The 96,064-nt window shown below is 64.7% G+C and carries 85 protein-coding genes and 2 pseudogenes; 44 read left to right on the top strand and 43 right to left on the bottom strand.

Annotated elements, in window-relative coordinates:
- Nucleotides 1-340: 340 nt before the first annotated feature.
- Complete coding sequence (locus tag DIE15_RS28990; RefSeq protein WP_006762438.1) at nt 341-1,117, bottom strand: enoyl-CoA hydratase; 777 nt, start codon at nt 1,115-1,117, stop codon at nt 341-343.
- A gap of 129 nt (nt 1,118-1,246) precedes the next feature.
- On the opposite strand from DIE15_RS28990, the gene paaN reads away from it, so the two are divergent.
- The 5 genes from paaN to paaK all read left to right on the top strand — a co-directional run bounded on the left by paaN (nt 1,247) and on the right by paaK (nt 6,883).
- Nucleotides 1,247-2,953 carry a phenylacetic acid degradation protein PaaN gene (paaN, locus tag DIE15_RS28995; protein WP_057924676.1) on the top strand — a complete coding sequence of 569 codons (1,707 nt, stop codon included), beginning with the start codon at nt 1,247-1,249 and terminating at the stop codon, nt 2,951-2,953.
- Between the two features lie 87 nt (nt 2,954-3,040).
- Entirely contained in the window at nt 3,041-4,243 is a 1,203-nt protein-coding gene (gene pcaF, locus DIE15_RS29000; protein ID WP_124834945.1) for a 3-oxoadipyl-CoA thiolase, read from the top strand.
- Nucleotides 4,244-4,300: 57 nt separating this feature from the next.
- Nucleotides 4,301-5,092, top strand: coding sequence for a 2-(1,2-epoxy-1,2-dihydrophenyl)acetyl-CoA isomerase PaaG (gene paaG, locus DIE15_RS29005; protein WP_057924678.1), 792 nt, complete (start codon nt 4,301-4,303; stop codon nt 5,090-5,092).
- A gap of 1 nt (nt 5,093) precedes the next feature.
- Nucleotides 5,094-5,546 (top strand): hydroxyphenylacetyl-CoA thioesterase PaaI, encoded by a 453-nt coding sequence (gene paaI, locus DIE15_RS29010; RefSeq protein WP_057924679.1) that lies wholly within the window; start codon nt 5,094-5,096, stop codon nt 5,544-5,546.
- A gap of 38 nt (nt 5,547-5,584) precedes the next feature.
- Complete coding sequence (paaK, locus tag DIE15_RS29015; RefSeq protein WP_057924680.1) at nt 5,585-6,883, top strand: phenylacetate--CoA ligase PaaK; 1,299 nt, start codon at nt 5,585-5,587, stop codon at nt 6,881-6,883.
- Nucleotides 6,884-7,013: 130 nt separating this feature from the next.
- On the opposite strand, the gene DIE15_RS29020 is transcribed toward paaK, so the two are convergent.
- A complete protein-coding gene (locus tag DIE15_RS29020; protein WP_260428368.1) occupies nt 7,014-8,138 on the bottom strand; it encodes a murein transglycosylase A in 1,125 nt (374 codons plus the stop codon).
- A gap of 28 nt (nt 8,139-8,166) precedes the next feature.
- Between DIE15_RS29020 and DIE15_RS37805 the strand changes: the two genes are divergently transcribed.
- On the top strand, nt 8,167-8,310 hold the full coding sequence (locus DIE15_RS37805; protein WP_006758475.1) for a hypothetical protein: 144 nt from the start codon (nt 8,167-8,169) through the stop codon (nt 8,308-8,310).
- 14 nt (nt 8,311-8,324) lie between these two features.
- Here the strand turns inward: DIE15_RS37805 and apaG are convergent, their stop codons facing one another.
- Entirely contained in the window at nt 8,325-8,699 is a 375-nt protein-coding gene (apaG, locus tag DIE15_RS29025; protein ID WP_057924835.1) for a Co2+/Mg2+ efflux protein ApaG, read from the bottom strand.
- A 176-nt stretch (nt 8,700-8,875) separates the two neighbouring features.
- Here apaG and rpe point away from each other — a divergent pair, with 176 nt between their 5' ends.
- The 8 genes from rpe (at nt 8,876) to DIE15_RS29065 (ending at nt 16,191) form a co-directional block, all read left to right on the top strand.
- On the top strand, nt 8,876-9,562 hold the full coding sequence (rpe, locus tag DIE15_RS29030) for a ribulose-phosphate 3-epimerase (protein WP_006482066.1): 687 nt from the start codon (nt 8,876-8,878) through the stop codon (nt 9,560-9,562).
- 4 nt (nt 9,563-9,566) lie between these two features.
- Nucleotides 9,567-10,322 (top strand): phosphoglycolate phosphatase, encoded by a 756-nt coding sequence (locus tag DIE15_RS29035; RefSeq protein ID WP_057924681.1) that lies wholly within the window; start codon nt 9,567-9,569, stop codon nt 10,320-10,322.
- Between the two features lie 358 nt (nt 10,323-10,680).
- Entirely contained in the window at nt 10,681-12,174 is a 1,494-nt protein-coding gene (gene trpE / locus DIE15_RS29040) for an anthranilate synthase component I (protein ID WP_057924682.1), read from the top strand.
- 12 nt (nt 12,175-12,186) lie between these two features.
- The gene (locus DIE15_RS29045) at nt 12,187-12,786 is read left to right on the top strand and encodes an aminodeoxychorismate/anthranilate synthase component II (protein ID WP_057924683.1); all 600 of its coding nucleotides are present in this window, start codon (nt 12,187-12,189) and stop codon (nt 12,784-12,786) included.
- Nucleotides 12,787-12,799: 13 nt separating this feature from the next.
- Nucleotides 12,800-13,831, top strand: coding sequence for an anthranilate phosphoribosyltransferase (gene trpD / locus DIE15_RS29050; protein WP_057924684.1), 1,032 nt, complete (start codon nt 12,800-12,802; stop codon nt 13,829-13,831).
- A 29-nt stretch (nt 13,832-13,860) separates the two neighbouring features.
- Nucleotides 13,861-14,646 carry an indole-3-glycerol phosphate synthase TrpC gene (gene trpC / locus DIE15_RS29055; RefSeq protein WP_124834947.1) on the top strand — a complete coding sequence of 262 codons (786 nt, stop codon included), beginning with the start codon at nt 13,861-13,863 and terminating at the stop codon, nt 14,644-14,646.
- Complete coding sequence (locus tag DIE15_RS29060) at nt 14,646-15,272, top strand: CYTH domain-containing protein (protein WP_057924686.1); 627 nt, start codon at nt 14,646-14,648, stop codon at nt 15,270-15,272. Before trpC ends, DIE15_RS29060 begins: the two co-directional genes overlap by 1 nt.
- A 13-nt stretch (nt 15,273-15,285) precedes the next feature.
- Nucleotides 15,286-16,191, top strand: coding sequence for a uracil-DNA glycosylase (locus tag DIE15_RS29065; RefSeq protein WP_124834948.1), 906 nt, complete (start codon nt 15,286-15,288; stop codon nt 16,189-16,191).
- Nucleotides 16,192-16,306: 115 nt separating this feature from the next.
- Here DIE15_RS29065 and DIE15_RS29070 read toward each other — a convergent pair whose 3' ends face one another.
- From DIE15_RS29070 to DIE15_RS29085, 4 genes are all read right to left on the bottom strand, one after another.
- The gene (locus DIE15_RS29070) at nt 16,307-16,903 is read right to left on the bottom strand and encodes an FMN-dependent NADH-azoreductase (protein ID WP_057924688.1); all 597 of its coding nucleotides are present in this window, start codon (nt 16,901-16,903) and stop codon (nt 16,307-16,309) included.
- Nucleotides 16,904-17,050: 147 nt separating this feature from the next.
- On the bottom strand, nt 17,051-18,850 hold the full coding sequence (locus tag DIE15_RS29075) for a M61 family metallopeptidase (protein WP_124834949.1): 1,800 nt from the start codon (nt 18,848-18,850) through the stop codon (nt 17,051-17,053).
- Nucleotides 18,851-18,965: 115 nt separating this feature from the next.
- Nucleotides 18,966-19,694, bottom strand: coding sequence for a DsbC family protein (locus DIE15_RS29080; RefSeq protein WP_057924690.1), 729 nt, complete (start codon nt 19,692-19,694; stop codon nt 18,966-18,968).
- 90 nt (nt 19,695-19,784) lie between these two features.
- Complete coding sequence (locus tag DIE15_RS29085; RefSeq protein ID WP_057924691.1) at nt 19,785-20,963, bottom strand: UbiH/UbiF family hydroxylase; 1,179 nt, start codon at nt 20,961-20,963, stop codon at nt 19,785-19,787.
- A 246-nt stretch (nt 20,964-21,209) separates the two neighbouring features.
- Between DIE15_RS29085 and ychF the strand changes: the two genes are divergently transcribed.
- On the top strand, nt 21,210-22,304 hold the full coding sequence (gene ychF, locus DIE15_RS29090) for a redox-regulated ATPase YchF (protein WP_057924692.1): 1,095 nt from the start codon (nt 21,210-21,212) through the stop codon (nt 22,302-22,304).
- 87 nt (nt 22,305-22,391) lie between these two features.
- On the opposite strand, the gene DIE15_RS29095 is transcribed toward ychF, so the two are convergent.
- The 5 genes from DIE15_RS29095 to DIE15_RS29115 form a co-directional block, all read right to left on the bottom strand.
- Nucleotides 22,392-22,817, bottom strand: a complete 426-nt coding sequence (locus DIE15_RS29095) for a lysozyme inhibitor LprI family protein (RefSeq protein ID WP_311771991.1) — start codon at nt 22,815-22,817, stop codon at nt 22,392-22,394.
- Entirely contained in the window at nt 22,814-23,314 is a 501-nt protein-coding gene (locus tag DIE15_RS29100; RefSeq protein ID WP_057924694.1) for a glycoside hydrolase family protein, read from the bottom strand. The genes DIE15_RS29095 and DIE15_RS29100 overlap by 4 nt, the downstream gene beginning before the upstream one ends.
- Nucleotides 23,315-23,621: 307 nt before the next feature.
- Nucleotides 23,622-25,013 (bottom strand): GABA permease, encoded by a 1,392-nt coding sequence (gene gabP / locus DIE15_RS29105; protein WP_124834951.1) that lies wholly within the window; start codon nt 25,011-25,013, stop codon nt 23,622-23,624.
- A 473-nt stretch (nt 25,014-25,486) separates the two neighbouring features.
- On the bottom strand, nt 25,487-25,843 hold the full coding sequence (locus tag DIE15_RS29110) for an MmcQ/YjbR family DNA-binding protein (protein ID WP_124834952.1): 357 nt from the start codon (nt 25,841-25,843) through the stop codon (nt 25,487-25,489).
- Nucleotides 25,844-25,942: 99 nt separating this feature from the next.
- Nucleotides 25,943-27,205: an MFS transporter gene (locus tag DIE15_RS29115; RefSeq protein ID WP_057924696.1), complete on the bottom strand. Its 1,263-nt coding sequence runs from the start codon at nt 27,203-27,205 to the stop codon at nt 25,943-25,945.
- A gap of 193 nt (nt 27,206-27,398) precedes the next feature.
- On the opposite strand from DIE15_RS29115, the gene gcvA reads away from it, so the two are divergent.
- The 3 genes from gcvA to ettA all read left to right on the top strand — a co-directional run bounded on the left by gcvA (nt 27,399) and on the right by ettA (nt 30,589).
- Complete coding sequence (gene gcvA / locus DIE15_RS29120) at nt 27,399-28,316, top strand: transcriptional regulator GcvA (RefSeq protein ID WP_057924697.1); 918 nt, start codon at nt 27,399-27,401, stop codon at nt 28,314-28,316.
- Nucleotides 28,317-28,425: 109 nt separating this feature from the next.
- A complete protein-coding gene (locus DIE15_RS29125; RefSeq protein WP_082664584.1) occupies nt 28,426-28,734 on the top strand; it encodes a DUF3761 domain-containing protein in 309 nt (102 codons plus the stop codon).
- A 187-nt stretch (nt 28,735-28,921) separates the two neighbouring features.
- Nucleotides 28,922-30,589: an energy-dependent translational throttle protein EttA gene (gene ettA / locus DIE15_RS29130; protein WP_006752677.1), complete on the top strand. Its 1,668-nt coding sequence runs from the start codon at nt 28,922-28,924 to the stop codon at nt 30,587-30,589.
- Nucleotides 30,590-30,719: 130 nt separating this feature from the next.
- Here the strand turns inward: ettA and DIE15_RS29135 are convergent, their stop codons facing one another.
- From DIE15_RS29135 to DIE15_RS29150, 4 genes are all read right to left on the bottom strand, one after another.
- Complete coding sequence (locus DIE15_RS29135) at nt 30,720-31,343, bottom strand: HAD family hydrolase (RefSeq protein ID WP_124834953.1); 624 nt, start codon at nt 31,341-31,343, stop codon at nt 30,720-30,722.
- Nucleotides 31,340-31,891, bottom strand: coding sequence for a cysteine hydrolase family protein (locus tag DIE15_RS29140; protein WP_124834954.1), 552 nt, complete (start codon nt 31,889-31,891; stop codon nt 31,340-31,342). Before DIE15_RS29140 ends, DIE15_RS29135 begins: the two co-directional genes overlap by 4 nt.
- A 62-nt stretch (nt 31,892-31,953) precedes the next feature.
- Complete coding sequence (locus tag DIE15_RS29145; RefSeq protein WP_124834955.1) at nt 31,954-33,768, bottom strand: aminopeptidase P family protein; 1,815 nt, start codon at nt 33,766-33,768, stop codon at nt 31,954-31,956.
- 18 nt (nt 33,769-33,786) lie between these two features.
- Nucleotides 33,787-34,041 (bottom strand): hypothetical protein, encoded by a 255-nt coding sequence (locus DIE15_RS29150; protein ID WP_006759431.1) that lies wholly within the window; start codon nt 34,039-34,041, stop codon nt 33,787-33,789.
- A 171-nt stretch (nt 34,042-34,212) separates the two neighbouring features.
- On the opposite strand from DIE15_RS29150, the gene DIE15_RS29155 reads away from it, so the two are divergent.
- The 7 genes from DIE15_RS29155 (at nt 34,213) to DIE15_RS29185 (ending at nt 40,312) form a co-directional block, all read left to right on the top strand.
- On the top strand, nt 34,213-34,974 hold the full coding sequence (locus DIE15_RS29155) for a response regulator transcription factor (RefSeq protein WP_124834956.1): 762 nt from the start codon (nt 34,213-34,215) through the stop codon (nt 34,972-34,974).
- Nucleotides 34,975-35,000: 26 nt separating this feature from the next.
- Nucleotides 35,001-36,299, top strand: a complete 1,299-nt coding sequence (hemA, locus tag DIE15_RS29160) for a glutamyl-tRNA reductase (RefSeq protein ID WP_057924703.1) — start codon at nt 35,001-35,003, stop codon at nt 36,297-36,299.
- An 81-nt stretch (nt 36,300-36,380) separates the two neighbouring features.
- The gene (prfA, locus tag DIE15_RS29165) at nt 36,381-37,463 is read left to right on the top strand and encodes a peptide chain release factor 1 (protein WP_124834957.1); all 1,083 of its coding nucleotides are present in this window, start codon (nt 36,381-36,383) and stop codon (nt 37,461-37,463) included.
- 7 nt (nt 37,464-37,470) lie between these two features.
- Entirely contained in the window at nt 37,471-38,313 is an 843-nt protein-coding gene (prmC, locus tag DIE15_RS29170; RefSeq protein WP_124834958.1) for a peptide chain release factor N(5)-glutamine methyltransferase, read from the top strand.
- Nucleotides 38,314-38,380: 67 nt separating this feature from the next.
- Nucleotides 38,381-38,692, top strand: coding sequence for a Grx4 family monothiol glutaredoxin (grxD, locus tag DIE15_RS29175; RefSeq protein WP_011883132.1), 312 nt, complete (start codon nt 38,381-38,383; stop codon nt 38,690-38,692).
- 13 nt (nt 38,693-38,705) lie between these two features.
- Nucleotides 38,706-39,302: a UbiX family flavin prenyltransferase gene (locus DIE15_RS29180; RefSeq protein WP_057924706.1), complete on the top strand. Its 597-nt coding sequence runs from the start codon at nt 38,706-38,708 to the stop codon at nt 39,300-39,302.
- A gap of 218 nt (nt 39,303-39,520) precedes the next feature.
- Complete coding sequence (locus DIE15_RS29185) at nt 39,521-40,312, top strand: class III extradiol ring-cleavage dioxygenase (protein ID WP_124834959.1); 792 nt, start codon at nt 39,521-39,523, stop codon at nt 40,310-40,312.
- 109 nt (nt 40,313-40,421) lie between these two features.
- Here the strand turns inward: DIE15_RS29185 and DIE15_RS29190 are convergent, their stop codons facing one another.
- Nucleotides 40,422-42,020: an APC family permease gene (locus DIE15_RS29190; RefSeq protein WP_057924708.1), complete on the bottom strand. Its 1,599-nt coding sequence runs from the start codon at nt 42,018-42,020 to the stop codon at nt 40,422-40,424.
- Between the two features lie 421 nt (nt 42,021-42,441).
- Between DIE15_RS29190 and DIE15_RS29200 the strand changes: the two genes are divergently transcribed.
- Nucleotides 42,442-42,645 carry a cold-shock protein gene (locus DIE15_RS29200; RefSeq protein ID WP_006477070.1) on the top strand — a complete coding sequence of 68 codons (204 nt, stop codon included), beginning with the start codon at nt 42,442-42,444 and terminating at the stop codon, nt 42,643-42,645.
- Between the two features lie 124 nt (nt 42,646-42,769).
- Here DIE15_RS29200 and DIE15_RS29205 read toward each other — a convergent pair whose 3' ends face one another.
- The 3 genes from DIE15_RS29205 to DIE15_RS29215 form a co-directional block, all read right to left on the bottom strand.
- Entirely contained in the window at nt 42,770-44,020 is a 1,251-nt protein-coding gene (locus DIE15_RS29205) for an Hsp70 family protein (RefSeq protein ID WP_057924709.1), read from the bottom strand.
- Between the two features lie 248 nt (nt 44,021-44,268).
- Entirely contained in the window at nt 44,269-44,874 is a 606-nt protein-coding gene (locus DIE15_RS29210) for a nitroreductase family protein (RefSeq protein ID WP_124834960.1), read from the bottom strand.
- Between the two features lie 157 nt (nt 44,875-45,031).
- Nucleotides 45,032-46,315 carry an MFS transporter gene (locus DIE15_RS29215; protein WP_057924711.1) on the bottom strand — a complete coding sequence of 428 codons (1,284 nt, stop codon included), beginning with the start codon at nt 46,313-46,315 and terminating at the stop codon, nt 45,032-45,034.
- A 217-nt stretch (nt 46,316-46,532) separates the two neighbouring features.
- Here DIE15_RS29215 and DIE15_RS29220 point away from each other — a divergent pair, with 217 nt between their 5' ends.
- Both DIE15_RS29220 and DIE15_RS29225 read left to right on the top strand, forming a co-directional pair.
- On the top strand, nt 46,533-47,156 hold the full coding sequence (locus DIE15_RS29220; protein WP_057924712.1) for a TetR/AcrR family transcriptional regulator: 624 nt from the start codon (nt 46,533-46,535) through the stop codon (nt 47,154-47,156).
- An 82-nt stretch (nt 47,157-47,238) separates the two neighbouring features.
- Complete coding sequence (locus DIE15_RS29225) at nt 47,239-47,811, top strand: DUF1415 domain-containing protein (protein ID WP_124834961.1); 573 nt, start codon at nt 47,239-47,241, stop codon at nt 47,809-47,811.
- A gap of 75 nt (nt 47,812-47,886) precedes the next feature.
- Here the strand turns inward: DIE15_RS29225 and DIE15_RS29230 are convergent, their stop codons facing one another.
- The 4 genes from DIE15_RS29230 to DIE15_RS29245 form a co-directional block, all read right to left on the bottom strand.
- Complete coding sequence (locus DIE15_RS29230; protein WP_057924714.1) at nt 47,887-48,774, bottom strand: SAM-dependent methyltransferase; 888 nt, start codon at nt 48,772-48,774, stop codon at nt 47,887-47,889.
- 89 nt (nt 48,775-48,863) lie between these two features.
- The gene (locus DIE15_RS29235; RefSeq protein ID WP_124834962.1) at nt 48,864-49,997 is read right to left on the bottom strand and encodes a class I SAM-dependent methyltransferase; all 1,134 of its coding nucleotides are present in this window, start codon (nt 49,995-49,997) and stop codon (nt 48,864-48,866) included.
- A gap of 138 nt (nt 49,998-50,135) precedes the next feature.
- Entirely contained in the window at nt 50,136-50,468 is a 333-nt protein-coding gene (locus DIE15_RS29240; RefSeq protein WP_124834963.1) for a YegP family protein, read from the bottom strand.
- A gap of 178 nt (nt 50,469-50,646) precedes the next feature.
- Nucleotides 50,647-51,141, bottom strand: coding sequence for an LEA type 2 family protein (locus tag DIE15_RS29245; RefSeq protein ID WP_124834964.1), 495 nt, complete (start codon nt 51,139-51,141; stop codon nt 50,647-50,649).
- A gap of 644 nt (nt 51,142-51,785) precedes the next feature.
- Between DIE15_RS29245 and DIE15_RS29255 the strand changes: the two genes are divergently transcribed.
- Complete coding sequence (locus tag DIE15_RS29255) at nt 51,786-53,954, top strand: M1 family metallopeptidase (protein ID WP_124834966.1); 2,169 nt, start codon at nt 51,786-51,788, stop codon at nt 53,952-53,954.
- A gap of 127 nt (nt 53,955-54,081) precedes the next feature.
- On the opposite strand, the gene DIE15_RS29260 is transcribed toward DIE15_RS29255, so the two are convergent.
- Together DIE15_RS29260 and DIE15_RS29265 are read right to left on the bottom strand one after the other, a co-directional pair.
- On the bottom strand, nt 54,082-55,110 hold the full coding sequence (locus DIE15_RS29260) for a transporter (RefSeq protein ID WP_124834967.1): 1,029 nt from the start codon (nt 55,108-55,110) through the stop codon (nt 54,082-54,084).
- A gap of 182 nt (nt 55,111-55,292) precedes the next feature.
- Nucleotides 55,293-56,246: a hypothetical protein gene (locus tag DIE15_RS29265; protein ID WP_057924720.1), complete on the bottom strand. Its 954-nt coding sequence runs from the start codon at nt 56,244-56,246 to the stop codon at nt 55,293-55,295.
- A 121-nt stretch (nt 56,247-56,367) separates the two neighbouring features.
- Between DIE15_RS29265 and DIE15_RS29270 the strand changes: the two genes are divergently transcribed.
- From DIE15_RS29270 to DIE15_RS29285, 4 genes are all read left to right on the top strand, one after another.
- Nucleotides 56,368-57,213 (top strand): M15 family metallopeptidase, encoded by an 846-nt coding sequence (locus DIE15_RS29270; protein ID WP_057924721.1) that lies wholly within the window; start codon nt 56,368-56,370, stop codon nt 57,211-57,213.
- 301 nt (nt 57,214-57,514) lie between these two features.
- Nucleotides 57,515-61,459, top strand: a complete 3,945-nt coding sequence (gene tssM / locus DIE15_RS29275) for a type VI secretion system membrane subunit TssM (protein WP_124834968.1) — start codon at nt 57,515-57,517, stop codon at nt 61,457-61,459.
- A complete protein-coding gene (tagF, locus tag DIE15_RS29280; protein WP_057924723.1) occupies nt 61,456-62,445 on the top strand; it encodes a type VI secretion system-associated protein TagF in 990 nt (329 codons plus the stop codon). Before tssM ends, tagF begins: the two co-directional genes overlap by 4 nt.
- Before the next feature lie 4 nt (nt 62,446-62,449).
- A complete protein-coding gene (locus tag DIE15_RS29285; RefSeq protein WP_057924724.1) occupies nt 62,450-63,403 on the top strand; it encodes an OmpA family protein in 954 nt (317 codons plus the stop codon).
- 73 nt (nt 63,404-63,476) lie between these two features.
- On the opposite strand, the gene tssA is transcribed toward DIE15_RS29285, so the two are convergent.
- From tssA to DIE15_RS29330, 9 genes are all read right to left on the bottom strand, one after another.
- Nucleotides 63,477-64,598 carry a type VI secretion system protein TssA gene (tssA, locus tag DIE15_RS29290; RefSeq protein WP_057924725.1) on the bottom strand — a complete coding sequence of 374 codons (1,122 nt, stop codon included), beginning with the start codon at nt 64,596-64,598 and terminating at the stop codon, nt 63,477-63,479.
- Between the two features lie 39 nt (nt 64,599-64,637).
- Nucleotides 64,638-67,307, bottom strand: a complete 2,670-nt coding sequence (gene tssH / locus DIE15_RS29295; protein WP_124834969.1) for a type VI secretion system ATPase TssH — start codon at nt 67,305-67,307, stop codon at nt 64,638-64,640.
- A gap of 44 nt (nt 67,308-67,351) precedes the next feature.
- Entirely contained in the window at nt 67,352-68,452 is a 1,101-nt protein-coding gene (tssG, locus tag DIE15_RS29300) for a type VI secretion system baseplate subunit TssG (RefSeq protein WP_057924727.1), read from the bottom strand.
- Nucleotides 68,416-70,251: a type VI secretion system baseplate subunit TssF gene (gene tssF / locus DIE15_RS29305; protein WP_057924728.1), complete on the bottom strand. Its 1,836-nt coding sequence runs from the start codon at nt 70,249-70,251 to the stop codon at nt 68,416-68,418. The genes tssG and tssF (DIE15_RS29305) overlap by 37 nt, the downstream gene beginning before the upstream one ends.
- 77 nt (nt 70,252-70,328) lie before the next feature.
- Complete coding sequence (gene tssE / locus DIE15_RS29310) at nt 70,329-70,814, bottom strand: type VI secretion system baseplate subunit TssE (protein WP_044845929.1); 486 nt, start codon at nt 70,812-70,814, stop codon at nt 70,329-70,331.
- Between the two features lie 62 nt (nt 70,815-70,876).
- On the bottom strand, nt 70,877-71,380 hold the full coding sequence (locus DIE15_RS29315; RefSeq protein WP_006477093.1) for a type VI secretion system tube protein Hcp: 504 nt from the start codon (nt 71,378-71,380) through the stop codon (nt 70,877-70,879).
- Nucleotides 71,381-71,450: 70 nt separating this feature from the next.
- Nucleotides 71,451-72,941, bottom strand: coding sequence for a type VI secretion system contractile sheath large subunit (gene tssC / locus DIE15_RS29320; RefSeq protein ID WP_039320274.1), 1,491 nt, complete (start codon nt 72,939-72,941; stop codon nt 71,451-71,453).
- Between the two features lie 15 nt (nt 72,942-72,956).
- Entirely contained in the window at nt 72,957-73,472 is a 516-nt protein-coding gene (gene tssB / locus DIE15_RS29325; RefSeq protein ID WP_044845930.1) for a type VI secretion system contractile sheath small subunit, read from the bottom strand.
- 44 nt (nt 73,473-73,516) lie between these two features.
- Complete coding sequence (locus tag DIE15_RS29330; RefSeq protein WP_057924729.1) at nt 73,517-74,149, bottom strand: M48 family metallopeptidase; 633 nt, start codon at nt 74,147-74,149, stop codon at nt 73,517-73,519.
- A 377-nt stretch (nt 74,150-74,526) separates the two neighbouring features.
- Between DIE15_RS29330 and tssJ the strand changes: the two genes are divergently transcribed.
- The 3 genes from tssJ (at nt 74,527) to icmH (ending at nt 77,367) form a co-directional block, all read left to right on the top strand.
- Nucleotides 74,527-75,138, top strand: coding sequence for a type VI secretion system lipoprotein TssJ (tssJ, locus tag DIE15_RS29335; protein WP_057924730.1), 612 nt, complete (start codon nt 74,527-74,529; stop codon nt 75,136-75,138).
- Nucleotides 75,139-75,241: 103 nt separating this feature from the next.
- Nucleotides 75,242-76,588, top strand: coding sequence for a type VI secretion system baseplate subunit TssK (tssK, locus tag DIE15_RS29340; RefSeq protein WP_057924731.1), 1,347 nt, complete (start codon nt 75,242-75,244; stop codon nt 76,586-76,588).
- The gene (gene icmH, locus DIE15_RS29345) at nt 76,585-77,367 is read left to right on the top strand and encodes a type IVB secretion system protein IcmH/DotU (RefSeq protein ID WP_124834970.1); all 783 of its coding nucleotides are present in this window, start codon (nt 76,585-76,587) and stop codon (nt 77,365-77,367) included. Before tssK ends, icmH begins: the two co-directional genes overlap by 4 nt.
- An 85-nt stretch (nt 77,368-77,452) precedes the next feature.
- On the opposite strand, the gene DIE15_RS29350 is transcribed toward icmH, so the two are convergent.
- Nucleotides 77,453-77,770: a hypothetical protein gene (locus DIE15_RS29350; RefSeq protein ID WP_057924733.1), complete on the bottom strand. Its 318-nt coding sequence runs from the start codon at nt 77,768-77,770 to the stop codon at nt 77,453-77,455.
- Between the two features lie 557 nt (nt 77,771-78,327).
- Here DIE15_RS29350 and DIE15_RS29355 point away from each other — a divergent pair.
- Complete coding sequence (locus tag DIE15_RS29355) at nt 78,328-79,128, top strand: cystine ABC transporter substrate-binding protein (RefSeq protein ID WP_057924734.1); 801 nt, start codon at nt 78,328-78,330, stop codon at nt 79,126-79,128.
- An 81-nt stretch (nt 79,129-79,209) separates the two neighbouring features.
- Here the strand turns inward: DIE15_RS29355 and DIE15_RS29360 are convergent, their stop codons facing one another.
- Entirely contained in the window at nt 79,210-79,413 is a 204-nt protein-coding gene (locus DIE15_RS29360; RefSeq protein WP_057924837.1) for a hypothetical protein, read from the bottom strand.
- A gap of 525 nt (nt 79,414-79,938) precedes the next feature.
- Here DIE15_RS29360 and DIE15_RS29365 point away from each other — a divergent pair.
- Together DIE15_RS29365 and DIE15_RS29370 are read left to right on the top strand one after the other, a co-directional pair.
- A complete protein-coding gene (locus DIE15_RS29365) occupies nt 79,939-80,238 on the top strand; it encodes a LytTR family DNA-binding domain-containing protein (protein WP_260428371.1) in 300 nt (99 codons plus the stop codon).
- Between the two features lie 559 nt (nt 80,239-80,797).
- A complete protein-coding gene (locus DIE15_RS29370; RefSeq protein ID WP_124834972.1) occupies nt 80,798-81,217 on the top strand; it encodes a hypothetical protein in 420 nt (139 codons plus the stop codon).
- 228 nt (nt 81,218-81,445) lie between these two features.
- On the opposite strand, the gene DIE15_RS29375 is transcribed toward DIE15_RS29370, so the two are convergent.
- Complete coding sequence (locus DIE15_RS29375; RefSeq protein ID WP_124834973.1) at nt 81,446-82,021, bottom strand: hypothetical protein; 576 nt, start codon at nt 82,019-82,021, stop codon at nt 81,446-81,448.
- Nucleotides 82,022-82,233: 212 nt separating this feature from the next.
- Here DIE15_RS29375 and tssF (DIE15_RS29380) point away from each other — a divergent pair, with 212 nt between their 5' ends.
- Nucleotides 82,234-84,045, top strand: coding sequence for a type VI secretion system baseplate subunit TssF (tssF, locus tag DIE15_RS29380; RefSeq protein ID WP_124834974.1), 1,812 nt, complete (start codon nt 82,234-82,236; stop codon nt 84,043-84,045).
- 51 nt (nt 84,046-84,096) lie between these two features.
- On the opposite strand, the gene DIE15_RS29385 is transcribed toward tssF (DIE15_RS29380), so the two are convergent.
- From DIE15_RS29385 to DIE15_RS29405, 5 genes are read right to left on the bottom strand one after another with little or no spacing between them, the layout of a single operon-like run.
- Nucleotides 84,097-84,348, bottom strand: coding sequence for a PAAR domain-containing protein (locus DIE15_RS29385; protein ID WP_124834975.1), 252 nt, complete (start codon nt 84,346-84,348; stop codon nt 84,097-84,099).
- A gap of 36 nt (nt 84,349-84,384) precedes the next feature.
- Nucleotides 84,385-85,122 carry a putative type VI secretion system effector gene (locus DIE15_RS29390; protein WP_124834976.1) on the bottom strand — a complete coding sequence of 246 codons (738 nt, stop codon included), beginning with the start codon at nt 85,120-85,122 and terminating at the stop codon, nt 84,385-84,387.
- 8 nt (nt 85,123-85,130) lie between these two features.
- Entirely contained in the window at nt 85,131-87,992 is a 2,862-nt protein-coding gene (locus DIE15_RS29395; RefSeq protein ID WP_124834977.1) for a T6SS effector BTH_I2691 family protein, read from the bottom strand.
- A 40-nt stretch (nt 87,993-88,032) separates the two neighbouring features.
- Nucleotides 88,033-88,998, bottom strand: coding sequence for a DUF4123 domain-containing protein (locus tag DIE15_RS29400; RefSeq protein WP_124834978.1), 966 nt, complete (start codon nt 88,996-88,998; stop codon nt 88,033-88,035).
- Between the two features lie 4 nt (nt 88,999-89,002).
- Entirely contained in the window at nt 89,003-91,534 is a 2,532-nt protein-coding gene (locus DIE15_RS29405) for a type VI secretion system Vgr family protein (RefSeq protein WP_124834979.1), read from the bottom strand.
- A gap of 287 nt (nt 91,535-91,821) precedes the next feature.
- Between DIE15_RS29405 and DIE15_RS29410 the strand changes: the two genes are divergently transcribed.
- The 4 genes and pseudogenes from DIE15_RS29410 (at nt 91,822) to DIE15_RS29425 (ending at nt 96,039) form a co-directional block, all read left to right on the top strand.
- A complete protein-coding gene (locus DIE15_RS29410) occupies nt 91,822-92,550 on the top strand; it encodes a hypothetical protein (RefSeq protein WP_260428373.1) in 729 nt (242 codons plus the stop codon).
- A gap of 232 nt (nt 92,551-92,782) precedes the next feature.
- Nucleotides 92,783-93,631 (top strand): annotated as a pseudogene (locus tag DIE15_RS29415) (DUF2345 domain-containing protein); the annotation flags it as partial.
- Nucleotides 93,632-93,682: 51 nt separating this feature from the next.
- Nucleotides 93,683-94,480 (top strand): annotated as a pseudogene (locus DIE15_RS37810) (hypothetical protein); the annotation flags it as partial.
- Nucleotides 94,481-95,055: 575 nt separating this feature from the next.
- On the top strand, nt 95,056-96,039 hold the full coding sequence (locus DIE15_RS29425) for a hypothetical protein (protein WP_124834981.1): 984 nt from the start codon (nt 95,056-95,058) through the stop codon (nt 96,037-96,039).
- Nucleotides 96,040-96,064: the final 25 nt, after the last annotated feature.

Genomic DNA, 96,064 nt, shown 5'->3' on the forward strand with positions numbered 1-96,064 from the left:
GCAGCAGAGAAGCGAGATTATGAACCGTGTTTCTCAGTTCGTCAACAACTTTTTTAACTGCTTCGTTGCGACGGCTGAGGTTCAACTCCGTGTGCGCCGGGGCTCTACAACCCGCCCTCAACCGCACCGCTTCCCTTCTTCCCCCGCGCTGCGTTTCCGTTAGCGCGAAAGAGGCGTGATTCTATGCACCCCACCCCGTCTCCGCAACCCCCTTTGTGAAAATATTTTGAAAAAGCCCCCGTGCGCTGCCGCGCACGGGGGCTTGGAGCTCGTTGCACCAGGCAACCATGCCGGCGACGGATACCCGTCGCTCGCCAAGCCGCCCCACCCCGCCACCGGATCAACGGTTCTTGAATACCGGCTTGCGCTTCTCGACAAATGCCGCCATCCCTTCCTTCTGATCTTCAGTCGCGAACAGCGAATGGAACAGCCGACGCTCGAAATGGACGCCTTCAGCCAGCGTCGTCTCATACGCACGGTTCACCGACTCCTTGACCATCATGACCGCCGGCAGCGAAAACTCGGCGATCGTCGTCGCTGCGGCAATCGCTTCATCGAGCAACTTGTCGGCCGGCAGCACACGCGACACGAGCCCCGCCCGTTCCGCCTCGGCTGCATCCATGAAGCGTGCGGTCAGGCACATGTCCATGGCCTTCGCCTTCGACACCGCGCGCGGCAGGCGCTGCGTGCCGCCCGCGCCGGGCATCACGCCCAGCTTGATCTCGGGCTGGCCGAACTTGGCCGTATCTGCCGCAAAGATGATGTCGCACATCATCGCGAGCTCACAGCCGCCGCCGAGTGCGAAGCCCGCCACGGCCGCAATGATCGGCTTGCGGATCTCGCGGACGGTCTCCCAGTTACGGGTGATGTAGTCGCCGCGATAAACATCCATATAGGAATAGGTCGCCATCATGCCGATGTCGGCCCCCGCCGCGAACGCCTTCTCGCTCCCCGTCACGACGATCGCGCCGATCTCGTCGTCCGCGTCGAATGCTTTCAGTGCGGCACCCAATTCATCCATCAGTGCATCGTTCAGCGCATTCAGCGCCTTCGGACGGTTCAGCGTGACCAGCCCGACTCGCCCCCGGGTCTCCACCAGGATGTTCTCGTAAGACATCTATTTCTCCTCGATCAATGAAATGAGAAACGCCTCGCACACGCGAATAGTTTGATGCTACCATTCTCCGACCAACCGGTCGGTTAATTAATCGATCCAACCCCTCTCAACATCCATCAGGCCGCCGTCATGACCCATGCACTGTTCACGAAGCACGAAGACACGCTGAACCACGCCCTCGCCGCCATCGAAAGCCGCGGGTACTGGAGCCCGTTCGCGGAAATGCCGAGTCCCAAAGTGTACGGGGAAAGCGCTAACGCCGATGGTGAAGCTGCGTTCAAAGCACACCTCGGCAACACGTTCGTGCTCGACCAGCCGGCGTCCGGCGGAACCGTCGGTGCGGAGCAGTCGCCGTACGGGATCGCACTTGGCATCCGCTATCCGAAATCGACGCCTGACGAACTGGTTGCAGCGGCCGCCGTTGCCCAGCGTGCATGGCGCGAAGCAGGCCCGAGCGCCTGGATCGGCGTAAGCCTCGAAATCCTCGCGCGCCTGAACCGCGCGAGCTTCGAGATTGCCTACAGCGTGATGCACACCACCGGCCAGGCGTTCATGATGGCGTTCCAGGCCGGCGGCCCGCACGCGCAAGATCGCGCGCTCGAAGCGGTCGCCTATGCCTGGGACGAACTGCGCCGCATCCCCGCCGATGCGCACTGGGAAAAGCCGCAAGGCAAGAACCCGCCGCTCGCGATGCACAAGCGCTATACGATCGTCCCGCGCGGCACCGGCCTCGTGCTCGGCTGCTGCACGTTCCCGACCTGGAACGGCTACCCCGGTCTGTTCGCCGACCTGGCGACCGGTAACACGGTAATCGTCAAACCCCACCCGGGCGCGATCCTGCCGCTCGCAATCACGGTCCGCATCGCCCGCGACGTGCTCCGCGAAGCCGGCTTCGATCCGAACGTCGTCACGCTCCTCGCGACCGAGCCAAACGACGGCGCCCTCGTGCAAGACCTCGCGCTGCGTCCTGAAATCAAGCTGATCGACTTCACGGGCAGCACGCAAAACGGCACGTGGCTCGAACGCCATGCCCATCAGGCACAGGTGTATACCGAGAAGGCTGGCGTCAACCAGATCGTGATCGATTCGACCGACGACCTGAAGGCCGCAGCCAAGAACATCGCGTTCTCGCTGGCGCTGTACTCCGGCCAGATGTGCACGGCACCGCAGAATATCTACGTGCCGCGCGACGGCATCCGGACGGCAGACGGCCACGCGAGCTTCGACGAGGTCGCCCAGGCGATCGCCGTATCCGTGCAGAAGCTGACCGGCGACCCGGCGCGCTCGGTCGAACTGATCGGCGCGATCCAGAACGACGGCGTGACCGCGCGCATCGACGACGCCCGCAAGCTCGGCCGCGTGCTCGCCGACAGCCAGACGCTCCAGCACCCGACGTTCGCCGACGCTCGCGTGCGCACGCCGCTAGTGCTGCAGCTCGACGTGGCTGACCGCGCGAAATTCACGCAGGAGTGGTTTGGCCCGATCTCGTTCGTGATCGCGACCGACTCGACCGCACAGTCGCTCGATCTCGCCGGCGAAATCGCCGCGGAGCATGGCGCGCTGACACTCTCCGTCTACAGCACCGACGACAAGATCCTCGACGCCGCGCACGATGCGGCGGTGCGTGGCGGCGTCGCGCTGTCGATCAACCTGACGGGCGGTGTGTTCGTCAACCAGTCGGCCGCGTTCTCCGACTTCCACGGCACCGGTGCGAACCCGGCCGCCAACGCCGCGCTGGCCGACCCGGCGTTCGTCGCCAACCGGTTCCGCGTGGTGCAAAGCCGCGTCCATGTTGCGCCGAAGGCCGTAACCGCGGAAGCCGGCCAGACGGCATAACCCGAATGGCCGACGTGCAAACGCCGCCACGTTCTCTACCATGAACGAATCCGCCAGCCGGCGGGTTCGCTGCACATCGACACCCCCATGACCGACGCCTATATCTGCGACGCAATTCGCACCCCCATCGGCCGCTACGGCGGCGCCCTGAAAGACGTTCGTGCCGACGATCTCGGCGCAGTGCCGCTCAAGGCGCTGATCGAACGCAACCGCAACGTCGACTGGTCGGCAATCGACGACGTGATCTACGGCTGCGCGAACCAGGCCGGCGAGGACAACCGCAACGTCGCACGCATGTCCGCGCTGCTCGCGGGCCTGCCGACCGCCGTGCCGGGCACGACGCTGAACCGGTTGTGCGGCTCGGGCATGGACGCCGTCGGCACAGCCGCGCGCGCGATCAAGTCGGGCGAGGCACGCTTGCTGATCGCAGGCGGCGTCGAAAGCATGACGCGTGCGCCGTTCGTGATGGGCAAGGCTGCGAGCGCATTCGCTCGCCAGGCCGACATCCACGACACGACGATCGGCTGGCGCTTCATCAATCCGCTGATGAAGCAGCAATACGGCGTCGATTCGATGCCCGAGACGGCCGAGAATGTCGCGGTCGACTACAACATCAGCCGCGCCGATCAGGATCGGTTCGCGCTGCGCAGCCAGCAGAAGGCCGCGCGTGCGCAGCAGGACGGCACGCTCGCCGCGGAAATCGTCCCGGTTACGATTGCGCAGAAGAAAGGCGACGCGCTCGTCGTCTCGTACGACGAGCATCCGCGCGAAACGTCGCTCGAAGCGCTCGCGAAGCTGAAGGGCGTCGTGCGCCCGGACGGGTCGGTGACGGCCGGCAACGCGTCGGGCGTCAACGACGGCGCATGCGCCCTGCTGCTCGCCAACGCTGACGCCGCCGATCAATACGGGCTGCACCGCCGCGCACGCGTCGTCGGCATGGCGACCGCCGGCGTCGAGCCGCGCCTGATGGGCATCGGCCCGGCGCCGGCCACGCAGAAACTGTTGCGCCAGCTCGGCATGACGATCGACCAGTTCGACGTGATCGAGCTGAACGAAGCGTTCGCGTCGCAAGGTCTCGCGGTGCTGCGCATGCTCGGTGTCGCCGACGACGATCCGCGCGTGAACCCGAACGGCGGTGCGATCGCGCTCGGCCACCCGCTCGGCGCATCGGGCGCCCGGCTCGTGACCACGGCGCTTCACCAACTCGAGCGTACGGGCGGCCGCTTTGCGCTCTGTACGATGTGCATCGGCGTCGGCCAGGGCATCGCAATCGCGATCGAACGCGTGTAACCGACGCGCCGCGCGCCTATAACGAAGTCATGAACGAAGTCATGAAGGAGACACTGCATGTCATATCAGGCGATCCAGGTGGATATCGATCAGGCTGCCCGCGTGGCCACGATCACCCTCAACCGTCCGGACAAGCTGAACAGCTTTACGCGGGCGATGCACCGCGAACTGCAGTCGGCACTCGATGAAGTCGAGGCAGCCGGTGCACGGGCGCTGATCCTGACGGGTGCGGGGCGAGGCTTCTGCGCGGGCCAAGACCTGGCCGACCTCGACTTCACGCCGGGCGCGTCCACCGACCTCGGCACGCTGATCGACGAGCATTTCAATCCGCTGATCCGCCGCCTGCAACGCACGCCAATTCCGGTGATCGCCGCCGTCAACGGCACGGCGGCCGGCGCCGGCGCGAATCTCGCGCTCGCATGCGACATCGTATTTGCCGCGCGCTCGAGCAGTTTCATCCAGGCCTTCGTCAAGATCGGGCTCGTGCCCGATTCGGGCGGCACATGGTTGCTGCCGCAACGCATCGGCATGGCCCGCGCGCTGGGCCTCGCACTGACCGGCGACAAGCTCGGCGCCGAACAGGCCGAACAATGGGGCTTGATCTGGCGCGCGGTCGACGACGATGCGCTTGCCGCGTCGGCCCGTCAGGTCGCCAACCAGCTCGCGCAGCAGCCGACGCTCGCGATCGCGTCGATCAAGCAGTCGATGCGCGACGGCATGACGAATACGCTCGACCAGCAGCTCGACCTCGAGCGCGACCTGCAGCGCAAGCTCGGCCAGTCGTACGACTACGCGGAAGGCGTGAAGGCGTTCATCGAGAAGCGCGCGCCGCGCTTCGAGGGGCGGTGACATGACCACGTCCACCGACACACTCGCCCCCGATGCGCTCGCCCGTGCGACAGCGCGAGCCATGTACGACGCGGACGCCTGCAGCCGCGCGTTCGGCATGGAAATCGCCGAGGTACGCGCCGGCTACGCACGCCTGCAGATGCGCGTACGGCCGGAGTTCCTGAACGGACACCAGACCTGCCACGGCGGCATCATCTTCACGCTCGCCGATTCGACGTTCGCGTTCGCGTGCAACTCGTACAACCTGAATACCGTTGCAGCAGGCTGCTCGATCGAATACCTGCGTCCCGTACACGGCAACGAGCTGCTGACGGCCGAGGCGGTCGAACAGACGCGCAGCGGCCGGTACGGCATCTACGACATCCGCGTCACGAACCAGACAGGCGAAACAGTCGCGATGTTTCGCGGCAAATCGGCCCAGATCAAGGGTACGGTCCTTCCGGAAGACCGCTGACGTCCACGGCTCGCTCATAACAATCACTGGAGACAGGCATGACTACCCCGCTACCGCTCGAGCCGATCGAGACCGCCTCACGCGACGAGTTGACCGCGCTGCAGCTCGAACGCCTGAAATGGTCGCTCCGGCATGCGTATGAGCACTCCCCCGTCTATCGCCGCAAATTCGACGAAGCGGGCGTGCATCCCGACGACCTGAAGACGCTCGCCGATCTGTCGCGCTTCCCGTTTACGACCAAGAGCGATCTGCGCGACAGCTATCCGTTCGGGATGTTCGCGGTGTCGCAGGACCAGATCTCGCGCATCCACGCGTCGTCGGGCACGACCGGCAAGCCGACCGTCGTCGGCTACACGGCCCGCGACATCGATACGTGGGCGAATCTGGTTGCTCGCTCGATCCGTGCGGCCGGCGCGCGCCGCGGCGACAAGGTTCACGTCAGCTACGGCTACGGACTGTTCACGGGCGGGCTCGGCGCACACTACGGTGCCGAGCGCGCCGGGCTGACGGTGATCCCTTTCGGCGGCGGCCAGACCGAGAAGCAGGTGCAGCTGATCCAGGACTTCCGGCCCGACATCATCATGGTGACGCCGAGCTACATGCTGTCGATCGCCGACGAAATCGAGCGTCAGGGCCTCGATCCCGCGCAAAGCTCGCTTCGCATCGGCATCTTCGGTGCTGAACCGTGGACCAACGACATGCGTGCGGCCATCGAGCAGCGGATGGGCATCGACGCGGTCGACATCTATGGGCTGTCCGAGGTGATGGGCCCAGGTGTCGCGTCGGAATGCGTCGAGACCAAGGACGGCCCGACGATCTGGGAAGACCACTTCTATCCGGAAATCATCGATCCCGAAACCGGCGAAGTGCTGCCGGATGGCGAGCTCGGCGAACTGGTCTTCACGTCGCTGACGAAGGAAGCGCTGCCGATCATCCGCTATCGGACGCGCGACCTCACGCGTCTGCTGCCCGGCACCGCCCGCACGATGCGCCGGATGGAGAAGATCACCGGGCGTTCGGACGACATGATGATCGTGCGGGGCGTCAACGTCTTCCCGACGCAAATCGAGGAACAGCTGCTGAAGCAACGCGCGCTCGCCCCGCACTATCAGATCGTGCTGACCAAGGAAGGGCCGCTCGACGTGCTGACGCTCAACGTCGAACCGTGTCCCGAAACGGCCCCCGACACGGCGGCGATCCACGCGGCCAGACAGGCGCTCGCGCACGACATCAAGTCGCTGATCGGTGTGACGGCCGTAATCAACGTGCTGCCCGTGAACGGAATCGAGCGCTCCGTCGGCAAGGCACGCCGCGTGATCGACAAGCGCAAGGGCTGATACCCGTCGTTATCCCATCGCCGCGCGAAGCAGCAATCGCGTACGCAAAAAAAACAGCCCGATCGCCGACGCCGATGGGGCTGTTTCGTTTCGATGCCCGGCTACCCGTGTACGCCGGCATCACCGCGCATCACGAATTCGGAAAGAGCAGCCACATCCGGCCGATCTGCTTCATCCGTCCGGCCTGGTCGCCGGCGTCGTCGCCGAGCCCCCAGAAATAGTCGGCCCGCACGCCACCCCGGATCGCGGAACCCGTATCCTGCGCGAACACGAGCCGGTTCATCGGCGTATTCGTCAGCGGACGCGTGGTCTGCAGGAACACGGGCGTGCCGAGCGGGATCGACGACGGATCGACCGCGATCGAACGCTCGGGCGTGAGCGGCACGCCGAGCGCACCGATCGGGCCGTCCGCGCCGCCGTGCGGCGCATCTTCCTTGGTCGGCATGTCGCGGAAGAACACGAAGCGCGGATTCGTGTCGAGCAACGCGTCGACGCGAGTCGGGTTCGCCTTCGCCCACGCCTTGATGCCCTGCATCGTCGCCTGAGCGGGCGTCAGCTCGCCGCGATCGAGCAGCCACTTGCCGATCGAGCGATACGGCTGGTTGTTGGTGCCGCCGAAGCCGACCCGCATCACCGAACCGTCGTCGAGCAGCACGCGTCCCGAACCCTGTACCTGCAGGAAGAACGCCTCGATCGGATCGTCGACCCACACGAGTTCGTTGCCGTTCAGGACGCCAGCGCGCTCGAGCTGCGCGCGAGCGGGCAGCGCGGCGCCGGCACGATAGCCGGCCGGCCAGCGATACAGCGCGTACTGGTAAGGACCGCGACGCACACGGGAACCGTGCAGCAGCGGCTCGTAATAGCCGGTCACGAGCCCGTCGAGCGTGCCGTCGGTGTTCGCCAGCTGAAACGGCGTGAAATACGTTTCGAAGAATGCACGCGCGCTGCTGACGTCGAGCTCGTCGAGCTGGTCGGCAGCCGCGCAGGCGCGCTGCCACGCCGGCTGGCGCGCAAGCCGCACGCAGTTCTGCCGCAGCGCGGCCGTCGCGCCGATCAGCGAATCGTCCTGCCAGCCCGGCACCTGCTGCCAAGCGACCGGCGTCAGCCGCTTCGCGGCGACCTGCCCCGGCACGATCGCCGCGCCGGTCGGCGGCTTGAGCGCCGACGTTCGCGTCGGCGCGCCGCCGCACGCAGCAAGCAGCGCGGCCGTCGCGGCCGCCGCAACCCAGCCGGCCACCCGGGGCCCAAACCACATACAATGTCCGTTCTTGATGGAAACCGCCATGTCAGATTTTCTCGACCAATATCCGATGCTCATCTTCGCGCTCGAAGCTTTCGTAGCGCTTGCCCTGCTGATCTTCATCGTCGTGTGGACGTCGTCGGGCAGGAAGAAGCACGCCCGCGGCAACGACCGCCAGCCACGCTGACCGGCCCCGCACGCTCAATGCAGCGTGCGCGGCATGTGCAGCGCAAACTCGTCGACCGGCGCATCGAACCGCTCGCCGTCCTCCGCCACGCAGAAGTACGCGCCGCGCATCGTGCCGACCGGCGTCGCGATCACGGCCCAGCTCGTGTATTCGAACTGTTCGCCCGGCTGCAGCAGCGGCTGGTGCCCGACGACGCCGAGCCCCTTCACTTCCTGCACGTGGTTTTCGCTGTCCGTAATGATCCAGTGACGCGCGATCAACTGCGCCGCGACCTGCCCCGTGTTGCGGATCGTCAGCGTGTACGCGAATGCGTATTGACGTCGATCGGGGTCGGATTGTTCCGGCAAGTAGCTGGTTTTCACCGAAACGGTGAACTGATACTGACTCATGGTGTTTCCGCTGTAGGTAACCGCCCGCGCCGACTCGAGCGGCCAGGCCGCGGCGCGCCGCATTGGTTCGGCATTCTATGCGGAATCGGGCCGCAACCGCACGGCCCGTCGCCGCGCACCGGGTCGCCGGACGGTAGAATGGCGGTTTTGCGCCGCAGCGTCCCCGCTCCCCTGTCATGACTCAATTCCGCATCGCTCCCAGCATCCTGTCGGCCGACTTTGCACGGCTCGGCGAAGAAGTCCGCAACGTGGTCGCCGCCGGCGCCGACTGGATTCACTTCGACGTGATGGACAACCATTATGTGCCGAACCTGACGATCGGCCCGCTCGTCTGCGAGGCGATCCGCCCGCACGTGCAGGTGCCGATCGACGTGCACCTGATGGTGCGCCCGGTCGACCGGATCGTGCCCGATTTCGCGAAAGCCGGCGCGAACCTGATCAGCTTCCACCCGGAAGGCTCGGATCACATCGACCGTACGCTGTCGCTGATCCGGGATCACGGCTGCAAGGCCGGCCTCGTGTTCAATCCGGCCACGCCGCTGAACTATCTCGACCACGTGATGGACCGCCTGGACTTCGTGCTGCTGATGTCGGTGAACCCCGGCTTCGGTGGCCAGTCGTTCATTCCGGAAACACTGAACAAGCTGCGCGAAGCGCGCGCGCGCATCGATGCGTACACGGAGCGCACCGGCCGCGAGATCCTGCTCGAGGTGGACGGCGGCGTGAAGGCCGACAACATCGCGGAGATCGCTGCGGCCGGCGCGGACACCTTCGTTGCGGGCTCGGCGATCTTCGGCAAGCCCGACTACCGCAAGGTGATCGACGAGATGCGCGCCGCGCTCGCCACCGTCGAACGGAGCTGACGCCGTGGCCGATTCCTCGCAAGCCGGTCAGGCACCGGCCGAAGCCGACGGCACGATCCGTTTTGCGGCGCCGCGCATCGCTGCGGCGCTGATCGACCTCGACGGCACGATGGTCGACACGGCCGACGATTTCACGGCCGGGCTGAACGGGATGCTCGCGCAGCTCGGCGCGCCGGCCACGTCGCGCGACGAGGTGATCGGCTATGTCGGCAAGGGCTCCGAGCATCTGATCCAGAGCGTGCTGAAGCCGCGCTTCGCGCCCGACGACGCGCACGCGCGCTTCGACGACGCGCTCGCGATCTACCAGACCGAGTACGCGAAGATCAATGGCCGTCACGCGCGCCTCTATCCCGAGGTCGCAGCCGGTCTCGATGCGTTGCACGCAGCCGGCATCCGGCTCGCGTGCGTGACGAACAAGCCGCACCGCTTCGCGGTCGAGCTGCTCGAGCAATACGGGCTGATCGATCGCTTCGGCATCGTGCTCGGCGGCGACAGCGTCGCGCGCAAGAAGCCCGATCCGCTGCCGATGCTGACGGCCTGCGACGCGCTCGGCGTCGCGCCGGACGCGGCGGTCGCGATCGGCGACTCGGAAAACGATGCACTGGCGGGCCGCGCGGCCGGCATGGCGACGCTAACGGTGCCGTACGGCTACAACCACGGCAAAGCTATACAAACGATAAATTCGGATGGTATAGTCGATTCGTTGCTGGTCGCAGCACGCGCGATCACCGCGCACAATGCCGGCCGGCCAACCATCTGATTATTTCTTCTATCCGCATGTTTCTGAATAAAAAACGGAGTCTGAGCAGCATCGACCGGGGAGCCTGGCCCTGGCGTCGCTGGTCGCGCTAACCTCTTCGATGAGGTACGCTGAAGCACGTCTTCAGCGCCGTTTTTTATCTCGCTGCGCATCCGCGCGCCGATCGTCGCACCACCTCGAGTTCTACCGCGTCCGAACGCTTGCGTTCAGGATCGGCCGCAGGCTCGCGACGTTCACGCCCGGAGTGCCGGCCGGCAACAGGCACTTCTCGATCGACCGCCCTTTCGCCGACGGCAGCCCGCGCAGCGTCAAGTGATCCCTGGCGCACTCCGCCGCTCGTCCCGAACAGGACCGGAACATGACCGAACTCGAATTCCAATCGCTTGCGAACGAAGGCTACAACCGCATCCCGCTGATCGCGGAAGCGCTCGCCGACCTCGAAACGCCGCTGTCCCTCTACCTGAAGCTGGCCCAGCCTGAACGCGCGGGCGCGAACTCGTTCCTGCTCGAGTCGGTGGTCGGCGGCGAACGCTTCGGCCGCTATTCGTTCATCGGCCTGCCCGCCCGCACGCTGGTACGTACCCGCAACGGCGTGTCGGAAGTGGTGCGCGACGGCCAGGTCGTCGAGACGCACGACGGCGATCCGTTCGAATTCATCGAGTCGTTCCAGGCGCGCTTCAAGGTCGCGCAGCGCCCGGGCCTGCCGCGCTTCTGCGGCGGTCTCGCCGGCTATTTCGGCTACGACGCGGTGCGCTACATCGAGAAGAAGCTCGCGAACACCGCACCGCGCGACGATCTCGGCCTGCCTGACATCCAGTTGCTGCTCACCGAGGAAGTCGCGGTGATCGACAATCTCGCCGGCAAGCTCTACCTGATCATTTACGCGGATCCGGCCCAGCCCGAGGCTTACACGAAGGCGAAACAGCGCCTGCGCGAGCTGAAGCAGCGCCTGCGCACGACCGTGCAGCCGCCCGTCACGTCGGCGAGCGTGCGCACCGAGACGTTCCGCGAGTTCAAGAAGGAAGACTATCTGGCCGCCGTGCGCCAGGCGAAGGAATACATCGCTGCCGGCGAACTGATGCAGGTCCAGGTCGGCCAGCGACTGACGAAGCCGTACCGCGACAATCCGCTGTCGCTGTATCGCGCGCTGCGTTCGCTGAATCCGTCGCCGTACATGTATTACTACAACTTCGGCGATTTCCACGTGGTCGGCGCGTCGCCGGAAATCCTGGTCCGCCAGGAAAAGCGCGGCGAAGACCAGATCGTCACGATCCGTCCGCTCGCCGGCACGCGTCCGCGCGGCAACACGCCCGAGCGCGATGCCGAACTCGCGACCGAACTGCTGAACGATCCGAAGGAAATCGCCGAGCACGTGATGCTGATCGACCTCGCGCGCAACGACGTCGGCCGCATCGCGGAAATCGGTTCGGTGCAGGTGACCGACAAGATGGTGATCGAAAAGTACTCGCACGTGCAGCACATCGTCAGCTCGGTCGAAGGCAAGCTGAAGCCCGGCATGACGAACTACGACGTGCTGCGCGCGACGTTCCCGGCCGGCACGCTGTCCGGTGCGCCGAAAGTGCGCGCGATGGAACTGATTGACGAGCTCGAACCGATCAAGCGCGGGCTGTACGGCGGTGCCGTCGGCTACCTGTCGTTCTCGGGCGAGATGGATCTCGCGATCGCGATCCGCACGGGCCTGATCCACAACGGCAACCTGTATGTGCAAGCGGCGGCCGGCGTCGTCGCCGACTCGGTGCCCGAATCCGAATGGCAAGAGACCGAGAACAAGGCGCGCGCGGTGCTGCGTGCGGCCGAACAGGTCCAGGACGGCCTCGATAGCGACTTCTGACGGAGACTGACCATGCTGCTCATGATCGACAACTACGACTCGTTCACCTACAACCTGGTCCAGTACTTCGGCGAACTGGGCGAGGACGTGCACACGTACCGCAACGACGAGATCACGCTCGACGAGATCGCGCGCCTGAATCCCGACACCATCTGCCTGTCGCCCGGCCCGAGCAACCCGCAGCACGCAGGCATCACGCTCGACGTGCTGCGCGAATTCGCGGGCAAGAAGCCGATCCTCGGCGTCTGCCTCGGCCACCAGGCGATCGGCGAAGCGTTCGGCGGCCGCGTCGTGCGCGCGAAGACCATCATGCACGGCAAGGTGAGCCGGATCGAAACCGACTGCCGCGGCGTGTTCGCCGACCTGCCGAAGCATTTCGACGTGACGCGCTACCACTCGCTCGCGATCGAGCGCGAATCGCTGCCCGACTGCCTCGAGGTGTCCGCATGGACCGACGACGGCGAGATCATGGGCGTGCGCCACAAGACGCTGCCGATCGAAGGTGTGCAGTTCCACCCGGAATCGATCCTGTCCGAGCACGGCCATGCGCTACTCGAGAATTTCCTGAAGCAGAATCGCGCAGCGGCCCACGCGGCCGCGCCGGCTGCGTGACGGGAGACGCACGATGACGATTACCCCGCAGGAAGCGCTGCAACGCACGATCGAGCACCGCGAAATCTTCCACGATGAGATGCTGCACCTGATGCGGCTCATCATGCGCGGCGACATGTCGCCCGTGATGGCGGCCGCGATCATCACCGGGCTGCGCGTGAAGAAGGAGACGATCGGCGAGATCGCCGCCGCCGCGACCGTGATGCGCGAATTCGCGAATCACGTCGAGGTGCCGGACAACTCGAACTTCGTCGACATCGTCGGCACGGGCGGCGACGGCGCGCACACGTTCAACATCTCGACCGCGTCGATGTTCATCACGGCAGCGGCCGGCGCGAAGGTCGCGAAGCACGGCAACCGCGGCGTATCGAGCAAGTCCGGCAGCGCCGACGTGCTCGAGGCGCTCGGCGTGAACATCGACCTGCAACCCGAGCAGGTTGCCGCATCGATCGCCGAAACCGGCATGGGCTTCATGTTCGCGCCGAACCACCATCCGGCGATGAAAAACATCGCGGCCGTGCGCCGCGAGCTCGGCGTGCGGACGATCTTCAACATCCTCGGCCCGCTGACCAATCCGGCCGGCGCGCCGAACCAGCTGATGGGCGTGTTCCACCCTGACCTCGTCGGCATCCAGGTGCGCGTGATGCAGCGCCTGGGCGCGCAGCACGTGCTGGTCGTGTACGGCAAGGACGGGATGGATGAAGTGTCGCTCGGCGCCGCGACGCTCGTCGGCGAATTGCGCGACGGCAAGGTGCACGAATACGAGATCCATCCGGAAGACTTCGGCTTGCAGATGGTGTCGAACCGCACGCTGAAGGTGGAAAATGCCGAGGAATCGCGCACGATGCTGCTCGGCGCGCTGGACAATCAGCCGGGCGTCGCGCGCGAGATCGTCACGCTGAACGCGGGCACCGCGCTCTATGCGGCCAATATCGCCGAATCGATCGCAGACGGCATCCAACTCGCCCGCGAAGCGATCGCGAGCGGCAAGGCACGCGCGAAAGTCGACGAACTCGTGCGCTTCACGCAGCAATTCAAGCGCTGACTCCCCTTACGAATCAAGCAGGAACCCACATGAGCGACATTCTCGACCGCATCATCGCCGTCAAGCGCGAAGAAGTCGCGGCGGCCATGCGCAGCACGCCGCTCGAGGCACTGAAACTCGAAGCGTCCACGCGCGACCTGCGCGACTTCGTCGGCGCGCTGCGCGCGAAGCAGGCGGCCGGCAACGCGGCAGTGATTGCCGAAGTAAAGAAGGCAAGCCCGTCGAAGGGCGTGCTGCGCGAACATTTCGTGCCGGCCGACATCGCGCGCTCGTATGCGGCACACGGCGCCGCATGCCTGTCGGTGCTGACCGATGAACAGTTCTTCCAGGGCAGCGTCCGCTATCTCCAGGAGGCACGCGCGGCCTGCACGCTGCCGGTGCTACGCAAGGACTTCATCGTCGACGCGTACCAGATCCTCGAGGCACGCGCGATGGGCGCCGACGCGATCCTGCTGATCGCCGCCGCGCTCGACACGCCGCTGATGCAGGAACTCGAGGCGTACGCGCACTCGCTCGGCCTCGCGGTGCTGGTCGAAGTGCACGATCGCAACGAGATGGAACAGGCGCTGACGCTGAAGACGCCGCTGCTCGGCATCAACAACCGCAACCTGCGCACGTTCGAGACGACGATCCAGACCACGCTCGACATGCTCGACATGATTCCGCAGGACCGCATGGTCGTGACCGAGTCGGGGATCCTGTCGCGCACCGAAGTCGACACGATGCGCGCGGCGAACGTGAACGCGTTCCTCGTCGGCGAAGCGTTCATGCGCGCCGACCAGCCGGGCGAGGAACTCGCGCGGATGTTCTTCTGATGGCGATCGAAAAGGAAATCAAGCTCGCGCTGCCGGCCGGCCAGGCCGATGCGGCGCGGCGTTTTTTCGAGACGCTGACCAGCGAAGCCGGCGACGTCATCGCGCTCGCGAACGTCTACTACGACACGCCCGATCTCGCGCTGGCCCGTTCCAAGAGCGCGGTGCGTGTGCGCCGCACGCCGCACGGCTGGTTGCAGACCTTCAAGACGGTCGGCAGCGCGGAAGCCGGCCTGCATAGCCGCCACGAATGGGAGTTGCCCGTCGCCGGCGATGCGCTCGAAATCGATGCGCTCGTCGCTGCGTGTGACGTGCCGGGCGCCGCCAGCGCATTGCGCGACGCGGCGCCCGCACTGCACGCGCTGTTCCGGACGGACTTTTCGCGTACGCTGTGGCGCATCGCAATCGGCGGCGCAACCGTCGAGGCCGCGGTCGACATCGGCGAGATCGTCGTCCAGGCGGAAAACGATACGCGCCGCGAACCGATCAGCGAAATCGAACTCGAACTGATCGACGGCCCGGAAGCAGCGCTCGCGACGCTCGCCGCCGAACTGCAGCAGGCGCTGCCGGGCCTCGCCCCCGAAAACATCAGCAAGGCGCAGCGCGGCTACCGGCTGCGCGCGCAATAAACCCGCATCACGCATGGCAACCCGCAAGACTCTCCGTACGCCACACCAGGCGTCGCTGTTCGACGATCCTGTACCGGAAACGGCGCAGGACGATGTTCCCGCCCCGGCGCCCGCGCCGGCCTCAGCCGGGCGCAAGCCCGCCAAAAAGGCCGCGGCAGCCGCCCCGGTTTCCGCCGCGCCGCGGCCCGTTGCCGCGGACGTCCCGCACCTCGCCGCGCAATTCGATGCATTGCCGGTCGTCTGGCGCGAGGTGCTGAAACCCTTCACCGACAGCGACGCGTATGCGCCGCTGTGCCGCTTCGTCGACGACGAGCGCGCGGCCGGCAAGACGGTCTACCCGACCGACGTGTTCCGTGCGCTGCGCCTGACGAGCCCGGACGATGTGAAAGTCGTGATCCTCGGCCAGGACCCGTACCACGGCGACGACCGCGGCACGCCGCAGGCGCACGGCCTTGCGTTCTCGGTGCCGCCTGCCGTGCGCACGCCGCCGTCGCTGCGCAACATCTTCAAGGAAATCGTCGCGAATTTCGGCCACGACACGCCGCGTCACGGCTGCCTCGATACCTGGGCGCGCCAGGGCGTGCTGCTGCTCAACACCGTGCTGACGGTCGAGCGCGGTGCGGCCGCGAGCCACGCGAAGCGCGGCTGGGAGCAATGCACGGACACGCTGATCCGCGAACTGGCCGGCCGCCATCGCGGGCTCGTGTTCATGCTGTGGGGCGCGCATGCGCAGGCGAAGCGCGCGCTGTTCGATGCGAGCGCGCACTGCGTGCTCGAGGCGCCGCATCCGTCGCCGCTGTCTGCACACCGCGGCTTCCTCGGTTGCCGCCACTTCGCGCTCGCGAACGACTATCTCGTCGAAGCGGGCCGCGAGCCGATCGACTGGCGCCTGCCGGAAGTGGCCGAAACGCTCGCGTAATCGCGTAATCGCGTAATCGCGTTTCGCACGCATCACGCAAAAACGCCGCGTCCCTTTCGGAACGCGGCGTTTTTTTATCGGACGACGCAGCGGATGCAACGCACCCGCACCGGCCTTACGCAGCAGCGATCGCTTCGCGTGCGCTAGCAAGTGCCGCGCTCTGCGAATCCGGCCCGAGGTTCAGGCCTTCGGCATGGATGAAGCTCACGTCGGTCATGCCGACGAAGCCGAGGAACGTGCGCAGGAACGGCGTCTGGCTGTCGTTCGGCGTGCCGGCGTACTTGCCGCCGCGCGCCGTCACCACATGAACCTTCTTGCCCGTGATCAGGCCTTCCGGGCCGTTCTCGGTGTAGCGGAACGTGACGCCTGCGCGGGCGATCCAGTCGAAATACGTCTTCAGTTGCGACGAGACGCCGAAGTTGTACATCGGTGCGCCGATCACGATGATGTCGGCAGCTTGCAGTTCGGCGATCAGCGCATCGCTCTTCGCGACGATCGCATTCTGTTCCGCATTACGCTTGTCGGCCGGCGTGAAGAACGCACCAAGCACCGATTCGTCGAGGTGCGGCAGCGCGTCGGCCAGCAGGTCACGAACCACGACCTTCGCGCCGGGGTTCGATTGTTGCAGCTTTGCCGTCAGTTCGTTGGCCAGCAGCGTGGACTGCGCACCTTGCGAGCGCGCCGCGGAATTGATTTGCAGAATGGTCGTCATGTCAGGCTCCAGTTAGGTTGCGCTTCGGTAGCGCGAGTGACGCCATTGTGCGTGGCCGAATGATCGCGAAAAAGCGGGTTCCGGGCGACGGATTGTTGCACCAACAGAACAATCCATGATCGCGCCCCGAAACCCGCTCACACATGCTCAGCCTTTCAGCCAGGCTTCCCGGGCCTTGTGCGCGGCGGCCGGCTTCGCGGCCGCCGTAAGCCGGTAGCGTGAGACTTCCGGCCCGTCCAGCTTCAGTTTCACGGTCCGCAGCTCGTCGCGGCGGAACGCGTGCACCTCCACCTTGTCGCCCGGCCGGTAGCGCGCAAGCAGCGTGTCGAGATTCGTGCCGGTAACCCGCAGCCCGTCGACCGCGATCAGCGTGTCGCCAGCCGACAGCCCTGCACGATGCGAACCGCCGCCTTCGTAGACCGCCGCCAGCGTGCAGTCCGCACCGCCGCGCAGGCGCGCGCCGATCGTCGGCTTCGCAGCCGCGCCGGACGCGACCTCGGGCGCGAGCGCCACGCCGAACGGCGCGAGCAGTTCGGCGAGCGGCAGGTCGCGCGTGCCGTACACGGCGTCTGCGAACAGCCGGCCGAGTGCGACGCCCGTGGCTTCCTCGATCAGCGTCTCGACCTCGTGTTCCTCGACGCCCGCCTGCTTGCCGCGATAGAACTCTCGGCCGTAGCGCTGCCACAGCAGACGCATCACGTCGTCGAGCGACTTGCGGTTGCGCGTCTGCGCGCGGATCGCGAGATCGAACGCGAGCGCGACGAGCGAGCCCTTCGTGTAGTAGCTGACGATCGCGTTGGTCGCGTTCTCGTCCTGCCGGTAATACTTGACCCACGCGTCGAACGAGCTTTCCGCGACGCTTTGCTTCAGGCGCCCCGTGCCGCGCAGCACACCGCCGACGGTACGGCCGAGCGCCGCGAAATATTCGTCCTGCGACATCAGCCCGCTGCGCACGAGCATCAAGTCGTCGTAATACGACGTGAAGCCCTCGAACAGCCACAGCAGCGACGTGTAGTTTTCCCGCGCGAGGTCGTACGGCACGAACGCGGCCGGCTTGATGCGCTTCACGTTCCACGTGTGGAAATACTCGTGGCTGCAAAGGCCGAGATACGTGCGATAGCCTTCCGTCGTTTCCTGCCGGCCCTTCACCGGCAGGTCGGTGCGGTTGCAGATCAGCGCGGTCGACGCACGATGCTCGAGGCCGCCGTAGCCGTCGCTGACCGCGAGCGTCATGAACACGTAGCGGTCCATCGGTGCCTTCCTCGATTTCTGCTCGAACAGCGCTATCTGCGCTTCGCACACGCGCTTCAGGTCGGTGCGTAGCCGCTCCATGTCGAGCTGCGTGACGCGCCCGGCGATCACGATGTCGTGCGGCACGCCGTGTGCGTCAAAGGTTGCCAGTGCGAACTCGCCGATCGTCACCGGATGGTCGGCGAGCTCGTCATAGTTCGACGCGCGATACGCGCCGAACCCGTAGCGCCTGGTGCCGCGCGCCTCAGGTAGCGACGTGCCGACGCGCCACGTGCGGAACGCGGCCCCCGCCGGTTTCGCGATGTCGACTTCGCACGGCGCATCCTCGCGACCGGCGACGCTCAAGAACACGGCCGTGGCGTTGAAGAAGCCGCCCGATTCGTCAAGATACGCGGAGCGGACCGACAGGTCCCACGCATACACGTCGTAGCGCAGCGTCAGCGTGCCGTTCACCGGCGCGGCCTGCCATGTGTTCTTGTCGGTTTTCGCGATCCGCACCTTGCGGCCCGTGTCGTTGAACGCGGCGAGCGTCACGATGTTGCGCGCGAACTCGCGCACGAGGTAGCTGCCCGGAATCCACACCGGCAGCGAGAAGCGCTGGCCTGCGGGATCGGGATCGGTGACCGTCACCGACACTTCGAACAGGTGCGCGGCAAGATCTTTCGGGGCAATCGAATAACGGATCGGCTGGGTCATCGTGGCAATCGGTCGAAAATCGGACGGAATACGGCGGCGGAAACGAAGAGAGGCGCCGGCAAATATCGCGGGCGCCCCTCGCTGGCCGGGCCACGCGGCCCGGCGTGTCGGTCGGTTACTTGCTCGACGCGAGCGCCTGGTTCAGCTGGTCGGCCGACACCGCGCCCGGCAGCCGACGGCCGTCGGGCAGGAAGATCGTCGGCGTGCCGGTGACGTTCATCCCGCGGCCAAGCGCGAGGTTCTTGTCGAGCGCGCTCGTATCGCAGTTGCCGGCGCCGGACGGTGCGCGATGGTCGAGCATCCAGCCCTCCCAGGTTTTCGCGCGGTCGGTCGCGCACCAGATCGCCTTCGACTTGGTGGTCGAATCGGGCGACAGCACCGGGTACAGGAAGGTGTAGACGGTCACGTTGTCGATCGACTGAAGCGTCGTCTCGAGCCGCTTGCAGTACGGGCAGTTCGGATCGGAGAACACCGCGATCTTGCGTGCGCCGTTGCCCTTGACGACCTTGATCGCGTTGGCGAGCGGCAGGCTCGCGAAGTCGATCTTGTTGAGGTCGGACAGGCGTGCGTCGGTCAGGTTCTTGTGCGTCTTGGTGTCGACGAGATCGCCGAGCAGCACGTAGTCGCCGGCTGCGTCGCTATAGATGATCTGCGTGCCGAGGTTGACTTCGTACAGGCCCGCGACCGGCGATTTCGACACGCTCTTGATCGGCGCGTCGCTGCCGAGACGCGCTTGCAGCGTGGCTTTCAGCTTGTCCGTGGTTTGGTCGGCCTGCGCGCTGCAGCCGAGCGTCGCCATCGTGACGGCCAGCGCCAGCGATGCGATGCGGATCGTTTTTTTCATCCTGTTGTTCCTTCAGCTCAATCGGAGTGCACGTCACAGTGTACGCCGTAACGGAGCCCTGTCCGACAGGCCGGGGACGCGAAGGTTCGATCAGCCGAGCGCGGCCGACACGAGCCAGCGCTTCACGAGCGGCTGCGCGCCGACGAACGCCATGCCCGCGTTGCGCACGGCCTTCGCGAACGAGCCGGGCACCGCGAAGAGCCGCTGCAGCCCGTCGGTCGCGACCATCAGCGCGCGGATGTCCTCGCGGCGAGAACGCTCGTAGCGGCGCAGCAGCACCGTGTCGCCGAGGTTGCGGAAGCTCTCCTTGTTCGCGATCGCATCGGCGAGCGCCGCGACATCGCGCAGCCCGAGGTTCATCCCCTGCCCCGCGAGCGGGTGGATCAGGTGTGCGGCATCGCCGACGAGCGCGACGCGCGGGGCGATCAGCTTGTCGACGGTTTGTAGCGCGAGCGGGAAACCGGCTGCGGGCGTCACGCATTCGAGCGCGCCGACCCGGCCGTGCGACACGCGCTCGACCTCGGCCGCGAGTTGCGCGGGATCGAGCGCGAGCAGTTCGTCCGCGTGCGCGGTGTGCGCGGACCACACGAGCGATACATGACCGTCCGGCAGCGGCAGCAACGCGACGATCTCGCCGTCGCGGAACCATTGGCTGGCGGCCTCGCGGTGCGGGAGCGACGCCTTGAAGTTCGCGACGACGCCCGTCTGCCGGTAATCGCGCCGCTCGATCCTGGCCCCCATCTGGGAGCGCACCCACGAATGCGCGCCATCCGCGCCGACCACGAGGTCCGCTTCGAGCACTTGCCCCGACGACAGCGTGAGCACGGCCGCGTCGTCGCGTACGTCGAAGCCCTGCGCGCGCGCGTCGAACCACGTGAGGTTCGGCTGGAACCGCAGTGCGGCGTCGAGCGACGCCTCGATCAGCGACGATTCGGCGATCCACGCGAGCTGCGGCACGGAGGCCTGATACGCGGAGAAATGCAGCTCCGCGTGCGCATCGCCGTACACGCGCATGTCGTAGACCGGCGCGAGCCGGCCATGGTCGAGCGCCTGCCAGACCCGCAGCCGCTCGAGCAATGCCTGCGAGCTGGACGACAGCGCGTAGATGCGCGTGTCGAACGCGAGATCGGCGGGGCGCGGTGTGGCCGGCTGGGCGAGCAAGGCGGTCTTGTAGCCGGACTGGGTCAGCGCGAGCGCGGCCGTCTTGCCGACAAGCCCGCCGCCGACCACGGCGACGTCGAAGGTGTGGTGGGCAGTCATGGCGGGCATTATAGCTGCGAGGCCCATCCCTTACGCGGCCGGACTTTGCGGGAAATCAGCAGAATCGCGGGCCGGCCCGGCAGCGTAGCGGCCGGTCACATCGGGCGTTCGGGGGAAGGCCGGAAACCGGGCGTCGGCACGGTACAATAGCGCCTTTGAACGTCGGCCCGCCGCGCCCCAGGCGCCGGCCGTCCCTATTTTCCCGCGCCGCCGTGCCTTGTCCGGCCGCGCCGCTCCACCCGTCCGAAGGATTCCATGAGTCTCAAATGCGGCATCGTCGGCTTGCCCAACGTCGGCAAGTCCACCCTGTTCAATGCGCTGACCAAGGCCGGCATCGCCGCCGAGAACTACCCGTTCTGCACGATCGAGCCGAACGTCGGCATCGTCGAAGTGCCCGACACGCGCCTGAAGGCGCTCGCCGAAATCATCAGCCCCGAGCGCGTCGTGCCGGCCGTCGTCGAATTCGTCGACATCGCGGGCCTCGTCGCGGGCGCGAGCAAGGGTGAAGGCCTCGGCAACCAGTTCCTCGCGAACATCCGCGAAACCGATGCGATCACGCACGTCGTACGCTGCTTCGAGGACGACAACGTCATCCACGTCGCCGGCAAGGTCAGCCCGATCGACGACATCGAAGTGATCAACACCGAACTCGCGCTCGCCGACCTCGGCACTGTCGAGAAGGCGCTCACGCGCTACTCGAAGGCCGCGAAGTCGGGCAACGACAAGGAAGCGGTGAAGCTCGCCGCGGTGCTCGAAAAGGTGCGCGCGCACCTCGACCAGGGCAAGGCCGTGCGCGGCCTCGATCTGTCGGACGACGAGCAGGCGCTGCTCAAGCCGTTCTGCCTGATCACCGCGAAGCCGGCAATGTACGTCGCGAACGTGAAGGATGACGGCTTCGAGAACAACCCGCACCTCGACGCGGTACGCAAGTACGCGGAAGCCGAGAATTCGCCGGTGGTCGCGGTGTGCGCGGCGATCGAGGCGGAAATCGCCGATCTCGACGATGCGGACAAGGAAGCGTTCCTCGCCGACATGGGCATGGAAGAGCCGGGCCTCGACCGCGTGATCCGCGCGGGCTTCAAGCTGCTCGGCCTGCAGACCTACTTCACCGCGGGCGTGAAGGAAGTGCGCGCGTGGACGATCCACATCGGCGACACGGCGCCGCAAGCAGCCGGCGTGATCCACACCGACTTCGAGCGCGGCTTCATCCGCGCGCAGACGATCGCATTTGACGACTTCATCACGTACAAGGGTGAACAGGGTGCGAAGGAAGCCGGCAAGATGCGCGCGGAAGGGAAGGAATATGTCGTGCACGACGGGGACGTGATGAACTTCCTGTTCAACGTCTGACACATCGACAGACACCGCCTCTCGCAGTGTCACGGCACCCCGGAAAGGCCCGCTGAAGTAGCGGGCCTTTTTTCATTCCGCATTGGTTCATGAAGGTTTGCGGGAGGTGCTCGCGGACAATCTTTTCGTCATTTCCTTCGTCGCCTCCGCTGCACAGATCGCCTGTGCTGCGGGACGCATTGACCCGTCACCCCATGCGTTACGCGTCGATTTTTCGCATGACGCGTCGCGCGCCCTCTTCCACTTCGCAATCTGCGCGTCGAGCGCCTTCTTGCGCTGCGGCTGCTCGCCCGCCTGTTTATCGACGACGCGCTGCAATTCCCGCTCGGCGACAAGTTGATCGCGCCAAGCGCAGAAATTCATGCTCGTCTGATTCGAATAGCAGTCGCTGAGCAACGCATTGACCTCGCTTGCCGGCAAACCACTGCGTGCTGCTATCTCGTCGGCTGGCGTCGGACCGGCACATGCATTCATCGACACCAGCACGAACAAACCTATCATGGCCCGTCTCACTGTGCCCTCTGTTGTGGCTGAAACGGCGCCGATTCGAGCCGACGCCGATTGACAAGACCGTTCGAACGGACCGGTGCCAGGCGACGCCCGTTCTCGTCTCGCGGATGAATCCAGACGAGCTGAATCATGTGTGACACCACGCCAGCATCATCGCTCTGATTCGCCGAATGCAGCGCGGCCAGCGCGCCTGTATTACCGGCATTGTATGTATAGCTGACGAGTTCATCGAATTGCACCTGCGTCAATTGCCGAGTTGAGACATGTCGTCGCACGGCGGCCTCCGCCCGTCTGACACGGGCTGCGAGTTGCGCATTCACCTGCGTCGTCGTAACCGGCCTGCGCAATTCTTCCGGGGTGCAAGGCCCGGTATGAGCAAGCGTCCCGACACCATAAGTGCAGTTGTTTGCCTGATCGTTGTAGTAGGCCATCACCGCGCTTTCCCGCCGACGCAGCTCGGCCCAGCCCGCTTCACTCAATCGCATGCTCTCATTCGCCATCTGTCACCCTCCCGGCACGACCGCTAATCGCGAGTCGACTTCATCATTCACTTCGGTTGTCGAAGCGAACAATGTATGAAGTTGCCGTTGTCGATGAAATCAGACGAGTTCGATTTTTGTGAGTCCAGATGTCGATGCCGCGCCATGTTGCGGAACGGCCTGCATCGCCAGGGGCAAGCGCATCTGCTTACTCATGAAAAACAAATGGCCCGACCGGCACATGCCGATCGGGCCATTTTCACGACGGGAATCCCCGCGCCGGCGGGCAGCAAACGCTCAGCGCAGCCGCCGCTCCATCACGTCGTCATCACATCGCCGATACCCGCCGCCCCGCCCCCGCTTGCGCGTCGCGGCCGCGCTTGTTCAGCCACGACGCAAACAGCACGAGCAACGCGAGCACGGCCGTCGCGCCTACTTCCATCCGGTGTTCCTCGCTGACGAACATCACGGTCAGCGTGCCGCAGATGAACAGGATCACCGCCCACGTGAGCCACGGGAACAGCCACATCCGCAACGTGAGGTCGGCGCCGCTCGATTCGAGCGTCTTGCGCATCCGCAGCTGCGAGATCGCGATCACGAGATACACGAGCAGCGCGATCGCGCCCGACGTCGCCAGCAGGAAGCCGAACACCTGCTCCGGCATCAGGTAGTTCGCGATCACGGTCAGGAAACCGAACGCGGTCGATGCCAGCACGGCCGCACGCGGCGTGCCGGTCGCATCGGTGCGATGCAGGAAGGCGGGCGCGTCCTTGCGCTTGGACAGCGAGAACAGCATCCGCGATGCGGTGTACAGCGCGGAATTCAGGCAGCTCGCGACCGACACGAGCACGATCACGTCGATGATGGCCTTCGCGTTCGGGATGCCGATCAGCTCCATCGCGCGCTGATACGAGCCGTGCTTCGGCAGCAGCGGATCGTTCCACGGCACGATGGCCGCGACGACGAGGATCGAGCCGAGATAGAACAGCGTGATACGCCAGATGACGGAATTCGTCGCGCGCACGATCTGACGCTGCGGGTTGTCCGACTCGGCGGCCGCGATCGTCACGATCTCGGTGCCGAGGAACGAGAACATCGTCGTCAGCATCGCCGCGAGCACCGCGCCGGCGCCGTTCGGCATGAAGCCCTGGTGCACGAAGAGGTTCGATACGCCCGATACGGCCGGCGCGGGCACGATGCCGACGATCGCCGCACCGCCGATGCACAGGAACACGACGATCGCGACGACCTTGATCAGCGCGAACCAGAATTCGAATTCGCCGTAGTTCTTGACCGAGAAGAGGTTCGTGATCGTCAGCAGCAGCGTGATGCCGAGCGCGAAGATCCAGGTCGCGATGCCTGGGAACCATGCATTGAGAATGGTGGCGGCGGCGGTCGCCTCGATCGGAATCACGAGTACCCAGAACCACCAGTACAGCCAGCCGATGGCGAAGCCGGCCCAATGGCCGATCGCGCGATCGGCATAGGTCGAGAACGAACCGCTGTCGGGATGCGCGACGGCCATCTCGCCGAGCATGCGCATCACCAGCACGACCAGCACGCCCGCGATCGCATACGCGAGGATCGAAGCCGGACCGGCTTCCGCGATCGCATGGCCGGAGCCGACGAACAAGCCCGCGCCGATGACGCCGGCAATCGACATCATCGTCACGTGACGCTGCTTCAGGCCCGTGCCGAGGCCCGTGTTGCTTCCACTCATGTGTCTCTCTCCAAAAAACGGTTCCGGTACGACCGGGTGTCGCGTGAAGGCGGCGCGGGGAGTTGTCGTTGTTGAACCCGGCCGCCCGCCGCGCGTGCGCGGCACGTGGGCAGGAAGCCGGATCGAGCCTGTTCCGGTTCGGGGCGCGACGCAGGCTGCGAAGCTGCGGGTGCGATGCGGCGCTCAAGGGTGCCGGCGCATCGCGTGCGCCCTTTCCGTCGGCTGTCGGTCAGCCGCCTTCGAAGCGAAGGAGTGTAAGCACCAAACGGTTCTTCACTAAGAACCAATTGAAGAATTTCGATAGAACCACTTGTTGCATCGATGTGAATCGATGCAACGCTTGGTCCGGTTCGGCATTCACGCGAGCGCCGCCGGATCAAGCGATTGAAGGCGATACGGGTCGTCCGGTGTCGCGGCGACAAACGCGTCCGGTCGAAGTGGTTCGCGTGCCACGCAGGTGTTGCGCCGGCTGCTCAGTTCGCGCCGCCCGGCCCCTCGCCCTGCCCTTCGTCCCGCCATTTAGCCGGCACGATCGTGCGCCATGCGCGCAGAAGCAGGTTTTTCACGGCGTCGGGATGCGCGGCCGACAGACGCACCAGCACGATCGGCCAGCCCGCATAGTGGTCGGTCACGTAATACACGTCGGGCTCCGATTCGATCAGCCACGCCCGCTCGTCTGGGCCGACGCCCTTCACGACGAGCGTGTCGCCGTCCTCGCGCAGCCGCGCGAGCATCTTGCCCTTCACCCTGAGTGCAGGCGTGCCGTACGACGTGCCCTCCTCGACACCGCGCCATGCCAGCGCGATCTGCCGAACTTCGTCGAATGTCACGATGCGCCTCCGCCCGTCGATGATCGACGCCCGCACACCGTAGCAGAAATCGCGGATGACACCTGACCGCGAGGCGCCCGGCCGTGCCGCGACACCTACCTAGCGGCCGACCGCGCGCGCGGCCACCGGTGCGCGTCCGGTAGTGGCAACGATCGCGAACGCGATCGCATTGGCGACTGCGCTGGCCAGGATCGGCACGAGATAGCCGCCGCCCGCGTCGTAGATGAAACCGGCCGCGGCGGGCCCGATCAGCGTGCCGAACGCGACGCTCGTGTACAGCACGCCGATGATCGCGCTCACGTTGCGGCCGCCGAAATAGTCCATCACGACGGCGGGCAGCACGGCGACCCAGCCACCGTAGAACACGCCGAACACGAGTGCGAACGCGGCCAGCGTCGCAACGCTCCCCGCGCCGGCCCACGCGACGAGCGCGACGGCCATGCCCGCGAACATCGCGAGCAGCGACGCGCGGCGGCCGAAGCGGTCGGCGAGGCCGCCAAGGAAGAAGCGCCCTGCCGTGCTGCCGACGCCGATCGCGCCGAGCAGCAGCACGGCCGTCGACGGCGCAACACCATGATCGAGCGCGTACGGCACAAGGTGCACGAACGGCACGAAGACGCCGAACGAGCACACGAGACACGCGGCGTAGAGGCTCGCGAACGGTCGCGACGTCACGGCCTCGCGCACGGTCGCGCCGGCCGGTGCCGACGAAGCGGCGCCGGGCGGCGCGTCGCCCGCTTGCGTACGCGCCGCGTCGCCGTCGGGCAACAAGCCGCGCCCGCGCGGATCGTTCTCGATCAGCAGCGACATGCCCGCGCCCACCACCAACGCGATCGCCGCCAACGTGACATACGCGCCGCGCCAGCCAACGTGCGCGATCAGCGCGGATGCGAGCGGCGGCATCACGAGCGTGCCGACACCGATCCCGGCAACCGCAAGCCCCGACGCGAAACCGCGCCGCCGCACGAACCAGCGTTGCACGGCGCCGACGGCCGGCACATACGCACAGCCGACGCCGAAACCGACCCCGAGCCCGTATGCGACATAGACCTGCAGCAGCGTATGCGCGGCACCGGCCGCTGCGAGACCGGCGGCCGTCAGCAACATGCCGGCGATGGCGAGCCGCCGCGAGCCGAAGCGATCGGCAAGCGGGCCGCTGACGATGCCGAAGCCGAAATACAGGAAGCCGGCGAGCGAGAACACGAGCGAGATCTGCCCGCGCGAGGCGGCGAAATCCCGCTGCAGCGATTCGACGAACGCGCTGAACGTGTACGCACTGCCGAATCCGACGAACGTGACGGCGAATGCCGCCGCCACCACATACCAGCCGTAGAAGACGCGCGATGCGCGCGGGCTGCTCATGACGATGCTCCTCTCAGGTTTCGCCGGATGCCGCGCGGCATCCGGATTGCCTCATGGATATAGTTGAACTATGTTGATCGCATCGCCTGCAGCAAGACAGCCGCGACGAATGCGATCCGTTGCGATGACGGTACTCGCGCGTACGCATCGCCTCAAACGATATTTCGTCGGCCTTTCGCTTTAGAAAAACTCAATGATCCGTTCCCGCCTACCGCCCCTCAACGCGCTGCGTGCGTTCGAGGCGGCCGCCCGCCATCTGTCGGTGAAATCCGCGGCCGAGGAGCTGTCGGTCACGCCCGGCGCGGTAAGCCAGATGATCCGCACGCTCGAGACACATCTCGGCGTGCAACTGTTCGAGCGCGTGAACCGCGGCATCCTGCTGACTGCGGCGGGCCGCGACTACTTGCCGCCCGTGCGCAACGCGTTCCGCCAGATCGCCGACGCATCGCAACGCGTGTCGGGCACCGCCGACAGCGGCGTGCTGACGGTGAGCGTCACGCCGTTTTTCGCGTCCGCCTGGCTCGTGCCGCGCCTCGCGCAGTTCCGCGACGCGTGCCCGGACGTCGACCTGCAGATCGTCGCGAGCCACGCGCTCGCCGATTTCTCCCGCGACGGCGTCGACGTCGCGATCCGCCACGGTCTCGGCCGCTACATCGGGCTATGTAGCGAACGGCTGCTGACGGTGGAGATCGTCGCACTCGCGGCGCCGGCACTCGTCGCGCGGCTGGGCATGCCGGCCACGCCAGCCGACCTGGCCGGCTGGCCTCATCTGCACGACGCCGAACGCAAGGGCTGGCACATCTGGTTCGATGCGCAGCGAATCGATGACTTCGGCCCGCCGCGCGGCCCCGCGTTCGACGATTCCGGCCTGTTGCTGCAGGCAATCCTCGCCGGCCAGGGCGCCGGACTGCTGCCGGCGGCGATGGTGCGCAACGAACTCGCGAGCGGCCGGCTCGTGCAGCTTGCCGACGTCGCGTGGCTCGACGACTTCGCGTACTACCTCGTCTATCCCCCGCATCATGCGGAACGTGCGAAAGTCGCGGCGTTCCGCCGGTGGATACTCGATGCCGCGCAGGCCGACGGCGCGGCATCGATGACCGGCGCGGCGTAGCGTGGCCGTACCACCGGGCGGCGGCACCGATCTTCAGCCGGTCGACTGACATGCGACCCGGCCCGCCGGCCTGCGATCACCAGCAGACAACAACATCCGGAGAGAGACCATACCCGCCCTGCTCCGCCGCACGACGCGCATCGCGACCCTGTCGGCCGCGCTGCTCGTCGCGTGCGCTGCCCTGCCGCCTCCGGCGCACGCGTATCGCGCGTCGCCTGGCTATGGCAACGAAGCCGATCTCGACCGGCACGACACGTACCGTAATCGCGACGGCGACACCGTCCATGCGCCGGCCCATTCGAAATCGGGCCGCGTGCCCGAGGGTGCGAGCGCGCGCTGCCGCGACGGCACGTACAGCTTCAGCCGCCATCGGCGCGGCACCTGCTCGGGGCACGGCGGCGTCGCCGCGTGGCTATGAACGCGGGTCGGCCGAATGGCCTGCGCGGTGCCAGCGGCAGCCGGCGGCGAAGTACAATACGCGCTCGCGCCGCCAACCCGCGGCGACGCCGCCGCGCCACGCGGCACGCTCCGTACCGAATCACCCGACGCCACGCACGCCCATGCGCTGCGCGGCAGTCTCAACCCTTTCTGACTTTCACACCGAAATGGCCCAATACGTTTTCACGATGAACCGGGTCGGCAAGATCGTGCCGCCCAAGCGCCAGATCCTGAAGGACATCTCGCTGTCGTTCTTTCCCGGCGCGAAGATCGGCGTGCTCGGCCTGAACGGCTCGGGCAAGTCGACGCTGATCCGCATCATGGCGGGCGTCGACAAGGACATCGAAGGCGAAGCAACGCCGATGCCGAACCTGAACATCGGCTACCTGCCGCAGGAGCCGCAGCTCGACCCGACGAAGACGGTGCGCGAAGCCGTCGAGGAAGGCCTCGGCGACCTGTTCCAGGCGAACAAGAAGCTCGAAGAAATCTACGCCGCGTATGCGGAACCGGACGCCGACTTCGACGCGCTCGCGGCCGAGCAGGCGAAATACGAAGCGATCCTCGCGTCGAGCGACGGCGGCAGCCCCGAGCAGCAGCTCGAAGTGGCCGCCGACGCGCTGCGCCTGCCGGCGTGGGACGCGAAGATCGAGCACCTGTCGGGCGGCGAAAAGCGCCGCGTCGCGCTGTGCAAGCTGCTGCTCGAGAAGCCGGACATGCTGCTGCTCGACGAACCGACCAACCACCTCGACGCCGAATCGGTCGACTGGCTCGAGCAGTTCCTGGTGCGCTTCCCGGGCACCGTCGTCGCCGTCACGCACGATCGCTACTTCCTCGACAACGCGGCCGAGTGGATTCTCGAACTCGACCGCGGCCACGGCATTCCGTGGAAGGGCAACTACAGCAGCTGGCTCGACCAGAAGGAAGAGCGCCTGAAGCAGGAAGAAGCGTCGGAATCGGCGCGCCAGAAGGCGATCAAGAAGGAACTCGAGTGGGTGCGCCAGAACCCGAAGGGCCGCCAGGCGAAGTCGAAGGCACGTATCGCGCGCTTCGAGGAGCTGAACAGCCAGGAATACCAGAAGCGCAACGAAACGCAGGAAATCTTCATCCCGGTCGGCGACCGCCTCGGCAATGAAGTGATCGAGTTCAAGAACGTCAGCAAGGCATTCGGCGACCGCCTGCTGATCGACAACCTGAACCTGAAGATCCCGGCTGGCGCGATCGTCGGCATCATCGGCCCGAACGGCGCCGGCAAGTCGACGCTGTTCCGAATGCTGACCGGCAAGGAACAGCCGGATTCGGGCGAAGTCGTGATGGGTCCGACCGTGAAGCTCGCATACGTCGACCAGAGCCGCGACGCGCTCGACGGTTCGAAGACGGTGTTCGAGGAAATCTCGGGCGGCGCCGACGTGCTGACGGTCGGCAAGTACGAAACGCCGTCGCGTGCGTACATCGGCCGCTTCAACTTCAAGGGCGGCGACCAGCAGAAGATCGTCGGCAACCTGTCCGGCGGCGAACGCGGGCGCCTGCACCTCGCGAAGACGCTGATCTCCGGCGGCAACGTGCTGCTGCTCGACGAACCGTCGAACGACCTCGACGTCGAAACGCTGCGCGCGCTGGAAGACGCACTGCTCGAGTTCGCGGGTTCGGTGATGGTGATCTCGCACGATCGCTGGTTCCTCGACCGGATCGCGACGCACATCCTCGCGTTCGAAGGCGATTCGCAGGTCACGTTCTTCGACGGCAACTACCAGGAATACGAAGCCGACAAGCGTGCACGCCTCGGCGAGGAAGCCGCGAAGCCGAAGCGCCTGCGTTACAAGCCGATCAGCCGCTGAACGGCGCGGCCCGGGCATCCGGCACTGCGGCAACGCAGAGCCGGGGGCCGAAAGCTGCCGCTCCCGGATCGACAAAACGAAAAAGCGGGCTCCGGCCCGCTTTTTCGTCTGGCTATCGTTGCGTCACCGCCTACGCGAGCGCGCCGAGTTCGCGCAGGCGCGCCTCGGTCGCCGCCGCGCTCGTGTGATGAATGCCATGCCAGCCGAGCGCCGTCGCGGCCGCCGCGTTCTTCGCGTTGTCGTCGATGAACACGAGCTCGTGCGGCGCGATGCCCGGCAGGTGTGGATCGATGCGCGCATGCATTTCGCGATAGATCGCCGGATCGGGTTTCACGAGCTTCACGCGGCCCGACACGACGATGTCCTTGAAGCGCCGCAGCACCGGGAAGTTGTCCCACGCATACGGAAACGTCTGCGCGGACCAGTTGGTCAACCCGAAGAGCGGCATTCCCTGCGCGTCGAGCCGGTCGACGAGCGCCGCGCCTTCGTCGAGCACGCCGCCGATCATCTCGTGCCAGCGTGCGTAGAACGCGCGGATCAGCGCCTCGTGCGCCGGAAACTTCGCGACGAGCTCACACGTTCCCTCGTCGATCGTCTGCCCGCCGTCCTGACGGATCACCCAGTCCATCGCGCACACGTGCGTGAGGAACCAGCGACGCTCGGTTTCGTCCGGAATCAGCTGCCGGTACAGGTATTCGGGGCTCCAGTCGATCAGCACGCCGCCGAAATCGAACACCACCGCCTTGATCGTCATGCGAACTCCGTGGCGAGCACATCGGCAAGCGGACGCGGCGTCACCGCATTGCCCGACAGCGTATTGTTTTCCCAGACGAAGTGATGATGCGCGACGATCTGCGCGGCCGACAGGTGCGTGCGCTCGTTCGTCGTGTGCAGGTCGGAGACGATGGTCGTCCGGTAGCCGAGCAGTGCCGCGCGACGCGCGGCCGAATCGACGCAGAACTCGGTCGCATAGCCGCAAATCAGCACCGAACGGATGCCGCGGCCATCGAGTTGCGCGGCGAGCGGCGTGTCGTGGAACGAGTCGCTCATCTGCTTGCGGATGCGCCAGTCGGCGCGACCGACGATCAGCGCCTCATGCAGTTCCCAGCCGGGCGTGCCGGGCACGATGTCGTCGTCCGCATCGCCGTCATGCTGCACGAAGCATACGGGCGCGTTCGCCGCGCGCGCCGCCGCCGTCAGCCGGTTGATACCCGACACGACGTCGTCGAGCCGGTACGCGGGCCGTGCCCGCTGTACCAACCCGCGCTGCATGTCGATCACGATCACTGCGGTATCTGCCATCGGTTGCCCTCTCGATCACGGTCCGGCCGTCGTGCGGCCGGTGCCGCGCGTTGTGCGTGGAATCAGATCGGCTGCGTGCGTGCGTCGAGCCACGCCTTCGCGTCGCCGCTCACGTGCCGACCGACACGCTCGCGCACGGTCGCGTGATACGCGTTCAGCCACGCACGCTCTTCTTCATGCAGCATCTCGAGCAGCACGCAGCGCGTGTCGATCGGGCACAACGTGAGCGTCTCGAACGCGAGGAAATCGCCGAACTCGGTCTGCCCGCTCGCGCGGTTCACGACCAGGTTCTCGATCCGGATGCCCCATTTGCCGGGCCGGTACACGCCCGGCTCGATCGACGTGATCATCCCCTCTTCCATTGCCGTGTACGGCTCGGCCGGCGCGTAGTGCGAGATGACCTGCGGGCCCTCGTGCACGTTCAGGAAGTAGCCGACGCCGTGGCCGGTGCCGTGACCGTAGTCGAGCCCTGCCGCCCACATCGGCGCGCGCGCGATCGCGTCGAGCATCGGCGAGCGGATGCCGCGCGGAAAACGTGCGCGCGACAGCGCCATCATCGACTTCAGCACGATCGTGAAATCGCGGCGCTGCAGGTCGGTAATCGTGCCGACCGGCACGACGCGCGTGATGTCGGTCGTGCCGGTCGTGTACTGACCGCCCGAATCGATGAGCAGCAGGCCGTCGCCGGCGATCGTCGCATGCGACTCGGCCGTCGCGCGGTAGTGCGGCATCGCGCCGTTCGCGTTGAAGCCGGCGATCGTCGCGAAGCTCGGCGACACGTAGCCGGGGCGCCGTGCGCGCGCGGCCGTGAGCTTCTCGTCGATCGTCAGTTCGGTGATCGTCTCGCGGTGCACGGCCTGCTCGAACCACGCGAAGAATTCGGCGAGCGCGGCGCCGTCGTGCTCCATCGTCACACGCACGTGCTCGATCTCGGTGGATGTCTTGCGCGACTTCGCGAACGTCGACGGGTTCACGGCCTCGATCAGCTTCACGCCGGCCGGCACGGCCTCGAGCGTGCCGAACGTCACGCGGCGCGGATCGATCAGCAGCGTCGCGCCGTCGGGCAGCGCCGCGAGCGACGCGCGCGCGGCATCGTACGCGCGAACCTCGACGCCGTCCTGCGCGAGCGATGCAGCCAGCGCCGGCGACACCTTGCCGTCGGCGACGAACAGCGTCGCGCGATCGGTGCCGATCATCGCGTGCGCGACGAACACGGGATTGAAGTTGACATCGGCCCCGCGCAGGTTGAACAACCAGGCGAGATCGTCGAGCGTCGATACGAAATGCCATTGCGCGCCCTGCTCGTGCATCGCACGGCGCACTTCCGCGAGCTTGCTTGCGCGCGTCGTGTCGGCCTGCGGCGCCACGTGCTCGAACACCGCATCGCCCGGCAGCCCCGGGCGCTCCGGCCAGATCGCGTCGAGCAGGTCGAGATCGGTGCGCAGCGCGATGCCGCGTGCGCTCAGCGCGGCTGTCAGCACGCGTGCCGCGGCGACGCCGAGCACGGCGCCGTCGACGCCGACCGTCGCACCGGCCGGCACGTTCTGCGCGAGCCAGTCGACATGCGGCGCGCTCTGCTGCCCGCCCGTCATCTTCATCAGCTGGACGCCCGTGCCGGCCAGTTCGGCCTCGGCCTGCACCCAGTAACGGCTATCGACCCACAAGCCCGCGAAATCCGCGGTCACGACCAGCGTGCCGACCGAGCCCGTGAACCCGGACAGCCAGCGGCGCGCCTGCCAGCGTTCGGGCAGGTACTCGGACAGGTGAGGATCGGCGGACGGCACGAGATAGGCGGCCAGGTCCTCGCGGACCATCGCGCCGCGCAGCAGCGCGAGGCGGGCCGGCACCGGCGAGGCTTCGGGGAGACGGGCATTCATGATTTCACCTGAGAGCTTTCAGCGACGGGCCGACAGGGCGACCGTCACGGCTACGGCGAGGAACGCGACACCGGTGCAGACCGGCCATTCGAGCGTTTCGCCATCGTAAAACAGTCCAGAGAGGTTGCCGGCCATGCGCGCGGCGGCGGCGCCTGCGATACCGACCAGCACCACGATCCACCATGCCGGCCGGCCCGTGCGCCGCATCGGATGCAGCCACCGGCCGAACAGCCCGACAGCCGCTCCCAGGACAAGGATTCCAAACCAGTTCATTCAACGCCTTCTATAAATTCAGATTCGTCCCATAGGCGTGAACGTTGCCAGCGGCTAGCATCGATTCATCCATCGAACCCGAGACCAGCCGGGCGCCGCGAACATTCGAGTGTATGGGCCGACCTGACATTATGGCAAGCGCGCACCGGCAGCCGTATTGAAGAAATCCTCATGCGAATCGCCCTGATCGATCCGGAGGCGCGTCATGCTGCGCTCCTGAACCGCCTGCTCTTCGCCGGCGGTCATGTGTGCCACGCGTTTGCGTCCAGCGCGGCATTCTTCGAGTGGCTCGCCACCGATACCTGCGACATGCTGATCACCGGCCACTGGGCCGGCGATCAACCGGCCGAGGAAGTCATCCCGCGCGCGCAGACGATCCTGCCCGGGCTGCCGGCCATCGTCGTGATGCAGTTGCCGCGCGAAAGCGAAGTCGTGTCGTGCCTGCACGCAGGCGCCGACGACTGCCTCGTGCGGCCGGTGAGCGGGCCCGAGCTGCTCGCACGGGTCAACGCGCTGAGCCGGCGCGCCGGGGTCCGGCGGCCGCCGAATCGCTCGCGCGAAATGTATGGAGAATACGCGTTCGATGCGACCCACGGCCTCGTGCGCTTCGGCGACGCGGTCGTCTCGCTCACGCCGAAGGAGTTCCGCTTCGCGCAGCTGCTGTTCGCAAACCTGTCCCGCCCCGTGTCGCGGGCCCATATCCTCGAAACGGTCTGGGCCTGCCGCCGCGACATGAAGTCGCGCACCCTCGACACCCATGCGTCGCGGTTGCGCAGCAAACTGCAGTTGTTTCCGGAGCGCGGCTACCGGCTTCTGCCGCTCTATGGCTTTGGCTATCAGCTCGATCGCGTGCCGATAGAGCCCCCAAATTCGAGGCCACGCCACACTGATGCCCGGTATGCCGCGAGTGAGGAAATCGCTGAAACGCTATAATATGGGGCTAAACGATAGCCCTCGATATGCAACTCCTCACGATCGGAATCAACCACCACACTGCGCCTGTCGCCCTGCGCGAACGCGTGGCGTTTCCGCTCGAGCAAATCAAGCCGGCTCTCGTCACGTTCAAGAACGTGTTCCTCGGCCCCCAGGCGCCGAATGCGCCCGAAGCGGCGATCCTCTCCACCTGCAACCGCACCGAGCTCTACTGCGCGACCGACGATCGCGCCGCCCGCGAGGGGGCGATTCGCTGGCTGTCGGAGTACCACCAGATTCCAGTCGATGAACTCGCGCCGCACGTCTATGCGCTGCCGCAGTCGGAAGCGGTCCGGCACGCATTCCGCGTCGCGTCGGGCCTCGATTCGATGGTGCTCGGCGAAACGCAGATCCTGGGCCAGATGAAGGATGCGGTGCGCACCGCGACGGAAGCCGGCGCGCTCGGCACCTATCTGAACCAGTTGTTCCAGCGCACGTTCGCCGTCGCGAAGGAAGTGCGCGGCACGACCGAGATCGGCGCTCAGTCGGTGTCGATGGCCGCCGCCGCAGTCCGCCTCGCGCAGCGCATCTTCGAAAAGGTGTCGGATCAACGGGTGCTGTTCATCGGCGCCGGCGAGATGATCGAGCTGTGCGCGACGCACTTCGCCGCGCAGAGCCCGCGCGAGCTCGTCGTCGCGAACCGCACGGCCGAACGCGGCCAGCGGCTCGCCGAACGCTTCAATGGCCGCGCGATGCCGCTGTCCGACCTGCCGGCCCGCATGCACGAGTTCGACATCATCGTGTCGTGCACCGCGTCGACGCTGCCGATCATCGGCCTCGGCGCGGTCGAGCGTGCGGTGAAGGCTCGCCGCCACCGTCCGATCTTCATGGTCGACCTCGCGGTGCCACGCGACATCGAGCCGGAAGTCGGCAAGCTGAAGGACGTATTCCTCTACACCGTCGACGATCTCGGCGCGATCGTGCGCGAAGGCAACGCATCGCGCCAGGCCGCGGTCGCGCAGGCCGAGACGATCATCGAGACGCGCGTACAGAATTTCATGCAGTGGCTCGACACGCGCAGTGTCGTGCCGGTGATCCGCCACATGCATACGCAGGCCGACGCGTTGCGCCGTGCCGAAGTCGAGAAGGCGCAGAAGCTGCTCGCGCGCGGCGACGATCCGGCCGCCGTCCTCGAAGCGCTGTCGCAGGCGCTCACCAACAAGCTGATCCACGGCCCGACGAGCGCGCTCAACCGCGTGAACGGCGCCGACCGCGATTCGCTGATCGACCTGATGCGCGGCTTCTACCAGCACGCGCCGCGCTCGAACGACCAGTCCGGCCACTAGCGCCGGTCGGTTGCCCTGCCGCCGGCCGCGAGCCGGCCTATCCTTTCCGAATACCCTTGCCCGGGAGCGCCGCTCCACACCATGAAGACGAGCATGCAACGCAAGCTCGACCAGCTGTCTACCCGGCTGGCCGAACTGAACGACCTGCTGAGCCGCGAAAACGTCACGGCCGACCTCGACCAGTACCGCAAGCTGACGCGCGAACACGCGGAACTCGGCCCGGTCGTCGAGCAGTACGCACTGTGGCGCCAGTCGCGCAGCGACGAGACGGCCGCGCAGGAGTTGCTCTCCGATGCATCGATGCGCGATTTCGCCGAAGACGAGATTCGCAGCGCACGTGAGCGCATGGTCCGCCTCGAAGGCGAGTTGCAGAAGATGCTGCTGCCGAAGGACCCGAACGACGACCGCAACATTTTCCTCGAAATCCGTGCGGGCACCGGCGGCGACGAATCGGCGCTGTTCGCGGGCGACCTGCTGCGCATGTACCTGCGCTTCGCGGAACGCCAGCGCTGGCAGGTCGAGATGATGTCGGAGAGCCCGTCGGATCTCGGTGGCTACAAGGAAGTGATCGTGCGGATTGCGGGCCAGGGCGCGTACTCGCGCCTGAAGTTCGAATCGGGCGGCCATCGCGTGCAGCGCGTGCCGGCAACCGAGACGCAGGGGCGCATCCACACGTCCGCATGCACGGTCGCGGTGATGCCGGAAGCCGACGAGATCGGCGAGGTCGAGATCAATCCGGCCGACCTGCGGATCGACACGTTCCGCGCGTCGGGCGCGGGCGGCCAGCACATCAACAAGACCGATTCGGCCGTGCGCGTCACGCACATCCCGACCGGGATCGTCGTCGAGTGCCAGGACGACCGCTCGCAGCACAAGAACAAGGATCGCGCGCTGAAGGTGCTCGCCGCGCGGATCAAGGACAAGCAGTATCACGAGCAGCACGCTAAGGAAGCGGCGACGCGCAAGAGCCTGATCGGCTCCGGCGACCGCTCGGAGCGGATCCGCACGTACAACTTCCCACAGGGCCGGATGACCGACCACCGGATCAACCTGACGCTGTACCGGCTCGAGGCGCTGATGGACGGCGATCTCGACGAACTGATCGGCGCGCTCGTCAGCGAGCACCAGGCCGAACTGCTCGCGTCGCTCGGCGACACCGACTGAGGCCGCGATGTCCGACACCACCGCCGACGACCTGCTGCGTGCATCGCCGCTCGACCCGGTCGATGCACGCGTGCTGCTCGCGTACGCGCTCGGCTGGACGCGAACGCAACTCATCACGCGCGGCGACGTCCCGCTCGAGCCTGCCACGATCGAGCGCTTCCGCGCCCTCGAAGCGCGCCGCGTGGCCGGCGAGCCGGTCGCGCAGCTCGTCGGGATGCGCGAATTCTTCGGCCGGCCGTTCGACGTGACGCCCGACGTGCTGATTCCGCGCCCCGAAACCGAACTGCTCGTCGAAGCGGCGCTCGATGCGATCGACGGACGGCCGCATCCGGCCGTGCTCGATCTCGGCACCGGCAGCGGCGCGATCGCCGTGTCGATCGCGGCAGAACGGCCTGACGCACGCGTTTGGGCGCTCGACCGTTCGTCGGCCGCGCTCGAAGTCGCGCAGCGCAACGCGGACAAGCTGCTCGACGCGCGCCGCCCCGGCGGCCCGCTGCACTGGCTGCGGAGCGACTGGTACGCCGCGCTCGACCCGGCGCTCGCGTTCGACACGATCGTCAGCAACCCGCCGTACATCGCGCGGCACGATCCGCACCTCGCGCAGGGCGACCTGCGTTTCGAGCCGCGCGGCGCGCTCACCGACGACGCCGACGGCCTGAGCGCGATCCGCACGATCGTCGCAGGCGCCGGCGCCTACCTGAAACCGGGCGGCACGCTCTGGATCGAGCACGGCTACGACCAGGCCGAAGCCGTCCGCGCGCTGCTCGTGTCACGCGGCTTCGTCGCGGTCGAATCGCTCACCGATCTGGCTGCGATCGAACGCACGACAGGCGGCCGCCGGCCCGGCTGATGGCCCGCCCGCCCGGTTGAAATCCGCTATCATTTCGTTCTAACGCCCCGCAAACGCAAGGTCAGTCATGGACACCCAACAACGTATCAAGCAAATCGTCGACGAAAACCAGGTCGTGCTCTTCATGAAGGGCAACGCGCAATTCCCGATGTGCGGCTTCTCGGGCCGCGCCGTGCAGGTGCTGAAAGCCTGCGGCGTCGACCAGTTCAAGACGGTCAACGTGCTCGAGGACGACGAAATCCGTCAGGGCATCAAGGAATTCTCGAACTGGCCGACCATCCCGCAGCTGTACGTGAAGGGCGAATTCATCGGCGGCTCGGACATCATGATGGAGATGTACCAGTCGGGCGAACTGCAGCAACTGTTCGCCGCCGCGTAACGCCCCCTTCCCGATGGCATCTCCCAGCGCGCCGCCACGCCGGCTGATCGTCGCGATCACCGGCGCCACCGGCGCGGTCTACGGCGTGCGGCTGCTTGAATTGCTGCGCGCCGCCGGCGGCGTCGAAACGCATCTGCTGGTTTCGAACGCCGGCTGGCTCAATATCCAGCATGAACTGAAGCTGTCGAAGGCCGAGGTCGAAAGCCGTGCGGATGTCGTGCATTCGGTGCGCGATGTCGGCGCAACGATCGCATCGGGTTCGTTCGCGACTGACGGGATGGTGATCGCACCCTGCTCGATGAAGACGCTCGCGAGCGTCGCACACGGGCTGTCGGACAACCTGATCACGCGCGCAGCCGACGTCACGCTGAAGGAACGCCGCCGTCTCGTGTTGATGGTGCGCGAAACGCCGTTCAACCTCGCGCATCTGCGCAACATGACCGCCGTGACCGAAATGGGCGGCATCGTGTTTCCGCCGCTACCCGCGTTCTACGCAATGCCGAAGACGATCGAGGAACTCGTCGACCAGACCGTCACGCGCGTGCTCGACCTGTTCGCGCTCAGTGCGCCGATGACGCCGCCGTGGGCCGGCATCCGGCCCGCACAGTAAGCTGCCCGACGCGGCGCTTGCGCACCGTTCTTCACGCATCTCCGCCGATTCGGCCGCCTTCCGGCTCGATCGAGCCCATCAGGCCCCGCCTGCTCTCGTGCCTGCGGAATCGGTCACATTATTAACCGGCGGGATTCAATCAAATTCCACTCCGCGGGTTTATCAATGCGTGGTGCGCGCCTATAGTCACATGCAAACCCTTTTTGCCGGCTCCCACCATGAACCGCTTGCCCTCGCTTTACCTGTCCCACGGCGCGCCGACGCTGCCGATCGACCCGACGCTGCCATCCGGCGCATTCACATACCTCGGTGCCGAATTGCCGCGCCCGCGCGCGGTGCTGATGCTGTCCGCGCACTGGGGCACGCAGCAGCCGGTCGCGAGCGTGGCCGCACAGCCGGAAACGATCCATGACTTCCATGGCTTCCCGCGCGCGCTGTACGAGATCCGCTATCCGGCACCCGGCGCGCCCGAGGTCGCCGAACGGGCGGCCACGCTGCTGAACGCAGCCGGCATCGCGACCGCCACGACCGAGCACGGCCTTGACCATGGCGCGTGGGTGCCGATGCTGCTGATGTTTCCGGAGGCGGACGTACCGGTCGCGCAGCTATCGATCCAGCCGCGCGCGGACGCCGCCCATCACTTCGCGCTCGGCCGCGCGCTGCGGCCGCTGCGCGACGAAGGCGTGATGGTGATTGGCTCGGGCCAGATCACGCACAACCTGCGCGAAGCCGATTTCGGTGCGGCGCCCGAGGATGCGGACCCGCGCGTCGCGGAGTTCACCGACTGGTTCGAGGCGAAGCTTGCCGCACGCGATGTGGATGCACTACTCGACTATCGCCGGCAGGCGCCGCACGCGGTACTGATGCACCCGACCGACGAACACCTGCTGCCGGTGTTCACCGCGCTCGGTGCGGCCGACGACGATTACCGGCTGGGCATCCAGTCGCTCGGCACGTATCAACGCGTGCTCGCGATGACGAACTACGTATTCGCGAGCGCGGCCGCCTGAGTCGCGCGGCACAACCGGCGACCACAAACGAAAAGCCCGCCCGAGCATCGCTCGGGCGGGCTTTTTCCTGCACTTTCCGCCACCGCCGATTCCGGTGGCAGATCAGGCGTCAGGCACCGACCCCTTCGAGGATCTCGTCGTGCGACTCGCGCTCGTCGAGATACTTGGTCCGGTAGCCCGTGTTCACGCCCCAGAAGTAGAACACCAGCGAAATCCCCCCAACGATCAGCATGTCCCAGCCGTACGGCAGAAGACCATGACCGCCGAACTCCTTGCTGCCGATCAGCGACAGCACGGCCATCGTCGGCAGGTACGCGACCAGCCACCATGCGGCCTTCAGGTCAGCGCCCCAGCCGGTCCAGCCAGCCTTGGCCTGGAAGAAGAAGTACACCGGCAGCGCGACGATCATCAGCAGGATGATTTCGCCGGTCAGCGGCCACTTCGCCCAGTACAGGATCAGCGACGCGCAGACGAACGCGAACGGTGCGATCAGCTTCATCAGCGGAATCGACAGCGGACGCTCGATGTCGGTCGCCGCGCGGCGCAGCGCCATCAGGCTGATCGGGCCGGTCAGGTACGAGATAACCGTCGCAACCGAGATCACCGCCGCGAGCGAGCTCCAGCCACGGAAGAAGAACAGGAAGATGAACGACACGAGCAGGTTGAACCACATCGCCTGGCGCGGCACACCGTAGATCGGGTGCACGTTGCCGAACATCTTCGGCATCGTGTTGTTGCGCTCCATCGCGTAGATCATCCGGGTGGTCGTCGCCATGTAAGTCGTACCGGTGCCGCTCGGGCTGATGAACGCGTCGACATACAGCAGGATCGCCAGCCAGTTCAGGTTCAGCGCGATCGCGAGTTCCGCGAACGGCGACGAGAAGTTGAAGTGCGCCCAGCCCTTCGCAACGTCGGCCGGATTCACCGAGCCGATGTACGCCATCTGCAGCAGCACGTAGATCACGAGTGCGAGCAGGATCGACGTGATCACCGCGAACGGCACGCTGCGCGACGGATTGCGCGCTTCGCCGGCCAGGTTCACCGGACTCTGGAAGCCGTTGAACGCGAACACGATACCGCTCGTCGAGACCGCGGTCAGCACGGCCGACCAGCCGTACGGCGCGAAGCTCGCGTTCGATGCGGTGCCGAGGTTGTCCGGGTGGAAGCTCGTCAGCATCAGGCCGAGGATGGTGAGGCCGGGGATCAGGAACTTGAAGATCGTGATCGCGGTGTTCGCACGCGCGAAGGCCTTGACACCCCAGTAGTTCAGCATGAAGTAGATGACGACCAGCACGGCCGACAGCAGCAGGCCCGGTGTCGTCAGTTCGCCGTTCACGAACAGCGCATGCGCCCACGGATACGGCCACGTGCTCATGTACTGGATCGACGCTTCCGCCTCGATCGGAATCACCGATACGATCGCGATCCAGTTCGCCCACGCGCTGATGAAGCCCACCAGCGAACCGTGCGAGTAGCGCGCGTAGCGCACCATGCCGCCCGACTCGGGGAACATCGCGCCCAGTTCAGCGTACGTCAGCGCAATCGCGAGAATCACGACCGCACCGATGATCCACGCGCAAATCGCCGCCGGACCGGCGATCTTCGCGGCCTTCCAGGCGCCGAACAGCCAGCCCGAGCCGATAATTGAACCCAGCCCCGTCAACATCAGTGCAAACGGGCCGATGTTCCGTTGAATAGAACTCTTCACATCCTCTCCTGTGTCTCAAAAAGCGTGGTCGGCCCGCGGTCCGGGATCGGCTCGGACAGCAGCGCGCACGCCATTTTGGGGGGACGGATCACCCGATCGGGGCAACCCGTCCACGCGGCGCGTAGTTTAACGGGTTGCACCTGCAAGTTGGCGCCAAAATCATCCAGCCTCTACAAAAAATTCGCGTCATTTGCAAGGTTTGTAAACCTGAACCCCGCAATAACCCTGAGTGAATGGAAATCCGGTTGACCGCGGGAGCGATAAGCCGTATAAACAACGTTGCAGGATTTCAAGCGGCGAGTGAATTGGTTCTTTCGTAGTTCGCCCATCAACGGTACTCCGGTTGGTCCTATTACCCCCTTCCTTGATTTTCCGCACCCATGGGCCTCGGCCCCGTTTTATCTTTTTAGGAACAAGTAACATGGCAACCGGTACCGTCAAGTGGTTCAATGACGCAAAGGGCTTCGGCTTCATCACCCCGGAAGGCGGCGGCGACGATCTGTTCGCGCACTTCTCGGAAATCCGCGTCGAAGGCTTCAAGACGCTGCAAGAAAACCAGAAGGTTGAATTCGAAGTGAAGACGGGCCCGAAGGGTCTGCAAGCTGCGAACATCCGTCCGGTCTAAGTTCGGCGCGATATTTCGTGTAAAAAAGCCCCGCTTCGGCGGGGCTTTTTGTTTTGCGGCGCGCGGATCATGCTGCCGCCGATAATCCGAGCGGCCATCGGCCGTGTTGGATTTTTGCACCCGCTCAGCCGAACAGCCGTTGCGCGTGGATGCCGAGCCCCGTCGCGACACTCGCGAGACGGTCGCCGAACACCGGCTGCGCGTCCGGAAACGCGCCGGCGAGCGCACCCGACAGGAATGCGAGCCCGGTCGAGCCGCCGGTGAAATACAGCGCGCCGACGTCGCGCGGCGCGACGCCCGCAATCCGCACGGTTTCGCGCGCGGCGTCGACGATACGCGCGGTGTCGTCGACGCTCGCACCGACAAGACGTTCGGCGTCGAACGCGATCTGCAGATCCTCTTCCACGTCGTTCAGGTCGATCATCGTCTCCCCGCCCGCCGCAACGCCGATCTTCGCCTCTTCCGCACGCGCCATCAGCGCATGTCCGAGCCGCTGCTCGACCACGCGCGTCAGCCGGTCGTACTGCCGCACGTCCTGGTACAGGTGCTTCATCAGCTTCAGTTCGCCCAGCCGCTTCGGCGTGTAGACCGTGTTGATCAGGTGCCAGGTCGCCAGGTCGAAGTAGATACGGTTCGGCAGTTCGCGCCCTTCGGGATCGAGCGAGCGATATCCGAACGCCGGCAGGATTGCCGCCAGCTCGACGCGGCGGTCGTAATCGGTGCCCGCGACGTGCACGCCGTGGTGCGCGAGCACGTCGTCCTTGCGCTCGAGGCGCGCCATCCGCTCCGGCCCGACACGCACCAGCGAAAAGTCCGACGTACCGCCGCCGATGTCGGCGACTAGCACGAGCCGTTCGGCCGGCTGGCGCGACTCGTAGTCGAACGCGGCCGCGATCGGCTCGTACTGGAAATGCACGTCCGCGAAGCCGACCGACTGCGCGGCCGCTTCGAGCTGATCCTGCGCGAGGCGGTCGGCGCGCGGATCGTCGTCGACGAAGAACACCGGCCGGCCGAGCACCGCGCGGCCGATCGGCGCGCCCGCGCGCGCTTCGGCCTTGCGCTTCAGGTGCGTCAGGAAGCGCGCGATGATCTCCGTGTACGCCATCGCGCTGCCATCGCCGAGATCGGTCGTGGTTTCCGCGAGCGGCGAGCCGAGGATGCTCTTCATCGAGCGCATCAGCCGGCCGTCGAAACCGTCGATATAGGACGCAAGCGCCGCGCGGCCGAATTCGACCGTCTCCTCGTCGTTATTGAAGAAGATCGCGGTGGGGAGCGTCAGGTGGTCGCCCTCGACGGGCGCGAGGCGCATGCCGCCGCCGTCGGGCAGCGCCACGGCGGAATTGGACGTGCCGAAATCGATCGCGCAGTAAGTCATGGGAAGGTGCCGCAGCATGGCCGGCGCGAAAACGGAAAGGACGGGCTTTGTAACATGAAGCCCGCCGGATCACAACCGGGGCCGGCCACCAGTACCGTGCAACCAGCACAGGGCGGCGATCAGGCGCACCTGCGGCGCGCCGGCGACAGGTGCGAACGGGGTGCTCGACGCATCCCCGTCGCGCGCTTGCAGCACGCCGGCAACTGGCGCAGGCAAGGTGCTCGCCCCATGCCTGCCCGCCCGGGGAATCAGGCTGCTGCGTCGAAACCCTTCTTCCAGGCGCCTGCATACACGACCTCGCCGAGCGCATGGCGCGTGCGCGGCGCCTTTTCGCGGTCGCGCAGCACCGGATCGAGCTTGTCGACGTTGCCGTAGTGGCCAAGCGAGATGATTGCCGGAATGGCGACGTCTGCCGGAATCTCGAATGCATCGCGGAACGCCTTCGCGTCGAAACCGCTCATCTGGTGCGCGGCAAGTCCCAGCGCATGCGCCTGCAGTACCAGCGACATCGCGGCCGCGCCCGCGTCGTACAGCGCGGTCGGCGCCGGCTCGCCCTTCGGCGTGAGCGTGTGCGCGGTGACTGCGATCAGCACCGGCGCCGGCGCGTTCCAGCCCTGGTTGAATGGCACCAGCGTCGCGAATGCGCGCTTGAACGCTGCTTCGTCCTGCGCGCGATCGAACACGATGAAGCGCCACGGCTGCGCGTTGTACGCGGACGGTGCCCAGCGCGCGGCTTCGAGCACCGCGTGCAGATCGGCGGCGCCGATCGGCTCGTCCGAATACGCGCGCGGGCTCCAGCGGCCCGCGATCAGGTCGTGAATCGAAACAGTGGTGGGAGCAGGTTTGACGGACATGCGGTTCCTCGCTGACATCGATGAAGGGGCGCGAACGCCCGGCGAACCGCAAGCATAACCGCTTGAGCCGCCACGCGCCCGATCATCCCGCGCAATGCAAATCAGCGATCCTGCATTGATCGGCCGCCCCGCGCACGGGCCGGCCGGAGCGCCGCATTCAGGCCGCCTGCGCAGCCGCGCGAGACGGGCCGCGGTTGATCCGCAGCACGATCAGCGCACCGACGATGCAGAGCCCGCCCGAGATCATCGACGCGATCGTGTAGGTGCCGAGGCTCGCACGCAGCAGCCCCGCGCCGAGCGCCGCGAATGCCGCGCCGAGCTGGTGGCCGGCGACGATCCAGCCGAACACGACCGGCGCCGCGGCCTTGCCGAACACGTCGGTGGCGAGCCGCACGGTCGGCGGCACGGTCGCAATCCAGTCGAGCCCGTAGAACATCGCGAACAGCGGCAGCCCGAAGAAATCGATGCCGAACGCATGCGGCAGGTAGATCAGCGACAGGCCGCGCAGCCCGTAGTACCAGAACAGCAGCACGCGGTTGTCGTAGCGGTCGGACAGCCAGCCCGACAGCGTCGTGCCGAACAGGTCGAACACGCCCATCGCGGCAAGCAGCGACGCGCCCTGCACTTCGGTCATCCCGTAGTCGCTGCACATCGCGATCAGGTGCGTGCCGACATAGCCGTTGGTGCTCGCGCCGCAGATGAAGAAGCTGAAGAACAGCAGCCAGAAATCGCGCGAGCGGCTCGCCGTCAGCAGCGTGCGGAACGCGACCGCGAGCGGATTCTCCTTCGTCGCCGCAGGCGCGGGCGGGGCATCGGCCGGCTCGCCGTACGGGCGCAGCTTCACGTCGGCCGGCCGCTCGGGCAGCAGGAATGCGACCAGCGGAATCACGATCGCGGCAGCCACCGCGACGACCAGCACGACCGGCCGCCAGCCGTGGCGCTGCGCGATCGCCGCGAGCATCGGCAGGAACACGAGCTGGCCGGTGGCCGTGCTCGCGGTCAGGATGCCCATCACGAGGCCGCGCCGCGCATGGAACCAGCGCGTGACGAAGGTCGCGGACAGCGTCAAGGCGACAACGCCGGTCGAACAGCCGACCATCAGGCCCCAGATCACAACCATCTGCCAGCTCTGCGTCATCATCGACGACAGCGCGACGCCCACGCTCATCGTCACCAGCGCGGTCAGGATCGTCGGCCGCAGCCCGAAGCGCTGCATCGCCGCAGCCGCGAACGGGCCCGTCAACCCGTACAGTGCGATGTTCACCGAGATTGCCAGCGAAATCGCCGCGCGGCTCCAGCCGAGCTCACGCTCGAGCGGCACCATCAGCACGCTCGGTGTCGCGCGCGTGCCGGCCGCCGCCAGCAGGATCAGGAAAACCACCGCCGCCGCGAGCCATCCGTAGTGGAAGCGCCCGCCGATTCGTGTCACTGCCCAGTTCATGTTGTCGCTCTCCAGTTGGCGGCCCGGCGCCCGCGTGCCTGCCCCGCCTCACCACCAGGCCACCTCCGCCGCACGCTGCATCGGCTGACCCGGGCCGACACCTGGCATTTGTCTGTCGATCCGGACGGCATTGTTACCGATCGGTCACAAGTGTGTTGCGATCGTAGTGACCAGTCGGTAACATGTCAAGCAATTCATCACGCAGTCGAGGGTCATCATGTCGGGCATCGAGGCCGCCAACAAGGCGCCGGCACGGCGCACGCGCCGGCCGATCGCCGCGGCCGCCGCGCAGGAGCACCTGCTGCGCGCCGCCGAGGAGCTGTTTTACAAGGAAGGGGTGCGCGCGGTCGGTGTCGAGGCGGTCGTGGAACTCGCCGGCGTCAACAAGATGAGCCTGTACCGCCAGTTCTCGTCGAAGGACGAACTGATCCTCGCGTATCTGGAGCGAATGGATGCGTGCTTCTTCGAGCGTTTCGATTCGAGCGTCGCGAAGCACCCGGGCCAGCCGAAAGCGCAGTTGATCCAGTATTTCGTCGATCTCGCGGAGCGCGCGACGCAGAAGGACTATCGCGGCTGCCCGTTCGTCAACGTCGCGGCCGAATTCCCGGATACGTCGCACCCGGCGCGCGAGCGCGTCGCGCAGAACAAGGAACAGTTGATGAAGCGGCTCGTCGCGTTGTGCGAAGGCGCCGGTGCACGGCAGCCGAAAGCGCTCGCCAATGGGCTCGCGCTCGTGATCGAAGGCATCTACGCAGCCAGCCAGACCTACCGGCACGGCGAAACGCCGATCGGCACCGCGCCCGCGCTGGTCACGCAGCTGATCGAAGCCGCCTGTGCGTGACGGGCGGCGCCTGCCCGAACCGGGCGGATCCGCTCCGGCTACAATGCGGCCCTCGCTGTCGCTTTGCCCGATTGCCTCTGCCATGACCGATACCCGCTCCGACTCGCACGACGACATCCTCGCCGCCACGCGGCACTGGCTCGCGCGCGCGGTGATCGGGCTCAATCTGTGCCCGTTCGCGAAGAGCGTCTACGTGAAGGAACAGGTGCGCTATGCGATCAGCGAAGCGACGACGCTCGAGGACGCGCTCGCCGACCTCGAAACCGAACTGCGCGCGCTCGAGGCGGCGGATCCGCAGCAGGTCGACACGACGCTCGTGATCTATCCGCGCGTGTTCGCGGATTTCGTCGACTACAACGATGCGCTGTTCTTCGCCGATCGGCTCGTGCGACAGCTACGGCTCGACGGCGTGCTACAGATCGCGAGCTTCCATCCCGAGTACCGGTTCGAAGGCAGCGAAGCCGACGACATCGAGAACTACACGAACCGCGCACCGTATCCGATCCTGCACCTGCTGCGCGAGGACAGCATCGCGCGCGCGGTCGACGCGTTTCCGGACGCGTCCGCGATCTACGAGAAAAACCAGGAAACGCTGCGCCGCCTCGGCCACGACGGCTGGCGTGAATGGATGCGCCGGCCCGGCGACGACGTCTGACGCGTCGCGCAACGGCCGGCTACCGCGCGGCGGACCCGCCGCGCGTCAGTCGACCTCAATCGGCCTCAATCTGCCTCAGTCCGCAGCAGGCTCGACGGCCGCGCCGGCCGCCGCGGGCGCCGGCACGAAGAAGCGCTCGTTGAGTTCGGCGAGCCCGAACATCCCGAGGATCTCGTTCAGCCGCTCGCCAGGCTTGCGGCGCGGCAGGTTCTTGTACTGCGCGATGATCAGCTCGTTCTTCATCGAATGCTCCCAGCCGACCAGCTCGGTCACGCTGACCTGGTAGCCGTGGGCCTCGAGTTGCAGGCAGCGCAGCACGTTGGTGATCTGGCTGCCGAATTCGCGCGTGTGCAGCGGATGCCGCCACACTTCCGCCAACGCATTCGCGAGCGACTTGCCCTTGTTCTTGCGCAGTACGCCCGCGACTTCCGCCTGGCAGCACGGCACCAGCACGATGTGCTGCGCGCGCTTCGCGAGCGCGAAGCGGATCGCGTCGTCGGTCGCCGTGTCGCATGCATGCAGCGCGGTCACGACATCGACCGTTTCGGGCAGCTTCGGCGACGTGATCGAATCGGCGACCGACAGGTTCAGGAACGACATCCCGCCGAACCCGAGTCGCGCGGCGAGTTCGGTGGAGCGCGTGACGAGCTCCTCGCGCGTCTCGATCCCGTACACGTGCGACGCGAACGCGGGCGTGCCGTGCCCCGGCTGCTGCTTGAAGAACAGGTCGTACAGGATGAAGCCGAGATACGACTTGCCGGCGCCGTGATCGACGAGCGTCACGCCGCCCTTGTCGGCCTGCACGCTCGCGAGCAGCGGCTCGATGAACTGGAACAGGTGATAGACCTGCTTCAGCTTGCGGCGGCTGTCCTGGTTCAGCTTGCCGTCGCGGGTCAGGATGTGCAGTTCCTTCAGCAGCTCGACGGACTGCTCCGGACGGATTTCGTAGGTCTTGTTCGACATCGTGAAACGGCGCCGGGCCACGGTCGGTCGACCACGGCCCGGCGACGGGAATTCGTGAGGAATGGCGACAGTTTACCGAAAATGCGCGATCAGGCCCGCGCGCCGAGTCGCCAGAGCGACGTGACCTCGGCGCGGCGGGCCGCGTGCAGCGGATCGTCAGCGTCGGCCGACTTCGGGTGCGCGGGACGGATGTCTTCGCGGCCGAGCACGACGAGACCGGCTTCCTCGATCCATTGCAGCAGCGTGTCGCGCGGCCGCAGGCCGAGATGCTCGGCGAAATCGGACAGGATCAGCCAGCCTTCGCCGCCCGGTTCGAGATGGTCGGCAAGCCCGGCGAGGAAACCGCGCAGCATGCGGCTGTCGGGATCGTAGACCGCGTATTCGATCGGCGCGCTCGGACGCGCCGGCACCCACGGCGGGTTGCAGACGACGAGCGGCGCGCGGCCGGCCGGAAACAGGTCGGCTTCGACGACGTCGACGCGATCGGCATGGCCGAGCCGCGCGACGTTCTCGCGTGCGCATGCGAGCGCACGCGGATCCTGGTCGGTCGCGACGATGCGCTCGACGCCGCGTGATGCGAGCACGGCCGCCAGCACGCCGGTGCCCGTACCGATGTCGAACGCGAGCGACGTCGCCAGCAGCGGCGCGCGCGCGACGAGTTCGACATATTCGCCGCGCACCGGCGAGAACACGCCGTAATGCGGATGGATCGGCGCGCCGCCGAGCGCCGGAATCGGTACGCCCTTCTTGCGCCATTCGTGCGCGCCGACGAGGCCGAGCAGTTCGCGCAGCGACACGACCGACGGCGCGCCGCCCGGCCCGTACGCTTCCTCGCACGCTGCGCGCACGTCGGGCGCGCGGCGCAGCGGGATCGTGTAGTCGGCATCGAGCGGGATCAGCAGCATTCCGAGCGTACGGGCGCGCTGCGATTGCGCGAGACGGTGCAGGTTGAATGCGTCGACGCCCACCGCGACCTTCACCTTCTTCGGTTTGCGTTCGACGCGGCGCGCCATCGCCTGCACGAGCTGGCGCGCATTCTGGAAGTCACCCTGCCAGACGAGTGCCGTGCCCTCGCACGCGAGGCGATACGCCGCGTCGGCGGTGAGGCGGTCGTCGGCGGGCACGGCACGCTTGGGCGGCTGCACGCCGGCTTCGGAGCGCCAGCGCACGGCATGTTCGGCGCCGTCGGCGTCGGTCCAGTGGAAAACGGGGAAATCGGTCACGCGAGCTCGGCTACGGTTGGCTTCAGACAGGCGGCACTACGGGAGTGCGCCGCGCGGACCACACCATACCGCGCTTTGCCCACGCGGCAAAGCGCGGGCGACCGCCCTGGCCGCCACGCGGGGGATGCTCGCGGCGTGTCAGCTCTGGTCGTCGAGCGCCGCGTCCGGCGCGTTCTGCTTCACCGACGCGATGCCGTTCTCGCGGCCCGCTTCGGCCTGGTACAGCTCGCTCGTGCCGATGATCTCGTGGTTGCCGGCCTTCAGGTTGAACATGAACTGGCCGTTGGTCGCGGTCTTGCGCTCGTAGCGCGCGTCGTCCGGCGCGTTCTTGCGCACCGACGCGACGCCGTTTTCCGCCGACGCCCTGGTCTTGTACAGCTCGCTGCGCAGAATGATCTCGCCGTTGGCGGCCGTCAGGTGGAACAGGAACTGCCCGTCGCTCGCTTTCTTGATGACGAATTTCGCTGCCATGATGACCCTCTCGGAAAAGTCGTCCGGCCCTCCGGACCGAGGCAGTCTAAACGCGATCGCAACGCAAGACGTAAGGCACGCGAAATTCGATCGTCAGGAATCGTCAGACGGCGTTGCGATCGCGCCGCATCATCCAGCCTGGCATCCGGCCTGGCATCCGGCATCGCGCAGGCATCGTCTACCCGCCCCACCCCGGCGTCGCCGGCATGCGCAACGTGCCCACATCGCGAAAATGCACGGTGCCGAGCGCGCCACCCGCGAGCCGGCCACGCAACGCGTACGGCAACTCGCCGCTGGCCGCCGCGCCGGGCAGGTTCCACGCCTGCCGCGCGGCGGCGAACGCCGATACCGAAACGGGCACGTCGATCACGGCCTCGCCGAAGCGCGGCACGACGCCCGAGCGATCGCTGACGCCGCTCGCGAACGGCGTGCCGTTCAACTCGAGCGCGACCGAAATGCCGTCGTATTCGATCGGCGTGTCGTTCGGGTTCTGCACGCGCAGCTTCAGGCTGAAGCGCATCTCGAGGCCCTGTCCGGCCAGCGGGTCGAGCCCGGCGACGGACACGCTCACGGGCTCGCGCATCAGGCCCGCGCAACCGCCGAGCATAAGCACGGCGGCGAACAGCAGCAGCATCGCGCGCAGCGGCGCGATACGAAACAGGGCTCGTAGCATGGGCTGGCCTCCTTGCGGCAATCGATCGACAAGTCGTCGATGCATTGTACCGAGCGCGCGTCGCGACACCCTGATTCGTAGTTTTCGCGCATCGCCAAGATCGTTAATAGATTAAAACTACGGAAATGAACAGCTAAACGGAAAGTGAATTAATGCCTTCCGGCATTCACTGTCACACGAAAAACCCAATCGAATCATTTTCTAATTTTTTCGTTTCCTTTACCTAAAACCATCAAGTATATTTACGCATCCTTCGAGCAGGCCGACAAACCTTGATGCCGCATGACGGCGATTTTACGGAACGGCGACACGCCGTCCTTCCGTCCTGTGGCCTGGTACGGCCAGCCCCGTGGGTCGTCGGTTCAAAGGGAATGCACGCCCGCGCAGGGCGGGCGGCCCCGTGTCGTGCGCGCGAAATCAATTCAGTACAACACGCGCCCGGCCATTTTGAACCGGCAAGTTAACCGACATCCGGAAACACAGAGGGGGCAGTAAACCATGATTACCTTCACGTAGTCGGCCGACCGTCTTTTCGAATAATCCGTCACTTGCATTTCTCGTCGCCATTGATTAACGGCGAGGGATTGCTTTTGCCGGCGTTTTCGCAGCACTGAACGACTCTTTCAACAATCGAGGTTTCAGTCATGTCGATCAACATTCACAAGATGCGTTATCTGCCGCTGGTTGCCGCACTCGCACTCGCCGGGTGCGGCGGCGACGACGGCGGCATGGGCTCGGCTTCCGCACTCAGTTCCGCCGGCGCGCCGCATTCGAGCTCGTCGCCCGCCGCCAACACGCCGCCGAGCGCGTCCAACGTCGACAAGAGCGTGTCGCCTGTCGAACTGCCGGACACCGTGATACCGGTCAACTACCGCCTGTGGTTCCGCCCGAACGACGCGCTGAACGCGTTCGACGGGCGCGCCGATGTCGAAATCAAGGTGCTGAAGCCGGTCAACAATATCGTGATCGCCGGTCACCGGATCAAGTTCACGAACGGCCGCATCACGCTGCAGCCGGGCAACATCCAGCTGATCGCGACGCCGCAGGACAAGGGCGACTTCTACCAGCTGCGCCCGGTGGCCGGCACGATCTCGCCGGGCAACTATTCGCTGCACATGGAATGGTCGGGCATCATCAACTTCAAGTCGTACGACGATCCGGTCAACCACACCGGCGGCAGCTGCGGCGACGATCCGTATCCGGGCTGCTCGGCCGCCGAAGGCGTGTTCCGCGTCGACCTGAAGAGCACCGACGGCACGACGAGCGGCGCGATCCTCACGCAGGGCGAAACCAACCTGGCGCGCCAGTGGTTCCCGGGCTGGGACGAGCCGGCGTTCCGTCCGACCTATGAAGTGACGGCCGAAGTGCCGCAGAACTGGCGCGTCGTATCGAACGCGGCCGAGAAGCCGTCGACCAACGTCGGCGGCGGCTACAAGCTCGTGCAGTTCGAGAAGACGCCGCCAATGCCGTCGTACCTGCTGTTCTTCGGCGGCGGCATGTTCGACACCTACGAGGACGATTTCTCGAGCCCGCTGCCGGGCAGCAAGGGCGGCCTGCACCTGCGCGTGTTCACGCCGCCGGGCATGAGCGACTGGGCGAAGCCGGCGATGGACCGCACCAAGCAGGCGCTCGACTTCTACTACCGCTACACGGGCATTCCGCTGCCGCTCACGAAATTCGATACGGTCGCCGCGAACGACGCGTTCAAGGAGCAGAAGGACCTGAACTTCGGCGGGATGGAGAACTGGGGATCGATCCTCGAATTCGCGGACGACATCCTGCCGCAGCCAGGCCAGCCGATGTCGCGTTACGGTAACGAGGTGCTGACGCACGAAGTCGCGCACCAGTGGTTCGGAGACCTCGTCACGACCGACTGGTGGGACAACGTCTGGCTCAACGAGTCGTTCGCGACGTTCTTCGAGACGAAGACGACGATCCAGTTCTTCCCTGACGAGTTCAGCTGGCTCGACCAGGTGAAGAACAAGTACCGCGTGATCAATCGCGACATCGGCCCGAACGCGTTCCCGGTCGCGCCGAACTTCAACGACTGGGCGTCGAACGACTTCGTGCTGAGCGCGAGCGCGTTCACGTACGACAAGGGCGGCCATGTGCTGAAGACGCTCGAGAACTATCTCGGCGAGCAGACGCTGCGCCACGGCCTGCAGCAGTACCTGGTCGACTACTCGTTCGGCAACGGCACGCCGAAGCGTCTGTGGGACGCGCTGTCGAAGGCGAGCGGCCAGCCGGTCGGCCCGATCGGCGACAGCTACGTGCGCCAGACGGGCGTGCCGCTGATCTCGCTCGACACGCAGTGCGACATGACGAAGAACCAGACCGTCGTCACGCTGAAACAGCAGCCGTTCCCGAACACGAACGCGTATCCGGGCCTGCAGTGGACGGTACCGATCACGCTCGCGTACGGCCAGAGTCTCGCGAAACACACGACGTTCGCGCTGAAGGATACGCAGGCGCAGACGCGGATCGACGGCTGCACGGGGGTGGTCGCGGATCCGAGCGGTCTCGACTACTACGTCGTGAACTACAGCGACGCCGCGTGGAGCGGCCTGCTCACGCAGGTCAACAGCTCGACCGATCCGGTGCTGCTCGCGAACCTGAAGAGCGAGGCCGCGCTGCTCGTCGCGAATAACCTCGCCCCGGCTTCGCGTTCGACGTCGATCGGCTCGGTCGCTTCGCCGGCCGCGATGAAGCTGCGCCAGACGCCGAGCTTCGGCGGCATCGCGCCGACGGTGAAGGAACGTCCGTCGCTGCGCTACCAGGGCATGTTCAAGCCGCGCAAGACGCTGGTTCAGTAACAGGGTCCGGCCGGCCGGTGCCGTGCGGTACGCGGCGCCGGCCGGTGTTCAAACCTTCACGTCCTTCGGCAGGCCTCGCATGCGGGGCCTGTTTTTTGCCGTTCGCGCAGCATCCGCAAAGGCATGGCTAGCGATCGTCGCGCCGGCGAAACGCCCACCACGCGGCAAGCGCGGTGAAGCCCGCGACCAGCAGCACCATCAGCCAGAAGCCGTGCTTGTTCTCGGAGAACGGCACGCCGCCGACGTTCATCCCGAAGAAACCCGCGACGATGTTGATCGGCAGTGCGATCACGGTCACGAGCGTCAGCGTGAAGAGCGTCCGGTTGTTCTGCTCGTCGAGCCGCGAGCCGATCTCTTCCTGCAACAGCTTGATCCGCTCGTTGAGCCCCGACAGGTCGGCCAGCACCAGCGAGAACTCTTCGGTCGACTCGCGCAGCTCCTGCACGTCTTCGGGATGCAGCCACGCGGGCGGCTTCGCGAGCAGCCGGAAGATCGACCCGGGCTCGGGTGCCAGCATGCGCTGCAGCCGCGTCAGCGTGCGGCGCATCGCACCGAGCTCGATGCGGTTCGACGTGAGCCGCTGCGACAGGAAGCGATCCTCGATGCGATCGACGTCGACACTCGTGCGCCGCATGATCTGGATCAGCAGGTCGGCCTGGTCGCGCAGCAGGTGCACGAGCAATTCGGCCGGCGACCGGAACCGCTCGCCGTCGCGCACGCAGGCGCGCAGCGTGTCGACCGAGCGCAGCGGCTTGAGCCGCGCGGTGACCATGATGCGTCGCTCGACGTGAACGAACAGCGTCGCGATTTCCGACGGCGTCAGTTCGAGGTTGAACATCACGTCGTTGACGATCGCGCGCAACGCACCGTCCTCCTGCTCGATGCGCGTCGAGCGCGACCCTTCGTGCAGGAACTCGAAGAAGCTGTCGGGCAAGCCGAGGTGCGTTCGCATCCAGCGCTCGCTCGCGCCGTGCGCGAGATTGAAGTGCAGCCAGACGAAATCGTCCGATGCGGCCGCCTCGCGCTCGCGGCACGTGCGCAGCCATGCGGCGGCCGCGTCGGCATCGAGCATCGCGCCCGATCCGCCCGGGATGAAGCGGAATCCGCACACCATGCCGGACGTATCGGCGCCGTAAGTCTGTACGATCAGGTCCATCGTGTCGAAGGTCGTGCGGCGCGCGCCGCGCCGGGAAATGAAAGGAAACGTATGCCCGACGCATGTGTCGCTCTCGTGACACTGTCACATGCGGCCGTCCGTGCGCCACGCGGCCCCAAAAGCAACGCGCCGCCCGGATGGGCGGCGCATGTGCGACGAGCGGGTCGGCGTGAAGCCGTCGATTACTGCCGCGTCTCCGACTGCGCGGCGGTCGGGCATGCCGGATCCTTGCCCCAGTGGCCGTCGCAGACGCGCCAGCGGCACAGCTGATCCTCGAAGAAGCCGCGTTCCGAGCAATCCTTCACGCGCGATGCGAGCGAACCGCCCGTCGTGGCGGCCGTCTTGGTCGGCACGACTTGCCCCTTCTGCGCGGCGGCCTTCTTGTCGGCCGGCTTCGTACGTGCGACGAGCGCGGCGAGCAGGTCCGCATCCGGATCGTCCTTCCCGGACGCCTTCCCGCTCGCGGTGCGGGTCGTCGCATCGCGACGCTTCTTCGCCTGCGCGAGTTCCGCCTGCTGTTCCTTATGAGACTTGCGGGCTTCCGCCTTCGCTTCGGCCTTCGCATCGGTCTTGCTGCGTGCGGCGACCTTGTCGCCCTTCGCGGTATCGGCCTTCGCCGTTTTCGTCGCCGCTGCTGCTGCGGCCGTCGCGGCAACGGCGCCTGCCGTGGCTGCGCCCGATGCATCGTCGGCACCGTTCGCGAGCGCGCGCGACAAGCGGCTGCTGTCCGCACCCGATGCGGACGCAACGGTCTGGGATGCCGCATCGTCATTGACGATCGTCGCCGGTTGCGCGGCGGGCGTGGCCGACGCTGCATTCTGCGCGACCTGCACGGCGGCGCCGCTGGCTGCCTCGGCTTTCGCGGGTGCCTGCGCGGGCGCAGCGGCCACGACGGCCTGCTCGCCCGATTGCTGCTGCCAGCGCCAGGCGCCCCAGCCGCCGACGGCGACCACCAGCGCGACGACGGCCGCGATCGGCCCCTTCAGCGAACGGCGCGGCGCTTCGGCTGGCGGCGTGACACGTCCTTCCAGATTCGCGAGAATGCGCGACTGCTGAGGTCCACCCTCGCCTGCCGGTTTGGTATCGGACAACAGGCTGGGCGGGGTTTTCGAATTTGAATTTTCCGGCGCACTCATTCAGCGTCTCATTGAATCCTGGTTTAATTCACCGCGATAATATAGCCCGGCCTCTCAAAGCAGCCTGATTCTAAGAGCAAGCATTGCAAAACACAATCAATTCCAATTTCCGGGGATTTCATTGATTGCCGTCGCACTCGTCGCCTATTTCGCCCTTGCCGTCGCGGTTGCGGCACTGTTGCTTTTACCGGGTATCCGGGCGACCGTTTTCGAAACCGTCGCCCAGTTTCACGGCCGCCTGACGCGCCGTGCGAACGATCGCGCCGCACGCACGCGAAGTCAAATTGTTAAATCGGCAACCGTTACGCGCGGCGCATTAAGTGATGTGCAAAATTTACTGATTCGGCGACGCTTGATGATTATGGTGTCGGCAGGTATTCTTGCGACGCCGCCATTGGTGGCCATTGCGTTACGCGGTCGGCAATTGTTTCAATACGACGACACGGCGCGCGTGCCCGACGAGAAGATCGCTGCGCTGCTGCAAGGCGAACAACTCGTGCCGCCGCCACCGTTGCCGCCGGAAGTCTTTGCCACGAAGGAAGTCGAACAGGTGCGGCCGGCGCTCAAGGATGCGAGCCGCGACTGGAACCTGCTGGATCCCGATTTCCGTACGCGTTTGCTGCTGGTCTATAAGATCATGCACGAACAATATGGTTACGAAATGGCGCTGCTGGAAGGTTATCGGAGTCCGGAACGGCAGAACCGGCTCGCGCAGATGGGCACCAATGTGACCAATGCGGCGGCTTTCCAGAGTTATCACCAGTTCGGGTTGGCGGCCGACAACGCGTTTCTGCGCGACGGCAAGCTGGTCATTTCCGAGAAAGATCCCTGGGCGATGCGCGGCTACCAGTTGTACGGACAGGTTGCCGAGCAGGTCGGCCTGACCTGGGGAGGCCGATGGAAAATGATGGATCTCGGGCACGTGGAATACCATAAACCCGGTTTTAAACTGGGACGCGGCAGCTAGTCAGGGCTGCCGGACAAGAAATAATGAGGGCGGCATGGGGCTTTTTAATCACCCGGCAGGAAACGATTTGGGCGGCGCAATCGATCGGGCATTCCGTTGCGCGATTTTTTCAGGCCGCCGCTTCCGTTTTAATTCTCACAGCGTCCTTTCATTATTGCGCGCGCCTTCTCCGATGCCGCGGGCGCATTGATGCCAGCCCCCTTCATCCCGTTTGACAGCATGGCGACACATCGCAGCGCCACTCTTGCCGCTCGGCGCGCCTGCGTCGCCTCACTGAATCGCCCCGGAACCTGAACGTCCTATGCAACGCATCCTCAACGTGCTGACTCATCCGCGTACGCTCTCGATTGTCGGGATCGTCGCGCTAGCGGCGATTCTCTTCATCGTCGCCGACATGCTGCAGTTGCCGCTCCTGTGGGCGGCGGTCGCCTTCGCGGCGATCCTCGTGCTGTGGCTCGGCGTCGCGTTGTGGCGCCGCTGGCGCGTGAAGCGCGCGAACCAGCAGCTCGGCCAGGTGCTGGAAGAGCAGGCGGAAACCGGCAAGATCGCCGCGCCGGCCGCGGCCGCGCTCGCGCCCGACACGAAGACCGCCGACCTCGACGTGCTGCGCACGCGCCTGTCGGATGCGGTGAAGACGATCAAGACGTCGAAGATCGGCCAGGTGTCGGGCGGCTCCGCGCTGTACGAACTGCCGTGGTACATCGTGATCGGCAACCCGGCCGCGGGCAAGAGCAGCGCCGTGCTGAACTCGGGCCTGCAGTTTCCGTTCGCGGACAAGAACAGCGCCGTGATCCACGGCATCGGCGGCACGCGCAACTGCGACTGGTTCTTCACGACCGAAGGGATCCTGCTCGACACGGCCGGCCGCTACTCGGTGCACGAGGAAGACCGCAGCGAATGGCTCGGCTTCCTCGGCCTGCTGAAGCGCTACCGTCCGAAGGCGCCGATCAACGGCATCATCGTCACCGCGAGCATCGCCGAACTCACCGGCAACCGCCCCGAATTCGCGATCAACCTCGCGAAAAACCTTCGTCAGCGCGTTCAGGAGCTGACGGAGAAGCTCGAGGTGTTCGCACCGGTCTACGTGATGTTCACGAAGGCCGACCTGATCACCGGCTTCACCGAATTCTTCAGCAGCAGCGACAAGCACGAATACGACCGCGTGTGGGGCGCCACCCTGCCCTACGAGCCCGACGACAAGCGCGATGTCGTGGCACAGTTCGACACGCACTTCGAGGAACTCTACGAAGGGCTGAAGGAGATCAGCGTCGCGCAGCTGTCGCTGTCGCGCGGCAACCAGCTGTCGCCGGGCCAGCTGAGCTTCCCGCTCGAATTCTCGACGATCAAGCCGTCGCTGCGCGCATTCCTCGCGACGCTGTTCGAGAACAACCCGTTCCAGTACAAGCCGATCTTCCGCGGCTTCTATTTCACCAGCGCACTGCAGGAAGGCGAAACCAACAGCGCGGCCGCGCAGCGCATCGCGCACCGCTTCGGCCTCGACGCGAGTGCGCTGCCGAAACCGCACAGCGCGTTCTCGAAGAACGGCTTCTTCCTGCGCGACCTGTTCTCGAAGGTGATCTTCGCCGACCGCCAGACCGTACGCCAGTTCGCGAGCCCGACCAAGACCCGGCTGCGCTACGCGACCTTCTTCGGCTTCGTCGCGGCGCTCGCGCTGGCGCTCGGCGGCTGGACCTGGTCGACGATCGGCAACCAGCAGCTCGTCGCGAACGTGCAGGCCGACCTCGACAACGTCACGCGCCTGCAGCAGGGCCGCAACGACCTGCAGTCGCGCCTGCAGGCGATGGACATTCTCGAAGACCGGATCGAACAGCTCGAGCAGTTCCGCCGCGACAAGCCGGTGTCGGTGTCGCTCGGCCTGTACCAGGGCGACCGTCTCGAGCAGCACCTGCTGACCGAGTACTACAACGGCGTGCGCCAGATCCTGCTGGCACCGGTCTCGCAGAACCTCGCGTCGTTCATGAAGGACGTGAACGCGCACCCCGAACAGCTCGTGCCGATGACGCGCCCGCCCGAATCGGGTGCCGTGCAGGGCGGCACGCTGCCGGTCTCGACGAACCCGCCGGGCGCCGCACCGTTGGCCGGCGCCGCGCAAGGCGCATCCGCCGCGACGGCCGCGGCGCCGCAGCAGCAGCCGGCCGCACCGCAGGGCGGGCTGTACAGCGACGCGTCGCCGACCAACGTGCAGGACGCGTACAACGCGCTGAAGACCTACCTGATGCTGTCCGACAAGCGTCACGTCGAACAGGCGCACCTGACCGACCAGCTCGCACGCTTCTGGCGCGGCTGGCTCGAGACGAATCGCGGCAACATGCCGCGCGACGAGATGATCAAGAGCGCCGAGCGCATGATCTCGTTCTATCTGTCGCGCGTGAACGACGACGACTGGCCGATGATCGACGCGAACCTCGCACTGGTCGACCAGACCCGCGAGAACCTGCGCCGCGTCGTGCGCGGCATGCCGGCCCGCCAGCGTGTCTACGAGGAAATCAAGGCCCGCGCGTCGACCCGCTTCGCGCCGATGACCATCGCACGCATCGTCGGCGACGGCAACCAGGGCCTGGTCGCCGGCAGCTATGCGATTCCGGGCACGTTCACGCGTGAAGCGTGGTTCGACTACGTGCAGCCCGCGATCCGCGACGCGGCGACCAAGGAGCTGCAAGCGAAGGACTGGGTGCTGAACACGTCGACGCAGGACGACCTGACGCTGGAAGGCAGCCCCGAGCAGATCCAGAAGACGCTCGTCGGCATGTACAAGACCGAATACGCGCAGCACTGGCAGAAGTTCATGCAGGGCATCGCGGTGCAGGGTTTCAGCAGCTTCGGCCAGGCCGTCGACGGGATGAACCGCCTCGGCGACCCGCAGGATTCGCCGATCCGCAAGATCCTCGAGACCGCGTACGACCAGACGTCGTGGGACAACCCGTCGCTCGCGAACGTGACGATCAAGAAGGCGCAGACGGGTGTCGTGAACTGGGTCAAGCAACTGTTCACGCGCTCGCCGGCCGGCCAGATGGCAGCCGCGAACATCGACATCAACGGTAATCCGGCCGAGGTGCCGATGGGTCCGATCGGCCAGGAGTTCATCGGGCTCGCGCGGATCGTCGCGACGCACGACGGCACGTCGATGCTCAAGGGTTATATGGAGTCGCTGTCGAAGGTCCGCACGCGCTTCAACGTGATCAAGAACCAGGGCGACCCCGGCCCCGGCGCGCGCCAGCTGATGCAGCAGACGCTCGACGGCAACGGCTCGGAACTCGCCGATTCGCTGAAGTTCGTCGACGAGCAGATGCTGACCGGCCTCACCGATTCGCAACGCAAGTCGCTGCGCCCGCTGCTGGTGCGCCCGCTGATGCAGGCGTTCTCGGTGGTGATCCAGCCGGCCAGCGCCGAAGTCAACAAGGTGTGGAACGCGCAGGTCTACCAGCCGTTCCAGAACTCGCTCGCGACGAAGTACCCGTTCGCCGCGAATGCGAAGGTCGAGGCCGGCGCCGGTGAAATCGCGCAGGTGTTCGGTCCGGACGGTGCGATCGCGAAGTTCGTCGGCACGACGCTGGGCCCGCTCGCGGTGCGTCGCGGCGACACGCTCGCGGCCCGCACGTGGGGCGACATGGGCATCGGCCTCACGCCCGACTTCACGAACGGCTTCGCGCGCTGGGTCGCCCCGCTCGCCGGCGGCGCCGCAGGCGGCGCGGCCGCGGCGTCCGAGCCGCAGACCGTGTTCCAGATCCTGCCGCAGCCGAGCACGGGCACGACGGAATACACGATCGCGATCGACGGCCAGCAGCTGCGCTACCGCAACACGCCGCCGCAGTGGACCAACTTCGTGTGGCCGAACCCGCAGGGTTCGCCGGGCGCGACGCTGTCCGCGACGACCTTCGACGGCCGCACGGTGCAGCTCGTCAACGAGCCGGGCCGCTACGGTCTCGAGAAGCTGATCAACTCCGCGCAGCGCAAGCGCCGCCCGGACGGCACCTTCGATCTCACATGGGTCCAGGGCAGCGTGAACGTGTCGGTGACGATGCGCATCATCAGCACGTCGCAGCCGACCAGCGGCGGCGGCGACCAGCCGCAGCAGCAGAGCCTGCGCGGCCTGCAGCTGCCGTCGTCGGTCGCCGACGCGAGCGCGGGCGCCGCGCAGAACGCGACGCAGGCCGGCACGGGCGCGCCGGCGGCCGCACAGGCCGTCGCGGCCGCCACCGCAACGAACGCACAGGGGGCGCAATGACGCAAACCGTTCAGGCACAGATCGCCTACTTCGGCAAGATTCCGTCGCGCGGCGACTTCGTGAAGAGCCCGCACAATCCGCAGTTGCTGCAGACGCTCGATCGCTGGATCGCGCAGGCGCTCGAACTGCTCGCGGAAGATCCGCGCTGGAAGATCGTCTACGAGGATGCGAAGCCGATGCATTTCGCGTTCCTCGGCTCGCGCAGCAAGCTCGCGATCGCGGGCCACATGGTCGCGAGCCACGACGTGTCGATGCGCCGCTTCCCGTTCCTCGGCGCGACCGCGCTGGAAGTCGACCGGCCGCTCGCGTTCCTCGCGCGCAGCCCGCTCGCATTCGCGCGGCTGTGGTCGCGCGTCGCCGCGCAGATGCCGCCGCTGCTCGCGAAGGAGGAGCCGCCCGGCGCGCTGCAGGCGCTCGGCGACACGCAGGTGCCGATCGACGTCGGCGGCCCCGGCACGTCGCATGACGGCACCTTCAACGACTTCATCGAACACCAGTCGCTGTACGGCCTGCAGCAGATGCTGCTCGAAAGCGGCCATCCGGTCCGGCTGCGCGGCGCGATGCTCGCGCTCGGCTCGCTCCTGCGGCCCGTGATGCAGAGCGGTTCGTCGCACATCGAGCGCGGCCTCACGCTGCCTCTGCCGGTCGATCCGTTCTATCGCAGCCTCGTCGCCGCGTTCTGGCTCGAACTGATCGCACCGTTCGTCGCGCAGGCCGACTTCGAGCTCGCGATCTTCATCGGCACGATCGCCGAGCGCGAACGGCTGATCATCGGCTTCAACGGCGCGTCGTCGAAGACGCTGCTGAGCGTCGTCGACCCGCAGACCTACGCCGCCCACAACATCGACATCGACGATCCCGAGTGGATCGACGCCCATGCGCAAAACGATCATCAGATCAGCAAGCTCGTCAGCTACCTCGACCAACCGCAACTCTCGCTGCGCGTCGCCATCGACGCCTTCCGCGAAGCGTTCATCGGAGGCTGACGGGATGCAACGCACGATTCACGTCCGCCGCCGCGCACGCTTGTCGCCCTTCGTTGCAGTCCTCGTCGCCGCCGGCCTCGTCGCTAGCGGCGCGGCCTGCGCACAGAACACGGGCGGCGCGACCGTCACGCCGGTCGGCAACGGCACGGTCGCGGCCGCCGCCCTGCCCGCGAACACGAACCCCGGCACCGCGCCGGCCACGGCGTCCGGCACGGTCGTGCACGGCACGGCCGGCACGATCACGCCGCCGCCCGCGAACGCGACGCCCGGCCAGGTGGTGGTCGGCGGCAAGGTGCCCGACGAGGCGACCAAGGCCGCCGTGCTACAGAAGCTGCGCGACACCTACGGCGCGGCGAACGTGGTCGACCAGATCGAGGTCGGCGATGTCGCGACGCCGCCGAACTGGAGCGCGAACGTGCAGAAGCTGCTCGGCGCGCAGCTCAAGCAGATCAGCAAGGGCCAGTTGAAGATCAACGGCACGCAGATCGAGATGAAGGGCGAGGTGCACAACGAAGCGCAGCGCCAGCAGCTCGCGAGCGACATGGCGAACACGCTGAATCCGACGTACACGATCAAGAACGGGCTGCGCGTGTCGGCATCCGAGCAGGGCGTGCTCGACCAGACGCTCGCTAACCGGACGATCGAGTTCGAGACGGGCAGCGCGACGCTCACGCCGCAAGGCAAGCAGATTCTCGACCAGATGGCGGCCGCGTTGTCGAAGATGCAGAACCGCACGGTCGACATCATCGGCCACACCGACAACTCGGGGAACCGGACGTCGAACATCGCGCTGAGCCAGGCACGCGCGGATGCGGTGAAGGGTTACCTGATCACGAAGAGCATTCTGCCGCAGCAGATGACGACGACGGGTGTCGGGCCGGATCAGCCGATCGCGCCGAACGACACGGCGGATGGGCGCGCGCGGAATCGACGGATCGAGTTCCGGGTGGGGCAGTAACGGAGGCGTGCCGCTCCGCGCGGAGCGGCCGGCAGGCAACGGGCGGCGGCAGTCATGCGCCGCCCTTTTGCGTTTACGACTGCTCGTCGGGCCTCACCCCGAGCAGCTCGCGGATATGCGACAGCGACCCGTCGTCCTTCACGACGCTCTCGAGCCACTTGTGCAGCGGCATGTCGGCCCATTCGGCGGCCTTGTCCGCGAGATACGCGACCGGGCTGTGCGGCTCGGTCTGGCGGAAGTAACGTGCGACCGCACGCAGCTGGTCGACGGCCTGCGCACGGTTCTGGATGCCGGCGATCATGTGCGTCACCGGCGGACGCGGAGCGGTCTGCGACTGCACTTGGGTCTCCTCGGTGTGGAACGTGTCGCCGAAGCTCGGCTCGATGCGCTCGGGCTGGGCCTGCGGTGCCGACGGCGCATGCGGCGCGCTGCCCGTATAGCCCTGCTCGCGCGCAAAGCGCTCGGCGAGCCGGTACACGGTCTCGAACGCGTCGCGCGTCTGCCGGAAGCTCGGCGCCGAATCGCCCGCGCGTTCGACGAGCCGTTCCTCGAACGCGTCGAGCGCAAACTCGAACACCTTCAGGTTCGCGAGCAGCGCCGTGTAGAACGCGATCGGCGTCACGCGCCGCGACGCATCGATCTGCTCGACCGACGGTTTGCCGCGCGCGATGTCGTCCGCGTGTTCGGGGTCGCGCTTCACGGCCTGCGCCACATGCTGCGCGACTTCCCAGTCGAGCGTGGTGAACGCGTTCGACGCGCCTTCCGTCACGGGAATGCCGCGCAGCAGCTCGGCCGTGCGACCGGACAGCCATGCGACGTTGCCGAGCCGGTATTCGACGTCGTCGCCTTCGGGCAGCGGATGCACGGTGTCCCAGTAGTCGCGGCACAGGCCTTCCAGCAGCGCATAGCCTTCGGTGAGGCCGATGATGCCGTCCTCGAGCGCGAGCGCCTCGGTCAGCCACACGGCGAGCCGCAGGTCCTTGGTGCGCGTGCGCAGCAGTTCGCCCGCGTGATCGACGACGAAGCCCCAGTCGGCCTCCTTGATCTCGGTCACCCACTCGCCCTGGTCGAGCGTCGGATCGTCATAGCGCCGCGCGTCCTGGATCGCGTCGAATTCGTTCGAGAACAGCAGGTCGTCGCCGCTGGGTGATGCATCGCTGATCGGCGTCAGCAGCTCGGGGAGATTGATCGGCATGGTTCGGTCAGTTCATCAATGCGGGTTGCGCGGCCGCGCTCATTCGACGGTGTACGCGAATTCGCCGGCCTCATCCGCGCGCACCGCGATGCGCGCGATGGCCGCGCCGTCGACGATCCGTCCGAGCACGTGGCCCGCGATCTCCGGCAGCAGCGTGCCGTTCAGGATATGGTCGACGTTGCGGGCGCCCGAATCGACCTCGGTGCAGCGCGCGAGCACCGCATCGACGAGCGATTCGTCCCATTCGAACGCGGCCTTGTGGTTCGCTTCGATGCGACGGCGGATCCGTTCGAGCTTCAGCTCGATGATCTCGGCCAGCACGTCGTCGGAAATCGGGTAGTACGGCACGACCTTCATCCGGCCGAGAAACGCCGGCTTGAACGTCTTGTACAACTGCGGACGCAGCGCCTCGGCGAGCGCGTCCGGATCGGGCAGTTCCTCCGCCGGCTTGTTCAGGCACGCCTGCATCACCGCGGCCGACCCGACGTTCGACGTCAGGATGATCAGCGTGTTGCGGAAGTCGATCTCGCGCCCTTCGGCGTCGTCCATCGTGCCCTTGTCGAACACCTGGAAGAACATCTCGAGCACGTCCGGGTGCGCCTTCTCGACCTCGTCGAGCAGCACGACGGAATACGGGTTGCGGCGCACGGCCTCGGTCAGCACGCCCCCCTCGCCATAGCCGACGTAGCCCGGCGGCGAACCCTTCAGGCCCGACACGCTGTGCGCTTCCTGGTACTCGCTCATGTTGATCGTGACCATCTTGCGCTCGCCGCCGTACAGGATGTCGGCCAGCGCGAGCGCCGTCTCGGTCTTGCCGACGCCCGACGGCCCGACGAACATGAACACGCCGCGTGGCTTGTTTGGATCCTCGAGGTTCGCGGTCGCGGTACGCACGCGCTGCGCGATCGCGTCCAGCGCATGATCCTGGCCGATCACGCGTGCAGTGAGCAGCGGCTGCAAGTTCAGCACGGTGTCGATCTCGTCCTTCACCATCCGGCCGAGCGGAATGCCCGTCCACGCGGCGACGATCTCGGCGACCACATGGCCGTCGACCTGCAGCGGCACCATCGGCTCGCCGCCCTGCAGCGCATGCAGCGCCGCGACGCGTTCGGCCAGTTTCTCGCGCGTGGCCGGCACGTCGACCGGCTCGCCGTCTTCCGACGGGCCGCGTGCCTTGTCGAGCGTGTCGCGCAGTTCGGTGATCTCGGCGACGATCGCGCGCTCGGCTTCATAGCGCGCCTCGTCCTCGGTCAATTGCGCGAGCGTCGTGTCGCGGGCGCCGCGCAGCTCGCCGAGTCGCTCGTCGTGCGACGCACCGCCCGCCGCTTCGCGCTCCAGCGACGCGATTTCCGCGTCGATGCGCTCGATGCGCTTCTTCGTGTCGTCGATCGCCGCCGGCGTCGCGCTGTGCGCGAGCGCGACCTTCGCGCACGCGGTGTCGAGCACGCTGATCGCCTTGTCCGGCAGCTGACGGCCGCTGATGTAGCGATGCGACAGGCGTACGGCCTCGGTGATCGCATCGTCGAGGATCCGCACGTTGAAGTGCTTCTCCATCAGGCCGGACATCCCGCGCAGCATCGCGGCCGCGAGCGGCTCGCTCGGCTCCTCGACCTTCACGACCTGGAAGCGCCGCGCGAGCGCCGCATCCTTCTCGAAGTACTTCTTGTATTCGCTCCACGTCGTCGCGGCGATCGTGCGCAGCTCGCCGCGCGCGAGCGCCGGCTTCAGCAGGTTTGCCGCGTCGTTCTGGCCGGCCTGGCCGCCCGCGCCGATGATGGTGTGCGCCTCGTCGATGAACAGGATGATCGGATGCGCGCTCTTCTTCACCTCGTCGATCACGCTCTTCAGGCGGTTCTCGAACTCGCCCTTCACGCTCGCGCCGGCCTGCAGCAGGCCCATGTCGAGCACGTGCAGCGCGACGCCGGAGAGCGGCGGCGGCACGTCGTCGGCCGCGATCCGCAGCGCGAGGCCCTCGACGACCGCCGTTTTGCCGACGCCGGCCTCGCCGGTCATGATCGGGTTGTTCTGGCGGCGGCGCATCAGGATGTCGATCGCCTGGCGGATCTCCGCTTCGCGGCCGATCACCGGGTCGATCTTGCCGTCGCGTGCGCGCTGCGTGAGGTTGGTCGTGTACGTGTCGAGCGCGGGCGTCTTCGACGGGCCGGCCGCGGGCGCGGCGCCGTCAGCGGCCGACGCAACGTCGTCGCCTTCCACCTCCGCCTGGCGCGGCTCGGCCTCGCTCGAGCCGGCCATGATCTCGTCGAACTTGTGCTTCAGGTCCGTCACGTTCATTTCCGCGAACTGCGACGACATGCGCTGCGCGAACTGCGCGAGATCGGGTGCGGTCAGCAGCGCGAGCAGCAGGTGCCCCGAGCGGATGCGGCCGAGCTGCGAATCGAGCGATGCGATCAGCCACGCCTGTTCGAACAGCGCGATCAAGTGCACGGAGAACACCGGCGTGCGCGTATTGCCCGTCTTCAGGCGCGTGAGTTCGCGCTCGAGATCGGCACGCAGCGCATGCGGATCGACGCGGCTGGCGCGCAGCGCGAGCGGCAGGTCGCCCGTCGCTTCGTCCAGCAGCGCAAGGAACAAGTGCTCCAGATCGACCTCGTAATGGCCGCGCGCCAGGCACGCGCTCGCCGCCCGCTCGGTCGCGTGCCGACACAGCGGGTTCAGTTTCGTGATCAGGGTCTTCAGGGGCGTGCTCATGGCGTCGATCTCAGGTTCGATTGCGTCTTTGTTGTCGTTCGGAATCAGTGAATCACATGCAGTTCGTAGCGTGCATCCGACCGGTCGTCGACCGCGTCGCGTGTGCAAAGGAACGCGTCCCAGCCGAGCCGCGAGCCCGCGCCGAGCACGCTCGCGCCGACCTCGATGCGCTTCAGCACGAGCTTCACCTCGTATTCGAGCGTGACGCCGGCGAGCAGCGTCAGCATCCGCTCGAGCGCGACGGCCTGCGCGCCGCCGGGCAGGAACGCCTCGTAGTCGCGCTTGGACAGCGGGCCGACGACGATCCGCGCGCGCATGTCGCGCTGCCACACCCGTTCGCCGACGAGCGCCGTCGCGCCGAGCACCGCGTTGACCTCGCCGAGCACGCTGAGCTGGTCAGGCGGCACGTCGTACCACTTGCCGACGAACTGGTCGATCTTCACCGGCACGCGGAAGTAATCGGACAGCGTGCGCTGCAGGTACGCGGCCGACATCGGCCGGTGCCGCGCGGCGAGCGCGTAGCCGGCGACGGCCTCGTCGAGCACGCCGCCCGCGCCGGCCGCGAGGCTGTCGCGGACCTCGTCGCTCGGCACCCCGGCGATCGCGAGCAGCAGCGGCAGGTAGCGCTCGTCGCGATCGAGTTCGTAATGGAACGGCAGCCGGTATTTTTTCCACGCCGCGTAGAACAGCGCGGTCGCGCGGTTCGAGAACACATCGAAGAACGCGCGGGCCGCGTGGTCGCGCTTCAGGTGCTCGCGCGCGACGATCTGCTCGGTGTAGTGCAGCGGCAGCGCGCCCTGCCCGCCAAGCAGCCCGAAGAACGCGGGCGTCAGCTCAACGTGGCCAAGCTCGCCGGCCGCGAGCGCGGCGCCGCGCTCCTCGCCCGAATCGAGCAGCGTGCCGCCATCGTCGAACGAGCGGGCGCCTTCGATCTCGCTCGGCGGGAAGCCGAGCGACAGCGTGTTGCGGAATTCGATGCGCTGCGCGACGACGTCACCCTGCCGCCAAGCGCCCGGCGCATCTGACGCCTGCCGCGCGAACAGCCCTTCGAGCACGCGCACCGCCTGGAAGAACTCGAAGCGGTGCGGCTCGTCGAGCAGCGCGTCGACTACGCCAGGATCGATTCGCCGGTTCGGGGCTTGCATCGGATAATCTCCTCGCCGGTGCGCTTCGACACGACGACTAGTTGAACGAAACTGTTGAGGTGGACATACAGCCCGAAGAAGCTGTCGAGCACGCGCACGAACGACGCGAGGCTCGCGCCGACGAAGTGTTCCTCGTCGATCGTCAGGCGGATCTCGATGCCGCGCACGAAGGTCGCGAACGGCTTGCCGGGCAGCCACTGCACGGCGCCGCGCTGCTCGACGCCGGTCAGCCCGTCGATCTGACGCATCGACACGGCGGTGCGCCGCAGGTCGTACAGCGTCAGCATTTCCTTGAGCGGCGCGAGCCCGTGCGCGACCAGCGACACGTGGTTCAGCGCGAGGTGCGACACGAGCCGCCAGTGCGCGGCACGGCCGCGCTCGAAACGCACGCTCTGCGTCGGGCGCCGCAAGAGCGAGATGCCGCTCGTCTGCGCGCCGCCTTCCTGGAACAGGTCGCCGCCTTCGAGGCCGAACGCGAGCATCGACGGCAGGTCGCGGTTCGTGCAGGTGAGATCGAGGCTCAGCGTGTCGGTCTGCGGCGACGTTGGCTCGAAGTCGATGTCGACGATCGAGATCTCGGTTTCGTAGCCGGGGCTCTTCTGCGCGACCCAGTCGTTGCGGCGCGCAAACCAGTAATGACCGATCCGCGCCGACTCGCCGTGATGCAGCGAATAGAACGGCCGGAACTCGATCACCGACTCTTCATGCGCCTGCTGCCGGACGAGCTTCACCGAATCGATCGAGTACACCTCGTACGCGAACGCGCGGCGCGCTTCGGCGATCACCGGGTACGACACGGCGCGGTGCGTGATGCGAATCGGCTCGCCGTGCTGGCGGAACAGGTTGACGATCGGCGTGCAGAACAGCCGGAAGTGGCTCGCCGTCAGCAGTTCGAGCAGCCGCGCGACGTGCGAATCGCTGCGCACGTCCTGCAGCACGAGATGCAGCGTCGCGCGCTGACAGCGGCCCGTCGCGCGTGCGATCGCCGCGATGTCGAAGTCGACGAAATCGAACTTGTCGGAGAACGCAAAGTATTCGGTGAGCAGGCGATACGCGGGGTGCGACTTCGCCGGATAGTCGATCAGCGCGTCGTCCTCGTCGAAGCCGGCGTGCGCGATCGGCAGCTTGCGCAACGCGGTCCAGCGGCCGTTGCGTTCGGGCTCGACATACGCGCCGAGCACGTTGACGAACAGGCAGTCGGTCAGCGCGGCGACGAACGACTGTTCGCCGTGCAGGTGCGCGCGCAGCGTCGGCAGCTTCAGTGCGCCGAGATCGAGCTGCGCGGCGAGCGACTCGAATGTGATCGAGATCACGCCCGTCGCGTTGGACGGCAGCACTGTCGCGCTCGGCGCGAGCGCGACCGGCGTGTAGCGCGCTTCCGAAATGCGGATCGGCGCGAGCGTCACGTCATAGGCGGTGCGAAACCGGCACTGCACGCCACGGATCGGACGGCTCTTCAGTTCAGTGCCACGATCGATCACGACCGGTTCGGTCTGCTGGCCGGGCGAAGCTGGCGTGAACTGCGCGATCGAGCACGACGGGAACGGCCGCAGGTAGTGCGGATACAGCACTTCCAGCAGCGCTTCGGTGAATTCCGGGTAATCGTCGTCGAGCTTCTTGTTGATCCGCGCGCCGAGCAGCGCGAACGACTCGATCATCCGCTCGACGTGCGGATCCTCGCAGTGCTCGCCGGACAACGCGAGCCGCGCGGCGATCTTCGGATAGCGTTCGGCGAAATCTCGCGAATAGCGCCGCAAAAACGATAATTCGCGCTCGTAATACGGCAGCAATTCTTCCATCGACGACCCCGAACCTCAATATTTCCTGCCGGACCCTGATCCACCACCGGGCGGTCCGGCCCGCTCGGCGGCTTGATTTACAGCATTCTTGCAGCGCGTGCGCGCGTGACCGAATACTGCAGCGTCGACGGCTGCAGCATCGCGTCGAAACTGACCGGCTCCTCGGCCGGATGCACGACGAGCAGCGCCTGGATTGCGAAGTAAAGCGCGTTGGTCGACTGCTCGTTCAGCTCGAACGTCACCTGCACCTGCTGCAGTCGCGGCTCGTGGCGCGCGATGGCCTGCTGGATCGACTTGCAGATGAACGCGCGATCGTAGTGACTCGCGAGGCTCAGCCCCGCGAAATCGTTCAGCCCGTAGGTCAGCACCGACTTCTGGCATTCCGGCAGTGCGGCCAGCTCGATTTCGGTGTGCGCGATACGGGTATTGAGGATCGCCTCGACGTCGCGGGCGACCGTGTTCTTGAGCTCGTCCAGCGACAATTGCCGCATCGCGGCCGAGGCCGGCAGGTGCGGTTCATCGTCGAACAACTTGTCGAGAAAACTGGGTTCGAATCGTTTCATCGGCCGGCGTACACAGCGAAAACGGCAACGGGACGCGACGCGCCCCGTTGCCGCAACCGACGTTAGACCGCGTAGGTCTTGTCGTTCTTCGTCAGGCTCCAGGCGCCCTGCGTGTTGCCGCCCTGGTTGCCGCCGATCTTCTGCTGGGTCTGCTTCCACTGCACGGCCGCGTACTTCAGCGAGAACGTCTCGAGCGGCAGACCTTCTTCGCGGACGCTCGGCGCGATGCTCGAGATGATCACGTACTTGAGCTTCACTTCCAGGTACTGCACGCGCTTGCCTTCACCGTCTGCGCGCGAGAAATGGACCGTCACTTCATCGAACGTGGTGCCGCCCGAAGCGTGTTGGTACAGCAGCGGGCTCGACGAATCGATTTCCTTCGTGAAAATCATGTCGCCGTGCTCGCAGCGCGTCATCGTGTGACCGCCTGCGGTCGATGCGGTTGCCGAACGCGGTTGAACGATCGAGTGATCCCACGATTTCAGCTCGATCCAGCCCTGGTGGTCCTTGTCCGCGGACTCGCCCTTCACCGCGGGACTACCAAACTGCAAGTGCATATGTAACATGGCCCTTCGACTCCCCAAAGAGGTGGTTTTAACGTCCTACCCAGGCGGCCCGCCCGGGCGATTTGCTCGCTTATGAATTTGCCGGTTTGGGCAGATCAGCGACAAGTCGCAGAGAAATCGAGAGTTCGTCGAGCTGAAAGTGCGGGCGCAGGAACGCGACCGAACGATACGAGCCCGGCTTGCCCGGAATCTCCGACACTTGTATGGATGCCTCGCGCAGCGGGAATTGCGCTTTCTGTTCCTGCGATGCGTTGTCGTCGAGCAGGACGTACTGCGAAATCCACCGGTTGAGGAAAGTCTCCACGTTCTGCGCCGATGCGAAGCTGCCGATCTTGTCCCGCATCATCGCCTTCAGGTAGTGCGCCACGCGCGATACCGAGAAGATGTACTGAAGCTGGGCGGACAGGACGGCGTTCGCATTCGCGCTGTCGGTGCTGTATTTTTTCGGTTTCTGCACCGATTGCGCGGCGAAGAACGCAGCGTAATCCGAGTTCTTGCAATGGACGAGCGGGATGAAGCCGAGGTCGCTCAGCTCCTTCTCGCGGCGATCGGTGATCGCGATTTCGGTCGGGCACTTCAGCGCGACTTCACCGTCGTCGGTCTTGAACGTGTGGGTCGGCAAATCCTCGACGAGGCCGCCGCCTTCGACGCCGCGAATCGCCGCGCACCAGCCGAAGTCGTCGAACGCAGCTGTCAGGCGTGCCGCGAAGGCCCACGCCGCGTTGCACCACAGGTACTTGTCGTGCTCGGTGCCGTCGACATCCTCGACGAAGTTGAAGTTCTCCGCGGTCTGGCCGTCCTTCGGATTGAACGGCAGGCGGCCGAGGAAACGCGGCAGCGTGAGGCCGACGTAGCGCGAATCTTCGGCGTCGCGGAACGACTTCCACTTCGCATATTCGACCGTGTCGAACACCTTGCCGAGGTCGCGCGGCTTGCCGAGGTCGGAGAACGACTCGAGGCCGAGCAGCTCCGGCGACGCCGACGCGATGAACGGCGCATGCGCGGCCGCCGCGACGTGCGACATCTGCTCGATGAAGTACATGTCTTCCGGTTGGCGCGAGATCTCGTAATCGCCGATCAGCGCCCCGAACGGCGAGCCGCCGAACGTGCCGAACTCTTCTTCGTAGACCTTCTTGAACAGCGCGCTCTGGTCGAACTCGCTCGCGCCCTTGAAGTCGCGCACGAGGTCGCGCTTCGGTGCGTGCAGCGCCTTGATCTTGATCGTCTGGCCGGTGTTGCTTTCCTTGACCAGGTAGTCCATCCCGCGCCATGTGCTTTCGAGGCGCTGGAATTCCGGCGCGTGCATCACCGCGGACAGCTGCGTGGAGATCAGGCGGTCGAGTTCCGCGACGCGCGCGTCGATCGTCGCCGACAGGTTGTCCGACACGATCACCGTGCCGTCGAGCACCTGGTGCACGAGCTCGCCGATCAGGTCTTTCGCGCGCGCATGCTCGGAATCGGATTTCGCGACCTTGCTCTTCTCGACGATGTCGTCGAGCAGCGAAGTCCCGGCGGCGTATTCCGCGCCGCTCGCTTGGGCCGCAGCCGTTTGCTGGTTCATCTCAACACTCCGTCGTCATTCGCCGTCTTTGTCGCCGCCCGTGCCCTTCGCGAGCTCCTGCAGCTGCTGCGTGTTCTTCAGCACTTCCGACAGCAGATCCTCAAGCTTGTCGTTGCCGGCGAGCTTGTTGCGCAGGTCGGCGAGCTTCGAGCGCGCCTCGAGCAGACGGCGCAGCGGCTCGACCTGCTCGACGACTTCGTCCGGGCTGAAATCCGACAGCGAACGGAACTTCAGGTCGACCGCGAACTTGCCGCCTTCCGGGCTCAGGCGGTTTTCCACCTGAAACGCGGCGCGCGGCTCGATCGCCTTCATCACGTCGTCGAAGTTGTCACGGTCGATGTTGACGAACTTGCGGTCGCGCAGCTTCGGCTGCTCGACTTCCGACTGGCCCGCCAGATCGCCGACGACCCCGACGACGAACGGCAGTTCCTTCACCTCGATCGCATCGCCCTTCTCGACCTCGTAGGTCAGCTGGACGCGCGGCGGCCGTATCTTCTGCAAGCTTTTCTGAATGCTTTCTTTCTTGGCCATCTCGACGGCTCCCAGGTTAGTTGTGGTTATCGCGTCAGTTTCGGTCAGCGCAGGGCACTGAACGGATCGGCGCCACCCTTTTGCGGCGCGACGGGCGGCGTCGGCGCGGTGGTTGCAGCAGCCGCTGCCTCGGCGGCCGGTGCGGCACCCGCCTTCGGACGATGAATCACGCGGCGCGTCGTGCGCGTCTTCGCGCCCCGTTGCTCCGGCGGGAACAGCGCCGATTCGCCGAGCGTATCGCGCAGCTGCTTCGCGAGCGCCTGCGCGTCCGACTTCGCGTCGCCGGCCAGCGACGAATCCTGGCGCAGCTCGCCGAGCGACTGCGTCGCGATCCGCAGGCCCGCGACGGCAAGCACGCTCTTCGCCTGGCGGTCGGTCGCGTCGCGCTGCAGTGCTTCCTGCGCGGCGACGATCGCCTGGCCATAGTGGTTCTGTGCAAACTGGATCTGCGCGATGCGCGACCACGGTTCCTCGCGCGTCGGATCCGACTTCGCGAGTTGCTGGTACAGGCCGAGCGCCTTGTCCTGATCACCCGATTTCGCAACGGCGTCCGCATCGGCCAGCGACTTGTTGAACACCTCGGCAGTCGGCGGCGCCGGCGGCTGGCTCGCACAACCGGCGATCACGCCGCAAGCCAGCACTACCCCAGAAAGTTTTGCGAAGAGACGGTCTTTCATCGTTATATCCACCGGCGCGTGAGTATTAAAATCATTGAGAATCTGGTTCTTTTGCTTTGCAAGAAGCGCGCGGGTATAGTACCGATCAATTTTTCATAATTCAATCGCTGCGTGCAGAGTAATTCCTTTTAAAACCGTGCGCTACCCCCTCGAAACGCCTCTGGCAGCAGCCCGACGGCGGCTTTTCCATCGGCCGGAATGCGCAAGTTTTACTTGCTCTGCAGCGCATTGCCCGGATGACGGAAAAAATTTCCGAAGGCGCGATGCAGCGCAGTGTGCTTAATAGTTGAACGGCAGATACGCCGGGCATTCGCGGCGAACGCGGAAAGGCCCGGTAGTTTTGACAGGGGAGTTAAAGGCGGCACGCCAGAAATACGATGAGATCGTCCATGATTCGCTATGCGCTGCCGCTGATCGCCTGCGCGCTCCTGGCCGGATGCGCGGCCGCCCCGCTGCTCGGTTCCGCCGCGGGCGCCGTGATGCAGGCTGCCGGCATCGGCAAGCCCGAACTGCCGGATGCCCAGAAGCCGCCGCGCAATATCGGGCTCACGCTCGCCGCCGCGCCCAATCTCAACGCCGCGAACGATCACAAGCCGCTCGCATTAGTAGTAAGGCTCTACGCGCTAAAGGATCCGACTTCGTTCCAGCAGGCGCCGTTCGATGCGTTCACCGATCCGACCAAGGAAAAGGCAGCGCTGGGCGCCGATCTGCTCAACGTGCGTGAAATCACGCTGATTCCGGGCCAGCGCTATACAGCGACCGAAAAGGTATCGCGCGAAGCGCAGGCATTCGGCATCGTCGCTCTGTTTCGTGATCCCGCAATCCAGCGATGGAAACTGACGTTCGATCCGGCAAAGTCGGAGAAATCCGGCATAATCATCGGCCTGCATAATTGCGCGATGACGGTCACCGATGGCTCCGTCATCGCACCGCAACAAGGTGCGCCTTCGCAACCGCTGAATATGCTTTCGTCGGTCACCTGCGGTTAAACATGACGCACGAGTGTCAATTAACAAGAGTTAACAAATTGGCGATTTAATTCGGGCATGAACAAATCGATTACATCGCAACGCCACATTAACCGGATTTGACATGAGCTATTCGGCCAAGGTGCTTTGGGGGGAAGGGCTGTTCCTCCGGCCTCAACACTTTCAGCGGCAGGACGCCTACCACGAGGCGCGCCTGTTCGAATCCATCCAGGCGATCCAGCCGTACAACTGGGGCGTGCGCTCGGTGCGCATCGACCGCGATGCGCTCGGCAGCAACGTGCTGCGCGTAGCCGAACTCGCGCTCGTGTTCCAGGACGGCGCGCTGTATGCCGCGCCGCAGGCCGACGACCTGCCGCCGCCGATCGCGCTCGACACGCTGCCCGACGGCATCAACGAATTCGTGTTCTACCTCGCGCTGCACCCGCTGCGCGAGAACGGCACCAACTACAGCGACGATCCGGCCGCCGGCTTCATGACGCGTTTCGTCAGCGAGCAGACGAGTGTCGCCGACAACTTCACCGACGCCGCCGAAGCCGACATCACGTTCCTGAAGACGCAGGTCAAGCTGATCGCGCACAGCGAGCCGCGCGACCAGCTGCTGTCGGTGCCGCTCGTGCGCGTGCGCCGCACCGCGACGTCCGGCTTCGAGATCGACGACAGCTTCGTGCCGCCGTGCCTCGCGATCGACGCGTCGCCGATCCTGCACCAGCGGCTGCGCCAGCTCGTCGACGCGCTGCAGGCGAAGGTCAACGCGCTGTACGGCTTTCATCGCGAGCCGTCGAAGAACATCATCGAGTTCCGCTCGGGCGACATCGCATCGTTCTGGCTGCTGCACACCGCGAACGCCGCGTTTGCGACGCTCGCTCACCTGCACCAGCATGCGGCGCTGCATCCCGAGCGGTTGTTCCAGGAACTGCTGCGCCTCGCAGGCCAGCTGATGACGTTCTCGAAGGGCTATACGCTCGCCGACCTGCCCGTGTATCGCCACGACGATCCGGGCCCGAGCTTCGCGCGTCTCGACCTGATGCTGCGCGAGCTGCTCGACACCGTGATCTCGACGCGCTACTTCGCGATCACGCTCGACGAGGTGCGTCCGTCGTTCCACCTCGGCCGCCTCGATTCGGGCAAGATCGACGACAAGACCGAGTTCTATCTGGCCGTGTCCGCGGACATGCCCAACGTCGAGCTCATCGATGCGGTGCCGGCCCGCTTCAAGGTCGGTGCGCCCGACGATGTCGACAAGCTCGTGCTGTCGGCCATGCCCGGCGTGCGGCTGTCGTACATGCCGCAGGTGCCGCCCGCGATTCCGGTGCGGCCCGGCGCGTGCTATTTCCAGCTCGATTCGCGCGGTGCGCTGTACGAGCGCATGCTGCAGGCCCAGTCCGCGATGATCTATGCACCGACTGGCATCAATGACCTGAAATTCGAACTGATCGCGGTCACATCATGAGCTACGCGCCCTCCCTGTTCGGCGACAACACGCCGGCCCCGTTGCGGACCCCGGCGTCGACCGACGCCGCGTTCCAGGCCCGTTCGCTGCTCGATCTGCTGTACGACGGGTTCTTCATGCTGTTCCTGCTCAAGAACGGCCGCGAGCCGGACAGTGCGGGCGAGTTCAGCACGAAGATCCAGGAATTCCTGTCGGATTTCGAGCGCGGCGCGAAGAAGCTCAACATTCCCGCCGAGGACGTGTACGGCGCGAAGTTCGCGTACTGCGCCGCCGTCGACGAGATGGTGCTGTCATCGCAGTTCAAGATCCGGACCGACTGGGAACGCCGGCCGCTGCAACTCGTGCTGTTCGGCGAGCAGCTCGCGGGGGAGAAGTTCTTTCAGTATCTCGAGGAATGTCGGGCACAGGGCGCGGCGCGACTGCAGTCGCTCGAGGTGTTTCATATGTGCCTGCTGCTCGGGTTCCAGGGCAAGTATCTGCTCGAAGGGCCGGAGAAGCTGGCTTACCTCACCGCGCGGCTGGGCGACGAGATCGCGCATATGAAGGGCAAGCGCGCACCGTTCGCGCCGCACTGGCCGCTGCCGGATCAGATCGCACATCGGTTGAAGCGCGAGGTGCCGGTTTGGGCGATCGGGGCGGTGTTCGCGCTCGTCGCGCTGCTGGGGTACCTCGGGCTCAATACGTATCTGAAGGACAAGACGCTGCAGGCGCTGGCGCCTTATTCGCAGGTCATCAAAGTGGGCCCGGAGTCGGCTAATTTGACGATTTCGTTGCCTTGACGGGCGGACTTCGTTCGACGCTGCTGCTTCATGAAAAAAGGACCGCCTGGCGGTCCTTTCTTACTGTGGCGCGTGGCGCGCGTCGTCAGAGCAGAATGAATTCTTCGTTGTCGACGTAGAACACGAATGCGTCGAACAGTTGCGCGACGCTCGGTTCGTCGACCTGATCATGCGCGTTGATCACGATGTCCTCGATCGTCGTGCTATTCAGCGTGACGCGCCAGCCCGGTTGCGGTGCTGTGGCGGGCGGCGTATCGGCTTCGGCTTGCTCGGCGTCTTCGATGAATGCGCCCTCTGTATCGAGCGTCCACGGCATCGGCGGCAGACAGAGCCAACCGGAGAAATCGCCGGGGTGTTCGAGAATGTGTTTCAGCGACGCTGCAGTCGCGACGGTGGTCAACATGGGCATTGCGGTTGCATGGCTGGTGAATACGGTGCGGAGATCGTGACGTCACGATTGCAAGCCGTGATTATGCCAACTCCCGGACCGTAAGATTGGCCGGCGTTCGTTGTCGGCCGATCCGCATGATCGCGCAACGTCTCATTTGCGGTCTTTGGCGTTCCACGAACGCCGGCGTACGCTTAGGTCGTGAGCCCGCCATCGGCACCGAGGCGGCATGCGGTATGCGATATGCACGTATCCGTTGATCGGCCGGTTGCTGCGATTGCCCTGCTGGACCCACAACGTGACCGGCTGCGCGATCCGCTTTTAAAGGAATATTTTCAAGCGTGTTCCGGACAGGCCGGGAGAACGGTTCAAACGCTCGTTCGGCATGTACGAGCCATGTCGTCACGCTGCACCGCTCACCCTGCGCCCACTGAAATCGATTGCAATCAGGGCCAATTCGACTTCCGGCGCGGCCCGGTTGCGAGTAGTGTCTACGTGCCCGTATTCCGGCCCAGCCCGGGCACGACCGATACCCGGCGCTCGATTACCACACTGAACACTGGAGATCTGCGATGAAACGTTCGAAGTTCCTGCTGTCGGGCCTGCTGCTCGCGTCGGCCCTCGGCTTCACGGCCGTCGCCGCCCACGCGGACGATCTGCTCGATTCGGTGAAGAAAGCCGGCGTGCTGCGCGTCGGGCTCGAAGGCACGTATCCGCCGTTCAACTCGCGCGGCACGTCGGGTCAGCTCGAGGGTTTCGACGTCGACGTCGCGAATGCGGTTGCCGGCAAGCTCGGCGTGAAGACGCAGTTCGTGCCGACCGAATGGAGCGGCATCATCGCGGGCCTGCAGGCCGGCAAATTCGACGTGATCGTCAACCAGGTCACGATCACGCCGCAGCGCAAGGAAGCGCTCGACTTCAGCGAACCGTACACGTACTCGGCCGCGCAGCTGATCCAGCGCAAGGACGACACGCGCAACTTCAAGTCGCTCGAGGATTTCAAGGGCAAGAAACTCGGCGTGACGCTCGGCACCAACTACGACCAGATGGCGCGCAGCGTGCCGGGCATCGAGGTGCAGACGTATCCGGGCGCGCCGGAGAAGCTGCGCGACCTTGCCGCCGGCCGGATCGAGGCGACGCTCGATGACCGCCTGATGCTGCCGTACATGATCAAGACGTCGAACCTGCCGCTGCGCTCGGGTGCGGTGCTGAACGGCGGCAAGCAGGAGATGGCGATCCCGTTCCGCAAGGGCAATCCGAAGTTCGAGAAGGCCATCAACGACGCGCTGGACTCGCTGCGCAAGGACGGCACGTTGAAGAAGATCTCGATGCACTGGTTCGGCAGCGACGTGACGGTGCCGGTCGCGCAGTAAGCGGTTCGCCGCACTTTCACCGCGTCACGACCTTCGCTGCAGCGAAGGCGTGACGCGCTTCTGCAGTTCTGTCCCCTTCCTTCAAGCCGCTTCGTCGAAGCGCGCAAGCAGCATCTGGCCGATCGATGTCAGCGCCGGGCGCGCGGCCACCGCATTCACGCGCACCTGCGTATCGTCAACAAGCCGCTTTTCGACGAGCACGGCGAATGCCGGGTTCGCCAGGTCGACGCTGTCCGGCGCGCGTGCAATGCGCAGCAGCATCGAAAATTCATGTGGACTCAGCATGGTCCCTGTCTCCTGATCGTCCGCGATCCAGCTCAATCGGCGTCGATCGTGTTTTCGAATGAAATGGTGCGAGGCCTTGTCGATGCGTTGCCGGAAGCGAGATCCCGGTTGACCGCTGCGCGACGCAGGCACGGCGTCGTGGGCGGGTTACGCACGCCCGGATCGCGGCAATGGGGCCGCGACGGGAACGTGCAACCTTAGGGGCGCAGCGTGACGCGACTGTGACAGTAAAACGGGGGCAAAAGAGCGCGCGTGACAAGCCGCTTCGATCCGTCCGATGCCGATTCGACCGACGACGAAACGCCTCGCGTTTCCCACCGTCATCGCGGATCGACCGAATACGGTAAGCCGTCTCCCGCCGCGTTCGCATGACGCATCTAGCGCACGACCACGTTGACCGCGCGCCCGAGCGTCATGGTCGATTCGCCTGATCGGAGTGGACATGCGCCGCGCCGGCAAACGGCACGGCTTGCGACGGGCGGCCGTAATTCGCGGACCGGTGGCGCCTCGCGTCGATGGCTGACTGTGAGTGTGGAAGATGCGACGCGACTCGTATCGGTCGACGATGTGCCGTATTTCCAAGCGTCGGAGATGTACACGGAAATCGTCACGTCCGGCGAACGGCTCGTGATTCGTACGCCGTTGAAGGCGCTGACGCAGCGGCTCGATCCGAAGCGATTCGCGCAGGTGCATCGCGGCGTGATCGTTGTGTACGCAGCGAACGATCGTGTCGAGCACGATTTGCCGGGAAGGCTGCGGATTCGCGTGCGTGGGCAGCGGGAGATGCTGCCTGTCAGTCGCGCGCATGCGGGGTTACTCAGGTAGATGTGATGCTATCTACCCCCTTTGCGCAGAACGCTCGCAATGTCGCTGCCGCCATGCCGTTTCGGCCACACCGATACGACAAATGCTGCCTGGTGCCTAGCCGTTACTTCCAAGGCACGCGCATATTGGCGTCATGATGGCCGGCCCCTCAAACGGGTTACGTGGCGGCCGCATGAAGGCGAAAACGAAAAGGGGTTACGAGACGAAATCTCGTAACCCCTTGTCAGATATGGTGCGGCTGCAGCATCTCTTTTGTTAACGCCGAGCGGCTACCTCGCCCCATCGTATTTCTTCTCATCCGTTATCTCCCGCCCTCGCACTGCCCACGCCAATCATGCGATACCTCGATACCGTGCTATCAACCTTTCGGCTCATAACGCCGTCTCGCCTTCGATTTCGCGTTTGTAATCTGGTTCAAGTTTCTGCAATCCGGGCACCACTTGCCCTTGTTCTTGACGTTGTCGAAATTAGCCTGCCAGACGTGACCGCGATGGCATTGCCATGTGAGCCGGCTGCGCGCGTTGAGGTACTCGTCCGACAAGCATGCACCTCCACGTTCATGAGCAACCCTTCGCGCATCTTCAATCGTCAAGCGCTGCCGCTCAATGCCGCAGCGCGCACACCAACTCCCTCGCAGCACATTCCCGGCCTTTACCGCCCACTCGTGGCCTTCACTGCAACGAAACCGATGAGGATGATGCGTTCCCAGATACAGCTCATCCAGACATTCACCGCCATTGGCCATCGCTTTAGCCTGGAGCATCGCCAGTCCGTCCGAATGTCGGAGGACGTCACCGACATACGCGTTTGCGCACTGCCTGCACCAGCTTCCCCGCAATACTCGGCCACCTGCCGTCTGCCATCCGTGACCTTCTGCACACTCAAAGGTGTATTGCGCAAGTACGCCGTCATAGCGATCAGCCAGGCATCGCCCGCCGTGTGTCTGCGCAGCGGCATACAACCGTGCCAGCCCATCTGACGAACGACGGCGATCGTACGCGCAGCGACGACACCAACTCCCACTATAAAGCAGTGCTCCGGCCGTGGCCTCCCATCGATGGCCGTTCGCACATTCAAATTGGTGCTTCGCCGCAGCGCCCCCGAACGACTTTGACAAACAGCGCCCACCGCGCTGCGCGGCCAGCGCCCGCAATCGCTCGAGCCCGTCCGGCAAGAAGTACTTCCTGTCGCGAGCACATCGCGCGCATCACGAATGATGATAGAGAACGGTCGCCCCTTTGGTCTGCCACGTATGCCCTTGAGCACAGCGAAACTTATAGTCGGCCTGCACGCCCTGGTATCGCCTCGACAGACAAACGCCTCCATGCTGCGCGGCGGCATCTTGCAATCGCTTGAGGCCATTCAGGAGCGGTGCCCCCGCCAACTGACCATTCAGCGCAGCACAGACCGTACACCCTGCCCCGCGCAGTAGAGACTGACCGAGGCATGACCAAGTATGTCCGGCATTGCAGCGGAAACGGTATTGTGCAGCCGTGCCTCGCCACTTTACGTTCAGGCAGATCGAATCGGCTTTCTTCGCGAGATGGTGCATGCGTTCCGTCGCCGCAATCTGCGTACACTCCCGGCAACCGAGTTCTCGCTGACGGATCAAGTTGCGCGGGCTGATACGGGTTACGTGACCATATTCGCACGCGAATCGGTGTTTTTCCCTCAGTCCTCGATAGGTCAAATCCAGGCAAATCAGGCCATGCTTTTCGGCTGCATTGCGCAAAGCGCGACTACGACCCAATACCGGATGCGATTCGTCTTGCTGAACTGGCATGTGCGACAAAGATACGTCGTGGGCGGTACAAGACGCTCCGGTCCCGCTGATCGCGGGGTCCAGCGGGCCTCCGAGACGATCGACGTACAGGCCCTCCCAGTTAAGCGGTTATCATAGCAACGTCAAACGTTGGCGTGCCCGACACATTCAGCGCAACCGCGCCAGAGGAAGACTTGGCGTTTTACTGTCCGGCCGGTTCATTATTTCACGCAATGGATCATCTGCTTCCGCACTACGAACGAGAACTTTCACTGCTGCGCCGGTCAGTTGCGATCTTTGCGACACGCTATCCCAAAATTGCTGTTCGCCTGGGGATTTCCGGCGACCGCTCCGAAGATCCCCACGTCGAACGGATGCTGCAGTCGTTCGCTCTCCTCGCTGCTGATATAGGAAGTCGGCTCGACGACAACTATCCGGAATTCGCCGAGGCCCTCCTCGGCATGCTGTATCCCCAGTATCTCCGAACGGTTCCTGCGTGTGCAATCGCCCAGTTCGATGTCTCAGACATGTTCGAAAAGCTCACTGAGCCATCGCTCATTGCCCGCGGCACGGAACTGGCGAGCAAAACGGAAGACTGCCTTTTCCGAACCGTATATGACGTAACGCTAGCTCCAGTGCGGATTTCGACTGCACGCTACGCTCCGGCAACTGCCGTTCCCGCCGACGTCGTCCTGCCCGCCGGCACAACCGGCCTGCTTTCCATCACTTTTACGGTTGCCCGCCCAGACTTTCGCATCGAAACCGTCCCCAGCCCGTTGCGCATCCATGTCAGCGGCCCTCGCGAAGTCGTCGGCGCAGCAATGGACACGATGACGATGCATACGGCAGCCGCCTTCGTCGAAAACGCCGAACGTCGCTGGTCAACGCTGATCACACCGCCACTCGCCGCCGCCGGCTACGATGAGGCCGAGAAGCTTCTCGACGAAGACGACGGTCCACCAGCCCTGCGGCTACTGAGCGAATATTTTGCGTTCCCCAAGAAATTCGATTTCGTCGACGTCGATCTCGCCGCGCTCGCGCATACGGCAGGCTCCAGCCAGCAACTTACCGTGCATCTCGCCATTTGCGGCGTTCATCCAGATTCGTGGACGGCACAACGACTAAAGAATCTGTCGGCGGACAATCTGAGGCTCTTTTGCACACCGATCGTCAATCTGTTCCGGCTTTCGTCGCTGCCACTCAAGCGGAGTCCGATCACGAACACATACCCCGTGCAATCCCAGAATACGGGCGTTGCGGGTGTCGAAGTTTGGTCTGTCGAGTCGGTCCGTGCCACGACAGGCGACTCCAGAGCGAACATCATTCATCCTTTCACGTCGCTCATGCACGGCAGTTCCGGCAAACCGGCCGGCCCCTATTGGGTTCTCATGCACCATAACGCGGCCTCGCCATCGGGAAAGAAAGAAACCGCGCTCAGCCTGGTGGACCTCGACGGTCGACCGGCAACCGACACCGGGATCGAACAGATAACGGCAGACGTCACCTGCTCGAATGGCAATTTCCCTCGGACGATCCGGGCCGGCGCCGAGGAAGGTGATCTGGTAAACGAGCAGGGAACGATCGTTTCGCGCATCGTGATGCTGGACGTACCGACAGAAGTCGCGCGATTGTCGAGCGAAGGCGACGCAGCGTGGCGGCTCATCACGCAGTTTGCCCCGCACTCGATCGAATTGACCCGCACCGGCCTTGCGGAGCTGAAACGCCTGTTCCGCCAGTTCACCGCTCATTCCGCAGGACACGCGAAACTGCTCGACGGACTGACGAACCTGAGCCATCGTGCCAAACAACTCTGGCTTCCAGGAAAACCAATGCCGAGTTTCGTTCGGGGTTTGGAAGTGACGTTGACGGTCGACGAACAAGCGTTTGCCGCCGTCAGTTTGAACGCGTTCATCAGCGTAATGGATCACTTCTTCACCGTGCACGCGCCGACGACAAGCTTTGTCCAACTTGTCGTGATGTCGGCCAACTCCGGCGCGGAAATTCGACGTTGCGCGCCACGACCAGGCACAATCATGCTCGCCTGATTTTCCTGCATCCAAACCGCGACGATCAAGTCGCTCTACAACTCGTGTAGATTAGGTAAGGCTCGAAATCAAGTGACAACCGCAGGTCGCCCGGTGACCGTGCCGAGCAATCGGAACACCATTATCTGTCATCGATTCATCGCCCTCTTCGATCAAATTCGGTTTGACGTCTGGATGTTGGGGACAAGTTACCTCGTCCCCCTTGCGAGCGACGAAACGACCGTCGAAACGCATCGTCAACGAACCCGTGATCACTTTGCCGCCATGGTCGGTATCATCGCCGACACGGATGAGATTCATCATCGATAAGGCCCCAACCTTCGAGTGAGCGAACTACTGTTAGTAGCGGAAATACAAGATGCCTAATGCACCCGGATCTCCCGGCTTCTTGCTCTTTTTCGTGATCGCTGGCAAATCGATGTTCTTCACATTCTTCCAACCAAAACCAGAAAAAATTCCTTCAGCGAGACGAACAAACCCCATAAATTTCCTGGATATGTTGAATGCAATCACGCCAAAAATAGCGGCAACCACAGCCCCTCCGCCCGCGTACATATAAAAAATCCCCAACCAGTTATCAACAGGATCAAAGAAAGACATGCCCCCCCCCAAAAGAATCATGACCAACATCAATAGCGAATATATAAAAATCCACCATCGCGCCGTCGCCTTATAGTGCGCATATCGACCTCGACTGCAATGTGGATGTAGCGCCACGATTCGATCGCTGACACGCCTGATTCCAAATGCATGCCATACTTGGCCCAATTGCTCTGCGACAATCTCGACTTCGTCGCCATCTTTGAACACGGATACCCATACCCACGCACGAATACTCTTCCCATCCAGTTCAAATTCAAGCAGATCAGCGTCCTCGGCGGTATCGTCCGCAGACGCGGCCAGCCCGATAGCCACACCGCCAAGCCCCGCAAGGCCAGCTGCAATAGCCGTTACCCCCATCGCTGTCCGATCAGCATCAGTAAACAAAAACTCCTGGGACCGCCTCGTGCTACGAAGATTCCGGATATGCCCTCTCAACAGTTGAGTAGGGGAGGATTGTGCCGTGTCTGCCATCATTAATCCGCTCAGTCAGCCGAAAGACCCATTACCTTCAATGCCTTCTCAAATTCGTCGCTCTGCTTTCCGGCATCCCAAGCCGGATTCGCAGATTTTCGTCCGAACGCACACTTTTCAAGCCATGTCTGTAAATCATCGTCCGAGAAATACCAAATCAGAAACTGGATAGCGACCACCGCCAGTGCAACCTCCCAACCAGTCATGATCAAAACGCCCCGACCGAGGAGCAACAATGCCCCTCGCGAACCGATTGCCACACCTGCCTCTTCCGCTGCTGCACCAACTGCCGCTCTGCCGGCCACATTTGCCGCCTGCTGTCGAGCACGCCACCCGCCAGCCTCCGCAACCTCGGATGTCGTGAACGATCCGAGTCGGGCGGTCGCACCGGCAATGCCCGCAGCACCTCCCCTTGCCAGAATCACAATGCGGCTCCCACTACCAGCAAGACGAGCAAGCAGTGGAGCCGACGATGTCAGAGCTGTCAGAAGATACGACACACCCGTGCCAATACCAAGCGCCGACTTGACGAAATAAAGGATGGCAATACGGAAGTTATTATTTTTCGCTTTATCAAAGCCCTTATGAAAATCCACGACACCTTGAATCAGCGCCGAAACTCCTCCCAAGAAGCTCGTAATTGCCTTCAGATTGCGCAACGTCTGTGCTGCATCGCTCGAGAACGCCTTGAGCGCCTTCTCCGAAACCGTAAAAGCCGCACCCACCACCGACACCCCCGATGCAACCAGCAGCGCATAGTCATCGCTGCTTTTATCCGCTTTGGCAAGCAAGCATCCGAAATTCAGCATCTCGATTACCGCCAGCGTACTAGCCAACCGGGCATTCAATTGCGTCGACGCCCCCTTTTGCGACTTGCTGACCTCCTCCCACATGTCCGTCAAATTCTTGACACGCTTATCCGATCCTACGGCTTGCAGCGCACGCACATGCGCCTGAGGCGGCGGCACACCCTGCTGCCGCAACTCGCGATAACCCATCTGCACAGCCAGGTGCATCGCGGGCTCGGCTGCCATCGCGGCCTTGATGAGCTTGAGCGTGTCCGCCTGCGCAATCCCACCTCGTATCATCAACGTGCCACGAATCAGATACATACCGACGCTATCAGCCAGCTTCGCACTTTTACTCCATTTGAACAGGCCATTGCCCATCGTCACCGCGAGCTGGTCGGCATGAACACCTTTCACCACATACTCCGAACCCGACGCCGCCGTTGCTCCGCGCTTTAGCACATCCGTCATCTTGTCGCAAAACTTCAGGAACGCCTTCGCATTCTTGACGAGATACGATGACACGAAGTCGGCCGAATGGCTGACCTGATCGCCGACACTCGCTGGCTGTTCCTTGTACTCGGTCGCCTTCGCCAGCAGCGCCTTGATTTCCTCCTTCTGATCCTGCTGGTTGTACGCATAGGCCCGCCATACCAGACTCGACGGTTGCGTGGGATCCATGTTGTTGACCAGATCCTCAACCAACTTGGCGCCCTTCTCCTCCGACGGCAAACCCCACAACGCAGCATCGATGACTGCCGCGAAGGCCTGCCCATCCTGGAAATCGTTTTCGTGATAATCATGCAGCGTGACCACGAACGTCGACGCCTTCAACCACGCGCCGACATCCGGCGTTCGATTGGCCTGTAACTGATGCGAGGCCTTTTGCACTGACTCGTACCACGGCCGAAACACGTCCAGCTTGCGCGGATCGAGTTTGCCGTAATACTTCGGCCAAGCGGCATCGCCTATCTGCCTTGCCTCGGCCGGCGTGATCACTCCGGCAGCAGCAATTTTCTTGTCGGACATTGCCTGCTGTTCCGGAGATACGACCAGAGCGTCGGGAACCCCGTCCGCAGCATACGGATTATTCTTCATCGCCTCCCAACCAGCCGTCCACGCCGACCGTAAGCGGCTTTTCGACTCGACTGCACCATTGCGTACCGCTCCTTCAGCAGAGGTAATCGACTCGAGCGCATCGATCTGCATTACCCGCTCACGCGTGTATGTCAGTAACCAACTCCCAGCGTCGTTACGGAAGCCATTCAATTCATGAACGTTCCCGATACCGTCCCACAATGCCAATAGCATCGGCGGATGATGCTTGCCCTTGCCGAGCTCGCCGACATCGCTCATCACCCGGATCAATGCGTCACTGGCGGACCCGGGTGACGCCTGACGAATATGCAATGGGTAATTGGTCGTCACCTGACGCATGACTTCCGGCTTGTATTTGCCGGTTTCGTCGCTAAGCGTCTGCGCAAGCGGCTGCAACAGTTTGGGATCGAGGCCAGGCATGTATTCGATGACGTCATCGATACTTTGTCGGGTTGCAACGACAGCGTGCCCTTGCGCGTCCTGGCCCGCCGAGATCCATTTTGACGGCTCGATCCATTGCATGCGTTGCTGACGAAGCGCCGCATCCTTCTTGTACAGTTCGAACGTATCGCGATGCCACGCGTGCTGCGAAAACGCGACATACACACGGTCAGTGCACTTATCGGGCCTCTCGATAGCAATGATGTCCATCGGGACTGCGATAGATTTCTTTGCACATGCAGGATGAGTTGTCGGCTCGGTCGGCAGCGGAAGCGACTGCTTCCACAAGCGCCCGTCCTCCGTAACGTTATACGCTTCCCAGTAGTTACTACCTCGCGCACCCTTTACGTAGAACAGATACACCCAACCTGCACGCAACGTGCGCAGCGCGTAACGATGTTCAGTAAGTTTGACGTCAGTCACCCCATGTCCGCTAACGCCGGCCGGCAACTTTGCCGTCACGGTGTTCGGCACGACCGTGTACCGAACCGGCAAGATCGGCAACCCCGTCTTTTCGCAATTGGCACACTGGTTTGCTGTATCCATTCGCTCTCTCGATATGGGAATTAGGTTTGTTCTGCTGAGGCTAGGAAGACGAAACGATCATCGACTCGTCATACCACGTACCCCGCCGAATCGCTTCGATTTCGTCTTCGCTCAATTCACCGACTGCTGCCGTATAGAACTCGTCCGGCGCACGCTGGCGCAATGCGTGCGCAACGCTCGGATGACGATCGAAATACGGATGCCATGTCAGCGCATGGCCAATGAATGCAATTTTGTCCTCACGATCGACAAATCCGTGCTGTTCCGCGCGGGTCGCGCTTGTAATCGCGGTCTCAACTTCGCTGGATCGAGGCTGCCGCTGCGTAGCCAGCATATGCAATGCAAGCGCTCGATTGATCAGCCCATGGCGGTGGATGTCAGGCCACTGCCTATCGGTCAGATCCAGTTCCGTACGCAACACAGTTTCCGATGCGTAGACGCAAGGCTTTGCACAGGCGTCCAATGCATGCCAGGCCTTGACCGGGCCGAGCAAGGCCCGCTTTTGCGCGTCCGACAGAATCGGCCACATCAGACTCAGTGCACGAGCGTCGTAGAAACGCAATGCGCATCGGCGTCCCTGATCGTCGATCTGCAATACATTATTCGACCAGTGTCCGGCGATGTACTCAAGCGTCGCCTCGCTAGCCAACCAGCCCCCGATCCGTTGGCCCAGCCCCTTTGCTACCGCATCCGGCTGTCGATCTTCGAAGGCCAGTCGAACGCTTTCAATCAACAACGCCACACCTTCAGACGTCGACAAATCCAATTCGATCAAATACGGACGATGATCATCAGCGAAGGCTTCATGTGCGATCTCGACGACGGCGCTAGGTTGATCATGGAACGAAGGTGCCCCCTCACCGCTTTGAGGCAACGCACGCTGACTCGGGTCGACAACAAGGCAGCAGCGCGACTTACGTTGCTGGTCGAAATAGGCGCGTAAGACGCTGACCATCGAATCGACTGACTCGCGGCTCCCGTCTTCAACAGGTTCGAACGCTTCCATCCCGTTACTCCAGCACGACGCTCGACGCGCTATCGGCTGATGCCGCAGCGGTCTTCCACGAACAGCCCTTCGGCACGCTGGCAATCTGCGAAGGCAAGCGCATCGACGACGGGCCCGGCTTGTCCCAGTTCGCGCACTTTTCGAGAATCTGGCCACTAGTCCCGTTCTCGATCAGATCTGGCGTGATCTTGATGTATGAACCGCCCGCACCGATCCAGATCTCCTTCTCCGCTGAAATCACGACTTTTCCGTTCGAGCTGGTGATCGTTACGTCGTTGAGCGCTGAGAGCTTCATCTCGTCGCTCTGCGCCTGGATCTCGACCTTACCCTTCGACGCAAACAGCTTGATCCCTGCGTTCTGCGCGAACAGGCTTATCTTCTCCATCACACTCGCGATCAGCGATTTGCCGGCGGCCACGTGCACGCTCTTGCCACTGACGATATTGACCTGCTGGTTCGCCGTAATTTGCGCTGAATCCTGCGTCGACAAACCCACACCTGCGGGACTGGCCATCAGCATGATCGGTGTCGAAAAGCCATTCGCATTGCCCGTGCCACCGCCGCCCGTCCGACCGCCGCTGCCCGCGCCGCCGCTCACGCTATAGTGCGTCGCATCGGTGAACTTCTTGAGCGCGTCCTGCCCCTCCTCCAGGCTCTCCGCCTGGTTCGCCGAACTCGCCTGTGACGTCAGATCAACAACTGTTTCCGCGCTAGCTAACTGCTCGGATGCAGCCGTCACATTCAACGGCTGGTTCGTTGCTGTCGGGTGTGTCGACACGAACAAGCCCTGTCCCGCCCGAATGGCACCGTAGGCATCCGATTTGAGGTCGAAACCGCTGCCGAGGAACGCACCGCGCGTATTGTCGGTCTGCTGGATCAGGTACCCTAGGTGCAAGTGGGACTGATAGCTGCTCGAGTAAAGGTGAACTCGATTCTGCTGCGTCGAGTCATCCATTACGAGTTGGTTGTAGCCGGTGCCGCCATACTCGCGCGAGCGTTGACCGGACAGCAAGCCGTTCGTGTGCCATACCGGCTGCGTCGCGCCCCCGTACATTCTCGCGATGATGACGGGCCGGTCACAGTCACCTTCCATGAAGCCGACGACCACTTCGTCGCCCTTGCGCAGCGGCTGAATCCCGCCACGGGTCGATCCCGCATCAAGAAACGTCGGGCGCACCCAGCACGATGCGCGCTCGTCCTGACCGTTGCGGCGGTTCCAGTGAAACCACACCTTCACCCGGTTCAGCGAATCGGTATACACCTCCTCGCCGCTTGGTCCGGCAACGATCGCGTTCTGCAACTGCATCACCGGCTTCTTGTGTTCGAACGGGCTACGGAATGGGACGTTGCGTGGCTGCGCCTCGACTACCACCTGAAAGAATCCTTCGCTGCCGTCTGCATGGCGAACCGTCGTGCCAGCCTTTGCTTGAGCGACTTCCGCAGCCAGCCCGTCGGGGAATTGCTCTGCTTCGTCCAGCCCAGGCAAATTATTGCAAATCAACCAGTCGACTCCGAGCAGAACAAACTCGCGATCCGGTTGACTGCCCGCATCATGGACCGGATGGCCGCGAAGTTCGAAGCGCCGCCCCGGCATCGCGCAGCGCAAGCCACCTATTCCGTGAAAACGTTTCATCCGCGACTTGCGCTCTTCAAGCCGAATCTGGGCAAGACGCTCACCTTGCTCACGGTCCGACCACATGTACGCGCCAGGGTAGTCGTAGATCTCCCCATCGGTCGGCAACTGGCCGTCCACGTCGGTCACGCCCTGCACCTGCCGAGGGAGATCGGGGCGCTTATAGTCGAACGAGCGAGACGTCAGCTGCGCACTGTCAATCTGAAGCTGCTCCTTCCACTGCGCGAACCCGTCCAGTTCGCCGCTAATTTCCGTTGGGCCGAACTCGACAACCGGCTGCTTCAGCTCCGGGACAAAATAAACGTCGTCCGTCAGAACCATCGCGTGTGCCCGGCCGTTGTCTGCCTGCTCGAAGTATGGGAACACCCCCACTTCTTCGAGACTACGATGAACAAAGTTCAGGTCGTATTCCCACTGCACACGGTTCGAATACGACGGAAGCGGTTTATGCAGATCGAAACGATACGCACCGCGCGCTTGCGAGTGCTCATTGAAAACGTCAGTCAGAATCTGCTCGCCGTTCTGCTCCTGCCAGTCACGCATGTCGCGGCGCAGGCGCAAGAAATAGAGCCAGGACGAGAACGCCAGCTTGTAAAAAGTCAACGGCCCATCTGCGCCCAGCCTGCTGAATCGGTGAACGTAGCCATGGATCGGCATGTATGAGCCGTCCGTCTGCTGAATCCAGAGCGTAACCGGCTTGGCGAGCAGCGCACTCAGTTCAATCTGGCTACCGCGTGGTGAAACGGCATCAATCACGAATTCGTAATCGCGACCGAGCCGAGCGGTGCCTTTCACATAGAGCGGCAATAACCAGTCGACGCCAAGCGGCGTGTCGAGTTTGACAAGACGATTGTATTGCGCGTCGCCTAGACGCAACGTCTTATAAAGTGCGGTGTGGCCCATGCAGCTTTCCCTTGGTTGGTATTCAGGTGGGGTTTCTGCCGAGGGCTGATTATAAATGCCTTTCGGAACAAGACGATAGTGCGCCTCGCATATCTACCTATCTCGAAAAAATAGCGACCCGACGTTCGTGCGTGAAAGAGCCGGAATTTCACAATCTTTCAGGAAAAAATTTCCGATTGCTTCGTGAGCTAGATTTTTTTAATCACATATCACCTCCACGAGCACGGCCCACTACCGCCGCTCCACCGATGCACCTCCGCATCGGCGCACTTCGCTCAGGAGACTTCGTGAATTCCACTCTCTACACCGCCTTGCTTGTCGGCCTAGCCATCGTTCTCGTCGCCATGTTTGCGGTTGGTTGCTACTGGCTCGCGACCAAAGACCGTCCCACTTCCCCTCAAGCCCCAGCCCCGTCTTCGCCGTCGTCCACTGTGATTTACGAACACGATGAATGGGAGGCGCTGGCACCGTATCCCGATCATGCGATGGACGCGCTACACAACCCCGTTTCAGTATCGTCAAGCCACGCAGCATCCGCTCGCTCGTCGTCCACACCGCCCCTGTTCGATGAATCTATTTTCGAGGCTGCCTCGCCCACACCGGAGGCGCATCGCGCGCCGCCGCCCTCCGACTATTTCTCCTATGCGCCCCAACCGGCGACGGAAACTGCCTCGCCCGCTGCGGGCGCACATGGCTGCCCTCATTGCTGTTCGACGCATATTGAAACGCGCAATGTCGGTCGTAAAACCGGCGGCACGATCGGCAGCGTCGCCGGCGCAACAAGCGGTTTTGCCATGGCGTTGTCCGGCGCTGAAGCCGGCGCAGCCGTCGGCGCGATCGGCGGACCGGTCGGCGCTGTGTTCGGCGGACTGGCCGGTGCGGTCGTGGCCGGCCTGCTCGGTAGCGCAGCCGGTTCCGCCGCTGGCACCGCAGTCGGCGCCGTGCTCGACGACAACGTGTTTGACAACTATCGGTGTCTGACATGCGGCCACGGCTTCGGCTCCACCATTCGCTGAGCCCCGTCCGTGCCGTCTGATCCGCGCAACCGGCCAAAAGCGCTCAATTACCGAACCATCGGGCAGCGTCGGCATGCCGATGCATCGCGTCGCGTTCGTCCATTCTCAGGAAACGAACCATGCTCTATCCCTCTCCCCTCGACTACCTCGCCGCGTTCGCCCTCGCGTTCATTGGCGGGATGCTGGTCGCCGCATGCCATTGCAAATACGTCGGCAAGATTCGCAAGGAGACTACCTGATCGAGCAGAGCGGCAACACGCGCGGCGCGTTCCTCGGCAACGGTTTCGACCTGAAGTCCGGCGCCTACGGCGCCGTGCGCGCCGAGCAGGGGCTGTATGTGTCGACGCAGCCGGCCACCGCGCAGCCGCTGAACGTGACGGCCGCCACCGAGCCGCTCGCGGGCGCAGAAGCCGTATTCGAAACCGTGTCGAAGGCCAGCGAAACGAACCGGGCTGAAAGTCTGCAGGACGGCCAGGCCGCGCTGAAGTCGTTCACCGACGCGACGCAGCGCACGGTCGCGGGTTCGACCAGCGGCGGGCGCACAGCGGGCGGCGGCACTGGCAACGCGAACGGCTTCTCGAAGCCGGTGATGCTGCTGTCGAGCCCCGAAGGCATCGCCGCGTCGACGCAGCAGTCGGTGCACATCACCGCGAACCAGCATGCGAACGTGGTAGCGTCGAAGAACGTCAACCTGGCGGCCGGCAAGTCGCTGCTCGCGAGCGTGCTCGACAAGATTAGCCTGTTCGCGCAAAACCTCGGCATCAAGATTTTCGCGGCGAAGGGGCCTGTGGAGATTCAGGCGCAGAGCGGCCCGGCTTCCCTGGTCGGTCTTCAGGACGTGAAGATCGAAAGCGCGGACGGACGGTTGATTCTAACGGCCGCGAAGGAAGTGTGGATCGGCGCCGGCGGCTCGTACATCAGCATCAAGGGCGGGTTGATCGAAAACGTGACGACCGGACAGATTCTGGAAAAATGCGGGAACTGGGACAAGCCGACCGGGGCGAGCGGGACGATTCGCGACCCGTTGCAGTCGACGCCGGTGTCGACCGACGGCGGGCGCGGCTCGCTGTTCTCCGGCTGACGCCTGGCCGACACCCAGCGCAGAACGAAAAAACGAGAGATTCCGAGAAACATGAGCAAGAACCCTCCTTCCACGAAGCCGACCCCGCCAACCAAGCCAGCGGCCGCACCGAGCGCCCCCGCGACGCCGCCCTACGCTCCGCTGAACTGGGCCTTTCCGTTCACACCGGCCGACAATGCGGACGCGGCCGACCCGATGACCTACATGAAGGCGCTGGCCGCCGCTGAAGACGGGTTCTATCCGCTTGGCGCGAACGGCATGTGGCACGGCGGCATCCACTTCGGCCAAGGTACGGGCGCGAAGCTGAAGCAAGGCGACGGCGTCCGCGCGATCGCCGATGGGGAAGTCGTCGCATATCGGCTCGACAGCAAGTATCCGGAGCAGGACTACCAGGACGGCCGGCACGCGCTGTACTCGACCGGCTTCGTGTTGATCCGCCATCGACTGCAACTGCCACCACCGAAACAGAATCCAGCTAAGAATTCTGGTACGGAGCCAGCGGCCAGCACGAGCAAACCGGCACCGAACGAGACGTTGACGTTCTTCAGCCTGTACATGCACACGATGGATCACAACAGCTACCAGTCGGCGGCAGAACAGGCGAAGGTCGCCCAAGCCGACAGCGCCAAGCTGAACATCGGGCCTATGCCGTATTGGGAAGGAGATCGTTACTATCGCGTCGGCGAAAAGGCGAAGGACAAGCAGGAAGTCCCGCGGCCGAAGGCGCCGGTGCCGCCGCGGCGCAACGCCGCCGATAGCGATCCGCTAGGCGACCTCATCCGCAACAATTTCGAACCTCCGCCGACAGACGAAGAGCCCCAAAACGCGACACCGCTCCCGCCCCCGGTCAACGAAGCGTCAGAACAGAACCTAAGAACCTTGCTTACGGGAATCAAAACGCTCTATATCGACCCGAGCAACACCTGCAACGTTCCGCACATTGCGTACATGCTGGCGACATCGAGAGTCGAATCGTACGATTTTCATAAGGGCATCTTCTTTGGACCGATTCGCGAGGGAATCAGCGAGGCAAAAGCGGAAATCGACTATGGGTGCGGCCCGACCGCACGTCGCCCGGAGGTTGCCAAAGCCAACGGTAATACATCGGTAGGCGACGACTACAAATATCGGGGCCGTGGCCTGGTTCAGATTACGTGGAAGAAGATGTACGGTGAGTTCGCAGGGCGACTCAAACTACCGCTTGTCGAAAATCCCGACATCGCCCTCGAGTGGGGCACTGCCTTTAAGATTATGGTAATCGGAATGCGTGATGGCGTATTTACTGGCTCATCACTGTCCGACTACCTAAATAGCTCAAAGAAAGATTACATTGGAGCCCGACACATCATTAACGGATCCGACAAAACCAGAATATTCGCAGAATATGCCGAAAAATTTGAGAAGCTTATAAACGATACGAGATCATGAAAGCGAAATACATTTTATCATTAACATTCCTCCTAACGATATCGTCGGCAGTGTTCGCAAAGGAGTGTTCTGACTCACGAACGTGTACCGTATTTACTGATAGCAAAGGCGCGGTCATGTATCAGGACGGCGAGCGAAATACAGTCCTTATGAAGGCTGACGACAGGAATGTCGCCACGTACACCACATATGTGTCAAAGCGAAATCAGAAATACTACTTGATCCGGGAGAGTAGCACCAACGATCATAGCCTGATCATCGTTCCGATAGATTTTTATGATCAATCTGTAAGTTTCAAAAGAGTATTATTTCTCTCCATTGACTTGATGAAATCCACTCAAGCCGGACATGAAGTCTGGTCGGGCAGTGAATACAATCTCGCAGAACCATCCCGTCTCAATCAATTCTCTTGGGATAAGGCATATGACTGGCAAGGAAAGTTGCCTGCATCCGAATTCAAATCGGATAAATTGTCGCACGCCCCCGGTGGGTTTTCTGCAGTGCGGGTCACTGTTTACGATGGAGACGGAAAGACCAATGGGACACGCACCTTCCTCTATCAAACTCGCAGCGGCTTGAATCCGGATAGCATCATTTGCTATAGCAATTGTGATTTCTCCGCCGCCTCGCTCGATGGAGATTTCATCGGTACAATCGGAAAGCACCCTCTCCATGCCTCTCTAAATCAGAGGGATGGAAAAATTATCGGCCATTATTCATACGACGGGAAATCGGGGAAATTTTACCTATCAGGGAACATCGAGAATGGTAAATCAGCCACCATTGGAGAATATGAAAAGGAAGATGAAAAAAATGGGACGGGGAGATTCAGCATTACAAAATTCAAACCATATATAACTGGAACATGGGTATCCAGACGCAATAGCGCTCAGCTTCCCGTGGTTTTGCTTCCTGATGCAATCTACCAAGTCGGCCTTGAACAATTCGCAAAGGCTTGTGCAGCAAGGCTCGATAGCTGAAACGGTGTTGTGAGATTTGCAAGGC

Source organism: Burkholderia sp. Bp9031 (assembly GCF_003857965.1).
GTDB lineage: Bacteria > Pseudomonadota > Gammaproteobacteria > Burkholderiales > Burkholderiaceae > Burkholderia > Burkholderia ambifaria_A.

Coding starts and splice junctions, on each gene's coding strand:
- DIE15_RS28990 (WP_006762438.1), bottom strand. CDS start 1,117: ATGTCTTACGAGAACATCCTGGTGGAGACCCGGGGGCGAGTCGGGCTG.
- paaN (WP_057924676.1), top strand. CDS start 1,247: ATGACCCATGCACTGTTCACGAAGCACGAAGACACGCTGAACCACGCC.
- pcaF (WP_124834945.1), top strand. CDS start 3,041: ATGACCGACGCCTATATCTGCGACGCAATTCGCACCCCCATCGGCCGC.
- paaG (WP_057924678.1), top strand. CDS start 4,301: ATGTCATATCAGGCGATCCAGGTGGATATCGATCAGGCTGCCCGCGTG.
- paaI (WP_057924679.1), top strand. CDS start 5,094: ATGACCACGTCCACCGACACACTCGCCCCCGATGCGCTCGCCCGTGCG.
- paaK (WP_057924680.1), top strand. CDS start 5,585: ATGACTACCCCGCTACCGCTCGAGCCGATCGAGACCGCCTCACGCGAC.
- DIE15_RS29020 (WP_260428368.1), bottom strand. CDS start 8,138: ATGTGGTTTGGGCCCCGGGTGGCCGGCTGGGTTGCGGCGGCCGCGACG.
- DIE15_RS37805 (WP_006758475.1), top strand. CDS start 8,167: ATGTCAGATTTTCTCGACCAATATCCGATGCTCATCTTCGCGCTCGAA.
- apaG (WP_057924835.1), bottom strand. CDS start 8,699: ATGAGTCAGTATCAGTTCACCGTTTCGGTGAAAACCAGCTACTTGCCG.
- rpe (WP_006482066.1), top strand. CDS start 8,876: ATGACTCAATTCCGCATCGCTCCCAGCATCCTGTCGGCCGACTTTGCA.
- trpE (WP_057924682.1), top strand. CDS start 10,681: ATGACCGAACTCGAATTCCAATCGCTTGCGAACGAAGGCTACAACCGC.
- DIE15_RS29045 (WP_057924683.1), top strand. CDS start 12,187: ATGCTGCTCATGATCGACAACTACGACTCGTTCACCTACAACCTGGTC.
- trpD (WP_057924684.1), top strand. CDS start 12,800: ATGACGATTACCCCGCAGGAAGCGCTGCAACGCACGATCGAGCACCGC.
- trpC (WP_124834947.1), top strand. CDS start 13,861: ATGAGCGACATTCTCGACCGCATCATCGCCGTCAAGCGCGAAGAAGTC.
- DIE15_RS29060 (WP_057924686.1), top strand. CDS start 14,646: ATGGCGATCGAAAAGGAAATCAAGCTCGCGCTGCCGGCCGGCCAGGCC.
- DIE15_RS29065 (WP_124834948.1), top strand. CDS start 15,286: ATGGCAACCCGCAAGACTCTCCGTACGCCACACCAGGCGTCGCTGTTC.
- DIE15_RS29070 (WP_057924688.1), bottom strand. CDS start 16,903: ATGACGACCATTCTGCAAATCAATTCCGCGGCGCGCTCGCAAGGTGCG.
- DIE15_RS29075 (WP_124834949.1), bottom strand. CDS start 18,850: ATGACCCAGCCGATCCGTTATTCGATTGCCCCGAAAGATCTTGCCGCG.
- DIE15_RS29080 (WP_057924690.1), bottom strand. CDS start 19,694: ATGAAAAAAACGATCCGCATCGCATCGCTGGCGCTGGCCGTCACGATG.
- DIE15_RS29085 (WP_057924691.1), bottom strand. CDS start 20,963: ATGCCCGCCATGACTGCCCACCACACCTTCGACGTCGCCGTGGTCGGC.
- ychF (WP_057924692.1), top strand. CDS start 21,210: ATGAGTCTCAAATGCGGCATCGTCGGCTTGCCCAACGTCGGCAAGTCC.
- DIE15_RS29100 (WP_057924694.1), bottom strand. CDS start 23,314: ATGGCGAATGAGAGCATGCGATTGAGTGAAGCGGGCTGGGCCGAGCTG.
- gabP (WP_124834951.1), bottom strand. CDS start 25,013: ATGAGTGGAAGCAACACGGGCCTCGGCACGGGCCTGAAGCAGCGTCAC.
- DIE15_RS29115 (WP_057924696.1), bottom strand. CDS start 27,205: ATGAGCAGCCCGCGCGCATCGCGCGTCTTCTACGGCTGGTATGTGGTG.
- gcvA (WP_057924697.1), top strand. CDS start 27,399: ATGATCCGTTCCCGCCTACCGCCCCTCAACGCGCTGCGTGCGTTCGAG.
- ettA (WP_006752677.1), top strand. CDS start 28,922: ATGGCCCAATACGTTTTCACGATGAACCGGGTCGGCAAGATCGTGCCG.
- DIE15_RS29135 (WP_124834953.1), bottom strand. CDS start 31,343: ATGACGATCAAGGCGGTGGTGTTCGATTTCGGCGGCGTGCTGATCGAC.
- DIE15_RS29140 (WP_124834954.1), bottom strand. CDS start 31,891: ATGGCAGATACCGCAGTGATCGTGATCGACATGCAGCGCGGGTTGGTA.
- DIE15_RS29145 (WP_124834955.1), bottom strand. CDS start 33,768: ATGAATGCCCGTCTCCCCGAAGCCTCGCCGGTGCCGGCCCGCCTCGCG.
- DIE15_RS29150 (WP_006759431.1), bottom strand. CDS start 34,041: ATGAACTGGTTTGGAATCCTTGTCCTGGGAGCGGCTGTCGGGCTGTTC.
- DIE15_RS29155 (WP_124834956.1), top strand. CDS start 34,213: ATGCGAATCGCCCTGATCGATCCGGAGGCGCGTCATGCTGCGCTCCTG.
- hemA (WP_057924703.1), top strand. CDS start 35,001: ATGCAACTCCTCACGATCGGAATCAACCACCACACTGCGCCTGTCGCC.
- prfA (WP_124834957.1), top strand. CDS start 36,381: ATGAAGACGAGCATGCAACGCAAGCTCGACCAGCTGTCTACCCGGCTG.
- prmC (WP_124834958.1), top strand. CDS start 37,471: ATGTCCGACACCACCGCCGACGACCTGCTGCGTGCATCGCCGCTCGAC.
- grxD (WP_011883132.1), top strand. CDS start 38,381: ATGGACACCCAACAACGTATCAAGCAAATCGTCGACGAAAACCAGGTC.
- DIE15_RS29180 (WP_057924706.1), top strand. CDS start 38,706: ATGGCATCTCCCAGCGCGCCGCCACGCCGGCTGATCGTCGCGATCACC.
- DIE15_RS29185 (WP_124834959.1), top strand. CDS start 39,521: ATGAACCGCTTGCCCTCGCTTTACCTGTCCCACGGCGCGCCGACGCTG.
- DIE15_RS29200 (WP_006477070.1), top strand. CDS start 42,442: ATGGCAACCGGTACCGTCAAGTGGTTCAATGACGCAAAGGGCTTCGGC.
- DIE15_RS29205 (WP_057924709.1), bottom strand. CDS start 44,020: ATGACTTACTGCGCGATCGATTTCGGCACGTCCAATTCCGCCGTGGCG.
- DIE15_RS29210 (WP_124834960.1), bottom strand. CDS start 44,874: ATGTCCGTCAAACCTGCTCCCACCACTGTTTCGATTCACGACCTGATC.
- DIE15_RS29215 (WP_057924711.1), bottom strand. CDS start 46,315: ATGAACTGGGCAGTGACACGAATCGGCGGGCGCTTCCACTACGGATGG.
- DIE15_RS29220 (WP_057924712.1), top strand. CDS start 46,533: ATGTCGGGCATCGAGGCCGCCAACAAGGCGCCGGCACGGCGCACGCGC.
- DIE15_RS29225 (WP_124834961.1), top strand. CDS start 47,239: ATGACCGATACCCGCTCCGACTCGCACGACGACATCCTCGCCGCCACG.
- DIE15_RS29230 (WP_057924714.1), bottom strand. CDS start 48,774: ATGTCGAACAAGACCTACGAAATCCGTCCGGAGCAGTCCGTCGAGCTG.
- DIE15_RS29240 (WP_124834963.1), bottom strand. CDS start 50,468: ATGGCAGCGAAATTCGTCATCAAGAAAGCGAGCGACGGGCAGTTCCTG.
- DIE15_RS29245 (WP_124834964.1), bottom strand. CDS start 51,141: ATGCTACGAGCCCTGTTTCGTATCGCGCCGCTGCGCGCGATGCTGCTG.
- DIE15_RS29255 (WP_124834966.1), top strand. CDS start 51,786: ATGTCGATCAACATTCACAAGATGCGTTATCTGCCGCTGGTTGCCGCA.
- DIE15_RS29260 (WP_124834967.1), bottom strand. CDS start 55,110: ATGGACCTGATCGTACAGACTTACGGCGCCGATACGTCCGGCATGGTG.
- DIE15_RS29265 (WP_057924720.1), bottom strand. CDS start 56,246: ATGAGTGCGCCGGAAAATTCAAATTCGAAAACCCCGCCCAGCCTGTTG.
- tssM (WP_124834968.1), top strand. CDS start 57,515: ATGCAACGCATCCTCAACGTGCTGACTCATCCGCGTACGCTCTCGATT.
- tagF (WP_057924723.1), top strand. CDS start 61,456: ATGACGCAAACCGTTCAGGCACAGATCGCCTACTTCGGCAAGATTCCG.
- DIE15_RS29285 (WP_057924724.1), top strand. CDS start 62,450: ATGCAACGCACGATTCACGTCCGCCGCCGCGCACGCTTGTCGCCCTTC.
- tssA (WP_057924725.1), bottom strand. CDS start 64,598: ATGCCGATCAATCTCCCCGAGCTGCTGACGCCGATCAGCGATGCATCA.
- tssH (WP_124834969.1), bottom strand. CDS start 67,307: ATGAGCACGCCCCTGAAGACCCTGATCACGAAACTGAACCCGCTGTGT.
- tssG (WP_057924727.1), bottom strand. CDS start 68,452: ATGCAAGCCCCGAACCGGCGAATCGATCCTGGCGTAGTCGACGCGCTG.
- tssF (WP_057924728.1), bottom strand. CDS start 70,251: ATGGAAGAATTGCTGCCGTATTACGAGCGCGAATTATCGTTTTTGCGG.
- tssE (WP_044845929.1), bottom strand. CDS start 70,814: ATGAAACGATTCGAACCCAGTTTTCTCGACAAGTTGTTCGACGATGAA.
- DIE15_RS29315 (WP_006477093.1), bottom strand. CDS start 71,380: ATGTTACATATGCACTTGCAGTTTGGTAGTCCCGCGGTGAAGGGCGAG.
- tssC (WP_039320274.1), bottom strand. CDS start 72,941: ATGAACCAGCAAACGGCTGCGGCCCAAGCGAGCGGCGCGGAATACGCC.
- tssB (WP_044845930.1), bottom strand. CDS start 73,472: ATGGCCAAGAAAGAAAGCATTCAGAAAAGCTTGCAGAAGATACGGCCG.
- DIE15_RS29330 (WP_057924729.1), bottom strand. CDS start 74,149: ATGAAAGACCGTCTCTTCGCAAAACTTTCTGGGGTAGTGCTGGCTTGC.
- tssJ (WP_057924730.1), top strand. CDS start 74,527: ATGAGATCGTCCATGATTCGCTATGCGCTGCCGCTGATCGCCTGCGCG.
- tssK (WP_057924731.1), top strand. CDS start 75,242: ATGAGCTATTCGGCCAAGGTGCTTTGGGGGGAAGGGCTGTTCCTCCGG.
- icmH (WP_124834970.1), top strand. CDS start 76,585: ATGAGCTACGCGCCCTCCCTGTTCGGCGACAACACGCCGGCCCCGTTG.
- DIE15_RS29350 (WP_057924733.1), bottom strand. CDS start 77,770: ATGTTGACCACCGTCGCGACTGCAGCGTCGCTGAAACACATTCTCGAA.
- DIE15_RS29355 (WP_057924734.1), top strand. CDS start 78,328: ATGAAACGTTCGAAGTTCCTGCTGTCGGGCCTGCTGCTCGCGTCGGCC.
- DIE15_RS29360 (WP_057924837.1), bottom strand. CDS start 79,413: ATGCTGAGTCCACATGAATTTTCGATGCTGCTGCGCATTGCACGCGCG.
- DIE15_RS29370 (WP_124834972.1), top strand. CDS start 80,798: ATGAGCAACCCTTCGCGCATCTTCAATCGTCAAGCGCTGCCGCTCAAT.
- DIE15_RS29375 (WP_124834973.1), bottom strand. CDS start 82,021: ATGCCAGTTCAGCAAGACGAATCGCATCCGGTATTGGGTCGTAGTCGC.
- tssF (WP_124834974.1), top strand. CDS start 82,234: ATGGATCATCTGCTTCCGCACTACGAACGAGAACTTTCACTGCTGCGC.
- DIE15_RS29385 (WP_124834975.1), bottom strand. CDS start 84,348: ATGATGAATCTCATCCGTGTCGGCGATGATACCGACCATGGCGGCAAA.
- DIE15_RS29390 (WP_124834976.1), bottom strand. CDS start 85,122: ATGATGGCAGACACGGCACAATCCTCCCCTACTCAACTGTTGAGAGGG.
- DIE15_RS29395 (WP_124834977.1), bottom strand. CDS start 87,992: ATGGATACAGCAAACCAGTGTGCCAATTGCGAAAAGACGGGGTTGCCG.
- DIE15_RS29400 (WP_124834978.1), bottom strand. CDS start 88,998: ATGGAAGCGTTCGAACCTGTTGAAGACGGGAGCCGCGAGTCAGTCGAT.
- DIE15_RS29405 (WP_124834979.1), bottom strand. CDS start 91,534: ATGGGCCACACCGCACTTTATAAGACGTTGCGTCTAGGCGACGCGCAA.
- DIE15_RS29425 (WP_124834981.1), top strand. CDS start 95,056: ATGAAAGCGAAATACATTTTATCATTAACATTCCTCCTAACGATATCG.